At 32.0% G+C, this 115,343-nt stretch carries 117 protein-coding genes, 5 tRNA genes and 1 pseudogene (2 of these 123 running past the window's edge); 60 read left to right on the top strand and 63 right to left on the bottom strand.

The window, feature by feature from the left end; genetic code table 11:
- Positions 1-408: the 3' end of a M20/M25/M40 family metallo-hydrolase gene (locus AC3VJB_RS13530; RefSeq protein WP_497667241.1), read on the top strand. The gene continues 1,893 nt to the left of window position 1, outside the view; the window shows 408 of its 2,301 coding nt (coding positions 1,894-2,301); the start codon falls outside the window, past its left edge; its stop codon occupies positions 406-408.
- A 56-nt stretch (positions 409-464) separates the two neighbouring features.
- Here the strand turns inward: AC3VJB_RS13530 and pyk are convergent, their stop codons facing one another.
- From pyk to AC3VJB_RS13505, 5 genes are all read right to left on the bottom strand, one after another.
- A complete protein-coding gene (gene pyk, locus AC3VJB_RS13525) occupies positions 465-1,892 on the bottom strand; it encodes a pyruvate kinase (protein ID WP_047788249.1) in 1,428 nt (475 codons plus the stop codon).
- Positions 1,893-1,895: 3 nt separating this feature from the next.
- Entirely contained in the window at positions 1,896-2,366 is a 471-nt protein-coding gene (locus tag AC3VJB_RS13520; RefSeq protein WP_047788248.1) for an IPExxxVDY family protein, read from the bottom strand.
- A gap of 84 nt (positions 2,367-2,450) precedes the next feature.
- Positions 2,451-3,188 carry a ribonuclease III gene (rnc, locus tag AC3VJB_RS13515; protein WP_047788247.1) on the bottom strand — a complete coding sequence of 246 codons (738 nt, stop codon included), beginning with the start codon at positions 3,186-3,188 and terminating at the stop codon, positions 2,451-2,453.
- 6 nt (positions 3,189-3,194) lie between these two features.
- Positions 3,195-4,445, bottom strand: coding sequence for a beta-ketoacyl-ACP synthase II (gene fabF / locus AC3VJB_RS13510; RefSeq protein WP_159509347.1), 1,251 nt, complete (start codon positions 4,443-4,445; stop codon positions 3,195-3,197).
- A 6-nt stretch (positions 4,446-4,451) separates the two neighbouring features.
- Positions 4,452-4,688, bottom strand: coding sequence for an acyl carrier protein (locus AC3VJB_RS13505; protein ID WP_028891431.1), 237 nt, complete (start codon positions 4,686-4,688; stop codon positions 4,452-4,454).
- Between the two features lie 180 nt (positions 4,689-4,868).
- Here AC3VJB_RS13505 and purN point away from each other — a divergent pair, with 180 nt between their 5' ends.
- Positions 4,869-5,438, top strand: coding sequence for a phosphoribosylglycinamide formyltransferase (gene purN, locus AC3VJB_RS13500; protein WP_497667240.1), 570 nt, complete (start codon positions 4,869-4,871; stop codon positions 5,436-5,438).
- Entirely contained in the window at positions 5,431-6,069 is a 639-nt protein-coding gene (locus AC3VJB_RS13495; protein ID WP_047788244.1) for a ribonuclease H1 domain-containing protein, read from the top strand. The genes purN and AC3VJB_RS13495 overlap by 8 nt, the downstream gene beginning before the upstream one ends.
- A 56-nt stretch (positions 6,070-6,125) precedes the next feature.
- Here the strand turns inward: AC3VJB_RS13495 and AC3VJB_RS13490 are convergent, their stop codons facing one another.
- Complete coding sequence (locus AC3VJB_RS13490) at positions 6,126-6,473, bottom strand: toxin-antitoxin system YwqK family antitoxin (RefSeq protein WP_047788243.1); 348 nt, start codon at positions 6,471-6,473, stop codon at positions 6,126-6,128.
- A gap of 161 nt (positions 6,474-6,634) precedes the next feature.
- Here AC3VJB_RS13490 and AC3VJB_RS13485 point away from each other — a divergent pair, with 161 nt between their 5' ends.
- From AC3VJB_RS13485 to AC3VJB_RS13475, 3 genes are all read left to right on the top strand, one after another.
- Complete coding sequence (locus tag AC3VJB_RS13485) at positions 6,635-6,835, top strand: dodecin family protein (protein ID WP_047788376.1); 201 nt, start codon at positions 6,635-6,637, stop codon at positions 6,833-6,835.
- 78 nt (positions 6,836-6,913) lie between these two features.
- Positions 6,914-7,267 (top strand): DUF1304 domain-containing protein, encoded by a 354-nt coding sequence (locus AC3VJB_RS13480; protein ID WP_047788242.1) that lies wholly within the window; start codon positions 6,914-6,916, stop codon positions 7,265-7,267.
- A 57-nt stretch (positions 7,268-7,324) separates the two neighbouring features.
- The gene (locus AC3VJB_RS13475) at positions 7,325-8,131 is read left to right on the top strand and encodes a mechanosensitive ion channel family protein (RefSeq protein WP_047788241.1); all 807 of its coding nucleotides are present in this window, start codon (positions 7,325-7,327) and stop codon (positions 8,129-8,131) included.
- Here AC3VJB_RS13475 and tsaB read toward each other — a convergent pair.
- The 10 genes from tsaB to cyoE all read right to left on the bottom strand — a co-directional run bounded on the left by tsaB (position 8,128) and on the right by cyoE (position 15,434).
- Positions 8,128-8,802, bottom strand: coding sequence for a tRNA (adenosine(37)-N6)-threonylcarbamoyltransferase complex dimerization subunit type 1 TsaB (gene tsaB / locus AC3VJB_RS13470; protein ID WP_073182483.1), 675 nt, complete (start codon positions 8,800-8,802; stop codon positions 8,128-8,130). The genes AC3VJB_RS13475 and tsaB overlap by 4 nt on opposite strands.
- Positions 8,803-8,900: 98 nt before the next feature.
- Positions 8,901-10,229, bottom strand: a complete 1,329-nt coding sequence (locus AC3VJB_RS13465; RefSeq protein WP_253679150.1) for a TolC family protein — start codon at positions 10,227-10,229, stop codon at positions 8,901-8,903.
- Positions 10,230-10,426: 197 nt separating this feature from the next.
- Positions 10,427-10,639 carry a CAMCR motif-containing small membrane protein gene (locus AC3VJB_RS13460; RefSeq protein ID WP_047788238.1) on the bottom strand — a complete coding sequence of 71 codons (213 nt, stop codon included), beginning with the start codon at positions 10,637-10,639 and terminating at the stop codon, positions 10,427-10,429.
- Positions 10,632-11,156: a DUF420 domain-containing protein gene (locus AC3VJB_RS13455; protein ID WP_047788237.1), complete on the bottom strand. Its 525-nt coding sequence runs from the start codon at positions 11,154-11,156 to the stop codon at positions 10,632-10,634. The genes AC3VJB_RS13460 and AC3VJB_RS13455 overlap by 8 nt, the downstream gene beginning before the upstream one ends.
- Before the next feature lies 1 nt (position 11,157).
- A complete protein-coding gene (locus AC3VJB_RS13450) occupies positions 11,158-11,805 on the bottom strand; it encodes an SCO family protein (protein ID WP_047788236.1) in 648 nt (215 codons plus the stop codon).
- An 11-nt stretch (positions 11,806-11,816) separates the two neighbouring features.
- A complete protein-coding gene (locus tag AC3VJB_RS13445; protein WP_437823608.1) occupies positions 11,817-12,464 on the bottom strand; it encodes a hypothetical protein in 648 nt (215 codons plus the stop codon).
- Between the two features lie 60 nt (positions 12,465-12,524).
- Positions 12,525-12,863, bottom strand: a complete 339-nt coding sequence (locus tag AC3VJB_RS13440; RefSeq protein WP_047788234.1) for a cytochrome C oxidase subunit IV family protein — start codon at positions 12,861-12,863, stop codon at positions 12,525-12,527.
- 20 nt (positions 12,864-12,883) lie between these two features.
- Complete coding sequence (locus AC3VJB_RS13435; RefSeq protein WP_047788233.1) at positions 12,884-13,867, bottom strand: cytochrome c oxidase subunit 3; 984 nt, start codon at positions 13,865-13,867, stop codon at positions 12,884-12,886.
- A gap of 56 nt (positions 13,868-13,923) precedes the next feature.
- Positions 13,924-14,508 carry a cytochrome c oxidase subunit 3 gene (locus AC3VJB_RS13430; protein ID WP_047788232.1) on the bottom strand — a complete coding sequence of 195 codons (585 nt, stop codon included), beginning with the start codon at positions 14,506-14,508 and terminating at the stop codon, positions 13,924-13,926.
- On the bottom strand, positions 14,508-15,434 hold the full coding sequence (cyoE, locus tag AC3VJB_RS13425) for a heme o synthase (RefSeq protein ID WP_255724759.1): 927 nt from the start codon (positions 15,432-15,434) through the stop codon (positions 14,508-14,510). Before cyoE ends, AC3VJB_RS13430 begins: the two co-directional genes overlap by 1 nt.
- A 147-nt stretch (positions 15,435-15,581) precedes the next feature.
- Between cyoE and AC3VJB_RS13420 the strand changes: the two genes are divergently transcribed.
- The 13 genes from AC3VJB_RS13420 (at position 15,582) to AC3VJB_RS13360 (ending at position 26,457) form a co-directional block, all read left to right on the top strand.
- Positions 15,582-15,653 (top strand) — tRNA-Gly (locus AC3VJB_RS13420).
- Between the two features lie 23 nt (positions 15,654-15,676).
- Positions 15,677-15,765 (top strand) — tRNA-Leu (locus AC3VJB_RS13415).
- A 61-nt stretch (positions 15,766-15,826) separates the two neighbouring features.
- Positions 15,827-15,912, top strand: a tRNA-Leu gene (locus AC3VJB_RS13410).
- Between the two features lie 80 nt (positions 15,913-15,992).
- The gene (locus tag AC3VJB_RS13405) at positions 15,993-17,183 is read left to right on the top strand and encodes an SGBP N-terminal domain-containing protein (RefSeq protein WP_239178431.1); all 1,191 of its coding nucleotides are present in this window, start codon (positions 15,993-15,995) and stop codon (positions 17,181-17,183) included.
- Positions 17,184-17,292: 109 nt separating this feature from the next.
- Positions 17,293-18,000, top strand: a complete 708-nt coding sequence (locus AC3VJB_RS13400) for a DUF547 domain-containing protein (protein WP_159610792.1) — start codon at positions 17,293-17,295, stop codon at positions 17,998-18,000.
- Positions 18,001-18,073: 73 nt separating this feature from the next.
- Positions 18,074-18,409, top strand: coding sequence for an arsenosugar biosynthesis-associated peroxidase-like protein (locus AC3VJB_RS13395; RefSeq protein WP_239178429.1), 336 nt, complete (start codon positions 18,074-18,076; stop codon positions 18,407-18,409).
- Between the two features lie 162 nt (positions 18,410-18,571).
- Positions 18,572-19,627, top strand: a complete 1,056-nt coding sequence (gene arsS / locus AC3VJB_RS13390; protein WP_239178800.1) for an arsenosugar biosynthesis radical SAM (seleno)protein ArsS — start codon at positions 18,572-18,574, stop codon at positions 19,625-19,627.
- A 152-nt stretch (positions 19,628-19,779) separates the two neighbouring features.
- Positions 19,780-20,295 (top strand): rhodanese-like domain-containing protein, encoded by a 516-nt coding sequence (locus tag AC3VJB_RS13385; protein ID WP_047788227.1) that lies wholly within the window; start codon positions 19,780-19,782, stop codon positions 20,293-20,295.
- Entirely contained in the window at positions 20,288-20,923 is a 636-nt protein-coding gene (locus AC3VJB_RS13380) for a TIGR04282 family arsenosugar biosynthesis glycosyltransferase (RefSeq protein ID WP_497667239.1), read from the top strand. The genes AC3VJB_RS13385 and AC3VJB_RS13380 overlap by 8 nt, the downstream gene beginning before the upstream one ends.
- A gap of 102 nt (positions 20,924-21,025) precedes the next feature.
- Positions 21,026-21,844, top strand: a complete 819-nt coding sequence (locus AC3VJB_RS13375; RefSeq protein ID WP_497667238.1) for a purine-nucleoside phosphorylase — start codon at positions 21,026-21,028, stop codon at positions 21,842-21,844.
- A gap of 211 nt (positions 21,845-22,055) precedes the next feature.
- On the top strand, positions 22,056-23,024 hold the full coding sequence (gene arsM / locus AC3VJB_RS13370) for an arsenosugar biosynthesis arsenite methyltransferase ArsM (RefSeq protein WP_159610788.1): 969 nt from the start codon (positions 22,056-22,058) through the stop codon (positions 23,022-23,024).
- Positions 23,025-23,151: 127 nt separating this feature from the next.
- Positions 23,152-24,186, top strand: coding sequence for a S66 family peptidase (locus tag AC3VJB_RS13365; protein WP_437823607.1), 1,035 nt, complete (start codon positions 23,152-23,154; stop codon positions 24,184-24,186).
- A gap of 87 nt (positions 24,187-24,273) precedes the next feature.
- On the top strand, positions 24,274-26,457 hold the full coding sequence (locus tag AC3VJB_RS13360; protein WP_497667237.1) for a transglycosylase domain-containing protein: 2,184 nt from the start codon (positions 24,274-24,276) through the stop codon (positions 26,455-26,457).
- A gap of 26 nt (positions 26,458-26,483) precedes the next feature.
- Here AC3VJB_RS13360 and AC3VJB_RS13355 read toward each other — a convergent pair whose 3' ends face one another.
- The 5 genes from AC3VJB_RS13355 to panC all read right to left on the bottom strand — a co-directional run bounded on the left by AC3VJB_RS13355 (position 26,484) and on the right by panC (position 31,580).
- Entirely contained in the window at positions 26,484-27,836 is a 1,353-nt protein-coding gene (locus AC3VJB_RS13355) for a TlpA family protein disulfide reductase (protein ID WP_497667236.1), read from the bottom strand.
- 107 nt (positions 27,837-27,943) lie between these two features.
- Complete coding sequence (gene radA / locus AC3VJB_RS13350; protein ID WP_047788221.1) at positions 27,944-29,305, bottom strand: DNA repair protein RadA; 1,362 nt, start codon at positions 29,303-29,305, stop codon at positions 27,944-27,946.
- A gap of 35 nt (positions 29,306-29,340) precedes the next feature.
- Positions 29,341-30,291 carry a lysylphosphatidylglycerol synthase transmembrane domain-containing protein gene (locus AC3VJB_RS13345; protein ID WP_231128361.1) on the bottom strand — a complete coding sequence of 317 codons (951 nt, stop codon included), beginning with the start codon at positions 30,289-30,291 and terminating at the stop codon, positions 29,341-29,343.
- Between the two features lies 1 nt (position 30,292).
- Positions 30,293-30,643, bottom strand: a complete 351-nt coding sequence (gene panD / locus AC3VJB_RS13340) for an aspartate 1-decarboxylase (protein WP_028891458.1) — start codon at positions 30,641-30,643, stop codon at positions 30,293-30,295.
- Positions 30,644-30,731: 88 nt separating this feature from the next.
- A complete protein-coding gene (gene panC / locus AC3VJB_RS13335; protein ID WP_239178420.1) occupies positions 30,732-31,580 on the bottom strand; it encodes a pantoate--beta-alanine ligase in 849 nt (282 codons plus the stop codon).
- A 96-nt stretch (positions 31,581-31,676) separates the two neighbouring features.
- Here panC and AC3VJB_RS13330 point away from each other — a divergent pair, with 96 nt between their 5' ends.
- From AC3VJB_RS13330 to glmS, 3 genes are read left to right on the top strand one after another with little or no spacing between them, the layout of a single operon-like run.
- Positions 31,677-32,492: a glycogen/starch synthase gene (locus tag AC3VJB_RS13330; RefSeq protein WP_159488958.1), complete on the top strand. Its 816-nt coding sequence runs from the start codon at positions 31,677-31,679 to the stop codon at positions 32,490-32,492.
- Positions 32,492-34,039: a DUF4270 family protein gene (locus AC3VJB_RS13325; protein WP_047788217.1), complete on the top strand. Its 1,548-nt coding sequence runs from the start codon at positions 32,492-32,494 to the stop codon at positions 34,037-34,039. The genes AC3VJB_RS13330 and AC3VJB_RS13325 overlap by 1 nt, the downstream gene beginning before the upstream one ends.
- 5 nt (positions 34,040-34,044) lie before the next feature.
- Positions 34,045-35,901, top strand: a complete 1,857-nt coding sequence (gene glmS / locus AC3VJB_RS13320) for a glutamine--fructose-6-phosphate transaminase (isomerizing) (RefSeq protein ID WP_047788216.1) — start codon at positions 34,045-34,047, stop codon at positions 35,899-35,901.
- Positions 35,902-35,951: 50 nt separating this feature from the next.
- Here the strand turns inward: glmS and AC3VJB_RS13315 are convergent, their stop codons facing one another.
- Positions 35,952-36,911: an endonuclease/exonuclease/phosphatase family protein gene (locus tag AC3VJB_RS13315; protein WP_047788215.1), complete on the bottom strand. Its 960-nt coding sequence runs from the start codon at positions 36,909-36,911 to the stop codon at positions 35,952-35,954.
- A 335-nt stretch (positions 36,912-37,246) separates the two neighbouring features.
- Here AC3VJB_RS13315 and AC3VJB_RS13310 point away from each other — a divergent pair, with 335 nt between their 5' ends.
- Positions 37,247-37,579 carry a hypothetical protein gene (locus AC3VJB_RS13310; RefSeq protein WP_125064411.1) on the top strand — a complete coding sequence of 111 codons (333 nt, stop codon included), beginning with the start codon at positions 37,247-37,249 and terminating at the stop codon, positions 37,577-37,579.
- 77 nt (positions 37,580-37,656) lie between these two features.
- On the opposite strand, the gene gdhA is transcribed toward AC3VJB_RS13310, so the two are convergent.
- Positions 37,657-39,000: an NADP-specific glutamate dehydrogenase gene (gdhA, locus tag AC3VJB_RS13305; protein ID WP_047788213.1), complete on the bottom strand. Its 1,344-nt coding sequence runs from the start codon at positions 38,998-39,000 to the stop codon at positions 37,657-37,659.
- A gap of 191 nt (positions 39,001-39,191) precedes the next feature.
- Between gdhA and pheS the strand changes: the two genes are divergently transcribed.
- The 3 genes from pheS (at position 39,192) to AC3VJB_RS13290 (ending at position 42,139) form a co-directional block, all read left to right on the top strand.
- The gene (gene pheS, locus AC3VJB_RS13300; RefSeq protein WP_073182468.1) at positions 39,192-40,211 is read left to right on the top strand and encodes a phenylalanine--tRNA ligase subunit alpha; all 1,020 of its coding nucleotides are present in this window, start codon (positions 39,192-39,194) and stop codon (positions 40,209-40,211) included.
- Between the two features lie 72 nt (positions 40,212-40,283).
- Positions 40,284-40,679, top strand: coding sequence for a hypothetical protein (locus AC3VJB_RS13295; RefSeq protein WP_073182467.1), 396 nt, complete (start codon positions 40,284-40,286; stop codon positions 40,677-40,679).
- 89 nt (positions 40,680-40,768) lie between these two features.
- The gene (locus AC3VJB_RS13290; RefSeq protein ID WP_167712515.1) at positions 40,769-42,139 is read left to right on the top strand and encodes an alanine/glycine:cation symporter family protein; all 1,371 of its coding nucleotides are present in this window, start codon (positions 40,769-40,771) and stop codon (positions 42,137-42,139) included.
- Here the strand turns inward: AC3VJB_RS13290 and AC3VJB_RS13285 are convergent.
- Positions 42,129-42,473 (bottom strand): HopJ type III effector protein, encoded by a 345-nt coding sequence (locus tag AC3VJB_RS13285; RefSeq protein ID WP_167712516.1) that lies wholly within the window; start codon positions 42,471-42,473, stop codon positions 42,129-42,131. The two genes, AC3VJB_RS13290 and AC3VJB_RS13285, sit on opposite strands and share 11 nt — an antisense overlap.
- Positions 42,474-42,655: 182 nt before the next feature.
- Between AC3VJB_RS13285 and aspS the strand changes: the two genes are divergently transcribed.
- A complete protein-coding gene (gene aspS, locus AC3VJB_RS13280) occupies positions 42,656-44,410 on the top strand; it encodes an aspartate--tRNA ligase (RefSeq protein ID WP_047788209.1) in 1,755 nt (584 codons plus the stop codon).
- Between the two features lie 192 nt (positions 44,411-44,602).
- Positions 44,603-46,375, top strand: a complete 1,773-nt coding sequence (locus tag AC3VJB_RS13275; RefSeq protein WP_073182464.1) for a chloride channel protein — start codon at positions 44,603-44,605, stop codon at positions 46,373-46,375.
- Here the strand turns inward: AC3VJB_RS13275 and glpQ are convergent.
- The 3 genes from glpQ to AC3VJB_RS13260 form a co-directional block, all read right to left on the bottom strand.
- Entirely contained in the window at positions 46,365-47,342 is a 978-nt protein-coding gene (gene glpQ, locus AC3VJB_RS13270; RefSeq protein WP_520980976.1) for a glycerophosphodiester phosphodiesterase, read from the bottom strand. The genes AC3VJB_RS13275 and glpQ overlap by 11 nt on opposite strands.
- A 3-nt stretch (positions 47,343-47,345) precedes the next feature.
- Complete coding sequence (locus tag AC3VJB_RS13265) at positions 47,346-48,839, bottom strand: YfcC family protein (protein ID WP_167712519.1); 1,494 nt, start codon at positions 48,837-48,839, stop codon at positions 47,346-47,348.
- Positions 48,840-48,947: 108 nt separating this feature from the next.
- Positions 48,948-49,973, bottom strand: coding sequence for a zinc metalloprotease (locus AC3VJB_RS13260; RefSeq protein WP_047788205.1), 1,026 nt, complete (start codon positions 49,971-49,973; stop codon positions 48,948-48,950).
- A gap of 408 nt (positions 49,974-50,381) precedes the next feature.
- Here AC3VJB_RS13260 and AC3VJB_RS13255 point away from each other — a divergent pair, with 408 nt between their 5' ends.
- The gene (locus tag AC3VJB_RS13255) at positions 50,382-51,083 is read left to right on the top strand and encodes a Bax inhibitor-1/YccA family protein (RefSeq protein WP_082118594.1); all 702 of its coding nucleotides are present in this window, start codon (positions 50,382-50,384) and stop codon (positions 51,081-51,083) included.
- Between the two features lie 69 nt (positions 51,084-51,152).
- Here the strand turns inward: AC3VJB_RS13255 and AC3VJB_RS13250 are convergent, their stop codons facing one another.
- On the bottom strand, positions 51,153-52,364 hold the full coding sequence (locus AC3VJB_RS13250; RefSeq protein WP_073182460.1) for an aminotransferase class V-fold PLP-dependent enzyme: 1,212 nt from the start codon (positions 52,362-52,364) through the stop codon (positions 51,153-51,155).
- A 92-nt stretch (positions 52,365-52,456) separates the two neighbouring features.
- Between AC3VJB_RS13250 and AC3VJB_RS13245 the strand changes: the two genes are divergently transcribed.
- On the top strand, positions 52,457-53,782 hold the full coding sequence (locus AC3VJB_RS13245) for a serine hydrolase domain-containing protein (protein ID WP_437823602.1): 1,326 nt from the start codon (positions 52,457-52,459) through the stop codon (positions 53,780-53,782).
- 3 nt (positions 53,783-53,785) lie between these two features.
- A complete protein-coding gene (locus AC3VJB_RS13240; protein WP_167712522.1) occupies positions 53,786-54,127 on the top strand; it encodes an SdpI family protein in 342 nt (113 codons plus the stop codon).
- 104 nt (positions 54,128-54,231) lie between these two features.
- On the opposite strand, the gene AC3VJB_RS13235 is transcribed toward AC3VJB_RS13240, so the two are convergent.
- Positions 54,232-54,909 carry an SCO family protein gene (locus tag AC3VJB_RS13235; protein WP_073182457.1) on the bottom strand — a complete coding sequence of 226 codons (678 nt, stop codon included), beginning with the start codon at positions 54,907-54,909 and terminating at the stop codon, positions 54,232-54,234.
- Between the two features lie 159 nt (positions 54,910-55,068).
- On the opposite strand from AC3VJB_RS13235, the gene rseP reads away from it, so the two are divergent.
- Positions 55,069-56,415 (top strand): RIP metalloprotease RseP, encoded by a 1,347-nt coding sequence (rseP, locus tag AC3VJB_RS13230; protein WP_497667235.1) that lies wholly within the window; start codon positions 55,069-55,071, stop codon positions 56,413-56,415.
- Between the two features lie 81 nt (positions 56,416-56,496).
- Here the strand turns inward: rseP and AC3VJB_RS13225 are convergent, their stop codons facing one another.
- Genes AC3VJB_RS13225 through AC3VJB_RS13215 form a run of 3 tightly spaced genes read right to left on the bottom strand, consistent with a single transcriptional unit; the run spans position 56,497 to position 60,079 of the window.
- Positions 56,497-58,305 carry a lysophospholipid acyltransferase family protein gene (locus AC3VJB_RS13225; protein WP_047788198.1) on the bottom strand — a complete coding sequence of 603 codons (1,809 nt, stop codon included), beginning with the start codon at positions 58,303-58,305 and terminating at the stop codon, positions 56,497-56,499.
- Between the two features lie 51 nt (positions 58,306-58,356).
- Positions 58,357-59,610 (bottom strand): aspartate kinase, encoded by a 1,254-nt coding sequence (locus tag AC3VJB_RS13220; RefSeq protein ID WP_437823600.1) that lies wholly within the window; start codon positions 59,608-59,610, stop codon positions 58,357-58,359.
- Complete coding sequence (locus AC3VJB_RS13215; RefSeq protein ID WP_349265796.1) at positions 59,597-60,079, bottom strand: GNAT family N-acetyltransferase; 483 nt, start codon at positions 60,077-60,079, stop codon at positions 59,597-59,599. Before AC3VJB_RS13215 ends, AC3VJB_RS13220 begins: the two co-directional genes overlap by 14 nt.
- Before the next feature lie 146 nt (positions 60,080-60,225).
- Between AC3VJB_RS13215 and fbp the strand changes: the two genes are divergently transcribed.
- Both fbp and AC3VJB_RS13205 read left to right on the top strand, forming a co-directional pair.
- Entirely contained in the window at positions 60,226-61,260 is a 1,035-nt protein-coding gene (gene fbp / locus AC3VJB_RS13210) for a class 1 fructose-bisphosphatase (protein WP_159488919.1), read from the top strand.
- A gap of 124 nt (positions 61,261-61,384) precedes the next feature.
- On the top strand, positions 61,385-61,993 hold the full coding sequence (locus tag AC3VJB_RS13205; protein ID WP_159488917.1) for a superoxide dismutase: 609 nt from the start codon (positions 61,385-61,387) through the stop codon (positions 61,991-61,993).
- A gap of 53 nt (positions 61,994-62,046) precedes the next feature.
- Here AC3VJB_RS13205 and AC3VJB_RS13200 read toward each other — a convergent pair whose 3' ends face one another.
- The 4 genes from AC3VJB_RS13200 to AC3VJB_RS13185 all read right to left on the bottom strand — a co-directional run bounded on the left by AC3VJB_RS13200 (position 62,047) and on the right by AC3VJB_RS13185 (position 64,955).
- The gene (locus AC3VJB_RS13200; RefSeq protein ID WP_125066472.1) at positions 62,047-62,532 is read right to left on the bottom strand and encodes an acyl-CoA thioesterase; all 486 of its coding nucleotides are present in this window, start codon (positions 62,530-62,532) and stop codon (positions 62,047-62,049) included.
- 51 nt (positions 62,533-62,583) lie between these two features.
- Positions 62,584-63,177, bottom strand: a complete 594-nt coding sequence (locus tag AC3VJB_RS13195) for a TetR/AcrR family transcriptional regulator (protein WP_281979564.1) — start codon at positions 63,175-63,177, stop codon at positions 62,584-62,586.
- A gap of 128 nt (positions 63,178-63,305) precedes the next feature.
- Positions 63,306-64,454 carry a cystathionine gamma-synthase gene (locus AC3VJB_RS13190; RefSeq protein WP_497667234.1) on the bottom strand — a complete coding sequence of 383 codons (1,149 nt, stop codon included), beginning with the start codon at positions 64,452-64,454 and terminating at the stop codon, positions 63,306-63,308.
- Between the two features lie 45 nt (positions 64,455-64,499).
- A complete protein-coding gene (locus AC3VJB_RS13185; RefSeq protein WP_497667233.1) occupies positions 64,500-64,955 on the bottom strand; it encodes a DinB family protein in 456 nt (151 codons plus the stop codon).
- A gap of 118 nt (positions 64,956-65,073) precedes the next feature.
- Here AC3VJB_RS13185 and AC3VJB_RS13180 point away from each other — a divergent pair, with 118 nt between their 5' ends.
- Positions 65,074-65,421: an arsenate reductase family protein gene (locus AC3VJB_RS13180; RefSeq protein ID WP_173360446.1), complete on the top strand. Its 348-nt coding sequence runs from the start codon at positions 65,074-65,076 to the stop codon at positions 65,419-65,421.
- 91 nt (positions 65,422-65,512) lie between these two features.
- On the opposite strand, the gene AC3VJB_RS13175 is transcribed toward AC3VJB_RS13180, so the two are convergent.
- From AC3VJB_RS13175 to AC3VJB_RS13160, 4 genes are all read right to left on the bottom strand, one after another.
- Positions 65,513-65,995, bottom strand: coding sequence for a DUF4252 domain-containing protein (locus tag AC3VJB_RS13175; protein WP_173360447.1), 483 nt, complete (start codon positions 65,993-65,995; stop codon positions 65,513-65,515).
- 104 nt (positions 65,996-66,099) lie between these two features.
- On the bottom strand, positions 66,100-66,477 hold the full coding sequence (locus AC3VJB_RS13170) for a hypothetical protein (protein WP_173360448.1): 378 nt from the start codon (positions 66,475-66,477) through the stop codon (positions 66,100-66,102).
- Positions 66,478-66,584: 107 nt separating this feature from the next.
- Positions 66,585-66,655: transfer RNA gene (locus AC3VJB_RS13165), tRNA-Gln, on the bottom strand.
- Between the two features lie 95 nt (positions 66,656-66,750).
- A tRNA-Gln gene (locus tag AC3VJB_RS13160) sits at positions 66,751-66,821 on the bottom strand.
- Positions 66,822-67,030: 209 nt separating this feature from the next.
- Between AC3VJB_RS13160 and AC3VJB_RS13155 the strand changes: the two genes are divergently transcribed.
- Together AC3VJB_RS13155 and AC3VJB_RS13150 are read left to right on the top strand one after the other, a co-directional pair.
- Positions 67,031-70,144: a glycosyltransferase family 117 protein gene (locus AC3VJB_RS13155; protein WP_497667232.1), complete on the top strand. Its 3,114-nt coding sequence runs from the start codon at positions 67,031-67,033 to the stop codon at positions 70,142-70,144.
- 4 nt (positions 70,145-70,148) lie between these two features.
- A complete protein-coding gene (locus AC3VJB_RS13150; protein WP_497667231.1) occupies positions 70,149-70,778 on the top strand; it encodes a polysaccharide deacetylase family protein in 630 nt (209 codons plus the stop codon).
- Here the strand turns inward: AC3VJB_RS13150 and AC3VJB_RS13145 are convergent.
- Complete coding sequence (locus AC3VJB_RS13145; protein ID WP_047788184.1) at positions 70,775-71,068, bottom strand: thioredoxin family protein; 294 nt, start codon at positions 71,066-71,068, stop codon at positions 70,775-70,777. The two genes, AC3VJB_RS13150 and AC3VJB_RS13145, sit on opposite strands and share 4 nt — an antisense overlap.
- Positions 71,069-71,156: 88 nt before the next feature.
- On the bottom strand, positions 71,157-72,380 hold the full coding sequence (locus AC3VJB_RS13140; RefSeq protein WP_173360451.1) for a metallophosphoesterase: 1,224 nt from the start codon (positions 72,378-72,380) through the stop codon (positions 71,157-71,159).
- Between the two features lie 172 nt (positions 72,381-72,552).
- On the opposite strand from AC3VJB_RS13140, the gene polA reads away from it, so the two are divergent.
- Entirely contained in the window at positions 72,553-75,375 is a 2,823-nt protein-coding gene (gene polA / locus AC3VJB_RS13135; protein ID WP_437823594.1) for a DNA polymerase I, read from the top strand.
- A 75-nt stretch (positions 75,376-75,450) separates the two neighbouring features.
- Here the strand turns inward: polA and AC3VJB_RS13130 are convergent, their stop codons facing one another.
- Both AC3VJB_RS13130 and AC3VJB_RS13125 read right to left on the bottom strand, forming a co-directional pair.
- Positions 75,451-75,648, bottom strand: a complete 198-nt coding sequence (locus AC3VJB_RS13130) for a hypothetical protein (RefSeq protein ID WP_159488859.1) — start codon at positions 75,646-75,648, stop codon at positions 75,451-75,453.
- Positions 75,649-75,999: 351 nt separating this feature from the next.
- Positions 76,000-76,956 carry a helix-turn-helix transcriptional regulator gene (locus AC3VJB_RS13125; protein ID WP_159488968.1) on the bottom strand — a complete coding sequence of 319 codons (957 nt, stop codon included), beginning with the start codon at positions 76,954-76,956 and terminating at the stop codon, positions 76,000-76,002.
- 212 nt (positions 76,957-77,168) lie between these two features.
- On the opposite strand from AC3VJB_RS13125, the gene AC3VJB_RS13120 reads away from it, so the two are divergent.
- Both AC3VJB_RS13120 and AC3VJB_RS13115 read left to right on the top strand, forming a co-directional pair.
- Positions 77,169-77,660 (top strand): DinB family protein, encoded by a 492-nt coding sequence (locus tag AC3VJB_RS13120; RefSeq protein WP_437823593.1) that lies wholly within the window; start codon positions 77,169-77,171, stop codon positions 77,658-77,660.
- Positions 77,650-77,889: a hypothetical protein gene (locus AC3VJB_RS13115; RefSeq protein WP_497667230.1), complete on the top strand. Its 240-nt coding sequence runs from the start codon at positions 77,650-77,652 to the stop codon at positions 77,887-77,889. The genes AC3VJB_RS13120 and AC3VJB_RS13115 overlap by 11 nt, the downstream gene beginning before the upstream one ends.
- Before the next feature lie 109 nt (positions 77,890-77,998).
- On the opposite strand, the gene AC3VJB_RS13110 is transcribed toward AC3VJB_RS13115, so the two are convergent.
- Together AC3VJB_RS13110 and AC3VJB_RS13105 are read right to left on the bottom strand one after the other, a co-directional pair.
- Positions 77,999-79,594 (bottom strand): Ig-like domain-containing domain, encoded by a 1,596-nt coding sequence (locus AC3VJB_RS13110; RefSeq protein ID WP_437823591.1) that lies wholly within the window; start codon positions 79,592-79,594, stop codon positions 77,999-78,001.
- Between the two features lie 54 nt (positions 79,595-79,648).
- Complete coding sequence (locus tag AC3VJB_RS13105) at positions 79,649-80,188, bottom strand: ComF family protein (RefSeq protein WP_240627174.1); 540 nt, start codon at positions 80,186-80,188, stop codon at positions 79,649-79,651.
- 208 nt (positions 80,189-80,396) lie between these two features.
- On the opposite strand from AC3VJB_RS13105, the gene AC3VJB_RS13100 reads away from it, so the two are divergent.
- From AC3VJB_RS13100 to AC3VJB_RS13080, 5 genes are all read left to right on the top strand, one after another.
- The gene (locus tag AC3VJB_RS13100) at positions 80,397-80,957 is read left to right on the top strand and encodes a class I SAM-dependent methyltransferase (RefSeq protein WP_047788176.1); all 561 of its coding nucleotides are present in this window, start codon (positions 80,397-80,399) and stop codon (positions 80,955-80,957) included.
- A gap of 45 nt (positions 80,958-81,002) precedes the next feature.
- A complete protein-coding gene (locus AC3VJB_RS13095) occupies positions 81,003-81,905 on the top strand; it encodes a DUF8428 domain-containing protein (RefSeq protein WP_073182438.1) in 903 nt (300 codons plus the stop codon).
- A 47-nt stretch (positions 81,906-81,952) separates the two neighbouring features.
- A complete protein-coding gene (locus AC3VJB_RS13090) occupies positions 81,953-82,831 on the top strand; it encodes a DUF8428 domain-containing protein (RefSeq protein ID WP_073182437.1) in 879 nt (292 codons plus the stop codon).
- 105 nt (positions 82,832-82,936) lie between these two features.
- Complete coding sequence (locus AC3VJB_RS13085; protein ID WP_047788173.1) at positions 82,937-84,484, top strand: glycine--tRNA ligase; 1,548 nt, start codon at positions 82,937-82,939, stop codon at positions 84,482-84,484.
- Positions 84,485-84,581: 97 nt separating this feature from the next.
- Entirely contained in the window at positions 84,582-84,851 is a 270-nt protein-coding gene (locus AC3VJB_RS13080) for a hypothetical protein (RefSeq protein WP_464837419.1), read from the top strand.
- Here AC3VJB_RS13080 and AC3VJB_RS13075 read toward each other — a convergent pair.
- Positions 84,838-86,487, bottom strand: coding sequence for an SGNH/GDSL hydrolase family protein (locus tag AC3VJB_RS13075; protein ID WP_047788171.1), 1,650 nt, complete (start codon positions 86,485-86,487; stop codon positions 84,838-84,840). The genes AC3VJB_RS13080 and AC3VJB_RS13075 overlap by 14 nt on opposite strands.
- 10 nt (positions 86,488-86,497) lie before the next feature.
- On the bottom strand, positions 86,498-89,236 hold the full coding sequence (locus AC3VJB_RS13070) for a TonB-dependent receptor (RefSeq protein WP_047788170.1): 2,739 nt from the start codon (positions 89,234-89,236) through the stop codon (positions 86,498-86,500).
- Positions 89,237-89,429: 193 nt separating this feature from the next.
- Between AC3VJB_RS13070 and AC3VJB_RS13065 the strand changes: the two are divergent.
- The 3 genes and pseudogenes from AC3VJB_RS13065 (at position 89,430) to serS (ending at position 92,095) form a co-directional block, all read left to right on the top strand.
- Positions 89,430-90,369: pseudogene (locus tag AC3VJB_RS13065) on the top strand (bifunctional riboflavin kinase/FAD synthetase).
- Positions 90,370-90,526: 157 nt separating this feature from the next.
- The gene (locus tag AC3VJB_RS13060) at positions 90,527-90,754 is read left to right on the top strand and encodes a helix-turn-helix domain-containing protein (protein WP_047788168.1); all 228 of its coding nucleotides are present in this window, start codon (positions 90,527-90,529) and stop codon (positions 90,752-90,754) included.
- Between the two features lie 66 nt (positions 90,755-90,820).
- Positions 90,821-92,095 (top strand): serine--tRNA ligase, encoded by a 1,275-nt coding sequence (gene serS, locus AC3VJB_RS13055; protein WP_047788167.1) that lies wholly within the window; start codon positions 90,821-90,823, stop codon positions 92,093-92,095.
- 91 nt (positions 92,096-92,186) lie between these two features.
- On the opposite strand, the gene AC3VJB_RS13050 is transcribed toward serS, so the two are convergent.
- A complete protein-coding gene (locus AC3VJB_RS13050) occupies positions 92,187-92,330 on the bottom strand; it encodes a hypothetical protein (RefSeq protein WP_164505161.1) in 144 nt (47 codons plus the stop codon).
- A 177-nt stretch (positions 92,331-92,507) separates the two neighbouring features.
- Here AC3VJB_RS13050 and AC3VJB_RS13045 point away from each other — a divergent pair, with 177 nt between their 5' ends.
- The 5 genes from AC3VJB_RS13045 to mgtE all read left to right on the top strand — a co-directional run bounded on the left by AC3VJB_RS13045 (position 92,508) and on the right by mgtE (position 97,114).
- Entirely contained in the window at positions 92,508-94,283 is a 1,776-nt protein-coding gene (locus AC3VJB_RS13045; protein ID WP_497667229.1) for a tetratricopeptide repeat protein, read from the top strand.
- Positions 94,284-94,341: 58 nt separating this feature from the next.
- Positions 94,342-94,671 (top strand): DUF4286 family protein, encoded by a 330-nt coding sequence (locus AC3VJB_RS13040; protein WP_047788165.1) that lies wholly within the window; start codon positions 94,342-94,344, stop codon positions 94,669-94,671.
- Between the two features lie 2 nt (positions 94,672-94,673).
- Entirely contained in the window at positions 94,674-94,862 is a 189-nt protein-coding gene (locus AC3VJB_RS13035; protein ID WP_047788164.1) for a hypothetical protein, read from the top strand.
- 11 nt (positions 94,863-94,873) lie between these two features.
- Entirely contained in the window at positions 94,874-95,677 is an 804-nt protein-coding gene (gene rsmA / locus AC3VJB_RS13030) for a 16S rRNA (adenine(1518)-N(6)/adenine(1519)-N(6))-dimethyltransferase RsmA (RefSeq protein ID WP_047788163.1), read from the top strand.
- A gap of 87 nt (positions 95,678-95,764) precedes the next feature.
- Positions 95,765-97,114 carry a magnesium transporter gene (mgtE, locus tag AC3VJB_RS13025; protein ID WP_047788162.1) on the top strand — a complete coding sequence of 450 codons (1,350 nt, stop codon included), beginning with the start codon at positions 95,765-95,767 and terminating at the stop codon, positions 97,112-97,114.
- On the opposite strand, the gene AC3VJB_RS13020 is transcribed toward mgtE, so the two are convergent.
- Positions 97,111-97,788, bottom strand: a complete 678-nt coding sequence (locus tag AC3VJB_RS13020) for a LysE family translocator (RefSeq protein ID WP_047788161.1) — start codon at positions 97,786-97,788, stop codon at positions 97,111-97,113. The genes mgtE and AC3VJB_RS13020 overlap by 4 nt on opposite strands.
- A gap of 21 nt (positions 97,789-97,809) precedes the next feature.
- Complete coding sequence (locus AC3VJB_RS13015) at positions 97,810-98,853, bottom strand: 2Fe-2S iron-sulfur cluster-binding protein (RefSeq protein WP_497667228.1); 1,044 nt, start codon at positions 98,851-98,853, stop codon at positions 97,810-97,812.
- A gap of 146 nt (positions 98,854-98,999) precedes the next feature.
- Here AC3VJB_RS13015 and AC3VJB_RS13010 point away from each other — a divergent pair, with 146 nt between their 5' ends.
- From AC3VJB_RS13010 to AC3VJB_RS12990, 5 genes are read left to right on the top strand one after another with little or no spacing between them, the layout of a single operon-like run.
- Positions 99,000-99,338: a PadR family transcriptional regulator gene (locus AC3VJB_RS13010; RefSeq protein ID WP_159488839.1), complete on the top strand. Its 339-nt coding sequence runs from the start codon at positions 99,000-99,002 to the stop codon at positions 99,336-99,338.
- An 11-nt stretch (positions 99,339-99,349) separates the two neighbouring features.
- Entirely contained in the window at positions 99,350-100,003 is a 654-nt protein-coding gene (locus AC3VJB_RS13005; protein ID WP_173360461.1) for a hypothetical protein, read from the top strand.
- Complete coding sequence (locus AC3VJB_RS13000; protein ID WP_497667227.1) at positions 99,994-100,671, top strand: hypothetical protein; 678 nt, start codon at positions 99,994-99,996, stop codon at positions 100,669-100,671. Before AC3VJB_RS13005 ends, AC3VJB_RS13000 begins: the two co-directional genes overlap by 10 nt.
- A gap of 3 nt (positions 100,672-100,674) precedes the next feature.
- Positions 100,675-101,340 carry a hypothetical protein gene (locus tag AC3VJB_RS12995; protein ID WP_497667226.1) on the top strand — a complete coding sequence of 222 codons (666 nt, stop codon included), beginning with the start codon at positions 100,675-100,677 and terminating at the stop codon, positions 101,338-101,340.
- Positions 101,341-101,342: 2 nt separating this feature from the next.
- Positions 101,343-102,041 carry a hypothetical protein gene (locus tag AC3VJB_RS12990; protein WP_253679190.1) on the top strand — a complete coding sequence of 233 codons (699 nt, stop codon included), beginning with the start codon at positions 101,343-101,345 and terminating at the stop codon, positions 102,039-102,041.
- Between the two features lie 33 nt (positions 102,042-102,074).
- On the opposite strand, the gene rsmI is transcribed toward AC3VJB_RS12990, so the two are convergent.
- On the bottom strand, positions 102,075-102,746 hold the full coding sequence (rsmI, locus tag AC3VJB_RS12985; protein WP_159488830.1) for a 16S rRNA (cytidine(1402)-2'-O)-methyltransferase: 672 nt from the start codon (positions 102,744-102,746) through the stop codon (positions 102,075-102,077).
- Between the two features lie 38 nt (positions 102,747-102,784).
- On the opposite strand from rsmI, the gene dxs reads away from it, so the two are divergent.
- Positions 102,785-104,554, top strand: a complete 1,770-nt coding sequence (gene dxs, locus AC3VJB_RS12980; protein ID WP_497667225.1) for a 1-deoxy-D-xylulose-5-phosphate synthase — start codon at positions 102,785-102,787, stop codon at positions 104,552-104,554.
- Positions 104,555-104,603: 49 nt separating this feature from the next.
- Here dxs and AC3VJB_RS12975 read toward each other — a convergent pair whose 3' ends face one another.
- The gene (locus tag AC3VJB_RS12975; RefSeq protein WP_437823584.1) at positions 104,604-107,297 is read right to left on the bottom strand and encodes an Ig-like domain-containing protein; all 2,694 of its coding nucleotides are present in this window, start codon (positions 107,295-107,297) and stop codon (positions 104,604-104,606) included.
- 196 nt (positions 107,298-107,493) lie between these two features.
- Between AC3VJB_RS12975 and AC3VJB_RS12970 the strand changes: the two genes are divergently transcribed.
- Positions 107,494-108,369: a hypothetical protein gene (locus AC3VJB_RS12970; protein WP_159488824.1), complete on the top strand. Its 876-nt coding sequence runs from the start codon at positions 107,494-107,496 to the stop codon at positions 108,367-108,369.
- Between the two features lie 26 nt (positions 108,370-108,395).
- Here AC3VJB_RS12970 and atpG read toward each other — a convergent pair whose 3' ends face one another.
- The 10 genes from atpG to porW form a co-directional block, all read right to left on the bottom strand.
- Positions 108,396-109,256, bottom strand: a complete 861-nt coding sequence (gene atpG / locus AC3VJB_RS12965) for an ATP synthase F1 subunit gamma (RefSeq protein ID WP_047788152.1) — start codon at positions 109,254-109,256, stop codon at positions 108,396-108,398.
- 62 nt (positions 109,257-109,318) lie between these two features.
- A complete protein-coding gene (gene atpA, locus AC3VJB_RS12960; RefSeq protein WP_047788151.1) occupies positions 109,319-110,899 on the bottom strand; it encodes a F0F1 ATP synthase subunit alpha in 1,581 nt (526 codons plus the stop codon).
- Between the two features lie 21 nt (positions 110,900-110,920).
- On the bottom strand, positions 110,921-111,478 hold the full coding sequence (atpH, locus tag AC3VJB_RS12955) for an ATP synthase F1 subunit delta (RefSeq protein ID WP_047788150.1): 558 nt from the start codon (positions 111,476-111,478) through the stop codon (positions 110,921-110,923).
- A gap of 7 nt (positions 111,479-111,485) precedes the next feature.
- Positions 111,486-111,983, bottom strand: a complete 498-nt coding sequence (locus AC3VJB_RS12950; protein ID WP_047788149.1) for a F0F1 ATP synthase subunit B — start codon at positions 111,981-111,983, stop codon at positions 111,486-111,488.
- Between the two features lie 87 nt (positions 111,984-112,070).
- Positions 112,071-112,259 carry an ATP synthase F0 subunit C gene (gene atpE / locus AC3VJB_RS12945; RefSeq protein ID WP_028891526.1) on the bottom strand — a complete coding sequence of 63 codons (189 nt, stop codon included), beginning with the start codon at positions 112,257-112,259 and terminating at the stop codon, positions 112,071-112,073.
- Positions 112,260-112,304: 45 nt separating this feature from the next.
- On the bottom strand, positions 112,305-113,426 hold the full coding sequence (gene atpB / locus AC3VJB_RS12940) for a F0F1 ATP synthase subunit A (protein WP_047788369.1): 1,122 nt from the start codon (positions 113,424-113,426) through the stop codon (positions 112,305-112,307).
- A 124-nt stretch (positions 113,427-113,550) separates the two neighbouring features.
- The gene (locus AC3VJB_RS12935) at positions 113,551-113,931 is read right to left on the bottom strand and encodes a DUF6168 family protein (protein WP_073182425.1); all 381 of its coding nucleotides are present in this window, start codon (positions 113,929-113,931) and stop codon (positions 113,551-113,553) included.
- On the bottom strand, positions 113,924-114,154 hold the full coding sequence (locus AC3VJB_RS12930) for an AtpZ/AtpI family protein (RefSeq protein WP_159488822.1): 231 nt from the start codon (positions 114,152-114,154) through the stop codon (positions 113,924-113,926). Before AC3VJB_RS12930 ends, AC3VJB_RS12935 begins: the two co-directional genes overlap by 8 nt.
- A complete protein-coding gene (locus AC3VJB_RS12925; protein ID WP_047788147.1) occupies positions 114,123-114,530 on the bottom strand; it encodes a bactofilin family protein in 408 nt (135 codons plus the stop codon). Before AC3VJB_RS12925 ends, AC3VJB_RS12930 begins: the two co-directional genes overlap by 32 nt.
- Positions 114,531-114,549: 19 nt before the next feature.
- Positions 114,550-115,343, bottom strand: partial view of a type IX secretion system periplasmic lipoprotein PorW/SprE gene (porW, locus tag AC3VJB_RS12920; protein ID WP_437823583.1) — the end only. 1,438 nt of this gene lie beyond the right edge of the window; 794 of the gene's 2,232 nt are visible here — the last part of the coding sequence; its start codon lies off the right edge, out of view; the stop codon is at positions 114,550-114,552.

The following is a 115,343-nucleotide window of genomic DNA, read 5'->3' as shown; positions in this document are numbered from 1 at the left end:
ATTCGTATTTCTAACATCAAGATTCATCAAGATACCATTATTAATAGCCAACGAAATGTTTCATTCACAATTACACCTACGCGAAACATTGATAAATATGAGTTGTACACAAAAACCCAAATAGAGTTAACTAATTTTACTGTTAACGGAACTTTGTACGATAAAGGAAAAGCCTTTACGGCCGATAAAGGAACGCTATTAATTTATCAAATGGCAAATACTGATAAAGATTTGACTATTTCTTTTACAATTGATAAAAACACCCAACCTGATATTCTAATTAATGAAATATCCAATGATTTATTATCGCATCCTAAGTTTACCATACGACCTAGAAGTGAAATAATGATGCCAATGCCTTTTGTGGTTAACGATGCTATTATTTGTACTCGAAAACTTAAATTATAGAATATACAAAAGCTCAACTTAAAAGTTGAGCTTTTGTATAATTTTATTGTCTTTATTTAGTCAATATGAGAAACACGTAATGTGTTTACCATACCTTTTGCTTTTACAGGCATTGATGATAAGTTTATCATAAAATCTCCTGTTTTTACATAGCCTTTTTCTTTAGCTATTTCGTTAATATCTTCAATAGTATCATCGGTACTTAGTTCTCTATCGTAAAAATAGGCTCTAACACCCCACAGAAGGTTTAACTTTCCTAAGATTCTTTTCTCAGATGAAAACGCTAATACGTGTGATTTTGGTCTCCAAGCAGAAATTTGAAAAGCAGTATATCCACTATTAGTTAAAGTCGATATTGCTGCCGCATTAATATCATCTGCCATAAGAGCTGCATGATGGCATACAGATTTAGTTATAAATCTTTTGGTACGGATGTGAGGTGGCTCTTGCGGAACTTTTATTAAATCTGAAAATTCTACACTTCCAATAATTTCTGTCATTTTTTGAATAACTCTTATTGGGTGTTTTCCTACTGAAGTTTCCCCTGAAAGCATTACAGCATCTGCACCATCCATAATAGAGTTTGCTACATCATTTACCTCTGCTCTTGTTGGTACAGAGTTTTCAATCATGGTTTCCATCATTTGAGTAGCAATAATTACCGGAATTCTTGCTTGCTTAGCTCTACGGACTAACATTTTTTGAATTAATGGTACATCTTGCATTGGTACTTCAACTCCTAAATCACCACGCGCTACCATTAAACCGTCGCAATACGGGATTAAAGCATCTATATTTTCAACAGCTTCAGGTTTTTCTATTTTTGCTATTACAGGAACTCTATAACGTGATTTCTGTTTAATGATATCACGTAAAATACGTAAGTCTTCAGGTGTTCGTACAAATGAAAGAGCTATCCAATCTACTTCTTGCTCTAATGCGAAAACTACATCTTTTTTATCCTTTTCTGTTAAAGCTGGTAAAGAAATTTTAGTGTTTGGAAGATTAACTCCTTTTTTAGATTTTAATGCTCCTCCTACTATTACTTTGGTAACAACTTCATTTTCTTTATTTGTTGCTGTTACTTCAAACATCAGTTTACCATCATCAACTAAAATCTTCTCTCCTACTTTTACATCTTTTGGAAAATGCTGATAGGTCATAAAAGCTTTCTCTTGTGTTCCTTCACATTTTTCGGTGGTAAAAGTAAACGTATCACCTGCTTTTAATTCTACTCCCTCTTGCATTACACCAACTCTAAGCTTTGGCCCTTGTAAATCTGCTAATATTGCTACGTTATAACCTCTTTCATCATTTATTTCACGTATTTGACGTATGCGTTCTTTTACTACTTCATAATCGGCATGTGAAAAATTAATTCTAAAAACATTTACACCAGCTGCTGCCATATTGGCCAAAATTTCTTTTGTATTTGTTGCTGGTCCTAATGTTGCTACAATTTTTGTTTTCTTGTTGTGTGGCATATATTAAAAAATTAAAAAATCTTTCGATTTTAATGAATCTACCTCTATTTCATAAGAGGTTATTATTTGAGGGATTTTTTTTATTATGTCTATAATCTTTACAATTGAGTTATGATCAAAATCTCCTTCTAGTTTTAAGAAAAAGTCAACCTTCTTCTTTTCTGGTATCAAACGTGTAATTGAATCACTTTGATTAAAAAGGCTTATTGATTCTGCTTCAAGAGTTGACTTATATACATTTGCTATTAAAAACCAATCTTGATATAATTTCGTATTAGTATACTCATATATTGCATAAGATGATTGATTTCCTTTTGTAACAAAATCTAAATCATAAGTTGCTCTATTAAATTTAATTTGTAAAAATTTATTTAGTAAATACGCTAATTTATACTCACTTAGAGTTGTATGAATTCCAATTAATCTATAATTATAATTAGAAAACTCATTTATATTCACCTCGTAAATAGGCATAAAAACAATTATTTGCTTTTGCTAAATTAAGAAATGTATAGAAAATACTATGTAAAATTTATGAAAACGTTTATTGTTTATACGTTAAGATTTTAGCATTTGTTTTTGCATTGCAAAATAAACCCTTTTAGCAGCAATTTCTTCTGCTTTTTTCTTAGAGGTAGCTCTTCCCTTAGCTACAATACTACCATCAATACTTACGCGTACACTAAAATGTTTTTTGCTCTGGTTACCTGAGTCTTCGTATGATTCAAACTTATACTTTTTCTTCTGCTTTTGACACCATTCTATAACAAAACCTTTATAACTAGATATTTTACCTTCTAATCTTTCAATATCTACATAAGGCATTATTACTTGCTCGTAAATAAACTGGTGGCAATAATTGTATCCTCTATCTAAGTAAATTGCACCTACCAGAGCTTCAAAAATATTTCCGTGAATATTATTGCTAACGTGCTCTTTAGAAATATTACTCTTTATAAATCTGATCAACTCTAGATCTTTACCTAAGCTATTTAAATGCTCTCTACTTACTATTTTAGATCGCATTTGTGTTAAATACCCTTCATCTCCTTCAGGTACTTTTTTAAATAAATAGGAAGCAATTACAGTTCCTAAAATAGCGTCACCTAAAAACTCTAACCGTTCGTAGTTTATTGGATGCCCTTTACTATCTACTAATTTTAAAGATCTGTGCGTAAATGCTTTTTTATAATACGATAACTTAATTGGTTTAAAATTAAGCAGCTCTTTTAATTCGTAGTAGAAGTTTTCATCCTCTTTGTTTTGGGGTTTAACAATTCTACGAAGAAAATTCATAAAAGATTAATCTAGTTTTCTAAAGGCTATACAAGCATTATGCCCACCGAAACCAAATGTGTTGCTCATAGCAACTTTAATATCTCTTTTTTGAGCATTATTCAACGTTAGGTTTAATTCTGGATTGATGTTTTCATCAACATTAACATGATTAATTGTTGGAGGAACAACACCATGTTCCATTGCTAATAATGATGCTATTGCTTCAATAGCACCTGCAGCCCCCAACAAGTGTCCAGTCATAGACTTTGTTGAGTTAATATTAATGTTCTTTGCATGATCTCCAAAAACTTCAGATATTGCTTTTAATTCAGCAACATCTCCTAAAGGTGTTGAAGTCCCATGTGTATTAATATGATCTACATCTTCAGGTTTTATACCTGCGTTTTCTAAGCAGTTTTTCATTACTGCAATTACACCTATTCCATCTGGGTGAGGTGCTGTCATATGGTAAGCATCTGACGATAACCCTCCACCAATAACTTCAGCGTAAATCTTTGCTCCTCTAGCCTTAGCATGTTCATACTCTTCTAAAACTATAGCTCCTGCACCTTCTCCTAAAACGAATCCATCACGTTCAGCATCAAATGGTCTTGAAGCTGTTTCTGGACTTTCATTTCTAGTAGATAGGGCGTGCATAGCGTTAAAACCACCCATACCTGCAATTGTAACAGCAGCTTCACTTCCCCCTGTTACAACTACATCACAATGACCTAGTCGAATATAGTTCAAAGCATCAATCATAGCATTTGCAGACGATGCACAAGCAGATACCGTAGTATAGTTAGGCCCCATAAATCCATTTTTAATAGAAATATTCCCAGGGGCAATATCTGCAATCATTTTTGGAATAAAAAAAGGATTGAAACGAGGAGATCCATCTCCTTCAGCATAGTTTAACACCTCATTTTGAAACGTTTCCAATCCTCCAATACCAGCTCCCCAAATAACACCAACTCTTAATTTGTTAACATCATCTAGATTTAGCTTAGCATCAGCAATTGCTTCATCTGAAGCAACCATCGCATATTGCGTAAACTTATCCATTTTACGCGCCTCTTTTCTGTTTATAAAATCGGTCGCGTTGAAATCTTTAAGCTCACATGCGAAACGAGTTTTGAACTTGGCAGCATCAAAATACGTTATAGGTGCTGCTCCGCTAACTCCGTTAACCAAGCTATTCCAATACTCTTCTTTATTGTTTCCTATTGGCGTTAATGCGCCAAGTCCAGTTACTACAACTCGTTTTAATTGCATATAATCTTATTTTTTTGCGTCTTCAATATAGCTAATCGCTTGACCTACAGTACCAATGTTTTCTGCCTGATCATCTGGAATTTGAATATCAAATTCTTTTTCGAATTCCATGATTAACTCAACCGTATCTAAAGAATCTGCTCCTAAATCGTTTGTGAAGCTTGCTTCGTTAGTTACTTCGTTATCGTCTACTCCTAATTTGTCTACGATAATTGCTTTTACTCTTGATGCAATGTCTGACATAATTTGTTTGTTTTAAAATTTAAAATCGAGGCAAAAATACAAATCTTAGTTATTAATTCTAATTTTTGCTCAAAAATGTGATGTCTAAAATAAAAAAAATACCTGAATATTTTGCTACATACACCACCATTGTTAATAATTATTCTTTTTTTTGTAGTAACAAAACAACTAAATTTTAACATGAAACGCATCGTTATTTTTGCTTCTGGTTCGGGTTCCAATGCCGAAAACATCATAAAACACTTCAATTCAACTAAAACTGCAATTGTTACTCATGTGCTTTCTAACAACCAACGTGCCAAAGTTTTTGACCGTTGCGAACGACTAAACATTGATGCATCTTTATTTGATAGAGAAAGCTTTAGTAAAGATGACACTGTTTTAAACTTTTTACTCGCTGAAGCTGATATTATTGTATTAGCTGGTTTTTTATGGCGTATTCCTTCTAAAATTGTGGAAGCTTTCCCTAATAAAATAATCAATATACACCCAGCATTGTTACCAAAATATGGAGGAAAAGGAATGTACGGAATGAACGTACATAATGCTGTAAAAGAAAATAATGAAACTGAAACAGGTATTACTATACATTACGTGAATGAAAATTATGACGAAGGTGCTATTATCTTCCAAGCTAAAACAGCTATTTCATTTGATGATACTCCAGAGACTATAGCAAAGAAAGTTCATGAATTAGAATATAAACATTTCCCAAAGGTTATAGAAGAGGTTATTTTACACAATGAGTAAGAAGAAAAAATATTATGTAGTTTGGAAGGGAAAAAAAACAGGTGTTTTTTCATCTTGGGATACTTGTAAAAAGCAAATTGATGGTTTTACTGGTGCACAATACAAAGCTTTTGCTGATAAAAACGAAGCTGAATTAGCCTTAAAAAAAAGCTATAATGACTATAAAGGAAAAGATACTAAAAAAATAAGCCTTTCCGCAAAAGAAAAAGCCAAATACGGCTCTCCCATCTTAGAAAGCATTTCTGTTGACGCTGCTTGTGCCGGAAACCCTGGCTTAATGGAATACAGAGGGGTATTAACTCATAACAAGAAAGAAATATTTAAAATGGGACCATTTAATAACGGCACTAATAATATTGGTGAGTTCTTAGCTCTTGTACATGGAATTGCTTTGTTAAAAAGTAAAAATATGGATTCTCTCCCTATTTATTCTGACTCTAAAATCGCTATGAGTTGGGTTAAAAAGAAGCAATGCAGAACCAATATTACATTTGATAGTTCTAATAAAGAAATTTTAGATTTAATTAGACGTGCTGAAAAATGGTTGGAAGAGAATTCTTATAAAAACCCGTTATTAAAGTGGGAAACTAAGGCTTGGGGTGAAATCCCTGCTGATTTTGGTAGAAAATAAAAAAACCGAGTATCTAAAATACTCGGTCTAATTTTCTTATTCTGCAAAATATTAACTTATTTCACTGCCATTTTGGTCTCTTCCTTCCAAGTTTGTACGCTTGCTATGGCATTGTCTTTAAAATCAATTTCTTTTAACCCATCTTCTTTCCACATAAACCATTTACCTACTTTTTTTCCTGCTTCATAATGGCCGATAGTTACTTTATTTCCTTTTTTATCAAAAGAAGTCCAAGTACCTGTTAACTTTTTATCTTTGAAAAAACCTTGCTCTTTAATAGTGCCATCTTTATAAAAATAAGTAGCTTTTACTAAGTCTCCTTCAACTTCATATTTTGGTTCCACGTCTTGAGCTTGCATAAATGAAACCGACAACATACAAACTGCTATTATTAATTTTTTCATAATGTAAATCTTTTAAAGTTAATACCTCTTAACACAAATATACAAAAAATTTACATATTAAAAACATTTACATAACATTAAATTAACATTAGATGTTTCATCTACATAAAAACATTATTAAAAGCTTATATTTACATGTATTAATCTTTAAAAAAATTATTATGGCAGTAATGAAAGTTATTGAAATTTTAGCAAACTCTGAAAAAAGCTGGGAAGATGCTACTAGAAAAGCAATTAAACAAGCTTCTAAATCGGTAAAAGGAATTAAATCTGCTTTTGTACAATCACAAAGTGTGGTTGTTAATGATGATGAAGTAACTGAGTTTAGAGTAAACCTAAAAGTAACTTTTGAAGTAAATTAACATCTATATAAACTAGTCACTTACCATATGCGGTTTTAGTAGTTGCTCGAGCAGCATATTTCATCTTTATTAATTATCATGAACATTATACAATATTCTCTTTTAACTCTAGTAGCTATTATTCATTTATATATTCTTGTACTAGAGATGCTTTTATGGACCAAACCTAAAGGAATAAAAACCTTTGGTTTAAAATCAAAAGATTTTGCTGAGGAAACAAAAGTATTAGCCGCTAATCAAGGGTTATACAACGGTTTTCTTGCAGCTGGTTTAACTTGGTCTATTTTATCACAAAAAATTGATGTGGGAATATTTTTCTTGATTTGTGTTTTTATTGCTGGTCTTTATGGTTCTTTTTCTACAAAAAAACCTCGTATTTTTGTCATTCAGTCTATTCCTGCTTTATTAGGTTTAATCAGTTTAATACTATAAAAATCTAACCGCTACTTATTAAAAATCATTTATTAACAACTAAAATTTACCATAAAAATGGAAAAGTATTTTGAAAAATTTCAAGATTTAATAATGACATACGCTCCGAAAGCGATTATGGCTATTATTATTTACATTGTAGGTTCTTACATTATTGGACTACTACTTAAAGCTACAAGAAAAATAATGATTAAAAGAGAAGTAGACATTACGCTACAAAAGTTCTTAGTTAATTTACTACATTGGACTTTAAAAATCCTTTTAATAATCACAGTAATAGCAAAATTGGGTGTTGAAACCACATCTTTTGCTGCTATTTTAGCCTCAGCTGGTTTGGCTGTTGGTCTTGCTTTACAAGGTTCTTTAGGTAATTTTGCTGGCGGTGTTTTAATTATGCTTTTTAAACCTTTTAAGATTGGAGATTTAATAGAGGCTCAAGGTGAAATTGGTGTTGTAAAAGAAATAGAAATATTTACTACCAAGCTTACGGGCTTATCTAACAAAGAAATAATTATACCTAATGGTTCTTTATCTAATGGAAACATTGTTAATTACTCTGCCGAAGGTACACGTAGAGTAGATTTAACCTTTGGTGTTTCTTACGATGCTGATATTAAACAAACCAAAGAAATACTAATGAATGTTATTACCTCGCACCCAAAAGTATTAAAAGACCCTGCTCCTACAGTAAATGTATCTGAATTGGCAGATAGTTCTGTAAATTTTGCTGTGAGACCTTGGTCTAAAACAGAAGATTATTGGGCTGTATACTTTGATATAACTGAAAACACAAAAATAGCCTTAGATAATGCTGGAATTGAAATTCCTTACCCTCACTCAGTAGAAATCCACAAAGAGGGTTAACGTTTTTTTTCAGGCGTAACTACAAAATCTTTTAAATAAAAAGGTTCAAAATAAGCGACATCTTCGATGTCGTTTTTTTTGTACTTATCTAAACTTAACTGAACCATTTCTTTTGCAGAAGGAAACTCTCCATCAATAAAAACTGCATTTTCGTTCACAATTATTCCTTTACACTTTTCTGCTCCATCACCTATAAAGTATACCTTCCCTTTAGATAAATATTCTTCAAAAGAACTTTCATTTATGATTTCTGCTTTTATATCTCTTACCTGTTCGTATTTAGAATTATATACAGCTGCATATACTTCCATACGACGTGCGTCTAACATCGGGACAACAACTCCTTCCTTTACAGAAACTTTATGAGCTAATGATTGTAATGTTTCAATAGATATTAAAGGCTTGTCAAAAGCAAAACATAATCCTTTTGCTGCTGACACTCCAATACGTAGTCCTGTATAAGAACCAGGACCTTTACTTACTGCAACAGCATCAATATCATTAAAAGAAAGCTTTGCTTTTTTCATTACTTGTTGAATAAATGGATGCAGCTTTTCAGCATGTGAATAATTTCCATCATTTAACTCTTGTAAAGCTAAAAGCTCTCCTTTTATTGCTACGCTAACCGAACAGTTTTTTGTTGCTGTTTCTATGTGTAAGATTGTTGCCAAATCTGAAAATTTATTTTTGGCAAAGATACATTATAAAGAAAAACCTCATTAGTAAAATTCTAACAAGGCTTTTTCAACAATAAATAAATTTTTCTTAGTTAGTCAACAATTGACTCCCCGTAATAAAATTTCAATACTTTCGTTTTAAATACATAATCATATTTAGCCCTAATCATTGCTCCTTCTGCATTTACTAATCGATTACGTACTTGATCAAAATCAAATTGAGTCATTGACCCATAGTCATAACTAACTTGTGCATTTTTAAAGGCTTCTTTTTGAGCCTCTAATGATACTTGTGCTGCTTCATATGTTTTAGCAGCTGCTTTAGCATCTAAAAAAGCTCTTTCAATTTCTTGTTGCAACTGTAATTTTTGACTTTCCAATCTAAATTCACTAATTGAATTATTTACAATAGATCGTTCAACATTAGCATCATTTCTAAACCCATTAAAAATTGGAATATTAACGCTAAATCCTAGGCTAAAACCTAAATTACCATCTAACTGATCTAAAAGCCTACCTGCTGGAGCTGAAGGATCTAAAAAATACCTATAATTTGTGTTGGCTCCTAAAGAAGCATTGATAGTAGGATAATATCCTGATTTAGCAATTTCAACACCTAATTTAGTGCTTTCAACATCTAATTTAGCTCTTTCTATATCTGGCCAAACAGTTAATGCTTTTTCATATACCACATTTGCGTTATCATATAATAATGCTGCTGAAGGAGACCCTACTTCAATATCTGCTACATTAAAATTTTTGGAAGGAATTTGTAATAATTGACTTAATCTTAGTAAAGCTATACTCAAAGTATTTTCTTGTAGTACTACGTTTTGAACATCATTTGCAGCCGTAGATTCGACGTTTAATAAATCTCCTTTGGGTATTACTCCTCCTTCAAACTGAGCTCTTGCTCTTTCAATTTGCTTTTTACTGATTTCTGCTTGCACCTTAGCTACTGATAAATTTTCTTTAGCAAATAATACATTTAAATACTCATTAACTACATTAAGTGAAATATCATTTTCTACTTTGGCTAAATCTAGTTTACTCCCTTCTACTCCTAATACTGCTTGCTTTTTTTGATTTAAGTTTTTAAAACCATTAAAAACCGTATAACTAGCATTTACACCTAACGCCCCTCCAAATAGGGTTGTATTTTCTGTTCTGTTTTGAGATACAGGGTCAAATGAAGACCCAGTAGAAAGGTTTCCTGATGTTGAAGCATTTATACTTGGTAAAAAATTAGCTTTATTACTTTTAACATCTGCTTCAGCAATCTCAATATTTAAGCGGTTTTGCTTAACTGTTATATTATTTTTTAATGCGTAATCTACACACTCTTTAAGTGTCCATTGTTTTTGTGAAAAAACAGCTACAGAAGTAAAAATAGCTGCAAATAATGCAATTTTAGTTTTCAAAAGATCAATATTTTTTATTTAAACTCAGTTAGTTGATATTTCTAAAAGTAGAAATATATCGCTTTTCTATTAATTACAAAAGCTAGCAAACAATTTTATAACTTAATATGTAAATATGGTAAGTTATTTTATTTATTGCTACTATGTGACGATTAAAACAAAAAAATGTTACAAAAAATTCTTGATTTTTAGGAAAACTAATTTTTTGCTTTCTTTTTGTGACGATAAATAAAGTAAAATAAAAGTCCGACTAATATATATGGAAACACCATTAAATAAGTTATTCCATTATTTACTCCTTCAGCAATAGTTTCATTTCCTCCTTCTATCACTGCCTTACACATTGCACATTGTGCTGAAGTATTGAAAGAAAAACCAAGTAATATTAAAAATATAATCTTTTTAAACATAATAAGGTGATATCATTAAATAAACAACTACTCCAGTAACCGCTACATATAACCATAAGGGAAATGTAATTTTTGCTATTTTTTTATGTTCAGGAAAATTACCCAAACGAGCCCTCATAAAAGTTATCAATACAAATGGAATAATGATTATTGACAGTAATATATGAGTAATTAAGATGAAAAAATACACATATTTAATTATTCCTTCTCCTCCAAATTTAGTAGAATCTGAAGTCATGTGATATGCTACATACATCACTAAGAATAGTGCTGAACAAACAATAGCTGTGGTATTTAGCTGTTCATGTAATTTTATTTTTCCGTTTTTGATTGCAACTACTGAAGCGACGAGCAACATAGCCGTAAAACCATTTATACTAGCATAAATAGGCGGTAAAAAAGACAATGGTTCTACATTAGGTATTTTAATTCCAAATAGAGCAGCTACTGCTATAGGGATTACGATAGAAACTATAGTAATAAATTTTTTATATTTTTTTTCTTCTGTTGCACTCATGTTACTCTTTCAGTAATAACTTAATATCTTCTTTTAACTCACTAATTTGGTTTCCGAAATTATGTTCATCTAAGGCTCTGTAATACATAATTGGATTTCCATGTTCATCATATCTTGAACGGATATATCCATCTTTATCTACTAATGCAAACAAACCAGAATGTTCAAATCCACCATGGCTAGCTTCTCCTTTCCCTGCATACAGCTTAAAACCTTCATTTGACAAATTATATACAATATCCTCTGGTTTTCCAGTAAGTAAATGCCAGTTTCTATGGTTTATACCATTATTCTTAGCATATTCTTTCAATTGGTGTGGTGTGTCAATTTCTGGAGTAATTGAAAATGATGCTATACCAAAATTAGGATTCCCCATAAATTCATTTTGAATTTCTACCATTTGTGCATTCATTAAAGGACAGATAGTAGGACAAGTGGCAAAAAAGAACTCAACTACATATACTTTTCCTTCGTAGTCCTTATTGGTGATTGTTTCACCGTCTTGATTGATAAATTCGAAGTCGGGTACTTTATTAAATTTATGCAGATTTGCTGTTTGAAAATGTGCTATAATCTTAGGAATTGCATAAATACCAAAAAGCAATACTATTAGTGAAATACCTATGTATGAATAATTTTGTTTTTTCATGTGAGTCTTCCTTAAATTTCTCTATCTGCGTTATTCTTTTTTAATGCCAAACGATATTCAGCCAATACTACCTTAACATCATCTTTCATTTTATTGTTTAATTCAGCTACAGACTTCATATTATAACCAAACAACTTACCTCCTGCACTATCTTCATCATCTGTTCTACCTCTTAAGCTCCCACTTTTATCAATTATAAAAGCTTTTGAAGAATGTAAGTTTTTATCTAATGACTGATTTGTTTTAAAGCTATCGTACAATACTTCAATTTCAGCAGCACTAGCAAAGATAAAGTTCCATTTTATCATATTGGTATAAACTCCTATTTCCTTCTGAAGTTTTTCTACTTCTTCTTTTGCTTCTTTAGAAGCAATAACAACTAGCTGAAAGTCTTTGAATCCATAAAATGGTTTATAGATTTTTTCATTAAGATTAAATAATTCTCCTTTTGCGTCTTGTACATTACTTCCTATAAAGGTAACTATTGATATTCTCTTATCAAACTGATCTTTATTGCTAATTGATGAGACATCAATTACATTTTCTGTTAGTACAGGTAACTTAGCAAAGTTATTAATTCCTAATGACAAAAATATATAAAACAATAGCGGCACAATAAACAGTGCAAATAACACTATGTTTCTTTTCGTTTTATTCATTTTTAATGTTCTTATATAAAAAAAGGTGGTTTACACCACCTTTTAACTGTTTTTATACGATTACCATTTTACTAATGGTGATAATGTTTCAAATAAGTAATCACCTTCAATTAAAACGAGTGTAACTAAATAGCAAATTAAGAAAACTCCCGTCCAAACTATAGAACGCCTAAGCCATGGCTTTTCTCCTTCTAAATGCATAAAAGCCCATGCTATATAATATGCTTTTACGATTGTTAATATTATAAATATCCAGTTTAACCAACTAGTACCCCAACCATGTAGGTGTAAAGATGCTGGTTTAATAATACCTAATACTACCTCTACTGTTGTAACTATTGTTAAGATTGCTAAAACAACCCAAATTCTTTTTGTATTTGATTCGTGTGCGTGACCCATTTTTACTATTGTTTTTTTAATTATACTAAGTAGAAGAAAGTAAATACAAATACCCAAACTAAATCTACAAAGTGCCAATATAAACCTACCTTCTCAACCATTTCGTAGTGTCCTCTACGTTCGTAGGTACCTAATACAACGTTAAAGAAAATAATGATATTTAAAATAATACCTGAAAATACGTGAAATCCGTGAAATCCTGTAATAAAGAAAAAGAAATCAGCAAAGATAGGATTTCCATACTCATTTTCTATTAAGTTAGCACCTTCAACAACTTTTGTAGCTGTAGCTAACTTTGCAATACTTTCTTCTCTTGACAAAACAATTTTTTGTTTCGTTTCAGGATTAATTTTTTCAATTCTTATTAATAAAGATGGATCTGCTTTAAAAGCTTCTTGTACCTGAGCTACTGAATACTGAGAAATAGTTGCTTCATTTTGAAACCATAAACCATTTTCTCTGGTGTGTTGTATTCTTTCATCTTTTCTATCGTTATGAACAAAATCTGCTAATGCAATTTGATGACCATCTTTTACAAACTGTAAAATATGATTATCTGCAGACTTTACAGCTCCATAAGAACCATTAATAAAGTTTTTCCATTCCCAAGCCTGTGACCCAACGAAAATAATACCAAAAACGATAGTAGCAAACATATACCAAGCTACTTTTTTCTTTTGCATTTTATGACCTGCATCTACAGCTAACACCATTGTTACCGACGATACAATTAAAATAAATGTCATTAATGCTACATAGTACATCGGTGCATGTACACCGTGTAATCCAGGAAAGTGTGTAAATACCTCATCAGCAATAGGCCAAGAATCAATAAATTTAAAACGTGTTAAACCATACGCTGCTAAAAAGCCCGAAAAAGTTAATGCATCTGATACGATGAAAAACCACATCATCATTTTACCATAACTAGCTCCAAATGGTTTTACACCACCTCCGCCCCAGGTCTCTTTGTTGTCAGAATTTACAGCAATATTTGCTCCCATAAATCTCTTATTGTTAATTTTTGTTAAATCAGTGCGCCAAAATTACGCATTTTTCATCATCTAATAAAATAGAAAAAGAAAAATAGATAAATCCATAGCACATCAACGAAATGCCAAAAGATTGCACCTAGTTCAAATCCAAGCATATCAGCTGAAGAATACTTCTTTTTAAAATGATTATAAATAACGACAAAAAGCACTATTACACCCGCTAATAGGTGTAAAACATGCATAAACGTAATTCCTATAATAAATGATGTAGACACTGTGCTTTCAGGACCTGTAAAGTAAAGCCCTACAGCTTTTAGCTCGTTAAACCCTACATATTGATACCATACAAAACCTAACCCTAAGACTAAAGTAATTAGTAATAAAGTAAACGAAGCTTGTATATTATCTTTTTTTAATAGTTTTTGAGAAAAAAACAGCGTAACACTACTCAACACTATTAATACAGTACTTATGTAAAAAGCTTGAGGTAAATCAAACGTCACCCAGTCTTCACGGTTCATACTAACAACATAAGCACTTGTTAACCCTGCAAAAAACATTACCATACTAATCATGGAAATCCACAACATAGGTTTTGCCGATTTACGTTTTGCTACTTTTAACTCTTCTTGTAACGTTTGTTCACTCATTAGTGTAAAAATTTATCTACCACATAAATAATGGGTACAATTGTAATGTAAAAAACACTCGCTAACATTAACTTACGAGCATCTGTATTTTTTTCTGTTTTGTATAACTGTATCGCGTAATACAACATCAACACTCCTAATAATAAAATAATTACTGCTGTTATAGGATATATATAAAAATCTCCCGTCACCTTTAATACAGGCGCAATCGACATTAAAATCATAATACATGTATAAAAGATAATCTGAACAACAGCTCCTTTGTCTTTCTTATCCATTGGAAGCATATGCAACCCTGCTTTATTGTACTCTTCAAACTGAAGCCACCCAATAGCCCAAAAGTGTGGAAATTGCCAAAAAAACTGAATCATAAATAAAAACCCTGCTTCTATACCAAATTTTCCTGTTGCAGCCACCCAACCTAACATAAAAGGAATAGCCCCAGGAATAGCCCCTACAAAAACAGCCAAAGGTGTTACAGCTTTTAACGGTGTGTAAGCACTTGTATATAAAAAGATAGAAATTGCGCCAAATAAGGCACATTTAGGATCGATTACGTATAATATAGCAATACCAGCAACAGTAAATAGTGTAGCAATAATTAAAGCTACAGTTGCTGACATTCTTCCAGAAGGTAAAGGACGGTTTTTAGTACGTTGCATTACGGCGTCAATATCCTTTTCTATTACTTGGTTAAAAGCATTTGACGCTCCAACCATTAAATATCCTCCTAAAGCTAATAAAATTATTGTAGTGTAATTAATCGATTCTGCCCCTAATAAATATCCAGTGATAGAAGTAAAAACCACACTAATAGACAACCCAACTTTCGTTAACTGTTTAAAGTCTTTAACTATTGATTTTATGGAAGTTTTAGTATGTACAGATGAAACAGAATCCACTTCTAATTTTAAAAATTTCTGCAAAGATATTCCATTCTTATTGAACAACCATAAAATTTTATTGGAATTAAAATTAAAAAAAAATGAAAACTGCTTTGTAATTAAAAAAATGGTGTTATATTTGCACCCGCATTCGCAGTAATGCACGTTCATTAAAATAAAAATGACTACGCGAAAGTAGCTCAGGGGTAGAGCATCACCTTGCCAAGGTGAGGGTCGCGGGTTCAAATCCCGTCTTTCGCTCAATCCTTTTTATAAAAGAGTATGCTGAAGTGGTGGAATTGGTAGACACGTTGGACTTAAAATCCAATGAGCCGTAATGCTCGTGCGGGTTCAAGTCCCGCCTTCAGTACCAAGAAACCTCACTTATATGAGTGAGGTTTCATTTTAAAAGTAGTCATTAACAAAGCACATACGCTGAAGTGGTGGAATTGGTAGACACGTTGGACTTAAAATCCAATGGGCCGTAATGCCCGTGCGGGTTCAAGTCCCGCCTTCAGTACAAAAGCCTTAACATTTATTTGTTAAGGCTTTTTTGTTTTATAAAATTTACACCTATCTTAGCTTTTAAAATTAAAAATTATGAAAAGGAATACAGCCCTATTTTTTCTTATAACAGTCCTAATAGTTACTTTGTCTTGTAACAAAGAATACATACTAATAAATAATTACATTTCAAGTAACGAAAATGAAATACTAAGCTTTTCTATCAAAAAAGGAAATTTTATTAAAAATTTTGAAATTTCAGAAGACTCTATTATAGGTCTAATTCCCGACTACGTAGAACTGGACGATGTTGAATTAGAAGTATTTATTTCTGAAAAATCCACCATAAACCCAGATCCAAAATCAATCACAAAAATAAACAAACCACTAACTTTTACTGTAACCGCAGAAAATGGCACTACTAAAACCTATACTATTGATATTAAAAGAGAATTAAGCGACCAAAACGATATCATTTCTTTTAAAATTAAAACAACAAATCAAACATTAGCAACAAGTATTGATAATATAGAAAATAAAATAACAAAAAAACTTCCTACTTTTTTAAACCTCTCTAACCTAACAACTGAAATAAACATATCAGAAAAAGCTTCAATTTCTCCTCTACCAAGCGATATAATAGATTACTCTTCCCCTGTTAACTTTACAGTTAAGGCAGAAAATGGCGTTGAAAAAACTTACACCGTAATTCTAGAACACGTTAGCAACTCTTTTTCAAACACCTGTAATCAATCAAATGCTAATAAATGGTTTGGCGGAGACAGCAGAACTAACGCTCCAGATATATCACCATACGATAGAAACCTAGGAACTGGTCAAAGTGTATTATTCCAAAACGACACAGAGTTATCCTCTTTTAGTGTTAAACTAGAAAGCAACTTTAAACATCATGAAACTGGAACTCCACATAATAAGACAATTAAACTAAACCTAGACATTAGAAACATAAGAGGTGAAATAGTTTCCACTGCCATAACAGAGTTAGACTCAACATTTCTTGGTGGATGGGTTGACTTTAATCTTTCTGATTTACAACTATTTTTTGAAGCAAATACTGAATATATATTCACATGGTACTTGATTGACGGAGCTAACTTAGGTGTAAATACAGGCTCTTCCGCATACATTAGTAGTGGAAACGGACTTTGTTTTGGACAAGGTTACTCTGGTCAGTCCAATATATCCTTAAATAATAATCTGAAAAACTGGAATACTTGGATAAAACATGAATGGTACTTCAATATAAAACTTCAGGGAAAACAATAATTTTAAAACCTTAACAAATAAATGTTAAGGTTTTTTTGTATCAAACTTTTAAAAACATCCTCTGTAATGTTCCCTCAAAACCTACGTCTAAACTTTAAAATCGAAAATCATGCGAAATATATTTTTACTGTTAAGTTTAGCTTTCTTCTTAAATTCTACTGCTCAAACCAACACTTTTGATGCGTTACTAAAAAAACATGTAAATACAAAAGGAAGTGTTAACTACAAAGGATTTAAACAAGACAAAGCTAAACTTCAAGCTTATTTAGATGAGTTAGCAAACATAAAACCTCAAAAATCTTGGTCAGCTTCAAAAGCTAAAGCCTTTTGGGCAAACGCATATAATGCGTACACCATTCAACTAATTTTGGACAATTATCCCCTTAAAAGCATTATGAATATTAAAAAGAAAGGTAAAGACGCATGGAGTATTCCTTTTGCTAAAGTTGGCGGTAAAACCTACACCTTAAATCAAATTGAACATGAAATTTTACGTAAAAAATATAGCGACCCAAAAATTCATGTCGCTGTAAACTGCGCATCAGGCTCTTGTCCTCAATTACCAAATTATGCCTTCACAGAAAAAAATTATGAATCAAAAACTACTCTTTTAATGAAAAAGTTTATCAATGATTCTTCAAGAAATAAAATCTCAGAAAATAACATCCAATTATCTAAAATATTCGAATGGTTTCAAGGAGATTTCACAAAAAAAGGAGACTTAATCAATTTTCTAAATCAATACTCAAATGTAAAAATTAATCAAAAAGCAAAGGTTAGTTATTTAAAATACGATTGGTCTTTAAATGGAAAATAATCTCATTACCCTTTTGTAAAACAGCAGTGAAAACAATTTGGTATTTTTACTTTTTTAATAGAAATGAAATAACATGTCAAAAACATACTACGATCCAGCCGACTTACGAAAGTTTAGCAAAGTAACAGAATGGAGTGAAGAATTAGGAAACAAGTTCTTTGATTATTACGGAAAAGTCTTTGAAGAAGGAGCTCTAACCGCACGTGAAAAAAGCTTAATCGCTTTAGCTGTTGCACATACTGAACAATGCCCTTATTGTATTGATGCATACACTAAAGACGGATTACAACGAGGTATTACTAAAGAGGAAATGATGGAAGCCATTCATGTAGGAGCTGCCATTAAAAGTGGAGCAACTTTAGTACACGGGGTTCAAATGATGAATAAAGTCAATAAATTAGAAATGTAAGCAGAAAACTAATTTTGAAAATCAAAATTATGTGAATCGCTTATCCCGAGCATTAGTTTCAATCAAAGTGTATTTTGATTGAAACTACATTAGGAACTAGTCGAAGGATATTAAACACTAAAAAAGATGAGAAGCTGACCTTATTTCAGCTTTATAAAAAGGATAATGAAAAAATCTTTAAAATCTAGAAACAACGATTTAGCTAACACGCAACGCCAGCTTGAAATCATCTCAAACGGAATTTTTGCTGATGGTGAATTACCTACGTTTGCCAAAAAACTCAAAGAGACCAATCAGTTTCCATTACGTCCTAAAAAATTAGAAATTCTTCAAATTAATTTAGGGTACATGTGTAATCAAGTTTGTGCACATTGCCATGTTGATGCTGGTCCTGACCGAAAAGAAATTATGACCACAGAAACCATGGAGCAATGTTTAGATGTGATTCGAAAAACTGGAGCACACACCCTGGATTTAACGGGTGGAGCTCCTGAAATGAATCCGAATTTTCGATGGTTTGTAGAAGAAGCTTCCAAAGCAGGAATTAAAGATTTTATTGTGCGCTCTAACTTAACTATTATTAGAGCGAATAAAAAGTATTACGATTTACCCGAGTTTTTTAAAAAGCACAATGTACATGTAGTTTCTTCTATGCCTCACTGGACTCGTGGAAAAACCGACAAACAACGCGGTGATGGTGTTTTCGACAAATCTATTGAAGCTTTAAAAATGCTAAATGCTGTGGGATATGGAATTGAAGGAACTGGCTTACAACTAGATTTAGTCTATAATCCATCAGGAGCTTTCTTACCAGGAGACCAAGCAGCTTTGGAAGCTGATTTTAAAAAAGCTTTGAAAGAAGATTTTGATATTATTTTCAATTCACTTTTTGCTATTACCAATTTACCTATCAGTCGATTTTTAGATTACTTAATTGCTTCCGAAAATTATGAAGATTATATGTATTCGTTAGTAGAAGCCTACAATCCTATGGCAGTAGAAAATGTAATGTGTACCAACACACTATCGGTAAGTTGGGACGGATATTTATATGATTGCGATTTCAATCAAATGCTAAATCTAAAAGTAGCAAGCAAATCACAGCACATTTCTAAATACAACGAAGCATTATTACAAAACAGAAATATCATTATCAATCAACACTGTTATGGTTGTACCGCTGGTGCAGGAAGTAGTTGTCAAGGAACCGTAGCATAGCTCAATGAATTAATAAAACAATGAAGTTATGTAAAAGTAAAATAATGTCACATCGAGTGGTTTTTCTGACATTTTGGAAGAAAAATTGTATCGAGATATAATCACTTTAATTCTCTATAGATTTTATCAAACACCGTGAATGTTTTTTAGATATGAAAAACCTCTTCTTTCTCATATTATTAATATCCGTAAATTCTTTTTCTCAAAAGAACCTAGAACAGTTATTGAAAAAATATAATACTGAAAGTGTTCCGTATATTTCTGTTAGTGAACTACAAAAAGAAAAGCCTTTCGACTCCGCTCAAGGTGACAACACAATTATACTCGACGCTCGTGAACCTAGAGAATTCAAAGTCAGTCATCTTAAAAATGCTATTTGTGTCGGTTATGATCTTTTTAATTTAGAAAACACCTTAGCAAAACTTCCTAAAAACAAGAATACCAAAATTGTAGTATATTGTTCTTTAGGAATCCGTTCAGAAGACATTGCCGAAAAACTACAAAAAGAAGGTTTTATCAACATTTTTAACCTATATGGTGGTATTTTCGAATGGAAAAACCAAGGAAACACAATCGTTAACCTACAAAACAAACCTACAGAAAAAGTCCATGCTTTCAATAAAGAATGGAGTAAATGGTTACACAAAGGAGAAAAAATATATGAATAATCAAAATGAAGTGTCATTTCGAGAGCAGTCGAGAAATCTTCTTCTAATATTTACTAGAAACCCAGAATTAGGCAAAGTAAAAACACGTTTAGCTAAAACAATTGGAGACGAAGCTGCGTTAGATATTTATAAATTCTTATTAGAACACACAAAACAAGTTACCCAAAATTTAACTTGCGATAAAGCTGTATACTACTCGGTAAAAGTTCACGAAAATGATATTTGGAATGCTCCAGTATATCAAAAGCACCTGCAAGAAGGAAACGATTTAGGTATACGAATGCACAACGCTTTTCAACAAGCATTTTCTACTAGATATGAAAAAGTTGTAATTATTGGTAGTGATCTACCTGATTTAACTTACGAACACATCAATGAAGCTTTTGAAAAATTGAATTCTAATGATGTAGTTATGGGGCCTGCAGAAGATGGCGGTTATTACCTATTAGGCATGAAAAAACTCCATGCTAATATTTTTCAAAATAAAGACTGGGGAACCTCAACTGTTAGAAAAGATACCTTAAACGATTTACAAAACGAATCAGTACATTTGTTAGAAACCTTAAATGATGTAGATGTTTTTGACGACATCAAAAACAACCCAGTATTCAATCAATTTTTAAACTAACCGTCATTACAAGGGAGTATACGAACGAAGTAATCTGCCTATCTCGAAGTCATAACTTAAAGATTGCTTCGCTATCGCTCGCAATGACAAACACAATATAAAATGCTAAAAAAACAACAACTACAAGAAACACAAGAATTTCTTCAACACAAAGGAATTACCAACCCAGAAATAGGAATTGTTTTAGGAACAGGATTAGGAAAATTAGTCGATGAAATAACCATTGAACAAGAAGTACCGTATGCTGACATTCCACACTTTCCACAAGCAACTGTAGAATTTCATTCAGGAAAATTAATCTACGGAATCTTATCGGGTAAAAAAGTGGTAGTAATGTCGGGTCGTTTTCATATGTACGAAGGGTATAATCTATGGGAAGTGACCTACGGTATTAGAACTATGCACGCACTAGGCATTAAAACTTTGTTAGTTTCTAATGCTGCAGGCGCTATTAACCTTTCTTATAAAAAAGGGGATTTGATGTTGCTTGAAGATCATTTGAATTTACAAGGTGGTTCTCCCCTAGCCTTTAAAGGAGCAAACGAGTTTGGAAATATTTTTGCCGATATGTTAGAACCATATTCAAAAAAATTGAACACTCAAATGAAAGCTATTGCTAAAGCTAACGACATAGACCTGAAAGAAGGTATATATGCTAGTGTTGTAGGTCCGCAATTGGAAACTAGAGCTGAGTATAGAATGTTACAAATTTTAGAAGTAGATGCGGTAGGAATGAGCACTGTTCCTGAAGTTATCGTAGCAAAACAACTCAACATTCCGTGTGCAGCTGTTTCGGTATTAACCGATGAATGCGATCCCAAAAATTTACAACCTGTAAATATTACCGAAATCATTGAAGTTGCAGGAAAAGCAGAACCTAAAATGATCACGCTTTTTAAAGAATTAATTAATGAATTATAACATCATTCCGAACATAGTGAAGGAATCTTTTTAATGGAAGTAGCATCCAACCTTGAGGTTTCTCGCTTTAGCATGTCTTAAGCGGCAGTCGAAAGGCTCGAAATAACAAAACAAATTATAAAGCAAGACTATTAGAATCAAGAACCTAGACAAACAACACAAGCCTTTATTCTTTTATCTAACAGCGTAGCGGTCTTTAATCTTAAAAAATATGAGTTACTTAGAAACCACCAAAAATGTATACAAAGAAGCAGCGTTAACCCCTGATGTTGGTTTATGCTGTACAACAAACCCTATTTGGGAGTTACCAGGATTAAAAATTCCGAAAATCATGCAAGAAATGAACTACGGATGTGGTTCTACCGTACATGCTCGTGATTTAACCAACAATCCTAAAATATTATATGTAGGTGTTGGTGGCGGAATGGAATTGTTACAATTCTCTTATTTCTCACGTCAGAAAAACGGAGTGATTGGAATTGATGTGGTAGATGAAATGCTAGAGGCTTCTCGAAAAAATTTTGTGGAAGCAGAAGCTCAAAATCCTTGGTTTAAAAGTGAGTTTGTCGATTTACGAAAAGGTGATGCTTTACACTTACCTGTGGAGGACAACTCTATTGATGTAGCTGCTCAAAACTGTTTGTTTAACATTTTTAAAGCTGAAGAACTGAAAAAAGCCATTGCTGAAATGTACCGCGTGTTAAAACCTCACGGACGTTTGGTTATGAGTGATCCTACGTGTGAGCAACCTATGAACGAAACCTTGCGTAATGACGAACGTTTACGTGCCTTATGCTTAAGCGGAAGTTTACCGATTACGGAATACGTAAAAATGCTGACGGATGCTGGTTTTGGAACTATTGAAATTAGAGCACGTAAACCATACAGAATTTTAGACCCCAAAAATTACCCTACCGATGAATTGATTTATATCGAATCGATTGAAGTAGCTGCGATTAAAGATCCAATGCCTGCTGATGGTCCATGTGTATTTACAGGTAAAGCTGCCATTTACTTTGGAGATGAAGACTATTTTGATGACGGAGCAGGACACACCTTATTAAAAAATCAACCCTTAGCGATTTGTGATAAAACAGCCGCAGCCTTAAAAGCGTTAGGAAGAGACGATATATTTTTCTCAGAATCTACCTATCATTACGATGGTGGTGGATGTTGTTAGACATAAACTACTTTAGTTCTGAACCTCGCTAAAGCGAGGTTTTTTATTGCAAAAAAGGTTAACTTCGCCTCTAAAAAATAAAGTTTTTTATAAACTTACAACCATAAAAACACTTTTAAAAACAACCATGATAAAACCAAAAAAATTACAAAAAGGAGATAAAGTAGCTACAATTTCTTTATCATGGGGAGGTGCTGGAGAAATACCTAATAGATATCAAATAGGAAAAAAACAGATACAAGATAATTTTGATTTAGAAGTTGTTGAAACTAGAAATGCGTTAAAACCTGCTAAATGGATTTATGAAAACCCAAAAGCAAGAGCTGAAGACTTAATAGAAGCTCTTGAGGACAAGTCTATAAAAGCAATCATTTCTAACATTGGAGGAGACGACAGCATAAGAATGCTACCTTTTATCGATTTAGATATTATTAGAAAAAACCCAAAAATTTTTATTGGTTTCTCAGACTCTACTGTAACACATTTTTGTTTTTATAAAGCGGGAGTAACATCTTTTTATGGAACTTCAACACTTGTTGGATTTGCTGAAAATAATGGAATGCATCAATACCAAATAGATGACATTAACCAAACTTTATTTTCTAATAAAATTATAGGGAAAATTAGCCCTAATACTGAAGGTTGGACATCTGAACGATTAGAATGGGAAAATCCAGAAAACCAAAATATATCAAGACAGTTAACAAAACCCAATGGATGGAAGTTTTTACAGGGTACAAAAACAGTATCTGGAGAACTATTAGGGGGATGTTTCGATGTTTTAGAAACCTTAAAAGACACAAAATTATGGGTAACCCCTTCAGATTGGAAAGGTAAAATATTGTTTTTTGAAACATCAGAAGCAATGATGCCTCCCCATTATTTTCTTTGGATTTTAAGAAACTATGTTGCTTCTGGTATTATACATAATATTAAAGGATTAATAGTTGGTAGACCTTACAATAATCAATATGTAGTAGAATATGAGAAAGCATTAATTCAAGTAATTAGAGACGAAGCTGGTTTAACAGATTTACCAATAATTACAGAAATGGATTTTGGACATACTTGCCCTACTTTCACAATTCCCTACGGAATAAAAGCAGAAATAAACTCCGTAGATAAAACTTTTTCTATAATTGAAAGCGCTCTAACAAATTAAAACCAATTTCTAATCACATCTCTCTTAACCCAAACCATTATATTACACTCTTACAATTTTACCAACTAGAATTCGTTATTTTGTACAATGAAAATATTGAAAGAAATACAACTTCAACTTAAAGGAAGTAAGAAATTAACTCTTTTGTTAAAATACGCTACAGGATTAATACTGTTTGGAGTTCTTTTAGTAGTAGTATTATTTTCGTTAGTATATTTTGAAGTCTTTGGGAAGCTCCCTAATAAAGAAGAATTGACATCTATCATCAATGAAGAAGCTTCTTTAATTTATTCATCAGACGAGATAATTATAGGTAAACTATTTGCTGAAAACAGAACCAATGTTCGACTAGAACAAATTCCAAATTACTTAAAAGAAGCGTTAATAGCTACAGAAGATAAACGATTCTATTCCCATAATGGCTACGATGGTCAAAGTTATGCACGTGTTTTCTTTAGAAGTATTTTACTACAAGACGCCTCAGGTGGTGGCGGAAGCACCATTACACAACAGTTAATTAAAAACCTATACGGAAGGCAATACCATGGTTTTTTGAGCATGCCTATCAACAAAATCAAGGAGCTCATCATTGCCAGTCGTATGGAGAAACTGTACAGCAAAGATGAGATCTTGTTATTGTATTTAAACTCGGTTCCTTTTGGAGAAAACAATTTTGGGATAGAATCGGCTGCTAATCGATTTTTTAACAAATCAGTTAGCGAATTAAACATTGAGGAATCAGCTGTATTGGTAGGAATGTTAAAAGCTAACACCTATTATAACCCAAGATTGAATCCAGAAAATGCTAAAAAGCGCCGTAATACAGTTCTTCAGTTAATGAATAACGAAGCCTATTTAAGTAATAAAGTTGCTGATAGTTTACAAAAACTACCTATTACACTTAACTACAAAAACCTTGATGTAAATGCCACTGCTGGTTATTTTACCTATCAAGTAAAGAAAAAAGCAGTAGAAATTGTAAAAAAAATAAATGACAGCACCAATACTTCTTATAATTTAGAAACCGACGGATTAAAAATTCATACAACACTGAATTACGATATTCAAAAAATTGCAGAAAAATCTGCTAAGGAACAACTCATCATCAAGCAACAACAATTAGACAAAGAATTAGCTTCAAACAGACTAAAAAATAGATGGTTAAAAAAGCAACAGTTTACAGAAGACGACAAACAAAATAGAACTATTCAACTCTTTGATTGGGATAGCACAAAAACCATTACTGGTAATAAAATTGACAGTCTTTGGTATTATGACAAAATGTTAAATGCTTCTGTTTTAGTTACGAATCCGAAAAACGGAGCAGTAATTAGTTGGGTGGGTGGTAATAACTTTAACACACTTCCTTTTGATATGGTGCTATCACACCGTCAAATAGCCTCGGCATTTAAACCGTTTTTGTATGCTACAGCACTGGAAAATGGAATTTCTCCGTGTGATTATTTTGAAAACGAGGAAAAAACCTATCCAGAATACGATAATTGGAAACCGAAAAATGCCGACCATAGCTCAACTCCTGATAAAAAAGTTGCCATGTGGTATGCGTTGATAAAGTCTATGAACATTCCTAGTGTAAACCTATACTTTAAACTAGAAAAAGAGTGGTTGATTGATACTTGTGAAAAGTTACTATTCCCAGAAGTTACTGACGACGCTCCTTCTATTGCTTTAGGCACACTAGATTTATCGCTTTTTGAAGCCACAAGAGCTTACGGTGCCTTTGCCAATAAAGGTAAAATGAATGATTTGTACATGATTCATAAAATTACCGATAAAGAAGGAAATGTCATTTACGAAAGTGAAAAGCAAAAGGCAAAAAGAGTATTTACAGAAGAAAGTACACAAACGTTAACTACTATTTTACAACAAGCTGTAGAGCGAGGAACAGGAGCTAGCATAAGAAATAGGTATAAAATTAAAAGTCCGTTAGCCAGTAAAACAGGTACTGCACAAAATTATACCAATGCTTGGTTTATGGCGTATACACCGAATATTGTTCTCGGAACCTGGATTGGTACCTCTAAAAATGACGTACATTTTACTAGCGGAAATGGCTCTGGTTCTTCTTTAGCTCTGCCTATTGTAGCCAACATTCTAAAAGAAATAGAAAACACACCCGAACTAAAGGAAAGATACTTAACCTCTTTTGGTATTCCTGAAGAGATTTCTTCGTCAATAGACTGCCCTCCTTACAGAGAAAAAGGAATTAAAGGATTTTTAAACAGACTTTTTGGAAAGAAAAAGGAATAGGTTTAGCTCTTTCAATAATTAGAAAGCTAATTCAACAGTTTATCTAAAAGAGTTTTTGTTTTGTCAAAAGAAGGTCTTGGAGCTTCTGATGTTACAATTTTGCCCTGAGGATCAATCAAAATAAAACGAGGAATAGAAGTTACTGCGTAGGCATTCATAAAATCACTCTCAAATGATTTATCAGCAAATAATTGCACCCCTACTAGTCCTTTATCATTTATCATATTTCTCCATGTATCTTTATCTTCTTTCTTATCCACAGAAATACTCACAAATACAATATTCTTATCATGATAACGCTTCTCTAATTCCTTGAGATAAGGAATCTGTTTAATACAAGGTGTACACCAAGTTGCCCAAACATCAATGTAAACATACTTCCCTTTAAAATCCCCTAAACTAAACTCTTTCCCTCCTATATCCTCAAAACTAAACTCTGGTGAAGCATCTCCTACGGTTAATGCTTTTGAATTAATTATTTTCTCATATTTTTTTTCAACAGCTTCAATAAAAGGTTTATGATTAGTAACCTTTTTAATAAGATTAAGATAATCTTTTGCACGATTCTCCTTTATTGTTATTTTAGAATAAAACCCATTTACCAAACTAATAGCTAATTCTTTAGATGGAACCCTGCGTAAAACATTTAACATTTCATCTACATTAGGGGCTGCATCTATACGTTTACTCCAAACAGAATTCACCAAATAACGAAAGTATAACTGTTTTTTATAATCCTTATCATTATTGAGATTCACTTTTTTTATTGGCTCATAAAAATTCTCTGAAAGTATAATATCATCTCCTAAATAAAACTTATAATTTGATTTATAATTTTGAATATTAAGAAGTCTTTCATACTCTAATGATTTTTTTTCTTCTTTTACAAAAAATCTCTCAACATCATATTGAGATAATAAAGTTAAATGAGCGTCTTTAATTTTCATTAAGTTTTTAAGATATACTGTTTCATCTACTTTATAAAAAGCTTCAAAATCTTTGGTTAGTTCTTCTTTTACTTTTGCTTTCTTAGCAAGGTATTTATTTCGTGTTGCACCTTTACCTTCAAAAACAAGAGTTTCTTTAAAGTTTTTAGCATCAAAAAAAATACTCAACTCATCTTTAGGGTTAAGGTAAATGTAAATCGTATTACGTCCATATTTAAGGAAATAATAACCTCCTTCTATCTCAGCAGAAATACTGAACTTACCATCAACATCAAGTTCAGTAGATGTTAATTTTTGATTATTAAGGTATGTAATAGTAATCGGATCAGATGAATGATTCTTTACTTGTCCTAAAATATTTATTTTCCCTGAATTTCCTATTGCAGATAAGCTAATAAAGATTGCAAAAAAAGTATGGATAAACTTACTCATTTGTGTTGGTAATTAATTACAAAAAAACGCGTTAAAGGTAATAATCTATTTCATTACCATATTACCAAGGACTAATAATTTTAACACATTATAGATATATACCTCTCTTAAGCAAACAAGGTAGCAAAAGCCTCTTCAATCTTACTTACTAAAATCAGTTTTATAGAATGGTTTTTGCTCGTAATCTTGTTGTATTTTGAGGTTACAAAGGTTTTATATCCTAACTTTTCAGCTTCGGTAATACGCTGATCTATTTTAGAAACAGGACGAATTTCACCTGCTAAACCAACTTCAGCTGCAAAACACACATCAGGATTGATCGCTAAATCTTGATTTGACGATAAAATCGCTGCTACTACTGCTAAGTCTATCGCGGGATCATCTACATGAATTCCACCCGTAACATTTAAAAACACATCTTTTGCTCCTAACTTGAAACCCGCACGTTTTTCTAACACTGCTAAAATCATGTGCAGACGTTTTAGGTTATATCCTGTAGTAGTTCGTTGTGGAGTTCCATAAACCGCTGTTGAAACAAGCGCTTGAATTTCTATCATTAACGGACGAATTCCTTCTAAGGTAGATGCAATGGCAGTTCCACTTAAATCAGCGTCTTTTTTTGAAATTAAGATTTCTGAAGGGTTCGATACTTCTCGCAATCCATCCGATAACATTTCATAAATCCCTAATTCAGCCGTAGAACCAAAACGGTTTTTTTGTGAACGTAAAATTCGGTAGGTATGATTTCGATCTCCTTCAAATTGCAACACTACATCCACCATGTGCTCTAAAATCTTAGGCCCCGCAATATGTCCTTCTTTATTAATATGTCCAATTAACAAAACTGGAGTTGCCGTTTCTTTTGCAAATTTTATCAATTCTGCGGAAGTTTCTCGTATTTGGGAAATACTTCCTGGTGACGCTTCAATTGTATCCGTATGTAAAGTTTGGATAGAGTCTATTACCAACACATCTGGCTGAACTTCTTCAATATTTTTAAAAATCTGTTGGGTATTCGTTTCGGTAAGAATTAAACAGTTAGGATTTTTTCCTTCGATACGTTCAGCACGCATTTTAATCTGCGACTGACTTTCTTCTCCAGACACATACAATACTTTTTGCGGAATTTGTAAAGCAATTTGTAACAACAACGTAGATTTACCAATTCCTGGTTCTCCGCCTAATAACACTACCGCTCCTTTCACCAATCCGCCACCTAAAACAGTATCTAACTCTTGATTCTTGGTGCCAAATCGCTCTTCTGGATTCAATTGAATATCTTCAACTCGTAAAGGTTTCGCTATTCTTTTTTGTGTGTTTGATGGCGATTTCCAACTTCTTTTTTCTTCTTTTTGAATCACTTCTTCAACAATAGTGTTCCATTCTTTACATGAGCCACATTGCCCTACCCATTGCGCGTGTTGCGCGCCACAGTTTTGACAGAAAAAAGTTGTTTTGGTTTTTGCCATTCGATTTGTAAGATTTACTTACAAAGAAAAGAAAACTATTTGTTTTTATTATAGATGGGTAAGAACAAAAATGCTAACCCTCCAAAGACAATAATCATAGCCGTTTGAGCTGTCCACATAATCCAACCAAAGGCTGTTGCAGGTTCTTCAGCAATTCCAAATAAAGCCAAAGCTCCAGCTACGGCAACAGGATACAATCCTATCCCTCCATTAGTCGCCGCAATCGCAAATCCACCAGCGATAAACCCGATTAAAACACCTCCTAACGGAACCTGTAATCCATCAATTGCTGGAATGGTTGCCCAAAACATTAACACATACATTACCCAAATAAATACGGTATGAAATATGAATGCCCATTTATGTTGCATTTTCAAAATACTGGTTACTCCCTCAATTAATCCTGCTACAAAATTTTTGATTTTTAGTCCAATTCCTGATTGCGCTTTTTTTACAAACCTTGTAAAAATCATAAACACTAAAACCAAGCCACCAATAAGAACTCCTATTTTAATTGGATCAAAATTTTTAGTCAGTAATTCATAAATAAAATCAAATTGTACAAAAAGTGTAATTACTATAATACTCAACATCATTAGTAAATCTGCCATTCGTTCGGCAACGATAGTACCAAAACCTTTTTCAAACGGAATGTTTTCATAATTAGTCATTACAGCTGCACGAGACACTTCTCCTGCTCTTGGGACTGCATAGTTTACTAAATACGCTACTAAAACCGCCATAGTACTATTGCCAAAATCTGGTTTATACCCCATAGGCTCCAATAAGAACTTCCAACGATAAGCACGAGATAAGTGACTTAACACCCCAAAAAACAGTCCTAAAGCTATCCATCCGTAATTAGCATCTTTAAAATATTGTACTAAGGTTTCAATTGAAATTTTTGACAATGAATACCAAACTAAAAAACCTCCCAAAATGAGAGGTAATAGTATTTTTGTGATTTTCTTTACTGATATACTCAAACTATTCTAGCAAGTTGTTTTCTTCGTTAGGAAATACTAATTGTGGTTTAAACTTTTTGGCTTCTTCTAACTCCATAAAAGCATATACAATTAAGATAAGTACATCTCCTTTTTGAACCCTACGAGCTGCAGCTCCATTCAAAGTAATTTCACCACTCTTTCTTGGTCCTGGAATTGCATAGGTTTCTAAACGCTCTCCATTATTGTTATTCACAATCTGTACACGTTCTCCTTCAATAATTCCAGCAGCATCCATTAAATCTTCATCAATGGTGATACTTCCTATATAATTTAAATCCGCGTTGGTTACTTTAACACGGTGTATTTTAGATTTTACTACTTGTACTAACATGCTGCAAAAATAATTGTTTTTTAATGAATACTAGATTGTTTTTTGATGATTTTAACATTATTACAAAGCTCATTCTTAAGCTCAAACATTAACTCTTTAAACGAATATTATCTATCAAGCGAATGTCTCCAGCAAAAACAGCTATAAACGCACGATACTTCATATTTTCTTTAGTCTCTGTTACCGTTTGCAATGTTTTTTCATCTGCAATGGTAAAATATTCTAATTCAAGTAACGGATGATTTTTAAATTGTTTTTTCACCCATTTTGTTAACTCTTTTGGATCTTTTACTCCAAATTTCTTTTTTGCTTTTTTTAATGTTTTATAAATAAATGGTGCAGCTTCACGGTATTCTTTTGTTAATCTCGTATTTCGAGAACTCATAGCCAACCCATCATCTTCTCTAAAAATTGGTCTTCCTTTAATTTTTACTGGTAAGTTATATTTTTCTACTAACTTTTTAATAATTTGCAATTGCTGAAAATCTTTTTTACCAAAATAAGCAGTATCTGGTTCTACTATTTCAAATAACGTTTTTACTATTGTTCCAACACCATCAAAATGACCATCTCTAAACCTCCCTTCCATTTGATGTTCTAGCCCATCAAAATCAAACTTTTCTGATGTAATATTTTCGGCATATATTTCTTCTACTGAAGGAAAGAACAACACATCACAATTAGCAGACGTTAACAACTCCACATCACTTTCATAAGTCTTGGGATATTTATCTAAATCTTCTTTATTATCAAACTGTGTAGGATTTACAAAAACACTAACTACTGCAATATCATTCTTCTTTTTTGCTCTTCTAATAAGCGATAAATGCCCTTGATGAAGAGCCCCCATAGTTGGAACAAACCCGATTGATTTTTTATCCTTTTTTTGAGATGATAAAAACTCTTTTATTTCAGATTTTCTTGTGAAAATTTTCATTGTTATTTAATTGAAATGCATGCAAAATTAGCAATTTAACACGATTTTTGCATTAATTTTCGTATTTTTGCACCTTCAATAAAAGAGACCGATTTAATGAAGGATAAGAGAATTTTATATGTTTCATCAGAGGTAACACCATATTTACCAGAAACAGAATTATCGTCTACCGCATTTAACGTTGCTAAAAATGCACATTCTAAAGGAATTCAAACCCGTATTTTCATGCCTCGATTTGGGGTGATTAATGAGCGAAGGCATCAGTTACACGAAGTTATTCGTCTATCGGGTATGAACCTAATTATTAACGACATGGATATGCCTTTAATAATTAAGGTTGCATCCATTCCTAAAGAAAGAATGCAAGTATACTTTATTGACAATGATGAATATTTTAAGCGTAAAGCAGTTTATTCTGACGAAGACGATAAGCTTTTTGAAGATAACGATGAGCGTATGATTTTCTTCGCTAAAGGTGTAGTTGAAACCGTTAAAAAATTAAACTGGGCTCCTGATATTATTCATGTTCATGGATGGATGGCATCTTTATTACCTCTATATTTAAGAGAATATTATAAAGAAGAACCTTTGTTTGCAGAAAGTAAGATTGTAACTTCGCTTTACAACAGCGACATTGAAGATTTAAATAAAGAAATGGCTAATAAAGTTCGTTTTGATAAGATTGAGGAATCAAAGGTAGCAACTATCGAAACACCGAGTCATTTAAACATTTTGAAAAGTGCTATTGAAAACTCAGATGCTATCATAAAAGGCAGTGAAGTTTTACCGGAAGAAGTTGAAACCTATATTAATGACAATAATGTAAAAGTTTTAGATTTTCAATCGGAAGAAACCTTAACTGAAGCATATTTAGAATTTTATAAAGAGAACGTTTTAGAATTAAGCGAATAATGATTAGAAAAATTGGTGTACTTGGTATTAGCTTGCTATGTTTAGCAACTATTACATCTTGTGAAAAAGACTTTAGTGAAGTAGGGACAAATGTTATTAATAATGACAAGTTTGAAACAGGAGAAATTCTATTGGATGTTAAAATAACTCCAATAGACACAAAAAATGTACAAGCTGATAATATTAACGCTACTATTAGTGATTATTGGCTAGGAGTGTATAACAATCCTAATGCTGAAAAAATTGAAGCGTCAATCATTTCTCAACTTGGTTATATACCAAACTTAAATAATAAAGACACAGATACCACTGTATTTAACCTTGATAAGGTTATCTTAAAAATTCCATACCAAGCTACTTCTTTAGGCACAACCGATGGCGTTACTAGTTTTAAATTAGATTCTATTTTAGGTAATCCTGATATAGCAACTAATGTTCAGGTACTAGAAAATGAAACATATTTAAATACATTAAACCCTAGTGATCCGTCTAAAAGAAATACTTTTTTTTCTGATAATGAATATTTAGGTGACAACGTATTAAGTGAAGGAGGTATTTATGAATTAAAACCTAAAGCCACAGATACTACTTTTATTTTTGACAGAATCGACAGGTCTTCTTCATTAACAAGCACAACAACTTACAAAGATACTGTCAGAGCTTTAAACTCTCAAAACCTTAAGGTTCCATTTTTAGCAATTCCATTGGATATAACAAAAATGAAAGCATTATTTTGGGATAAATTCCATAGAGTAGAATTTGCATCTAAGGAAGCTTTTGACAATTATTTTAGAGGAATTAAAATAGTAGCTACAGGAAGTGATGGGTCACTAGTTCCTTTAAATCTAGCTTCTTCACCTACTCCTTCTGTAGATTTCCTTTACACTAAATCTGATATTGATGGAACAACTATAAAAAAAACCACTGAGGGCACATATAGCTTTCCTCTTTCTGGTGTAAGAAATAGCATTTATAAAATGACTCCTGCTGCAAATCCAGCTCCCGCTAACAACTTTGTTATTCAAGGAACAGCTGGTAGGATTGCAGAAGTTGAAATTTTAGACGAGACAAAAGTTCAAGAATTAAAAAGTAATAACTGGCTAATCAACGATGCCTCACTTACTTTTTATATAAACCAAACAATTAATAATGATGCCAATGTTATTCCTCAGCAATTATTCTTATATCAAAATAAGAAAAACGAGGCAGGCGGCATTTCACCAACTCAGTTAACAGATGCTTATGTTGATCCAGCTTCATTTAGCGGAGTTTTAAAGAAAACTGACGATGATAACCCTGAAAAATATACTTTTAGAATTACCGATTACATTTCCAAACTATTATCGGGAGAAGAAAACACAACTACTGATCCTTTAGTTTTAAAAGTATACAATCCTACAGATGCCCCTGTAGTTAATAATGTTTTAACAACCTCTGTTAAATCCTATAACTGGAACCCAAGGGCTGTAACATTGTTAGATGGTAATGAGACTACTAACGGAACTAAAAGAGCTGTTTTAAAAATATCATATTCAAAAGAAAAGTAAGTTGTATGTGTGGAATTACTGGATATATTGGACATAGAGAAGCTTATCCAATTGTAATTAATGGATTAAAGCGTTTAGAATATAGAGGTTATGATAGTGCGGGAATCATGATGTATGATGGTGAAACAATGCACTTATCAAAAACCAAAGGAAAAGTTTCTGATTTAGAGACAATTACAAACAAAGAAGAAAAAAGAAAAAATGGCAAAATAGGCATTGGACATACTCGTTGGGCAACACATGGCGTTCCTAATGATATAAATTCTCATCCTCATTTTTCTCAATCTGAAAATCTTGTAATTGTTCATAATGGAATTATAGAAAACTATGATACCATTAAAAAAGAATTGCTTTCTAGAGGCTATGAATTTAAAAGTGATACCGATACTGAGGTTTTAGTAAACCTTATTGAAGAAATAAAAAAAAGCGAGGAATGTAAATTAGGAAAAGCTGTTCAATTAGCTTTAACCAATGTAATTGGAGCTTATGCAATTGCTGTTTTTGACAAAACAAAACCTAATGAATTAGTCGTAGCTCGATTAGGTAGCCCTATTGCTATTGGGGTTGGAAAAAACAACGAAGAGTTTTTCGTAGCTTCTGATGCTTCTCCTTTTATTGAATATACAAAAGATGCTATTTACCTTGAAGATGGTGAATTAGCTATTATAAAAAAGGATAAAGGGATTAAAGTTCGTAAAATTGAGAGTGATAAAGAAATTGATGCGAATATTCAAAAACTACAATTAAGTCTTGAACAGATAGAAAAAGGTGGTTATGATCACTTTATGTTGAAAGAAATATATGAACAACCTAAAGCTATTATAGATACTTACAGGGGAAGAATGTTAGCTAATGAGGGAATTATACGAATGGCTGGTGTTGATGATAATATGTCTAAATTCTTAAACGCAGACAGAATTATCGTTGTAGCTTGTGGTACTTCTTGGCATGCAGGGTTGGTTGGAGAATATCTTTTTGAAGATATGGCACGTATTCCTGTTGAAGTTGAATATGCCTCAGAGTTTAGATATCGTAATCCTATTATTACCCCAAAAGATGTAGTAATTGCCATTTCTCAGTCTGGTGAAACAGCTGATACTTTAGCTGCTATTAAACTTGCTAAATCTAAAGGAGCTTTTGTTTTTGGTATTTGTAACGTAGTAGGCTCTTCAATTGCTAGGGAAACACATGCTGGTGCTTATACGCATGCTGGTCCAGAAATTGGAGTAGCTTCAACTAAAGCATTCACAACACAGATAACAGTACTTTCTCTAATTGCTTTAAAACTAGCACAAGCTAAAGGAACTTTATCAACATCTGCAGTAAATACTTATTTACAAACGATGCAACAAATTCCTACTCAGGTAGAAAGTTTATTGAAAATTGATTCCCAAGTTAAAGAAATAGCAGCCGTATATAAAGACGCTAAAAACTGTTTGTATTTAGGTAGAGGGTTTAACTTTCCTGTTGCTTTAGAAGGGGCTTTAAAACTAAAAGAAATCTCTTACATTCATGCTGAAGGGTATCCTGCTGCTGAAATGAAACACGGACCGATTGCCTTAATTGATGAAAACATGCCTGTTTTTGTCATTGCAACAAGTAGAGGACATTACGAAAAAGTAGTAAGTAATATTCAAGAAATTAAGTCTCGTAGCGGTAAAATAGTAGCAATTGTTACGGAAGGTGATGAAACAGTTAAGGAAATAGCTGACCATGTAATTGAAATACCAGATACAGAAGAAGCTTTTTCTCCTTTATTAACTACAATACCACTCCAGTTACTTTCATACCATATAGCAGTAATGTTGGATAAAAATGTTGACCAACCAAGAAACTTAGCAAAATCGGTTACTGTAGAGTAACAATTGATTTTATTCAAAATACAAATCCTGAGAGTTTTCTCAGGATTTTTTTATCTATCTTTTTCTAGAGTAATATAAACAGGAAAATGATCTGAAAACCCGCCCTTATAAAAAGGTCCTATAAAAGTTCTAAACGGACTTCCTTCATATTTCCCATTGAATATTTTTAACCAATCTCTATTATAAATTTTTGCATCTAAAAATGTGTACTTACTTTTTTTCTCATCAAAAAAATCTCTAGAAAACATAATCTGATCAAATAAATGCCATTCTTTGAAATGAGTGGTTGTTCCTTTACCTCTTTTATATAAAGGCTTCATTGGGTTATACAAATCATCTGACATCAAATACTCTTCAACACTTTTATTTACGGGGTTATCATTAAAATCTCCCATAATAATAAACTTTGCAGTACTTTCTTCTTCTTTAATCTTATCCATAACACTTCGAGTCAATTGGGCTGCTTTTATCCTATTATTTTCAGTTTCTGACACCCCTTCTCTACGTGAAGGCCAATGGTTAACTAAAACGTATACTATTTCATCATTAAGCATCCCTTTAACCACTAATAAATCACGCGTATAATCTACCCCACCTTCTTCATCGTTTAATAAAAGTGAATGCGTTTCTGAAAATATAACCTTAAAAAAGTCTTTGTTATACATCAAAGCAACATCAATACCTCTTTCGTCTGGTGAATCGTAATGAACATAATCATAATTAAATCTTGACAGGTTTTTGTGCTTTACTAAATCGTTTACAACAATGGCATTTTCAACCTCAACCAATCCTATAATAACAGGTGGATATGCTGATTGGTTATTTCCTAACTGACTAATAACAGATGTTATTTTTCTAAGTTTATGACCATACTTTTTTCTATTCCATCTTAGTTTACCATTTGGTGTAAAATCATCATCAAAAGTATTTGGATTATCTACAGTATCGAATAAATTTTCAACATTATAAAAAGCAATCGTATATCTATTTTTTCTCTTATTTGCTGTCATTTAAAAAAATTATCATTCGAAAATACAAAAATCAAGCAAGCTTTATAACATAAAGCTAACCTTAAGTATTTAGGTATTCGATAAATTTTAAAAAACAATCTTATATATTTTAATAAAAATCACTAAACTGTTTAAAATTCATCAAAAAAGAAACTTAAAAAAAGAAATATATTCAATATTAATTATTTGTAAAACAGTTATAAGGCGCTTATTTATTTTACTTTAAAACAATATTTTATTAATTACCAACATCCAATTAAAAGCCTCATTTACAATACTTTTACAGTGTTAAATTTTAACAAACAAACTTAAAACAAACCCTAAAACTCTAAAAAATGAAAAAGTTATTTGTATTAATGTTCGTCACTCTAATGAGTACTTCAGTTTTTTCAACAAACGAAAATCCTGCAAAAGAGAAAATTAGAACAAAAATCGTTGAACTATTAGGTAACCCTAACTTTGTTCTAGATAAAGAAGTAAAAACTACCGTAGAATTTTTAATAAACAAAAACGGAGAAATAGTTATTTTGAATGTTAACTGTGATACTGAACAAGTTTGTCACTATGTAAAAAGCAGATTAAATTATAAGTTTATAAATAATGAATTTAAGTTAAAAAACCATATTTATAAAATGCCTTTAACTATACAGAAAAGTAGTAGTAAGTAATTACTTACCGATTATCCCCTAATAAAAAAGCCTCATAGAAATATTTCTATGAGGCTTTAATGTTATTATCTATAAAATTATACCGCTCCTTGATCCAACATTGCATCAGCAACCTTAACAAAACCAGCAATATTTGCTCCTTTTACATAATCAACATACCCACCTTCTTGTGTACCATATTTTACACAAGCTTCGTGAATATTATTCATAATAGAATGTAACTTGCTATCTACTTCTTCACGAGTCCAAGACAAACGTAAAGAGTTTTGAGACATTTCTAATCCAGATGTTGCTACACCTCCTGCATTTGAAGCTTTACCTGGTGCAAATAAGATTTTTGCATTTTGGAATACTTCAATAGCTTCTGGAGTAGATGGCATGTTTGCTCCTTCTGCAACACAAATACATCCATTATCAACTAATACTTTTGCTTCATCTCCATTTAACTCATTTTGAGTTGCACATGGCAAAGCCACATCACACTTAGTTCCCCAAGGTCTTTCACCTTTGAAGAATTTTGCTGATGGGTATTTTTCTACGTATTCATGGATTCTTCCACGTTTTACATTCTTTAACTCTTGTACAAAAGCTAATTTTTCAGCATCAATACCGTCTTCATCATAGATATAACCTGATGAATCAGATAAAGTAACCACTTTAGCTCCTAATTGAGTTGCTTTTTCAGTAGCATATTGCGCTACATTACCAGAACCAGAAACAACTACAGTTTTACCCTCGAAAGAATCTCCTTTGGTTTTTAACATGTTTTCTGCAAAGTAAACATCACCATAACCTGTAGCTTCAGGACGGATTAATGAACCTCCCCAAGAAGCTCCTTTACCAGTTAATACTCCAGTAAATTCGTTACGTAAACGCTTGTATTGACCAAACATGTAACCAATTTCACGACCTCCAACACCAATATCTCCAGCAGGAACATCAGTATCAGGTCCAATATGACGTGCTAACTCTGTCATAAATGATTGACAAAAAGCCATTACTTCACGGTCAGACTTTCCTTTAGGATTAAAGTCAGATCCTCCTTTACCACCACCCATTGGTAAGGTTGTTAATGAGTTTTTGAAAACTTGCTCAAATCCTAAAAATTTTAAGATTGATAAGTTTACTGAAGGATGAAAACGTAACCCTCCTTTATAAGGACCAATTGCTGAGTTAAACTCAACTCTATATCCTCTGTTTACTTGAGTTTCTCCGTTATCATCAACCCAAGGCACTCTAAACATAATAGTACGTTCAGGTTCAACCATACGCTCTAGTAATTTCTTACCCTGATATTTTGGATTATTTTCTATAAACGGAATTACTGTTTCTGCTACTTCATGTACAGCTTGCAAAAACTCTGGTTCGTATGCATTACGTTCTTTTACGTAATCCATAAATGCTTGTATGTTAGATTCCATAAACTTAGTTGTTGTTCTGTTATTTTATAATATTAACAATTTTACTATGCAAATATAATTATTTTACTATTCGTTAATTTCTATTTTACCGTTTATTTCCCTTATTTTATTGGTGTTTATGCAAACCCTATTAAAAGTCCTTTTTTTTAGACAAAAAAACGTAAATTTGCACCTTAACTTTTGGAAAGATTATGTTAGACAAGGTAAAAGAATTGATTGAAGAGGTAAAAGCTTTTAATACCACTTCAAAAGAAGAAATTGAAACATTTAGAATTAAATATTTAGGAAGTAAAGGAATTTTAAAAGATTTATTTACTGAATTTAAAAATGTACCTAACGACCAAAAGAAAGAATTTGGGCAAACCATAAATTTACTTAAAACTTCAGCTGAAGATAAAGTAAATTCTTTAAAAGAGGCTATTGAGAATGCTGTTGAGGAAAAAGGTGTTTATGGTGATTTAACGCGTCCATCTGAACCAATCAACTTAGGTTCTCGACACCCGATTTCTTTAGTAAAGAATCAAATTATAGAAGTATTTAACCGTATTGGTTTTACTGTTTCTGAAGGACCAGAAATTGAAGATGATTGGCACAACTTTACTGCTTTAAATTTACCAGAATATCACCCGGCACGTGATATGCAAGATACTTTCTTTATTGAAAAGAATCCTGACACATTACTAAGAACACATACCTCATCAGTTCAGGTGCGTTATATGGAAAACAACGAACCTCCAATTCGTACCATTTCTCCAGGACGTGTGTTTAGAAACGAAGATATTTCAGCACGTGCACACTGTATTTTCCACCAAGTAGAAGGGTTATATATAGATACTGACGTTTCTTTTGCCGATTTAAAACAAACCTTATTATACTTTACCAAAGAAATGTTTGGTAAATCTAAAATACGTTTACGTCCGTCGTACTTCCCATTTACTGAGCCAAGTGCAGAAGTAGACATTTACTGGGGATTAGAAACTGAAACCGATTACAGAATTACCAAGGGAACTGGTTGGTTAGAAATTATGGGATGCGGTATGGTAGATCCTAATGTTTTAAAGAACTGTAATATCGACCCTACAAAATATAGTGGTTATGCTTTCGGAATGGGTATTGAACGTATTGCAATGTTGTTATACCAGATTCCAGATATTCGTATGTTCTATGAAAATGACAAACGTTTCTTAGAACAATTTAAATCTGTAATTTAATTTTAAAGATAAATTCAAAAAATAAAAGACGAAAGCGTTAAACTTTCGTCTTTCCGTTTTAAAAAGTTTTCAATGAGAAAAGATATTGAAATCCCTAAAGTAACAGGTGTAGAAATCGCAGTAGTTTTAGAAACTAATGAAATTGATGGTAAAGAGGATTGGAATGTATACATTCTAAACAGAAAAGATGTTGATTTAGAAATGGTCGTAATTGTTTCACAAGGATTTTCAGATACTAAAACTACTTCTATTTTCAGAAGAAAAATAGATACTCTTCCTGCAAATAGTTATCAAAAGTTTGAATTAATGCAACCTGAATTGTTCGATTTAGACAACCGTTTTCAGGTAACATTTTTTGAAGACAACAGACTACATGATAAAACTTTTATTTTTCAAGCAGAAACCATTCAAAAAGGCTTTTTAAGAGACATTGAATTCTTAGGAAAAAAAGGAATTGTTTGTAAATAAAAATTCACAAAAGAACGATAGTTGTTAAATCACAGCTATCGTTCTTTTTTTACTATCACTTTTTAGTACTTTCGTAAAAATCCTATTTCATGTTTTTAAACATTCAAGACTCAGTTGCTCAATTTTCTTCTTGGGTATGGGGAATTCCCTTACTAATTTTATTAATTGGTGGTGGATTATACCTTTTTATCTATTCAGGGTTAATTCCGTTCAGGTACATTGGTCATGCTATTGCTATTTTAAGAGGAAAATATGACAAAGTAGACTCTCCTGGAGATTTATCACATTACGAAGCCTTATCATCTGCTATTGCAGCTACGGTAGGAATGGGAAATATTAGTGGTGTTGCCATTGCCATTGCAACAGGTGGTCCGGGTGCTATTTTTTGGATGTGGATTAGTGCTTTTGTAGGTATGGCTACCAAATTTTTCACCTGTAGCTTATCAGTAATGTATCGCGGAAAAGATGAAAACGGAAACGTAAAAGGAGGTCCTATGTATGTAATTACTGAGGGTTTAGGAAAAAAATGGAAACCTTTAGCACTATTCTTCTCAGCAGCTGGATTGATAGGTACACTACCTGCATTTCAGGCCAACCAACTAACACAAACATTAGTAGATGTTTTTCAAATACAAGAATCCAGCCATTTTACAGCTAAATTACTATTAGGTATTTCTACTGCTATTATAGTGGCCATGGTTATTTTTGGTGGAATTAAACGAATTGGTAGTGTTGCAGGAAAATTAGTTCCCATAATGGTTGTTATTTATTTACTTACTGTTTTAACCATTTTATTTTTGCGATTAGAACAAGTTCCATCTATTTTTTCTTTAATTTTTGAGGATGCTTTTTCAGGAAAATCTGTTTTAGGTGGTGCTTTAGGGGTTTTGATAATCACTGGAGTAAAACGTGCTGCTTTTTCTAACGAAGCTGGCTTAGGTACTGCACCTATGATGCATGGGACTGCAAAAACCAAAGAACCAATCCGTGAAGGATTAGTCGCTATGCTGGGGCCTGCTATTGACACCTTGTTAGTTTGTTCTTTAACTGCATTAGCCATTTTAGCCTCAGGAGTTTGGGAAAACTTTGAAGGTAATGGAATTTCTATGACACTGGCTGCATTTGATGCGGTACTTCCTTACAAGATTGGAAGTATTATTTTAACCATTTGTGTATTAATATTTGCTTTCTCAACACTGTTCACCTACTCTTTTTATGGATTGAGTTGTTTAAGCTTTTTAACTAACACCAAGATTGGAAAATCATACAATTATATTTACATCATTACTATTGTAATTGCTTCTATTATAAAATTAGACTTTGTTATTAACCTAATTGACAGTGCTTATGCTTTAATGGCAATTCCTACTGTGCTTTCAACACTAATTTTAGCGCCAAAAGTAAAGAGAGAAGCTGCTAAGTATTTTCAGAAGTTAAAAAGAGGAGCTTTTAATGTTTAGCCAAGGGCTCTCCTTCAAAAAGTAAGCCTTCAAAACCTGTTTTTATAAAGTTTCTAATATTTTGATGATCTGTTCCTTCTGGATTATTTAAAACATCTTCAAAATAATACTTTCCAAAACACGCTAAGGTTTCCTTTTTACTAAATCCCTGCTGTATAGCAAACGAAAATACTTTACACGAACCTTGATTTTTTTCAGCTTCGTTGTATAAACTTCCATTTTTAAAGGCAGTAGGAGTGAAACTATACAGACTTTCAATTACCGAAATAGTGTCAGAAAACTCAACTTTTTTTGGTGTATTTTGTATGGTTTGTTTAAATACGTCTAATGTCATTTGAAAAAGGTTTTTATACTGCAAAACAAATGATTTAAAGTCATAAAAACTAAGTCGTGGTAATTTTTTACAAACTAACATTTATAGTTAAATTTGCACAGCAAAAATTTCTAGATTCCGAAACAAGTTCGGAATGACAAATTTGTAAGAAATCTCGCTATGCGAGAATAAAATTTTTAAAAATGTACAGAACGCATACTTGTGGTGAGTTAAGAGCATCGCACATTAATACTGAAGTTACCCTTTCTGGATGGGTACAAAAATCACGTGATAAGGGTTTTATGATTTGGGTAGATTTACGTGACCGTTACGGAATTACACAGTTAATCTTCGACGAGGAACGCACTTCTAAAGACTTAATGGAGAAGGCAAAAACTTTAGGGCGTGAGTTTGTAGTACAAGTTACTGGAAAAGTTATTGAGCGTCAATCTAAAAACGCAAATATTCCAACAGGTGATGTAGAGGTTTTAGTATCTAGTTTAGAAATTTTAAACGAAGCTAAATTACCACCTTTTACAATAGAAGATGAAACGGATGGAGGTGAAGATTTACGTATGAAATATCGTTATTTAGATATTCGTCGTAACCCAGTTAAAAACAGCTTAGTTTTCCGTCATAAAGTATCGATGGAAGTTCGTAAATATTTATCTGACAAAGGATTTATTGATGTGGAAACTCCATATTTAATCAAATCCACTCCAGAAGGAGCACGAGATTTCTTAGTACCTTCTCGTATGAATGCTGGTCAGTTTTATGCCTTACCACAATCACCACAAACCTTTAAACAGTTGTTAATGGTAGGTGGTATGGATAAATACTTCCAAATTGTAAAGTGTTTTAGAGATGAAGATTTACGTGCCGACCGTCAACCAGAGTTTACACAGATAGACTGCGAAATGGCGTTTGTTGAGCAAGAAGATATTTTAGAGATTTTTGAAGGAATGACGCGTCATTTATTAAAAGAAATCAACGGAGTTGAAGTAGACAAATTCCCAAGAATTACGTTTGATGAAGCCATGCGTAAATATGGTAACGACAAGCCAGATATTCGTTTCGGAATGGAGTTTGGTGAGTTAAACGAAGTAGCACAGCACAAAGATTTCAAAGTATTTAATTCAGCAGAATTAGTAGTAGGAATTGCTGTACCAGGAGGAGCTTCATACACTCGTAAAGAAATTGATAAATTAATTGATTGGGTAAAGCGTCCGCAAGTAGGAGCTTTAGGAATGGTATATGTGAAATGTAACGAAGATGGAAGCTTTAAATCATCGGTAGACAAGTTCTACGACCAAGAAGATTTAGCTAAATGGGCTGAAGCTACAGGAGCGAAGGCTGGAGATTTAATCTGTATCCTTTCAGGAAATACTAACAAAGTTCGCGCGCAATTAAGTGCGTTACGTATGGAACTAGCAGAACGTTTAGGTTTGCGTAAACCAAACGAGTTTGCTCCGTTATGGGTAATCGATTTCCCATTATTAGAGTTAGATGAAGAAACAGGTCACTACCACGCAATGCACCACCCATTTACTTCTCCAAAACCAGGTCAGTTAGCATTATTAGATACTGATCCAGGAGCTGTAAAAGCAAACGCTTATGATTTAGTGTTAAATGGAAACGAAATTGGTGGAGGATCTATTAGAATTCATGATAAAGAAACACAAGCTATCATGTTTAAGCATTTAGGATTTACCGAAGAAGAGGCAAAAGCTCAGTTTGGATTCTTAATGGATGCTTTTGAATACGGAGCACCACCTCACGGAGGTTTAGCTTTCGGTTTAGATCGTTTGGTAGCTATTTTAGGAGGTCAAGAAACCATTCGTGATTTTATTGCTTTCCCTAAAAACAATTCAGGACGCGATGTAATGATTGATGCTCCTGCAACTATAGACGATGAGCAATTACAAGAATTGAGCATTAAACTAGATATTAAAGGGTAGTCTACCTTGTTACAAAACAAGAGGGTTACCACATCGAATACAATTTACTTCGTAATAACCAATAAAAAATCCCGTTCTAGAATTAGAATGGGATTTTTCTTTTTTATAAAAACCTACAACTTTTCTTAATAAATTATATCTTTAATTATTCATATTTAGCTTTTCAAAAATTAACTAAGCATCTAGAACACAATGCCTACATCTAAAGAAGCTTATAAAAAAATATTAATTTGGAGATACAAACATATCTCTGAACGACAGTTTGTATATGTTTTAAGCATTTTAGTAGGGTTTTTAGCGGGTATTGGTACCTTAATTCTTAAGAACCTTACTTTTTACTTCCATCGTATTTTAGAAGATGGACTTATTAAAGATTATCATCATTCATTATACTTTATTTTTCCTATCATCGGGTTATTTTTAGTGTATTACATTAAAAAATATCTAATTAGAAAAGATATTGATCATGGTATTTCTACTACTTTACAATCTATTTCTAAAAAGAATGGAATTATTGAACGTTATAAAATTTATGCTTCATTAATTACCGCTCCTATAACTGTAGGTTTTGGAGGTTCTGTAGGGCTACAAGGCCCTGCTGTAAGTACTGGTGCTGCCTTAGGCTCTGGTGTTGCTAGGCTTTTTCATATGAATATGAGAACTCGTATGCTGCTAATTGGTTGTGCTACCGCTGGTGCGATGTCTTCAATGTTCAAAGCTCCTATTGCTGCTATCATTTTTGCAGTGGAAATTTTTAGTTTGGATCTTGCTTTTGCATCTTTAGTTCCTTTATTATTAGCATCGGTTTCAGCGGTGATTACTTCTTATTTCTTTTTAGGAAAAGATGTATTATTTAGTGTACAACTACAAGATGCTTTTGAAATTAACGATCTTATCTTTTACATAGCCTTGGCTATTTTTACAGGGTTTTCTTCTGTATATTTTTCTAAAATCTATTTTAGAATTATTAATTTTTTCAAAAAATACACTCCTTTTAAACGATTAGTATTTGGTGGAATTGCCATTGGTATAATGCTGTTTTTAATTCCTCCTTTATTTGGTGAAGGTTATGGAATTATCAACAATTTATTGTCTGAAAATGCCAGTGCCGCTCTTAAGAATATTCATTACAACATTGATTTTAATAATGTTTGGATGGTTATTATTTTTCTGTTAATTATTGGTGTTTTTAAAGTAATTGCCATGACTACTACTTTTGCTGCTGGCGGAGTTGGTGGTATTTTTATTCCTACACTTGTTATGGGAAGTGCTTTGGGAAATGTTACTGCTAAAATTATCAATCAATTCGGGTTTGATGTCTCAGAAACTAACTTCACATTGATTGGTATGACGGGCTTAATGGCTGGTGTTTTACACGCACCTTTAACGGCTATTTTCTTAATTGCTGAAATAACTGGAGGTTATGATTTATTTGTTCCATTAATGCTTGTTTCTGCTGTTTCCTATGCTATTACCAAGTATTTTGTATCAAATTCTATTTACACAATTGAACTAGCAGAACGTGGCGAGTTAATTACGCATAACAAAGATAAAAATGTGATGATGATGATGAAAACGAGTCAAATTATTGAAAAAAACTTTGTGAAAATTCATCCTGAAATGAGTCTTGGAGATATGCTAAAAAAAGCAGTTGCCAAATCAAAACGTAATATTTTTCCTGTGGTTGATAATGAAGATAAGTTTATGGGAATTGTTTTATTAGATGATATCCGCCCTATGATGTTTAATCAAGAATTATATGAAACTACAAAGGTAAGAGATATTATGAAAATTGCTCCAGCAATTATTTTTTATAATGACACCACTGAAAAAGTCATGCAAAAATTTAAAGAAAGTGGCGCATGGAATTTACCCGTGGTAAAAAACAGAGTGTACATTGGTTTTATTTCTAAATCAAAACTACTTTCAGTATATAGAAAAAAATTGTTAGAGGTTACTGTGTAGCTAAAAACTGAACCATTTTATCTGGAAAATCGGCAAAACCGCCATCAACATTTGCTTCAAAAAACAGTACTTGCATCATTTCTTCAAAAGAAGAAAACTCACCCAATTGATCTGCTCTAAAAGTATATGGATGTACTTGTAGTCCTAATTTGTGAGCATCTTTAACTAGTGTTGTAAACTGCCACTTCTCTCCTACTTTTTTATCTAAAATTTGCTTGTACCAAGGTCCCAACCCGTCTGCATACGATGCGAAATGTGCTAATTCTTTGGTTTCTTCAGGGAACTCAATTAATTGTACTAAGAATAATTCGGACTTCAATTCTTTTCGAACTCTTTCCAATTCTTTCGCATCAAAACATTGAAACATACATTTATCGTTCGTTGTTTTGTAGCCATAGCTTGAAAGGATATCCAACGAAATTTTAGCAATATCTTTTCCATTTTTATGATGAAATGCTGGGTTTTTAATTTCTGGATAAATTCCGATATTTTTTCCTGTGGAAGCATTTAGTCCTTGAATTAGCTCTATTTCCTCTTGTAAAGAGTGTAATTTAAAGTTGCCTCTCCCCTTCGGAAATCGATTCGGGTACACTTGTTCTCCTGTTTTCGGATTAAAACGTTCTGTTACATTTAGTTTTTGTAATTCTCCAAACGTAAAATCAATTACATAAAAACGTTCATCTTCTCGTTTTTTTTCTGGATATTTTTCAGCAACATCTGTAACATCATCCAAATAAATATCATGAATAACAATTGGAATGTTATCTTTACTCAATACTAAATCTTGTTCTATATAATCAGGATTCATTGCGTATGCCATGGCTTTGGCTTCCATCGTGTGTTCTGGTAAGTATCCTGAGGCTCCTCGATGAGCGATTACAACTTTCTCTTTCATATTGGTCAGTTTAGTTTCTGGCTTGCATCCGAAGAAAAATATCAAGAAAAACAGCGCATAAATTTGTTTCATTATTTACAAGTATACTTGGGCGGTTAAAACTAGCATTGTAAAAATTGTTAAGATAATTACTAACGGAATTACAAACTTTAACCATTTATCATATCCTACTTTCACAATGGCTAAAGATGCCAAAATTAAGCCTGTTGGGTTGATAAAAGCAAACAACCCCATACCATATTGATAGGTATTTACAATAACTTCTCTACCAACACCAACTGTATCTGCCAACGGAGACATGATGGGCATCGTTAATACTGCCATTCCTGATGAACTTGGAATAAAAAATGATAGTCCTGAATAAATGAATAACATTACATTGGTAAAAATTCCTTTAGACATTCCTGTAGTAAACTCGCTTGCGTGTTGTAAAATAGTGTCGCTTATTAAACCTTGTTCCATTAATACGGAAACTCCTCGTGCAATACCGATAATAAAAGCAACTCCTAATAAATCTCCAGCTCCTTTAATAAACGTGTTTACAAAGTTTTCTTCTTTCATCTTAGCTAGAAAACCTATTAAAATAGCACCTATTAAAAACACCACGGTCATTTCTTCAAACCACCATCCTAAACGAGATACTCCATAAATCATAATTACAAAACACATGGTAAAAATGGTTAATATAATTCGTAGTCTACCTGTTAAGCTATGTGTACTTGATGTTGAGCTGCCAAAAAGACTTTCAATCATTTCTTTTTGATCGTAAATAATGGATTTTGTTGGATCTTTTTGAACTTTGTTTGCATAACGTAAAATATAAATTACACAAATGATAATTCCTCCAATTAGCATTAACAACCTCCCTGTAAAGCCAGTAGTCCAATTAATTCCTGCTGCATCTGAAGCAATAATAACACTAAACGGGTTTACCGTTGAACACATTGTACCTATAGACGACCCAATATACACACAAGCTAAAGCTACTATAGCATCGTATTTTGCTGCTAAAAATATGGGAATTAGTATTGGATAAAAGGCAATGGTTTCTTCTGCCAACCCAAAAGTTGTACCTCCTACAGCTATTAAGGTTGTTACCACAAATATAAGCCAGTACTCTTTTCCTTTCAATGTTTTTGCTAACCAAGCTATTCCAGCATCAAAAGCACCTGTGAAATTCATTATTCCTATAATTCCTCCTAAAATCAGGACAAATAAAATAATATCTGACGATTGAATGATTCCTTTTATTGGCGATTTAAAAAAGTCTAAAAAACCCTGTGGTTTTGGGGCTAGCTGAGTATACGTTCCTGGTACACTGATTGGTTTTGCGATATCACCGTTGATAAACTTTTCTAATGGAATTTTAATTCCTAAGCTTTCTAATGTTTCTTGACTTGCCTGTATTGTTTTCTCTTCCTCTAAGTGTAAATACGTAAATGAATTATTGTTTTTCTGATACTGTAACGTGTCAAACTTACCTGCTGGTACAAACCATGTTAAAATAGCTACCAACCCAGCAATTAATAATAAGATAGTATGCGGAGTTGGGAATTTAATGTTTTTCAAAATAAAAAGTTATTATTTATCCGCATAAAAGTAAAAAAAACCAAGAGATGTACATCTCTTGGTTTTAAAATAATTATTGAGAACGTCTTAAAAAAAGACTTATTAAACTTATATCATAGAAGACCTCGCTCCTCCTGAAGCAAATAAAGCTCTCATTCTGTTACGCTGACCATCAGTAAACATATACATACAAGCATCGTTTGTATAATCCATATAGTTCATTGTCATATCAGCAGATTTACAGCTAACATCTGGATACGTTGGACATCCGTAGTTTGAGGCATCAGAAGATGGAGTATCAGCTACGAAATCGTCTTGACGACATCTTCCGTCTCCCCAAATGTGACGTAAATTTAAGTAATGACCAACCTCATGGGTTGCAGTTCTACCCATATTATATGGAGCAGAAGACCCTCCTGGTAAAGTTCCTGCTAATAACACTACACCATCTGTAGATAAAGAACCTCCTGGAAATTGAGCATATCCTAAGATACCTCCTCCTATTTCACATACCCAAACATTTAAGTGTGTTTCTGGTGTAATTGGAGGATAAGCAGCCTTAACAGCATCGTTAGTTCCCCAAGATGACCTAGAGTCATCATGCCTAAAAGTGCCTGCTAATGTAAACTGGATTCCTGTATCAGTTGCATCGTTGATAAAATCCGAAGCCCCTGAAGGAAGTTGATTTGTATTTGGATTACTAAAGTCGTCATTCAATACATTCATTTGTGCTTGAATTTGAGAATTTGTAACACTATTAGAGTTTGGTAAAACAATATGTACATATACAGGAATATTAATAGTTCCTAAACCATCTTCTATTGGAGCTACATCTACATCTCCTCCAGTACTTCCTCCCCCTGGTTTACCTTTCTTTGTTGTTATTTTTCTTGTAGCATACTCAATATCATACATTTTTTTGTATAACCCTGGGTTTTCTTTTACCTGCCTGTTTAAAACTCTCATTGAGTGGCATTGTTCTGACCCTCCTCTATGAGAAACTTCTTCTGTTTCTACATAAAAGTCACTCATATCAATTGATTCTTGAGGGTCTAAAGCTTCGTCTTTAGAGTTTTCCTGACATCCTACTAAAAATGAGGCTGCTACAGCTAGTGTTAAAAAAATTCTTTTCATGTTGTGAATAATTAAAAAATTAGTTATTGATAAAACTGCCCATAAGGCAATAAACTTGTTAAAAAACTCAAAAAAAAGGTATCATCAATTAATTTGTTAAATACCTGTAAATTTGATAGTTATTTGAAGGGTTTTTTAACGATATGCAATATATGATTTTTTTTAAACGCTAAATAAAAGTTAAAAAAAAGTTAATTTATTAGGTTTTATCACTTGGGAACACCCTTATCCTAACAATCTAAGAATGTTAAAATTTAACAAAAACAATAAAAAAACGTCAATTTTAAACAATAAAAATTTTAAATACGACATTTTTAACACACTCAAATTGTATTTTCTACAACATGGAAAGATAAATTTAAAATCACCTAAAAAACATATCTTTACATCGTATTTAAAAAATTAATTATGGAAAACTCATTTGAACCAAAAGTGCTTGTTGCACAAGTATCAGAAACTGACAGAATTGCTTTTTACAAAAAAACCTATGCGCACGTTGCTGGTGGCGTATTATTGTTTGTTTTGTTTGAATATTTATTTTTACAAAGTGCTACGATTGTAGAATTTGCCTTATCAATGACCCAAGGTTATAAATGGTTATTGTTACTGGGTGGTTTTATGTTAATTACAAACTATGCAGAAAGTACTGCCTTAAAAACTTCTGACAAAAACTTACAATACTTAGCATATTCAGGGTATATCTTTGCTGAAGCATTTATTTTTATCCCTTTAATTTACATTGCTATTTCTTATACCAATAATTTTGATGTTATAAAACAAGCAGGAATTGTTACGTTAGCATTGTTTGTTGGAATTTCATCAATCGTTTTTATTACTAAAAAGGATTTTTCTTTTATTAGAGCTGGATTATCTGTTGGTTTCTTTATCGCTATCGGATTAATTATCGCTGGTGCTTTATTCGGATTTAATTTAGGTTTGTGGTTTTCTGTTGGAATGTGTGTGTTAGCAGCTGGTTCTATTTTATACCAAACATCTAACTTAGTTCACAAGTTTTCTACGGATGATTACATTCCTGCAGCATTAGGCTTATTTGCTTCTTTAATGCTATTATTCTGGTATGTATTACAAATATTTATGTCAAGAGATTAGTAAAAAAACTATTATAAACTAAAAAAGCCTCCAAATGGAGGCTTTTTTATATTCTTATGCTAAATTCTTCTAACTTAACATCATTTGCGCTTTCTTAACTGCGTTTACCAATACATCAACTTCTTCTTTGGTATTATAAAAAGAAAAAGAAGCTCTCACTGTTCCTGGAATACAATAAAAATCCATAATAGGTTGTGCACAATGGTGACCTGTACGAACAGCAACACCTAACTTATCTAAAATAGCTCCAACATCATACGGGTGTATTCCTTCTAAATTAAAAGAGATAACAGATGTTTTGTTAGTTGTTCCATAGATTTTTAATCCATCTATTTTTTCTAATTCTTGCGTTGCGTACGATAACAATTCGTTTTCTTGCTTTTCTATGTTGTCAAAACCAACTGAATTCATATAATCTACAGCGACTCCAAAAGCAATTCCTCCGCAAATATTAGGTGTTCCTGCTTCAAACTTATGAGGTAACCCTGCATAGGTTGTTTTTTCAAAAGTTACGGTTTCAATCATCTCTCCTCCTCCTTGGTATGGTGGTAATAACTGCAATAGCTCTTCTTTCCCATACAACATTCCAACACCTGTTGGTCCGCACATTTTATGAGCTGAAGCCACATAAAAATCAGCATCTAATGCTTGTACATCTGGTTTTATATGCGGTACTGCTTGTGCTCCATCAATCAATACATAAGCTCCAAACTTATGTGCTGCATGAATAATTTCTTTTATTGGGTTAATTGTTCCCAACGCATTCGACACGTGGTTACAAAAAACTAATTTTGTTTTTGGGTTCAATAATTCATGGTATAGGTCCATGCGTAAAGAACCATCTTCATCCATCGGAATTACTTTTAAAATAGCTCCTGTTTTTTCACATAACATTTGCCAAGGCACAATGTTAGAATGATGCTCTAAAGCTGAAACAATTATTTCATCTCCTTCTTGTAAAATAGATGCGAAACCAGATGCTACAATATTAACTCCATGTGTTGTTCCTGAAGTTAAAATAATTTCATACGAATGCTTCGCATTGAAATGTTTTTGAATCTTAATCCTTGCTTCCTCATACTTATCAGTAGCTTCCTGACTTAATGTATGTACACCTCTATGAATATTTGCATTGTAATTAGAGTAATAATCTACAATAGTGTCAATTACTACCTGTGGTGTTTGTGAAGTTGCTCCGTTATCTAAATACACTAATTTCTTTCCATGTACTTCTCTTTGTAAAATAGGAAAATCAGCGCGAATTTTATCTATACTAAACATATAAAATATCAAATTTAGTACAAAGGTAGGGCTTGCGTTTTAAATACAAACATCAAACAATTAAATTCTTACATTTGCTAGAAACCCATTCCATGAAAAATTTAAAAAGAATTCTTTTACTCGTTTTAATTGCTTTAACAATTGCTGTTTTTTACAACTATCCGAAGTTAAATATTTTGGCAGGATACTCCGCTAAAAATACCGCTTCATCAGTATTTTTGGCAGGAAGAAGTTTAGCTTTTACAGATACAAATGACAACAATTTTTCTCCCATAAATATTACTTCTGATAAAATTAATACAGAAGAAAAATCAGCTACAGGTTCAGTGTACGGATTGCTAAAAAGAAAAGCTGTATACAGAGAAGGACTTGGTGCTGTTTTGGTTACTAATGATTTTGATATTACCAAACCTCAACTTACTCCAAAACGTTCAAAACCTGACAATATCACTCCTTTTCCTTATGGAAATGCAGATCATAAAGACACTATTTTCGCTAACATTGATTATACAAAACTAAACGAAACTATTGATACTATTTTTAATGATAGAAATCAAACACGCTCGGTAGTAGTGGTATATAAAGACAAGATTATTTTTGAAAAATATGATACTGGTTTTACCAAAGAATCAAAACAGTTAGGTTGGTCAATGACCAAAAGTATTACAGGAACGTTGTTCGGGATTTTAAAATGTCAAGGGAAAGTTGATGTTCAAGAAGACAACTTATTTTCTGAATGGAAAAATGACGACCGTAAAAACATTACAATTCATAATTTATTACAAATGAATTCCGGTTTGGAATGGGAAGAAGATTATAATACCATTTCTGATGTTACTAAAATGTTGTTTTTAGAAAAAGACATGACCAAAGTTCAAGTAAACAAACCATTGGTAGGAAAGCCAAACGAAACTTGGAATTACTCTTCTGGAACTTCTAATTTATTATCGGGTATTTTACGAACAAAATTCAACACACACCAAGAGTATCTTGATTTTTGGTATAGTGGTTTGATTGATAAAATAGGAATGAACTCAATGATTGTTGAAACGGATATGAGTAACCACTTTGTAGGCTCTTCATACGCCTGGGCAACGGCAAGAGATTGGGCTAAACTTGGTTTGTTATACTTACATAACGGAGAGTGGAACGGAGAACATTTGTTTGATAAAGACTGGGTAAACTACGCTACAACGCCTACTCCAACTTCTGATGGTTGGTATGGGGCACAAATTTGGTTAAATGCTGGTGGGCGTTATCCTGATGCTCCAAAAAATATGTTTTCTTTTAACGGATATAAAGGTCAAAATGTATTTATTTTGCCTAGTCAAGATTTGGTTGTAGTTCGTACAGGACTTACCAAAAACGCAGACGTAAATACCTTGTTAAAAGGAATTATAAATTCTATTAAAAATTAAACCATGAATCCATTTTATTATGTGCTTTCTATAAACGGATTGCTTTTTTTATTCAGTATTGTTTTTCATTTTTTTCCACCTAAAAAAATCAATGCTATTTATGGGTATCGTACTAATAAAACTATGAAAAATGATACTATTTGGCAATTTGCCAATACTTTTTTCACCAAAGAGTTTATGAAGTATTCAGCAATTTCGTTAGTTGCTGCTTTGGTTTTAGCCTTTATATCAAAAGAATTAACATGGCAACCTATGGCAATTATGTTATTATCATTAGCCGTATCGGTTGTTAAAACCGAACAAGAAATAAATAAGAACTTTGATGGGGATGGAAATAGGAAGTAAAACTCATCAAGACGTTTTAACCAAAAGACCTTGATGTTTTTGTAAAAACATCAAGGTCTTTTTTTCAACTCATATGTGTCTTTTGTAGAAACCTCCTCTGCAAATTACTTTTTATACTCTTCTTTAAGCAGTGTAATATCATCAATAATTTTCTGCATATTTTCTTTTTTAGTTCCATCATACGAACCTCTTATGCGTCCTTCTTTATCAATTAACACAAAATTCTCTGTGTGAACCCAATCACTTTCTCCGCCATCACCTTCATCCAATACAGCAAAATAGTGTTTACGTGCTAAGTTGTAAATATGTTTCTTCTTTCCTGTAGTTACATTCCATTTTCCATCAATCACCCCTTTTTCAGTAGCGTACTTTCGTAATTGTGGAACGCTATCCATTACTGGAGTCACGGAGTGTGATAAAAACATGATGTCGTCATCATTTTTATAATGCTCTTGCAACTCACTCATATTATACGCCATCGCAATACAAATAGTTTGACAACGGGTAAAAAAGAAATCGGCTATATAAATCTTTCCTTTATAATCAGCATTCGTAATCGTATCTCCATTCTGGTTAATTAAGGAAAACTCACCTACTCTATGGTTTTTTGTTCTGTTTCTTACAGAACTATCCACCAATTTAGGGTTAATATCAGCAGGGTTATAAATAGGCAGTTTGTTATCAACTTTTACCAAATGATAAAAAACAGGAACTCCAATAGCACAAAAAACTAAAATAAAAATTAAGGTGCTTTTTGATTTTTTAAAGAATTTAATATCCACAGTACTAAAATTTTCTACAAAAATACGACTAAAAACAGCGTTTATAAACCACTATCCTAAAAACTTTGTTAAAACCAAAGGCTAACTTACGTGCAAACTTTTACAACTGTTGTTAAAAACGTACATTTGTCAGATTTTAAATTTAGACGAACACCATTTATGGAGATTTTAATAAAAGCATCACAGTTTATTTTAAGCTTATCGCTCTTAATCGTTTTGCACGAATTAGGACACTTTATTCCTGCCAAATTATTCAAAACCCGAGTAGAAAAATTCTATCTGTTTTTCGATTATAAATTCTCTTTATTTAAAAAGAAAGTAGGAGAAACTGTTTATGGTATTGGTTGGATTCCGTTAGGAGGTTATGTGAAGATTGCGGGAATGATTGATGAGAGCTTGGATACTGAACAAATGCAAAAACCTGCGCAACCTTGGGAATTTCGTTCTAAACCTGCATGGCAACGTTTAATTATTATGTTAGGTGGTGTTATTGTAAACTTTATACTAGGTATTTTAATTTATATATGTTTAATGTGGGCTTATGGTGAGAAATACTTACCTAATGAAAGTTTAAAAGATGGTGTTTGGGTTCAAGATCAATTAGGAAAAGATTTAGGTTTAGAAACTGGAGATAAAATCTTAACTATTGACGGACAAAAAATTGAGAAGTTCGGAGAGCTTCCTTTAGAGTTCATCAATGGTACTAATTACACAATAGAAAGAAACGGAACTGTTCTTGAAAAAGAAATTCCTACAGATTTTATCTCGAAATTAGTTGATAGAGGCAAAGATGCTGGAGCTTTTATAATGTACAGGCAACCTTTTGTAATTGGACAAGTTCCTGAAGACTCTCCAAATAGTAAAAGTGAGTTACAAAAGAAAGATATTATAACCGCTATTGATGGCGTTTCTACTCCTTATTTTGATCAAGTTCAAGTAATTTTAGAAAGTAAAAAAGGACAGGAAATAAATGTTACTGTTAAACGAAATAGCCAAAACATTACTATTCCTGCTAAAGTTTCTGACGAAGGAAAACTAGGAATTTATGCTACAAGCTTACCTTTAACAGATTTAGAAAAACTAGGGTATTACAATTTAGCTGAAAGAACCTATTCTTTTGGAGAGGCTATTCCAGCTGGTACAAATAAAGCTTGGACAACCTTAACCAACTATATTAAGCAAATGAAAAAGATTTTAAATCCTAGTACAGGTGCTTACAAAGGTTTAGGTGGATTTATTTCTATTGGAAGTATATTCCCTTCAGAGTTTAGCTGGCAAACATTTTGGAGTATCACCGCATTCTTATCTATCATGTTAGGATTTATGAACTTATTACCAATTCCTGCCTTAGACGGTGGTCACGTGGTATTTACCTTATGGGAAATGATTACTGGTAAAAAACCAGGTGATAAGTTCTTAGAATATGCTCAAATTACAGGATTTATCTTATTAATTGCCTTATTATTATTTGCCAACGGAAACGATATATTTAGGTTATTCAAATAACCTATAAGCAATACAAACTAAAAAAGCATCGTACTACTCAGTACGATGCTTTTTTAGTTTATGCTATTTTTAACTTGGCTTCTACTTATTTAAATTCTCTGCTGCGCGACGTTCTAATTCTTCTTGAAATTCTTCCATAACAGGTTTTACGGTGCTTTCTGGTATATCTGCTACCTTAATATACATTAACCCATCAATTGCGTTATTAAACTTCGGATCTACATTAAATGCAACTAAACGAGCATTTTGCTTCACATACTTCTTAATTAATACCGGAATACGTAATTCTCCTGGCTCAAGCTCGTCAATAATTTTATCAAACTTTTGCATGTCTGCCTCAGTAGCATCAAACACAAAGTCTTTATCAGCATCTTTTAATTTTACTTTAAATTCTTTCTTCGGACGAATGTATTGTGCCACATACGGATCGTAATAATGAGATTTCATAAACTCAATCATTAACGATTTTGAGAATTCAGAAAACTGATTACTTATGCTTACTCCTCCCATTAAATATTTATGTTCTGGGTAACGTAATGTAACATGTACAATCCCTTTCCACAATAAAAATAATGGCATTGGTTTTTGTTGATATTCTTTAATAATAAAGGCACGTCCCATTTCAATGGTTTTTTCCATCATAGGGTATAATTCTGGCTCTATTCTAAATAATGTTTGAATATAAAAACCATTTATTCCGTGTTTCTTAAAAATATCTTTTCCTAAGCCCATTCTATAGGCTCCTACCAATCTGTTTTGTTGGTCATCCCATAAAAATAAGTGGTGGTAATATTTATCAAACCTATCTAAATCTATAGGTTTATTTGTTCCTTCTCCTACTTCTCTAAAGGTAATTTCACGTAAACGACCTATTTCATGTAAAATATTTGGTATTTCTTTTGCACTAGCAAAAAACACCTCGTAGTTCTTACTCTGTAATAATCTACTTCCCTTTTCTCGTAAAGCGTCAACTTCTTTTACAAATAACTCTGGTGATTTTTGAGAAGTGATTTTTTTGGCTTTCTTCGGAATTTTTAAATTGTGTGTTGACAATATTTTCGGAGATGCTTTCTCATACGGATTCGCCAACATATACGTTTTTCTACGTAAAAACTGGTAAAAATCAGGTATTTCAGTAAATGAATCTTGGTCTTTTACTGAAATTGGTTTACCAATTCTTACTTTGATAACTCTATTTTTCTGAGATAATAATTCTGACGGAAGCTTTGCTGTTCTTAGCGTATCACTAATCTTAGACAATGTGTAAAACAGCTGACTATTTTTAGCGTGAAAGTAAATAGGAATAACAGGTACTTTCGCTTTTTTTATCAAGCGTACAGCTCCTTGCTCCCATTCTTTATCAACCATTAGCTTTCCATCACGATACGTAGATACTTCACCTGCAGGAAAAAGTCCTAACGGCTTTCCTTCTCTTAAATGTAATAAGGCATTTTTAATTCCTGCTACACTCGATTTAGCATCCTTATGATTCTCAAAAGGATTTACTGGCATTACATAAGGCTTTAAAGGCTCTATTCTATGCAGTAAAAAATTTGCTATAATCTTGTAATCAGTTCTATGCTCTAATAAGAGTTTTAATAATAAAATACCATCTATCCCTCCAAGCGGATGGTTAGAAATTGTTATAAAAGGTCCTTCCTTAGGAATACGTTTTAAATCTTCTTCAGGAATTTCAAACTCTATTTGAAACTCATCAAGCAAACCATTTAAAAAAGGTAAATCTTTTTTGTGCTTGTGCTTGTTATAAATTTCATTGGCGGTAGAAATTCGCAAAACTTTCATCAGCAACCAACCTGAAAACGTTCCGAAAACGCCGAACTTGTCGGCTCCTATTGCTTTTGCAACTTCTTTAGGTGTTACTAATCCCATACATAGTTATCAATTGACATAACTGCAAATATAATCGATTTTTTGCAAGCTTTACATGTTTTCTTGAATCACTAACTGTGCAGTTTCAGTATTTATTTGACGAATGATTGATTTTCCTCGCTTTCTTATTGTTTTTATCGCTTCATCATTAAAGTGACGAATTGTGTATAAAGTAGTATCCTTATAAGCTCTAATTTTGTAAGCGCCTTTTAAATCATTGTAAAAATTCTCAAAATTATTGTACTTATCTTCTATACAAACAGAAAAACTAATCGCTGAATTCTGAATTAGGTTTACTTTTAAATTATAGTCGTGTAGCTTTTTAAAGACATCACTAATATTATCTTCTACCATAAAAGAGAAATCTTTTGCTGAAATTGCTACTAAAATTTGATTTTTCTTTACGATAAAACAAGGAACTTCTGGTGTTATTTTTTTCCCTCTCCCAACACATGTTCCTAATTTTGTAACATCTTCAAACGAACGCACATATAATGGGATGTTCTTTTGTTCTAAAGGTTGAATTGTTTTTGGGTGAATTACTGAGGCTCCGTAAAATGCCATTTCAATAGCTTCTGTATACGAAATTTCTTGTAATAAAGCTGTTTCTGAAAACACTCTAGGATCAGCATTTAATACTCCTTGAACATCTTTCCAAATAGTAACACTATCAGCATCCAAACAATACGCAAAAATACCTGCGGTATAATCGGAACCTTCTCTTCCTAACGTTGTTGTTTCTGTACCAAACCCTCCTAAAAATCCTTGTGTAATATTTAATTTAGATACATCTACTTTTTCTTGAATTTGTTGTTGTGTCTGCTCCCAATTAATTTTAGCATCACGATAAGTACCATCGGTTTTTATGTACTCTCTTACATCTAACCATAGGTTCTCTACTCCTATTTCAGACAAATAAGCACTTACAATAGTAGTAGATAAAAACTCTCCAAAACCAACCATTTGATCATACACATAATTATAATCTTTAGAAGTGTTTCGAGCCATGAAACCACTCAATTCACCAAATAAATGATTTACTTTATTATATACTTCATGGTTTGTGCTGAACAAATTGTTCAACATATTTTGATGGAAGTCTTCTACAAAGCTCAAAGAATCTTTAAGACTTTCTTTTTTATAGAAATAATCATTAACCACCTGCTCAAAAGCGTTGGTCATTTTTCCCATGGCAGAAATTACAACCAACGTATTTTCTGTACCTTCATGTTGCAATACTTTTGCAACATTTTTTACTCCATTCGCATCTTTTACTGATGCTCCTCCAAACTTAAATATTCTCATTACAAAATTGTTCTAAGCTTTGTTCATTCATATGACATACTCTCCACTCATCATATACCGTTGCTCCTGTACTTTTATAAAAATCAACAGCCCCTGTATTCCAATCTAATACTTCCCACGCCACTCTTTTGCAATTGTTTTTATGTGCATAATTCATAACAGCACTATACAATGCTTTTCCGGCTCCAATACCTCTTTTAGATTGCGTTACCATTAGATCTTCTAAGTGAATTGCTTTTCCTTTCCATGTAGAATAGCGTTCATAAAACAACGCCATACCTATAATCTTATTATCTTCTTCAGCTACAAAGGTTTTAAACTTCGGTTTTTCAGAAAAACCATCTTTAACAATGTCTTCTACCGTAATTTTAACCGCGTTGGGTTCCTTCTCAAAAACAGCTAATTCGACGATTAAATCTAATATAGCTTGAGCATCTTTTTGCTCTCCTGATCTGATAATAAAACTCATTTCTTACTTTTTTTGGTAAAGATACTTCTCTTAAAACTTTCTGATAAAACAAATGAAAAATTAAAACACATCATATTTTTTTGTTGAAAATTTTAAAATACTAAATAAAAGTTGGCATCTTTGTACACACAACACAAAAATTTGACATGAGTAACAAGCATATGACGCTGGGTGAGTTTATCATCAGCAAACAAAAAGACTTTAAATATTCTTCTGGTGAATTATCTCGTTTAATAAATTCTATCCGTTTAGCTGCTAAAGTAGTAAACCACGAAATTAGAAAAGCAGGATTGGTTGATATTACTGGAGCTGCTGGTGATATCAATGTACAAGGTGAAGCGCAACAAAAATTAGATGTTTTAGCCAACGATTTATTTAAACAAACATTGATTAATCGTGAAATTGTTTGTGGTATTGCTAGTGAAGAAGAAGACGACTTTGTTGTAGTTGAAGGTCAAAACAAAGCCAACGAAAATAAATATGTGTTGTTAATGGATCCTTTAGATGGGTCATCTAACATTGATGTAAATGTTTCTGTAGGAACTATTTTTTCTATTTACAGAAGAATTTCTCCTGTTGGAACCCCTGTAACTAAAGAAGACTTTTTACAAAAAGGTAGCGAGCAAGTAGCTGCAGGTTATGTAGCTTATGGTACCTCAACTATGTTAGTTTTTACTACTGGTAATGGAGTGAATGGATTTACGTTAAATCCTGCTATTGGTACTTTTTACTTATCGCACCCAAACATGAGTTATCCTGAAATTGGTAGAATTTACTCAGTAAGTGAAGGGTATTTCACACATTTCCAAGAAGGAATGAAACGTTTCTTAATTCACTGTAAAGAATTAAACGAAGCAGATAACCGTCCGTATACAGCACGTTATATTGGCTCGTTAGTTTCAGATTTTCATAGAAATATGATAAAAGGTGGTGTATATATTTATCCTGCTACTGCTATAACACCAAAAGGAAAGTTACGTTTATTATACGAATGTAATCCTATGGCGTTTATTTGTGAGCAAGCAGGTGGTAAAGCTTCTGATGGGTTTACTCGTATTTTAGATATTAAACCAACCGAACTACACCAACGTGTACCTTTTTATTGTGGAAGTATACAAATGGTTGAAAAAGCGGAAGAGTTTATGACTAAATTTTCATCTGATGATAAACCAATATACTAAATAATAGTTATTATTTATACTCAAATAAATTATCCATAAGGCAAACAGTTGTTTGCCTTATTTTTTTGGGTTAAATTTACATTCGGAAAAACGAAAAAATTAATCTATTAAAAAACAAATAATTATGGCTTTTAACTTACCAGAATTAGGATACGCTTACGACGCTTTAGAACCACATATAGATGCTAGAACTATGGAAATTCACCATAGCAAGCACCACAACGGATATACTACTAAATTAAATGCTGCTATTGAAGGTACTGATTTAGAAGGAAAATCTATCGAAGATATTTTAACTAACTTAGACATGAACAACGCTGGTGTTCGTAACAATGGTGGTGGTTTTTACAATCACTCTTTATTCTGGACAGTAATGAACCCAGAAGATAGAGGTTATTTATCTGGAGAATTAAAAGATGCTATCGAAGCTGAATTTGGTTCAAAAGAAGCGTTTATCGATGCTTTTTCTAAAGCAGCTGCTACACAATTTGGTTCAGGATGGGCTTGGTTATGTGTACACAAAGGAGGAAAAGTAGAAGTTTGCTCTACTCCTAACCAAGACAACCCATTAATGCCTGGTGTTACTTGTGGTGGAACTCCTATCTTAGGATTAGACGTTTGGGAACACGCTTATTACTTAAACTACCAAAACCGTCGTCCTGATTACATTGAAGCTTTCTTTAAAGTAATCAACTGGAACGAGGTAGAAAGAAGATATGCTGAAGCTAAATAATTTTAGCTTTTGCAATAAATAAAAAAAGACCTGCAAAATGCAGGTCTTTTTTATTATGACACTTTTTGATATCGAAAACTTTTTGTTCTTTCTTCAAAACTAGTTTGTTCTATTGGTAGAACAGCATTTTCAAACAACTCTAATAAATCTTCTGAGTGTTTTGCTGTTGATAATTTTATCAAATCAAAATACACAAAAGAACTCCAAAGTATTGCTTTCAATTCTGTCTTATCTTCATTCCACATGCGTATTTCAACTAACAAATTTCTTTCTCCATAATGAATTAACTGAGAATCTATCGTTACTGTTTCCATTAAGGTTGCTGGTTTTAAATAAGCTATTTGATGTGAACCTACCACCCAGCTCTTTCCTCGCTCTTTTCCGTGTTGGTAGATATCCAAATTATAATTAGCTATTAATTGATCTTCTCTAGCATTGATAAGATAATTGAAATAGGATGCATTATTTAAATGATTAAAAGGGTCACAATCTTGAAATCTGATTTTTGTTTTACTTTCTAAAATTTTTGGTATTTCCATGGTATTAAGTTTAAAATATACCAAACGGTATATTTTTGATTAAAAAAATAGTTATTTCTGTAATTCTTGTTTTATAATTTGTTGTAGTACTGTAGATACATCCTTTAAGTAACTGTCATCTTTCATAATATGTGTCATATACACCGCTCCTTCAATCATGTAAAAAAAGCGTTTAGCGTACAACATACTATCTACTGATTTTTTAATTTCATTAGCTTCTTTTGCTTTTTCAATGAGTAGAGAAAATTTCTCTAAAATTCTGTGATTATACGATTGAACCAGTTGAGCAATTACCTTATTTTGATTATTAGCATCTACACCGATGTTTAAAATAGGGCAACCGCCAAATTGCTTATTATATTCATAATAACCTTCATAAAAAAGTGCCACATTAAGTAACATTTCTATAGGTGTCTCACCCTTATTAACAGTTTCATTAAGGTCTTTTAGTACTTTTCTTACTGAAAACTTAAACGATTCTATGGCTAACTCTTCTTTGTTTTCAAAATGTCCGTAAATGGCTCCTTTAGTCAAACCTGTAGCCTCTGTAATTTTAGATAAGCTCATAGCTGCATAGCCATTCTTATTAAAAATAGGAGCTACTGTTTCTATTATAAAAGCCTTTGTTCTTTCAGATTTAGACATTTTTTAAAAAAGTTTGAGATACAAATATACACAAAATATACTGAACGGTATATTTTATCCTTGAAAGGATAAAAAAACCGAAGCTTTGATGCTTCGGTTTTTTTCATTTTTATTCTTGGTTGTCTTTTTTATTTAGAAAGTGCCTGCTCTAAATCACCTAGTAAATCATCGATATCTTCTACTCCAACACTTAAACGGATTAAAGAGTCGGTAATTCCTATTTTTAAACGATCAGCTTCAGGAATTGATGCATGCGTCATCGTTACTGGGTGACTTACCAAGCTCTCTACTCCTCCTAGTGATTCTGCCAAGGTGAAAATTTTAGTATTTTCTAAGAAAGATAAGGCTGCTTGTTTACTCTGATCTTTTAAACGGAAAGAAACGATGCCTCCAAAATCATCCATTTGCTTTTTAGCGATTCCGTGATTTGGATGTTTTTCTAACCCTGGATAAAAGACTTCACTTACTTTTGGATGTTCTAATAAATATTGTGCTACTGCTTTTCCATTTTCACAGTGACGCTGCATACGTAAGTGTAAGGTTTTTACTCCACGTAGTGCTAAAAACGAATCCATAGGTCCTGCAATAGCTCCTGCTGCAAACTGAATAAAATGTAATTGTTCTGCAAGTTTAGCATCCTTTACCATTAAAGCTCCCATCACCAAATCAGAATGCCCTCCTAAATATTTTGTTGCCGAATGCATCACTATATCAACTCCCAAATCTAACGGACGCTGTAAATAAGGGGTTGCAAACGTGTTATCAACCGCAACTACAATAGATGTTTTTATATTTTTTACTGCTTTGGTAATTTCCTCAATATCCGCAATTTTCATTAGCGGATTGGTCGGTGTTTCTATCCAAATGAGTTTTGTTTTTTCAGAGATAGCATTGGTTACATTCGTAACCTCATTCATATCCACATACCGAAATTTCAATCCATATTTTTCAAACATGTTCGTAAACATTCGATACGTCCCTCCGTAAATATCATCTCCTGCAATTACCTCATCACCTGGATTTAAAGTTCGCAACACACAATCTATCGCCGATAAACCCGAAGAAAAAGCAAATCCGTGTGTTCCATTTTCAAGAGCAGCAAACGCACTTTCTAAAGCAGTACGCGTTGGATTCGCTGAACGTGAATACGCATATCCTTTGTTCACCCCTGGACTCGACTGTGCGTAGGTTGATGTTTGAAATATAGGAGGCATTACTGCACCTGTAGCTTCTTCAGGTTTTTGACCTCCATGTATTGTTTTCGTATTGAATTTCATCCGTTGACATTTTTTCCATCTGAATGCATACCAGATGCATGAGGTTTACACCAATTTGGTCAAATTCATAATAATACCTAAATGCATACCTTCGTGTAAATTATTAAAAGCCATGGCGCTTTCAAAAGAATCTATCACAAAACCTGTACTGGTTTCGTACTCTTGATATTCTTTAAAAATTCCTTCTTCAAAATCTTCTTGTAAAGTATCTGGTAATCCAATTAACAGTTCTTTTACTTCATCAAATTCTTCTTCAGTAAAATCTTTGGTAGGAAATGTTCCTTTTCTGTATCCTTCAATTAACTCATCAGGTGCTAAGCAATCCAATCCAGACATTTTATAATGCAATAGTTGCTGTGTAACCACTAAGTGTGCTACATTCCAAGCAATATTGTTATTAAATCCTTCTGGAATTATATGTAATTGTTCATGCGATAAACCTTCTATTCTTTTTAAAACTAACGCTCTCGATTTTTTTAAAACTTCAAATTGTTTGTTCATTTTTCTAGTTATTTTAGCTATTTCAAAGATACCTATTTAGCCATGAAAACCTACAATGAGTGTTTGTTATTTAATGGTTAAAACTAAACTATAGCCAATACAATAAAAACGTAAACAGATGAAAAAAGTTTATTTTTTACAAACTTGTGATACTTGTCGAAGAATTTTAAAAGAAGTAAATATTGACGGATTTGAAAAGCAAGAAATAAAAACCAACCCAATTACAGTTGCTCAGCTGGAATCAATGCGCGAGTTAACAGACAGTTACGAAAGTTTATTTAATAAACGTGCTAAACTGTATCGAGAAATGGATTTAAAGAATCAAAATTTAACGGAAGCTGATTACAAACAGTATATTTTAGATGAATACACTTTTTTAAAGCGCCCTGTTTTTATTGTTGACAACCAAATTTTTATTGGAAATAGTAAAAAAGTAGTAGAAAGTTTGAAAGAACTTGTGAGTTAAAAAACAAGAAAACTCCGACATTTTACAGTCGGAGTTACTTATAAATTTATATACTTCCCTTCGACTACGCTTAGGGAACATAGAAGTCTTTTTAATTTGAAGCTATGCTTTTATTTTTTGTAGATGCTTCTACCATAGCAGATAATTCATCCATGGTGAGATTAGTTTTAATTCCTAATAATACCATTTCGTCACTTTTATCGTGAACGTTGACAATAATTTCTTTAATGCGGTCTTTTGTTTCTCTAAAATACACCGTTACCCTTTCCTTACCATCTTTTACTCTTACTAATGTTTTTAAATTATTTCTTCGAGCATATTTTTTAAAATCTTTTTGTACTGAAGCCATGTTGTTATTGAACACCATAATTTTATAGTTTTTAGATTTCTTTAAGAAAACTCCAAACTCATTAGTATCTTCATCAGAGATGAACATATTGGCAAAAAAACTAGGAATATTTAAAGATACCTCTGCTCTATCTTTATTAGATTGGTAAAATGTTTTAAAGTTTTCTTTTTGTGCAAAAGAACTTAACACAAAAAAGTAGAAAAAGATGGTTGCAATTCGTTTCATAATAATAGTGTTTTAATTGAAGACGAAATGACTAAAGTTTTGTTACATAAAAATTATATTAGTGTTTAATAATTTTTATTGAGGTATTTTATTTGCTTTTTTGGTTAAGAGAATATTCCTATAAGTATTCCACCTATTATGTAAGCAATACTACCTACTGAAGAATAAAGGTAATATTGCCTAATTTTTCTTTTAAACTTAAATGTTTCAAATCTTTTAATATCTGAATTATGAGAATGAAGAAATACATTAACAATACCAAAAGGAACTAGTACATAAAAAAGCTTCAACTCAAGTTCTAAAGATTCATTAATTCTTTTGTAAGAAACATCAATATTATAAAGCAGACTTTCTGCTTCTTTTATAGTTAAAGAACTTTTATCATAAGCATTGATAAATGTATCTTTACTTATTTTATTATTATATATATACTCTATAAGTTCTTCAATTGAGTATTTTTTTACCTTTTCAATACTTACCATATAGCAATCCTCAGTTTATTAATAACAACCCCAATTATACTCATTATAAATTTGGTTAACTGTTAACACAAAAAAAAGTCTTAACTTATTCAGTTAAGACTTTTTAGTTGGCCCACAAGGACTCGAACCTTGAATATCGGTACCAAAAACCGGTGTGTTACCATTACACCATGGGCCAATGTTTACAGTGCAAATATAAAAACAAAGTTTTATATTTAGAAATCATTAAACACTTTTTATAAAAAAATCCTCACGAAACTCGTAAGGATTTTGTTGGCCTACAAGGACTCGAACCTTGAATATCGGTACCAAAAACCGGTGTGTTACCATTACACCATAGGCCAATTGCGGGTGCAAATATAGAACAAAATTATATTTCAGCAAATTTTTTATGCTTTTTTTCGTTTACTTCTTTTTCAACCTCAAAAATTTCATTTAACAGAACTTTATATAAGTCGCTATTTTAGAGAAACTGTTAAAATTATATTTTTGTTTTCAACGAAAAAATCATTAGTAATTAATACATTCGTACTTTATATCTAGACAAAAAACTATGACTGAGTTTAACTATAAAAAGTGGAACATCATTTTAGGATGGGTTTCGTTTGCAGTAGCGTTAATCACTTATACCTTAACTCTTGAACCCACAGTGAGTTCATGGGATTGTGGAGAATATATCGCAACTGCTGTAAATTTAGAAGTTGGACACCCTCCTGGTGCTCCTTTATTTCAAATGTTAGGTGCTTTTTTCGCTATGTTTACTAGTGACCCTAATCAGTTGGCAAAAATGGTCAACTTTATGTCTGGATTGGCAAGTGCTTTTACTATCCTTTTCATGTTTTGGACAATTACCAATTTAGCTAGAAGAATGGCTATAAAAAATGGAAAGTTAGGTTATAATGAAGCTATTGCTGTATTAGGAAGCGGATTAGTAGGTGCTTTAGCATATACTTTTTCTGATAGTTTTTGGTTTAGTGCTGTTGAAGGGGAAGTGTATGCTATGTCTTCTTTCTTAATGGCGCTACTATTTTGGTTAGGGTTACGATGGGAAAGTGAATTAAATACTCCTAGAGGAAATAAATGGTTGGTATTAATTAGCTTTGTAGTTGGACTATCTTTTGGAGTTCATATACTTTCTTTATTAGTAATTCCATCAATCGTTTTGGTATATTTCTTCAAAACATATAAGGATATCAACATCAAAACAACTGCAATTGCTACACTAGTTGCAATATTAGTTTTAGCGTTTGTGTTTAAGTTTTTATTCCCTTTCACTTTAAAATTCTTTAGTGTTGCTGAGTTATTCTTTATCAACCAAGTAGGACTACCTTATAATTCAGGAACTATTATAGCTGGAATTGTTTTAATAGCTTTATTCTTTTACGGATTAAAATATACACGTAAAAAGAATTTAGTTACTGCAAATACTTTAGTGCTTTCAGTACTATTCATAATGATTGGTTTCTCGTCTTGGTTAATGTTACCAATACGTGCGAATGCTGATACCATTATTAACGAGAACAACCCATCAAGTGCGCGTGAACTACTAGCATACTACAATCGTGAACAATATGGTGATGCAAATGTTTTTTATGATAATTACTATTCTGTAGCTTATGATAGAGAACAAGATGCCGATAATCCTTATAAAGACGATAAACCTAAGTACGAAAAAATAGATGGCAAGTATGTTATTGTAAACAGGTACAAAAATGTACTTCCAAATTATTCAAGTAAACACAAAGGGTTTATTCCTCGTATGGTAAATCCTGCTTCTGAGCAACAATACAAAAGTATTGCTGGAATTCCTGCTCGAAGTAAAAGACGTCCAACGTTTTTAGAAAACATAAAATTCATGGTTGATTTTCAATTTGGATATATGTACGGGCGTTATTTTATGTGGAACTTTGTAGGTCGTCAAAACGATATTCAAGGACATCTAGATATTGAAAATGGAAACTGGTTAAGCGGTATTGATTTTATTGATGAGGCTCGCTTAGGCTCACAACAAAACTTACCTGATGATATTAAAAACAATAAGGGACGTAACACTTACTTCTTTTTACCTTTTATTTTAGGGCTTATTGGTTTGTTATATCAACTCAATAGAGATAAGAAGAATTTTTATGTGTTAACACTGTTCTTTTTATTCACAGGATTAGCTATCATATTTTACACGAACCCAAAACCTTTTGAACCTCGTGAACGTGATTATGCGGTAGTTGGTTCCTTTTATGTATTTGCTATTTGGATTGGTTTTGGAGTACTTGCCCTTTATGATTACTTTAAAAAGTATGCTCCTAAAAAGGTAGTTGCAATTGCTGTTTCAGTGGTTTCATTACTAGCTGTCCCTGCTTTAATGGGCTTCCAAAATTGGGATGATCACGATAGAGCTGACCGTTATTTAGCACAGCTAAATGCACAAACCTATTTAGAGAGCTGTGACCCGAATGCAATCATCTTTACTATTGGAGACAATGACACTTTCCCTCTTTGGTACATGCAACAAGTAGAAGGTGTTCGCAGAGATATTAAAATAGTAAACACAAGTCTTTTTCAAACAGATTGGTACATCGATCAAATGAAAAAGAAAACCTATGATGCTGACCCTATTCCATCACAGTTAACACACGATCAGTACAAGTATGGAACCTTGGATATGGCATACTACTACCCACTTCCACAGTTAAAAGATTCTTTACTTAATATAAAAGATTTTATGCGTTGGATAGCTAGTGATAATGATGCCACTTATTTAGACGCAGGAGATGGCGCTAAGGAAAAATTTTATCCAACCAACAGAATTCGTATTCCTGTTAACAAAGAAAATGCTTTAAAAACTGGATTAGTAGCACAAAAAGATGCTGATAAAATGGTAGATTATATTGACATTACTGTTGATGATAGAGGTTTATCAAAAGCAAGACTTTTAATGCTAGACATTTTAAATAATTTCGACTGGAAGCGACCTATTTACTTTACTGGTGGTGCAAATGCTGATGAAGAATACATTTGGCTAAAAGATTACTTACAATTAGATGGAATGGCGTACAAATTAGTACCTATAAAAACATCTAATAAAGGGCGAACAATTTTTGACATGGGACGCATAGATCCTGAAAAAATGTATAACAATGTTAAAAAATGGGATTGGAAAACAATCAATAACGGAGAAATTTACCTAGATGAGCAAAGTAAGCGTAACGCAATTTCATTACGTAATAACTTAATTCGTTTATCTGAAGAATTCTTACAAAAAGGAGATTCTGTAAATGCAAAAGACGTGTTAGATTTATCGTTACACAAAATGCCTATTAAAGATTTTGATCACTACAATTTCTCTTTAGGCTATCCAGAATTGTATTATCGTATTGGTGATATTAATAAAGCTAGAGAAACTGCCGAAACCTTAGCTGATATTTTCCAACAGAAGTTAAAGTATTATAGCACATTTAATACTCAGGACATTGATTTAATCATCGATAATTTAGAAACAACTCTGTACATGTATCAAAACTTAGTTCAGCAAATTACTCGATATGACAAAGATGAAGATTATGGTAAAAAGTTTTTTGAAGATTATATAACACATGCTCGTCTATTTAGTCATTTAATGCCTGAAGAAGAGCCTGAGCTTCCACAAGAACTCGATACTATTAAGCCTTAATTTAATGAGGTTATATTTTATAAAGACACCACGTATACTTAAACGTTTATTCGCTAAATATACGTGGTCTTTTTTTTCTACTCAAAAAGAAATATTTCTAACCTTTGATGATGGACCTATTCCAAAAGTAACAGAATTTGTACTTGACCAACTTCACCTATTCAATGCAAAAGCTACTTTTTTTTGTATTGGTGATAATATTCGAAAATACCCCGCTGTTTTTTCAAGAATTGTTAATGAAGGACATTCGGTAGGAAACCACACTTTTAATCATTTAAACGGCTGGAAAAACAGCAATACAACTTATATTGACAACATAAACAAATGCGAAAACTTATTATCGCATCAAAAAACAAAACTATTTCGCCCTCCTTACGGAAAAATAAAAAGAAAACAAGCCAAACAACTTCTTGCTAATGGTTATAAAATTATTATGTGGGATGTATTGTCAGCAGATTTTGACCCGACTATTACTAAAGAAAAATGTTTACAAAATGTACTCAGAAATGTAGAAAATGGGAGTATTATCGTTTTTCACGATAGTATAAAGGCTAGCGACAAGTTATATTATGTGCTTCCAAAAGTTCTAGAAGAATTTTCGTTACAAGGTTATAAGTTTAAGGCAATTTCTTAAACAAACTGCTGAACTAAGCCTATTAACGTATTAGCGTCTTGCTCTCCAGTTTGGCGCCATTTCATCTCTCCATTTTTATAAATCATAAAAGTTGGATTTCCTTTAACACGTAAGGCATCTGCAAGAATTTCATTCTTGTTAATATCTATTTTAATCACCTTGGCTTTGTCTCCTAATGCAGCAGCTACATCACGAAGTGTATCTAAACTAGGTTCTAGTTCACTCCAATCTGCATAAAAATCGATTAACACAGGTTTGTTAATGCTTATAATTTCACCAAACTTTGTCATCTTTTGCATAAGTTTTATCAGTAAAGTGCCTAAAATTACTAATTTTTTGTTAGGTAATTATTATGATAATCTTAAAAATACTGAAAAATCAAGCTTTTTTTAGCTCAATTACGGTAATTTCAGGCCAAATCCCCACTCTACCAGGAAAGGCATGGTAACCAAACCCTCTATTCACATTAATGTACCTATTAAACTCTTTATATAACCCTGCCCATTGTTTATAAACATATTTTGATGGACTCCATTTTATCCAACCAGGAATTTCAATCCCAAACTGTAAACCATGCGTATGCCCGCTTAAAGTTAAATGATAATTAAAATCGTCTTGTTTTACTTTATACTCCCAATGACTTGGGTCGTGGGACAGTAAAATTTTAAAATCATCTTTACTTACCCCTTCTGATGCTTTTTTAAGATCTCCTGCTTTATTAAAGCCCTTTCCCCAGTTCTCTACTCCAATCAATGCTATTTTTTGTCCGTCTTTTTCAATGTATTTATGCTCATTTAATAATAATTCAAATCCTATTTTTGGATGAATATCTTTTACTGCTTTGAAATTTGCTTTTTTATCTTCTGGTGTTTTCCAATCAGAATAATCTCCATAATCATGATTACCTAATACTGAGTATTTTCCAACAGGTGCCTCTAACTTTGAAAAAACAGAAATCCAATCATCCATTTCGTGTGCAAAATTATTTACAATATCTCCCGTAAATAAAATCATGTCAGATTTTTGCTCGTTAATTAAATCTACTCCATATTTAATTTTTTCTTTATTATCAAAACTTCCTGAGTGAATATCGGTAATGTGAGATATGGTAAAACCATCAAAAGCTTCTGGTAAGTCTTTAAAACTTAACTGGTATTTAAGCACTTTGTAATTGTATTTTCCTTTAAAAATACCATACAACATACTTGCAAACGGTAGTGCTGCCAGTCCTAAAGCTAGTTTTGATATGAAAGCTCTTCTACCAACCAAGTCTTTGGTTTCTTCTTTAAACAAAAATGAGATTCCTTTTTGAGACCATCTAACCACATCTTCTCCAAACATTAATAAAAAAATCACCACCTTAGGAACTAAAACAAGTAAAAGTATTCCCATTGCCCATTGAAACTCTCTTGTTTGCCCAGAACTTCTATCGTAACCAAAAATTACATAAAAAAAGTGTATGTAAGCTAATACCCCAATTAACAACCATCCATAACGAATAATTTTACTTCTTGTAAGTGTTTTTATTGCTTGAAAAGCATATGCTTCAAATACAATAATTATTGCGGATATTATAATAACTGTTACTAACCAACGAGACATCTATTTCATTTTTAAGGAGAAACAAAGATACTGCGATTCTTAAAATTGATTTTTAACATCTTGTTAAAGTTTTGTAGCTTTACCTCCAAAGTTCATAGAAACGATAGTTTTTCTACTTTTTCTGTAAACAAATCGATATCAACATTTTATTTCAATAGGCTTAAGACTTAACATGGCAAATCAAAAACGACTTTTTTTACTCGACGCGTATGCTTTAATTTTTAGAGGATATTATGCCTTTATTAAAAACCCACGTATCAACTCTAAAGGGTTAGACACCTCAGCTATTATGGGGTTTACCAACTCTTTACTAGATGTAATAAAGCGTGAAAAGCCAGATTATTTAGCCGTTTGTTTCGACAAAGGAGGAAGTACTGACCGCGTTGAAGCTTTTGAAGATTATAAAGCAAACCGACAAGAAACACCTGAAGCCATTCGTTTAGCTGTTCCTTACATTGAAAAAATATTAGGAGCCATGAACATACCTGCCATTGTAAAAGAAGGGTACGAAGCCGATGATATTATTGGTACGCTGGCTAAAAAAGCTGAGAAAGAAGGACTACACACTTACATGGTAACGCCTGATAAAGATTTTGCTCAACTGGTTTCTGATAATATTTTTATGTACCGCCCACCTCGTATGGGAAATGGATATGAAAAGTGGGGTGTTGAAGAAGTGAAAACTAAGTTTGGTGTGGAAAACCCGTTACAAGTAATTGACTTTTTAGGAATGATGGGGGATTCTGTTGATAATATCCCTGGATTACCTGGTGTTGGTGAAAAAACAGCCAAGAAATTTCTTGCTGCTTATGGTAGTATGGAAGGTTTGTTTGAAAACATCCATGAGTTAAAAGGAAAAATGAAAGAAAAGGTAGAAGCTAATCAAGAATTAGGCTTGCTTTCTAAAAAACTAGCAACCATTATGCTAGATGTTCCTGTTGAGTTAGAATTGGATAAATTGGTTTTTGAGCAACCCAATGTTGAAGCTACCAAAGAAATTTTTACTGAATTAGAATTTCGTCGTTTAACGGAAAACTTCTTAAAAACATTTGCTCCTTCTGAAGAAACTACTGCTGCATTAGAAATACCTAAAACAACAAAGACTAGTGCTGCAGGTCAATTTGATTTATTTGCAACTCCTGGTAGTGGAAGCGCTACTAAAGACACAAATATTAACGGTTTTAAAACCATTGAAAATACGAATCATTTCTATCAATTAATAGAAACACCTCTTTCAAGAAAATTATTGTTAGAGAAATTAATGCAACAAAATTCTGTGTGTTTTGATACTGAAACAACTGGATTAAAGGCCTTAGAAGTTGAGCTAATTGGAATTGCTTTTTCATGGGAAGCTGGTAAAGGCTATTATGTTTCATTTCCGGAAGATCAAGAAGAAACAAAAGTTATCTTAGAAGAATTTCGTCCATTTTTTGAAGCTGTAAACATTGAAAAGATAGGCCACAATTTAAAATACGATATCAAAGTATTGTCAAATTACAACATGCCTGTAAAAGGGAATTTGTTTGACACCATGATTGCGCATTACCTTATCAATCCTGATATGCGTCATAATATGGATGTACTTGCTGAAACCTACTTAAATTACCAACCTGTTTCTATTACAGAATTGATTGGTAAAAAAGGTAAAAATCAACTTTCAATGCGACAAGTTGAGTTACCAAAACAAACCGAATATGCAGTTGAAGATGCAGACATCACCTATCAATTAAAAGAGCACTTTTCTAAAGAGTTGGAAAGTGGCAATGTTACCAAGTTATTCAACGAAGTAGAAACACCATTAGTTTCTGTATTAACAGCTATGGAAATTGAAGGTATTAATTTAGATACTGACTTCTTAAAAACACTTTCGAAAGCCTTATCTAAAGACATCTCACAACTTGAGCAAAACATATACGAACAAGCCGGTGAAGAATTTAACATTGCATCACCTAAACAATTAGGTCCTATCTTGTTTGATAAGCTAAAACTAGTTGACAAGCCTAAAAAGACTAAAACAGGTCAATATTCTACAGCAGAAGATGTGCTTTCTTATTTAGCTAAAGACCATCAAATAGTTGCTGATATTCTAGAATATCGTCAGTATAAAAAATTACAAAGTACCTACGTTGATGCACTTCCTAATGAAATCAACCCTAAAACAGGAAGAGTACATACCGTATACGCTCAGGCTGTAGCAGCTACAGGACGCTTAAGTTCTAACAACCCGAACTTACAGAATATCCCAATCCGTACAAAACGTGGACAAGAAGTACGTAAAGCTTTTATTCCGAGAAATGAAGACTATGTATTGCTAGCGGCTGATTACAGTCAAATTGAATTACGAATTATCGCTGCTTTAAGTGAGGAAGAAACCATGATTAAAGCCTTTCAACATGGTGAAGACATTCACGCTTCTACTGCTGCAAAAGTATTTAATGTTCCTATTGAGGAAGTAACCCGCGAGCAACGTAGCAATGCTAAAACTGTAAACTTCGGAATTATTTATGGAGTTTCTGCTTTCGGATTGAGTAATCAAACCGATTTATCTCGTAAAGAAGCAAAAGAGTTGATTGACACCTATTATGCAACCTATCCGAAACTACGAAATTATATTTCTAAGCAGGTAGATTTTGCTCGTGAGCACGGATATGTAGAAACTGTTTTACATCGTCGCCGTTATTTAAAAGACATCAACTCTCGTAATGCTATTGTTCGTGGTGCTGCAGAAAGGAATGCGGTAAATGCTCCTATTCAAGGTTCGGCTGCCGACATCATTAAACTTGCCATGATTAACATTTATAAGCGATTTGAGCAAGAAAACTTCAAGTCGAAAATGTTACTACAAGTACATGATGAATTGGTTTTTGATGCTCATAAAGATGAATTAAATATTATTAAACCGATTATTAAACAGGAAATGGAAAACGCTTTTAAAATGAGCGTTCCGTTAGATGTTGAAATAGATACAGGAGCAAACTGGTTAGAGGCGCATTAATTTTACTAGAACTTAATGAGGCTAAATTATTCGTTAAAAACGAAGTAATTTAGCCTCATTTTTAAACAAAGATGATTAACCATCAAGTTCTCCTGGATTAGTTCCTATAGCTAATGGTACACAATAACAAAAAGTAGTTTTAAGAACACCATTTATTAATTGGTCATAACACCTATACATAGAACCTTCTGGGCAGTCTTTTGCTCCTCCGTTTACTTTTTGCTGCTCTGATTTAGATAAAATATTACCTAAACTTGAAATAGATTTTAACATAATAATTAATTTAAAATTACCCTACTCTATTGAAGGCTTTTCGGCAACGCCTATAATATTTATTTTATCAACCTCACAGTAACCTATTATTTATTTTGCAGTTATATAAATGTATCTTAAAACTATATTTTAAAAAAGAGTAAATTTATTTAAGGTAATTATGAATCAACAAGTGAAGTGTTTGACTAAATATTTGCTTAAATGCAAAATGAATTCGTCTTTGACGCACATAAAGATGAATTAGATACTATTAAACCTATCTATCATTAAGCAAGAAATGGAAAACGCCTTTAAAATGAGCGTTCCGTTGGATGTTGAAATTGATACAGGAGCAAACTCGTTAGAGGCACATTAAAGTTTTGTAATCGCCTTTTCTAAAATCTCTTTTACTTGAAGTTTTAAACTTTCAGGTTCAATTATTTTGGCATAATCTGAAAACACAATGTACCACCTTGAAAAACCGTGTTCAACATAGCAAGTCATAAATGTCATTTCTACTTGGTTTCCTTTTACTTTTTCAGACACAAAACCATGTTGCATTTTGCTATTGTTTATATACCTTACGACACTTTTATCAACGGAAATAACAACTTTTGTTTTTGGTATATTTTCATACTGACTACGGTATTCATCTAACGTAATGTGTTCTCTAGTAAAACTATGTTGAGTTGATTTTATTGCTAACATTCTATCGGTTCTAAATTGCCTGTAGTCACTTCTTAAATGGCAAAAAGCCAATACATACCAAAATCCTGATTCGTGATAAATACCCACAGGTTCCACAAAACGCTCAGAAGGTGTTTCTCTATTTACCGCCTGATATTTTAAAAACACCTGTCTTTTTTCTGCAATACTTTCAAATAATGTTTCAAGTGCATTTGGTAAACTATCGTTGAATAATTTATTTGTAGGATCAACTAATATTTGTGATTCTAAGGCAGAAATCCAATCTTTTTCACGACCACGCAACACTGATTTTAACTTCATCATAGCAGACTCATAGTAGTTTCCTAATGATTTATCTACAAACTTCTGCATTAGTTTTTCGGCAGCCACAAAACTTCCTACTTCTTCTCTAGTAAACATAACAGGAGGCAAACGGTACCCTTCCATAATAGAATAACCAACACCAGCCTCACTTATTATGGGCACACCTGATGCTTCAAGGGTTCGTATATCACGATAAATAGTACGTAGGCTCACCTCAAATCTATCAGCCAATTCTTGTGCTTTTACTATACGTTTAGATTGTAACTGAATAAGTATTGCCACAATTCTATCAAAACGTTTTACCGTGTCTAAACTCATAATGCTATAACATATTTCCCAAAGATAGGATTTCAGGCTGAAGTATTTTTTAAATTTTAGCTTCAACATAATAACTATACTTTATACAAAGTAACATACAGTAAGTGACAACCGCTTGTCAATAGACATTTTTAAAATTTATTTTTTCCTACTGACATAAAGCTGTCACCACCCCATATTAATTTTGATTTCAAATAATAAAAATTACAATTATGGAATCAACAACAAGCACATTATTAGAACAAGTAATTACACCTTCTGAGTTATTAGCACATTGGCAAGGGCATCGAGGTTTAACCCGAAGAACTATTGAAGCTTTTACTGAGGAAGCCTTTTTTAATTACTCTATAGGAGGTATGCGTACTTTTGCTGATATGGTTATGGAACTTTTAGGTATAGCTGGACCTGGTATTAAAGAAATTGCTACTGGAGAAATTCAAGAATTAATTGAAAGGGTTGACCACGGTAACAAAAAAGCAAAAATTATTGAACTCTGGGACAAGGCTACTGACGAAATAAATACTTATTGGGCACAGATAAAACCAGAGCAGTTTCAACAAAACATTAAAATATTTGGTCAATATGAAGGTACGGTTTGGTCATCAATATTCTATTTTATTGACAATGAAATCCATCATCGCGGACAAGCCTATGTGTATTTGCGCGCTTTAGGTATTGAACCTCCATATTTTTATGAACGTTAATCAAACTAAAATGAAAACAGTTTTGGTATTTAAGACATCCATTACAAAAAACAATGAAATTAAAATTGTTCAACCTACTTTAAATCGTTTGATTACCAAAAATGACCGCTGGAATTTTGACTTAGAAGATTGCGATAATATTCTTCGGGTAGAGACTCAAATGATTAAAGCTGATGCCATTTTAAAAGCAATACAATATCATGGTTTTTATTGTGAAGAATTGTTGTAAAAACAGTAATATTTTCTAGAAACAGTAAAATATAATGTAAATAAGAAACCGAATAAAGAAACTAATTGCTTCTCTATTCGGTTTCTTTACTCTTTCAAGATGATATTATCTATTTTATTACAAATGTTTCGTTTTGTATCCAATTAGCCCTTAGTTTAAATACAGTTTCTAAATAGATAATTTGCTCTGGCTCTTTTCTTAATAAGAAATTTCCAGTATCCCACATACGATTATTATTTTCATCAACTATAGCTCTAACACTATATTCCTTGGGTTCTAGTAAGATAAATTCTATCTTTTTAGAAGAAGTAAGATACCTTTTTTCTACAACCTTATCTTGACTTAATAATTCAATAATAATAGGATATTCTGTTTCGTTTTTAACATCCAAAACAATACTTCCATAATCTTCCACAGTACGCGTTGTGAATTTATAATCTAACGTATCGTTTGTAGTTTCAAAAACATCAGTTATTCCTTTAGGTAAGCCTTTAAAAATGTATCCATATTTAGGTTTCTTTTCAAACAATACAGCTAGTTTATTAATCGACTGCTTTTGCAATTCAAAAGGTACATCAACAGTATCTTTATCTATCAATGAAAACTTCGATTTATCAAAAGAAACAATTGGGTTATTTGTTTTAATAAACATAGTATCTTTCAGGTTAAGAACTCCACTTACACTAGATGACACAGATAAAGAGTCAATTTTCTTTTTTCTTAAAAACACTGTAACAGTATCTTTAAAATTCTGATTATTTACTATAAAATTCAATGAATCTCTCTCTACAGGTGTATACCAATAATTGAGTGTATCTTTATCTTCCTCAAACTGAGTAAACGACTTGTAATCTTGCGGAACTTCCGATAACAGTTCAATACTCATATCTTCCTGCTTCCCTTCAAAACCAAACTGAATTTTTCCTTTTGTTACTTCTTTTCCTCTTTTAAACTCATATGGCTGAATTTCTTTAAAAAAACGAATAGGTTTGTTTAGCAAAGTATCTTTTGGTAACGTAATTGTATCTACTACAAAACCAATTTTATCTGTTCTACTATTAAAAATATAATCACTTGAAGGCTCTTTTAATGCTAGCATTAAATATTTTCCTTCACGTAAATTACTAAACTCAAAATTTGTAGAATCTAGCGTGCTTGTTACATAATTTGGCTTTTTCTTAAAAGCAATAGAATCGTTGTAGGTACTATCAATCTTATATAACAAAACACTAACTTCTTTCACCTCTTTTTTATCAAAAGCATCAGCTACTGCACCTTTAATTTTTAAAGAATCAATATAGTCTCCTGTTGAAAACACATACTTAAAGCTCTCTAACTTGTTGTTTTCGTTGTTATCTTGAACTGCATTTCCAAAGTTAAAAGTATAGGTGGTATTTTTCTGTAACGTGTCTAATATTTTAATATTAATATACTTACTTGGTGTTCCTTGTGGTGTAATTAACGGTGGATTTTTCATTGGCGGAGAAACTACCAACTGTTTTTGTAGGTCTTTTAAAACAATATACTCATCAAAATAAATACGAATGTTATCATCTTTAAAATGAATAGTTTCATAAGGAGGATTTGCAGTAACCATTATTGGTGCGGTTTCATCCTTTGGACCTCCTTCTGGTCGTCCTTTACGTGCACAACTACTTATTAAAAAAGCGAAAAGAGTTACTAAAATAAAGTGTTTATTTTTCACAAATTATTGGTTTAAAATCCATTTTCAAAAGTAGTAAATTAAGATGGAATGGTATTAGTCTTTTTGTGTATACGCCATTGTAGCAACACTTATCTTTATGTTTTGCGTTTTTAAAAGTTCGTTTGCACAAGCTTCTAATGTTGCTCCTGTTGTAATAACATCATCAATAAGTAAAATATGTTTATTTTCAAAAAGTGTTGTATCAACAAGTTTAAACTTTGTTTTGTTATTAGAAAACCGTTCAAATCGTTGTTTTAATGTTTGCGTTTTAGTTTTGGAAGTTCTTATAAGAATATCTGGCTTATACTCTACATTCAAAATATCACTTAATCGTTTTCCAAACATGGTTACTTGATTATATCCTCTACTTTTAAGCTTTTTTAAATGTAATGGTACTGGAATAATATAGTCTATATCTATAAAAGTATTTAATGTTTTTAATCGTTCTCCAAACCAGTCAGCAATAAATATTCCAATTTCTGGCTGATTTTTATACTTTAATTGATGGATCAATTTTTGGGTAACTCCTTTCTTCCTGTAAAAAAGAAAAGAATGTACTGCTTGTATTGATACTTTCCCATAAAAATTTGACATTAATGTAACATTTATATGCTTATTATCGTCTATAATTGGCAAGTCGTTTTTACAAATAACACAGAGAAGTGTTTCATTTTGTAATAACGTTTTTTCACAATTTACACATAATTTGGGATAGAATAAGTAGAATATCTCTTTTAAAAATTGCATCTTTACAAGCCTTTTTTAACATAGGAAGATACAAAAAACAACAATAAATTATATTTTGAGTAAAAAGTTTAATTTTTTTAAAGAAGCTGTAAAAAATTACAAAACATCAGGCACAGTTGTTCCAAGCTCTAGATACCTAGCTAACAAGATGCTAAAAGAAATTGATTTTAAGTCTGCTGAAGTTATTGTAGAGTTAGGGCCTGGAAACGGAGCCATAACACAATATTTACTAAAAAAACTTCAACCCAACACCATATTAATATGTTTTGAAATAAATGACGCTTTCTATAGAGAATTAAAAAAAATACAACATCCACAATTAGTTGTTTTAAAGGCTTCTGCAGAAAACATAAAACTTGAAATACAAAAGCTTGGTTTTTCAAAAGCCAACTACATTGTTTCTAGCTTGCCCCTTACCATAATCCCAAAAGAAATATCGCACGCTATCTTAACAAAAAGCTATAACTTTTTAGCTCCATCAGGACTATTTATTCAATATCAGTATAGCTTAACTTACTACAAAAAACTAAAAGAAGTTTTTGGAGACAACATAAATTTGAGCTTTGAACCATTAAACTTTCCACCTGCTTTTATTTATAAATGTGTTAAAAAATAAATAGTATATTAGCACAGAGCGTCCCCTTTTTTTATACCCTTTAAAATGATGATAGTCTCAAAAATAAAAAATAATAGTTTTGTTGCCTTCTTAATTTTACTAATACTTGTTATTGGTTTTTTGTCTTATCAAAATGCTAGAGACTATTCTGAACTCAAGGCAATTTTTGAACTTGAAAAAAAAGAACTAGAGGGCGAATTAACAAACATTATTGAGGATTATGAAGAAGCTAGCTATAAAAAAAATGAATATTCATTAAAGCTAAAAGGTGGGCTTAACAAAGTAATTCAACTAAGAGATTCTATTAAAAACCTAAAACAAGTAGACTATAAATTTATTGGGTATTTTAGGAAGAGAACAAAAGTACTTATTGAAGAAAACAAAAAGCTTTTTACTGAAGTAAGTCACTTAAACACTATAAATAACAAACTAATTATAAAGAACGATAGCGTTAAAGAAGCATTATTAATAAAAGAAAAACAAAACACTAAACTTACCAACATAAATCGTTTTTTAAGTAATGAAAAGTTAGCTTTAAAGAAAAAAATAGCCACTGCTGAACTTATTGAAGTTTCTTCTATAAAAGCAGAGGCAATGAGAAAAAAAAGAAACGGAAAGTTTACATCTACTTCAAAATCGACAAAAGTAAGTGCTTTTAAAATAGAGTTTGAGTTAATGCAAAATAAAGTAACACCACCTGGTTTAAAAGAAGTTTACATTCAAATAACAGATATGAATAAAAATGTGATTGCCCCATATAAAGAAGTAAATTTACAAAACAATAAAAAAATATGGTGTAGTGATATTTTAATAGCTGAATACAATAACGAACAACTATCTATGATTTCTTTTATCAATATAAAAAATAAAATTAATGCAGGAATATACCATATAAATACATTTGTGAACGGTATTTATACTGGTAATAAATCTCTAGCATTAAAGTAAAACACCCCTTAATAAATAACTTAATATAATCAATTTCCCCTTAACTTATGAATCAACAAAAAACCAAAAATGTTTTAATTTTAGTATTAATTATCTTATTACTTTTCCTATTTTTTTATTCTCATCAAAAATCAAATGAAAATGAAAACCTTCAAAATATTTTTTTAGAAGAAAAAGCTGAGTTACAACAAGATCTAGACGAAATGATTAAAGATTACACAGATGTTGTTGTTGGTAAAAAACGTTTAGCTGACAGGTTAGAAGTAGAGCTAATTAAAATGAAGAACTTAAGAGACTCAATAAAACTCTTAAAATCTGATAACTTTGGACTTATAAGAAAGTACAGAAGTAGAATTGCTAGCTTAGAACGTGAGAATAAGAAACTTTTCATTCAGATAGATTCTTTAAACAGTGCTAACGATGCTTTAACACAAGAAAATGTTATTGCTAATGAAATTTTACAACAAAAAGATAGTGTAAATGAAACTCTAACAGAAAAAAACAAAGAATTAGAGGCAAAAGTAGCTATTGGTGGAATTATTAAAACTAGTCCAGTAAAAGCTATTGCAATGAAAGAACGAAGTAGTGGAAAGCTAACATCTACAAGTAGATCTAGCAGAACTGATGCTTTTAGAATTAATTTCGATTTGTTAGAAAACCCAATTACTAGTGCTGGTGAAAAACGCGTATACATTCAAATTATTGATGAAAACAAAAATGTAATCGCTCCTAAAGGTAAAACTGACTTAAAAAACGGACAAAAAGTTCAATACACAGACTCTTTAGAAGTTAACTACAACAATAACCGTTTAAGTCTTGTATCTTTAATATTAGTAAACAGAGACGATATTAAAAAAGGAAAGTATATAATTAGTGCTTTTGTTGATGGTGTTTATTCTGGAAATACAACAATAAAGCTAAGATAAAACCATAACTATTAATTATTAATAAAAAAGTGAAGAGCTTAATTTATTCTTCACTTTTTTCTTTTTCCATACCCTTAGTTTAAATCCTTATTTTATTTTTGCAATATGGCAAAACAAGAAGATCAATTTAAAAAAGTATTATCACACGCAAAAGAATACGGTTATGTATTTCAATCATCTGAAATTTACGATGGTTTAAGCGCAGTGTATGATTATGCTCAAAACGGAGTAGAATTAAAGAAGAATATTCGTGATTATTGGTGGAAAGCAATGGTGCAAATGCATGAAAACATTGTAGGTATTGACGCTTCAATACTAATGCACCCAACTACTTGGAAAGCCTCAGGCCACGTTGATGCTTTCAACGACCCTTTAATTGATAACAAAGACTCTAAAAAACGCTATAGAGCTGATGTTTTAGTTGAAGATTTTAGAGAAAAAATCAACGAAAAAATTCAAAAAGATATAACCAAAGCAAAAAAACGTTTTGGTGAAGCTTTTAATGAAGATGAATTTAGAAGTACAAACCCTAATGTTTTAAGACGTCAAAAACAAATTGACGAGATAACAGTTGAATTAACTAGAGTTCAAGAAGAAAACGATTTAGAAGGGTTTAGAAATTTAATTATAGACTTAGGCATTACATGTCCTGTTTCTGGTTCTAAAAACTGGACAGAAGTTAAGCAATTTAACTTAATGTTTGGAACGCAATTAGGAGCGTCAGCAGATAGTTCAACGCAAGTATATTTACGTCCTGAAACTGCACAAGGTATTTTTGTAAACTTCTTAAATGTACAAAAAACTGGACGCATGAAAATTCCTTTCGGAATTGCACAAACTGGTAAAGCTTTTCGTAATGAAATCGTTGCGCGCCAATTTATTTTTAGACAACGAGAGTTTGAGCAAATGGAAATGCAATTTTTTGTAAAGCCAGGAACTCAAAAAGAATGGTATGAAAAGTGGAAAGAAACTCGTTTAAAGTGGCATATGTCTTTAGGAATGGGAGAAGAAAATTATCGTTTTCACGATCATGACAAATTAGCACATTATGCTGATGCCGCTGCTGATATTGAATTTAAATTTCCTTTTGGGTTCAAAGAATTAGAAGGAATCCATTCTCGTACTGATTTTGACTTAAGTCAACATGAGAAATTCTCTGGAAAAAAACTACAGTACTTTGACCACGAGGACAACACTAGTTATGTACCATACGTAATTGAAACTTCTATTGGTTTAGACAGAATGTTCTTAGCTGTTTTCTCTAACTCTTTACAAGAAGAGGAGCTAGAAAATGGTTCAACAAGAACTGTTTTAAAGTTACCTGCAGTTTTGGCACCAACCAAAGCAGCTATTTTACCATTAGTTAAAAAAGATGGTTTACCAGAAATCGCTCGTAAAATTGTTAACGATTTAAAATGGGACTTCAATGTTGTTTATGATGAAAAAGATGCTGTTGGAAGAAGGTATCGTCGTCAAGATGCTGTTGGTACACCTTTCTGTATTACGGTAGATCATGATACTATAGAAGACAACACTGTTACCATTCGTCATAGAGATACTATGGAGCAAAAACGAGTTAAAATAGAAGATTTAAGCAATATTATTAAACAAGAGGTAGATGTACGCTCTTGGTTACAAAAAACGGAAGCATAAATCTAAAAAACGTCAAAATAAAGCAAGAATCCTAAACGTAACTGTTTAGGATTTTTACTTTTGCAATAGTAAATAACTTCTCATGAAATAAATACGAATGAAAACTATACTTAAAATATTATTCATCATCTTTTTACTTTGGATGATAACTGGTGCTTACCTTTTAAACACAGAGCACCCTAAAGCACAAGTAGTAATAGGACTAGGTGTTTTATACATGTCCTTTATATTAATGCCTTTATTTATCTACTATAGATATAAAGATGGTAAGTATAAAAAATATATTATCAACTCTGATAAAGACAAAAAAAAGCTAAAGATTAATCTTCAGCTTTTTTACTTTATTTTGCTCTCTATTGTAAGGTAGGTGAGTAATTTGTTGGATAATCATCTGGTTTAGCTAAACCGTCTTTACCTAAGGTAAAGTTAGATCCGTATGTAGCATCAATAGCAGCTAACATTTTATTAGCCATTAACGCATATCCTCTAGCTGTTAAATGAATTCCATCTAAACCAACTAAACCACCTGTTACTAAACTAGTATTCATATTATAATTCCCAAACTCTAATCCAGTAGTAGAAGCTTCTTGTAAAATAGCTTTAAAATCTACAAAAGCCAACCCTTTTGCTTCAGCCACCGATTTAATAGTTGCATTATAAGAATCCGTAGCATTCTTAACTCTACTTACCTCATCTTTTGTTAATACCCATTTATCTTCAAGAGGTAATGAAACTCCTTCTACAGAAAACATTCCTGCTAGTTCTTGTGATAAACCTTGTGACATTAAAAAAGCAACTGAATCTGTATTAACTTCACCTATAATCGCACTACTTGGTAATACTAATAAGTCTTCTTCTGTTGCTTGTCTTGCTTGACCGTAATAAGTACCTAATAAACCTGCTACTTTTTGTAATGTAGTTGCATCAGTAGGTAATCCAAAACTTGCCACAAAAGGAGGGAAAGTAGGACTTGCTAATAAAGCTCCAACAATTTGAGCTGTCTTATTATCTAAAGACTCATCTTTAATTACAACTGCATTTGCAGCATCTGTGGTAAAAACAATTGATCTTTCTGGAACACCAATTGCTTCAAAAACTCCGTTAATAGCCCCAAAAACATTATTTAATGTTGGTATTTGCGCTCCAAAATCAGGGTTACTAGGATCTAATGGCGCATAAGGAACTGTTGTAAAGTAAGGTAACGATGTTATATAAGGTAAATTAGCTACGACTCCTTTTCTATCTCCCGCTGCTAAAGCATCAACGGTACTTGAAAAAACAGAAGCAAAAAGATTTGAATTAGTAATATCATTTGCTCCATAACTTGTTGGGTCTAAGTTTCCTGTTTCATTATGATCTTCTCCTACACCACCAGCTATAGAGTATCCTAAAACATCATTTCCTCCTATTTCAGATAATGTAAAAAATGTTGGTTGCTGTACTAATACATCTTGTATAACACTTGCCATAGGGTTAGATGCCATTCTTACATAATAAGGGTTTGCATTTGGTAAAGCTGCTAATGCTCCATAACCTTCTACTCCTAGGTGAAAGCTTTTTAATCCAGGGATTCCCATGTTATTATATGGTCCCGTTTGTATATTACTTATCTCTGTTGTAGGTGTTTTTGATAACCTTGCTGGCCCATCACCATTAAAATAAAACCTTGGCTCTCCTTTTTCTTCTCCTCCTATTAAAAAACCACCTATGTTATCATTCATTAAAGGTTGTGTAAAATCGCCTCCGCCAACCATAGCAAATTTACTAGCTAAGATATTTGGAAAAGAGTTCTCTTGAGAAGATTTAAATAAAGCCCCATCTGAAAATCCTGCTGTAAAAGAGGCTCCTACTGCTACATATTTAGAAAAATCTACACTACCAGCTTCTAGTGTTACATTGTTTTCCGCTTCTCCTTTAATCTCAGGTAATGTATTATCTACGTCACAGGCGGCTAACCCTAAAAATAACGCAGACAAAAAAGTATATTTAATTGTATTTTTCATTGTTTCTTTTTTAGTTATTGATAGTCCAAGAAATGTAATATTGAGAACCTACAGCTCCTACTCCTGGCGCACTTAAGTATTCTTCACCTGTTAAATTAGATCCTCCTACTTTAAATACTGATTTAATTGAAGGAACAGAATAATTAATTTGAGCATCAAGAACTGTTCTTTCTTCAATTGTTCCTTCTAAGAAAGTAGACTGCCAATAAAATTCATTTTGCCAACGAGCACTTACATTAAATCCAAAGTTTTCAAATAAATTTGTATGTCCAAATTGCATTTTTACTTTATGCTCTGGTGTGTTAAATCCAGCTTCAAAATCAGGATCAGAAGCTTGATCAAAATCAAACTTAGACCATGTATAGTTTAACCCAACATCAAACCCGTTAAATACTTTTGTGTTTAATCCTAACCCTACTCCATAAGAATTAACATCTGCCGTTGAATTTGTTTTTACACTAAATGTTCTTACTAAGTCTCTATTAGTTAAGTTATTTATGGTAGCTGGCGTATTTGGGTCTACTAGTACAACTACATCTTTATTAGAAATAAAGTCAGAATACATATTATAATATGTACTAAAATCAATAGATAGTTTGTTTTCTCCTAAGGGAAGTGCTGCACGATATCCAACTTCAAAAGATTTAACTTTTTCTGGCTGCACTAAAGCTGTCTTAACTAATGTAGGATCAGGAATATTTGGATTATTTGGTTCATTCGCTTTTCTACTAATTGAAGCAGCAGAATACCCTCTATTAAGAGCATCTTGACCCGTTAAAGTAAATGTTCCTGTAGTTGTTTGAACAGCAGTTGAAAAACGATCAATATTGTCAGGAGCTGTTCCTAAAATAAAGCCTGCTCCTGTTGCCAAACCAATATATTGGTCTTGGGTAGTTGGGTTACGGAAACCTGTTTGGAAAGACGCTCTAAAGTTATGGTTCTTGTTTTCTCCTGCTGCATAGGCTAAAGAGACTCTTGGTGTAACATTTCCATCAAAATTATCAGACTTATCATAACGGATAGATCCTGTAAACTTCAAACGGTCATCCATCATTTTTTTCTGAACTTGTGTATATACACCGTACTCTCCATATTTAATAGGCCCATCACTATCAGTATAAATAGTACCAAAAGAGTTAAGCTTGTACTGCCTGTAAGAACCTCCTACTTGAACTTCAGCCCAATCAATGTAATCACGTAAGTTTAAGTTTGCATCTGCATGATAGTAACTTGTATTATCTCTAAATCTAGACCCTGTCATTAAATCTGGATCAGCAGTTACTTCATTAAATAGTCTTGTAAACTCAGCAGAACCTGCTTCTGGTCTGTTCCTATCAGCAAAAGCTCTTGCTTGATTATGATTGCTTGCCTGTACTCCAGGAACGGATCCTAAATACGCAGCTGCATATTCTCCAAACCAAACTGAGTTCTCTTTCCATTTACTGTTTATATTTATTGCAGCAAAACGAGTATCATAAGAATCTCCAGCGTCTTCACCTGCATAATACCCTCTTACAAAAAAGTTTTTACCTCTTACTTCTAATTTATGTTGCTCCATAAAGAAGTTAGCAAGATTATAACGGTTTTGTCCTTGATAAATGGTATTACCTGTACCGTATTTTGAATTCCAAATTATTTCAACACGGTCATTTCCCAATGGACGGTAATGAATAGCTCCATTAAACTTTACACTTTTAGCTTCGTTAGACATTAAGTCTACTTCTCTATACCCTGTTCTACTAACATTTCCTATTGCTCCTCCCAAATTAACAGATACTTCATCTCCATATATATTTGCTCCATCATAATTTGGATCATCAGTATGACTCATACCTGGAATATATGTACCACCGATACCTGTTGTGTTTCTATAATCAGTTGCATGCCATTCTTCTCCTTTTAAGTAAGAAAAACTAGCTTTAACAGCAAAATAATCATCAAAAGCATGTGCCATTTTAATTGTAGCATCATAATATCCATTATCTCCTGCTGCTTCTTGACTTGTTAAGCCTGTTTTTAGACCAACACTAATACCTTGCTCGTTAAACGGGTTCTCACTACGCATTAACATAATACCGTTAAAAGCATTAGCTCCATATAAAGCTGAAGCTGCTCCTGGTAAAATTTCAACGCTTTTTACATCTACTTCAGAGATTCCCAATAAGTTTCCTATGGCAAAATTTAATGCTGGTGAAGCATTATCCATACCATCAACTAACTGTACAAAACGCTCATTACCAAAGGTAGCAAAACCACGTGTATTTACTGTTTTAAATGTTAAGCCTCCTGAGTTAATATCAACTCCTTTTAAATTTTCTAATCCATCATAATATGAAGCAGAAGCTGTATTCTTTATTGCTCTTGAATCAAAACGCTCAATTGTTACAGGTGATTCCATAACTCGTTCTGGAGTCCTTGAAGCTGATACAACTACCTCATCTAAAGAGGTTGCGTTTTCTGTTAAGCTAATTTCAACAACTTGGTTGTTTTTTGTTATCTCAACTGTTTTTGTTTGATACCCTAAGGAAGAAATTTCAATAGTAAACGGAGGAGTATCTGTTACCGTCATTGTAAATTTACCATCAAAATCAGTAGACGTTCCTACTGTCTTTCTCGAAACTTTAATGTTTGCTCCTGGTAATGGTCCGCCAAGCGAAGCATCACTAACCGTACCTGTAATGGTAGTTTGAGCAACCATTATTGCTGTACCAAATAGCACAAATGCAACAAGTAATAGTTTTTTCATCATAATGTAAAGTAATTTGTTAACTGTAGTGCAAAATACAATTTTTTTTCATTTACAGAATATTTACCCTGTTTTTTTACAATTATACTAATTATACATCGAAAAACTTACCAAAAACAAATTTTACATTTTATTTAAATTTTTATTATTTATCATCTCATACAAATTGTATTTTTGCTTAAATTTATTAGTTATCTTGGAAGTTATACATTCTCTTTTTGACCTTAACCCTTCTCAAAAAACAATAATCACCATCGGTACTTTTGATGGAGTGCATATTGGGCATCAAAAGATTATTGAAAAGTTAGTTAGTGAAGCAAAAGCTAGTAATAAAAAGTCGGTGTTACTAACATTTTTTCCTCACCCAAGAATGGTATTACAAAAAGATGTTTCTATTAAGTTAATCAATACTATTACCGAAAAAGCTCAACACCTAGAAAAATTAGGGTTAGATTATTTAATAATTCATCCTTTTAGTAAAGAGTTTTCAAGACTTACCGCTTTAGATTTTGTTCGTGATATTTTAGTTAATCAACTAAATATTTCTAAACTGATTATTGGTTACGATCACCATTTTGGTAAAAATAGAGAAGGTAATATTGAACAATTAACAGAGTATTCTCATTTATATGATTTTACTGTTCAAGAAATTCCCGCTCAAGATATTGATGATGTATCAGTTAGTTCTACCAAAATTAGAAAAGCTCTTGCTAACGGGCATTTAAAAACAGCTAATAATTACTTGGGATATAATTTTTCTCTTACTGGAAAAGTTGTGAATGGCAAACAACTAGGAGGAAAAATAGGTTTCCCTACCGCAAATATTGATATCCCTGAAGATTATAAATTAATTCCTAAAACAGGTGTTTATATAATAAAATCTATTATTGAAAACACTACTATTTATGGAATGATGAATATTGGTAATCGAACCAACAGTTGACGGTGAACACCAAACAATTGAAGTACACTATTTCAATTTTAACCAAAATCTATATTGTAAAGAATTAACTATTGAATTACTTTACTATTTAAGAAATGAACAAAAATTTGATTCTGTTTCTTGTTTAATTTCTCAACTGAAAAAAGATAAACAGAATTCGTTACTTTTTCTAAAAAGTTACGTCAAACCCTAACCTTAAAACTATACTTAAAGCCCCCCGGTTTCAAATATTTTTAGAATTAGTATTATTGACGTAACTACACGCAAAGTTAATTTTTTTAACCCCTATATAATGACAAGTATGTCATTATGTATTTCATATGTTTTTAAGAATTTGTATCAAAAAAAGAATGATGCTGTCAAAAAAAGAGGTTACTTTAAAAAAGGTAGCACTTTGTGTAAAAGCTTTAAGAGAAGAATACCACATTACTTCAAGTGAATTTTATATTGATACTGGAATACACCTAGCTAGAATAGAACAAGGAAAAACAAATGTTACTATCACCACTCTTCAAAAAATATGCGACTATTTTAATATTACTTTATCTGACTTCTTTGTAATGCTCGAAGAAATTTAGTACACAAAACACATTGCTTAAGTCTATAGCTTCTTTTATCTTTGCTTTTCTTAAAAAATTAAAAAGATGTTACAGGTTCAGTTTATTAGAGAAAACAAACAAACTGTTTTAGACGGATTAGCAAAACGTAATTTTGCTAATGCCGAAACAATTATTGAAGAAGTATTAACTGCTGATGAAACGCGTAGAACTACACAAGTTTCTTTAGACACTATTTTAGCTGAATCTAACAAAATATCCAAAGAAATTGGCGGGCTTTTTAAGTCTGGTAAAGTTGAAGAAGCAAATCAACTAAAAGCAAAAACAGGTGAATTAAAAGAGCAATCTAAACAGTTAACAGAAGAATTAAATTCAGCTGCAGAGAAATTAAACGAATTATTATATCAAATCCCTAATATTCCTCACCCATCAGTAAAAGCAGGAAAGAATGAAGAAGATAATGAAGAAGTTTTTAAAGAAGGGATTGTTCCTAATTTAGGAGAAAATGCATTACCTCACTGGGAATTAGCGAAGAAATATGATATTATTGATTTTGATTTAGGTGCTAAAATTACGGGTGCAGGTTTTCCTGTTTATAAAGGAAAAGGAGCTCGTTTACAACGTGCTTTAATCAACTATTTTTTAGATAAAAATACCGCTGCTGGGTATAACGAAGTACAGGTTCCTCATTTAGTAAATGAAGCTTCTGGTTTTGGAACAGGACAATTACCTGACAAAGAAGGACAAATGTACCATGTAACTGGAGATAACTTATATTTGATTCCTACTGCTGAGGTTCCAGTAACTAATATGTTTAGAGGCGATTTAGTTAAAGAGGCTGATTTACCTATTGCAGTTACAGGTTACACTCCTTGTTTTCGTCGAGAAGCAGGAAGTTATGGAGCGCATGTTCGTGGATTAAATCGTTTACATCAATTTGATAAAGTTGAGATTGTTCGTGTTGAGCACCCTGACAATTCATACAATGCTTTAAACGGAATGGTAGAACACATTAAAGATATTTTACGTGAGTTAAAATTACCATATCGTATTTTACGCTTATGTGGTGGAGATACAGGGTTTACTTCTGCCTTAACATTCGATTTTGAATTATACTCAACAGCACAAGAGCGTTGGTTAGAAATTAGTTCTGCTTCAAATTTTGAAACTTTTCAAGCAAACCGTTTAAAGTTACGCTTCAAAAATAAAGAAGGTAAAAGTCAATTAGTACATACACTAAATGGTAGTTCTTTAGCTTTACCTCGTGTATTGGCTGGTATTTTAGAAAACTACCAAACTGAAAATGGAATTAAAATTCCTGAAGTACTAGTTCCTTATTGTGGTTTTGATATAATTGATTAATCAATTATAATATAAAAAATGAAAAAACCCCAAGCCTCAATTACGATGCTTGGGATTTTTAATTAATCAATCCCCATTGAAAAAAATATGTTTAATTGGCAACTACTGCTACCATTAATCTCTTGTATTTATTCATTTCTAACAAAGCTTCAAAATACTGAGGTATTTGCCCTTTTCTCATAAATTCATTTGCATTCTGCTTTGCTAACTCATATTGTGTCGTAAAATTTCTCATAGTTTACACTGTTTAGTTGTTTTATTAATAAGACAAAGTTCGTGCCAAAATGTTACACTTCTATTTAAAAAAGCATCTCTTTTAATAGTATTTTAACAATTATGTTCTGTATTTTTGGTAGATAAAACCGCTCTTAGCTGAATTAAACATAAAGCAAAACGCTTAAACTTTTCCAAAATGAAGAAAATCATTATTCTATTTAATTTACTCATTTTAAGCTTATTTTGTCACGCACAACAAAATGAGTTTATTATTGCTGAAAATTATTTTAGAAATAATGAGTATGAAAAAGCCATTCAATTATACAAAAGGCTGTATGATCAAAGCCCCTATAATACAACCTATTTAAAAAAACTAATTACTTGTTATCAAGAAACAGAACAATTTATAGCTGCTGAAAATTTACTCACTCAAAAACTAAAAGAACGACCCAACTTATCTTACTTATATGTAATTCTAGGTTATAATAGTGAACGACAAGAAAAAATAGAAGATGCTAATGAATACTATCAAAAAGCAATTGAGTCCATTAATAAAAAAGCTAATTATGGTTCTTTAATAGCTGGTTTATTTAAAAATTACAGCAAGTTAGATTTAGCTATTGAAGCTTTTAATAAAGTAATGGAAATTAACCCAAAAGCTAATTATGGATTTCAATTAGCACAAATTTATGGTGAAAAAGGAGATTTTGAACAAATGTTCAAGTCGTATATTGATCTGGTTGATAAAAACGAAAGCTACCTCAACAATGTAAAACGTTATGCTGGTAAATATTTAACTGATGATAGCGAAGAGGAAAATAACATTTTGTTTAAAAAAGCGCTATTACGAAAGTCAATAAGTAACCCCAAAGATATTTGGAACGATTTACTTTCTTGGTTATTTATTAGGCAAAAGCAATACAGCAAAGCCCTTATTCAAAACAAAGCATTACTTGCAAGAAACCCTGATAATTTGGGTAAAATTAATGATTTAGGTAAAATAGCTTTAGAGAATAAAGACTATGAAACTGCAAAAGAGTGCTTTGATCTTATTATTGAGAAAACGAATTACCCAAGAGATAAGTTCAATGCCATAAACAACAACCTAAAAATAGCAATTGAGACAAAACAACCTGATGTAGAAGAGCGTTTTAATTCCATCTTCAAAGAATACGGAATTAACTCAAAAACACTTTTCACACAAATAGAGTATGCTAATTACTTAACCTTTACAAAAAACAATCCAGAAGAAGCATCTATCATTTTAAAGAATGCCTTAAACTTTACCAATTCAAAATTTATAAAAGCAACTATAAAACTTAAACTTGGTGATGTTTTTGTTTATATGGGTAAGTTTAACAAAGGGCTAATTTATTTTTCTCAAGTTCAAACACTGTTCAAAAATAATTACATAGGTCAAGAAGCCCGCTTTAAAGTAGCGCAAGCTTCCTACTTTAAAAATGATTTTACTTGGGCAAAAGCTCAACTAAAAGTTCTAAAAGGATCTGCTACACAGCTTATTGCCAATGATGCTGCCGATTTGTTCTTAACAATTTCAGATAACGAGCCTAAAGATAGCATTGGTACAGGTTTAAAAGAATATGCGAAAGCTGATTTATTAACTTATCAAAATAAAAATGACGAAGCAATAGCTATTTTAAGTAATATAATTACTAATTACAGTGGGCAACCTATTGAAGATGAAGCTTTATTTAAACAAGCTCAATTATTTGTTAAAAAGAAACAATATGATAAGGCTATTTTAAATTACACTAAAATAATAGTCCTAGATAAAAAAGGCATTTACGTTGACGATGTATATTATCACATGGCTGAATTATATAATAACGAATTAAATAACTTAGAAAAGGCTAAAGAATACTATCAAAAGATTATTTTTGACCACCCTTCGAGTATCTACCTAGTAGAAGCTCGAAAAAAATTTAGAAAATTAAGAGGAGACGATATTTAATAAACCAAGTTTGAAAATTTATCAATTACTTTATTTTCAAACTTCCAAATTAAAAGAAATGTACATATACAACGTAACAATAAATATAGACGAAAGTATACATGCAGAATGGTTAACATGGATTGAAAGCCATATACCTGAAGTATTAGCTACAGGACACTTTTTAAGTGCTAAAATGACACAAGTGTTGGTTGAGGAAGAAATGGGAGGTATTACCTACTCTATTCAATATACCGCGAAAACACGTGAAGATTTAGATAACTATTATAAATATAGCGCAGACAAACTACGTAATGACGGATTAAAAAAGTTTGCTGATAAAATGCTTGCTTTTCGAACTGAATTGAAAATAGTAAATGAATTTTATCCTACAGTGAATAGTAACTAGAGATGCAAGAAAAAATCTATCAAAAGAAAAAACTACTTATAATAATAGGCATACTCATAGCAACTTTAGGTGGAGTCATGGGGTATTGCACTTATGAAAATAATCCTTGGGAAACCATTAGTGGAGTAATTAGTGGGATAGGTTTTGGACTAACATTTATAGCGTTAACAATAAAATCGCCAACCAAATAGATACAATAAAAATGACCGTAAGAGCTAAAAAACATTTAGGACAGCATTTTTTAAACGATGAAAACATTGCAAAAAAAATAGCTGATACTTTAACTGAAAACGGATACAATAATGTATTAGAAATTGGTCCTGGAATGGGGGTTTTAACAAAGTATTTATTAGAAAAAAAAACTAAGGTTACCGTAATGGAACTAGATTCAGAATCGGTAACCTATTTACAAGAAACATTTCCTGTTGAACATATTAAGTTAGACACTTCAAAAGAGAAGTTTACCATTATTGAAGGTGATTTTTTAAAAAAAGACTTTACCAAAATATTTGATAAGCAACAAGTAGCCATTATTGGTAACTTTCCTTATAACATTTCTTCTCAAATCGTTTTTAAAGCTATTGAAAACCGCGAATTTGTTCCTGAGTTTTCAGGAATGTTTCAAAAGGAAGTTGCTCAACGAATTGCAGAAAAAGAAGGAAGCAAAACCTACGGAATACTCTCGGTATTAACACAAGCTTTTTACAATGCTGAATACTTATTTACCGTACCTCCTTCTGTATTCAATCCACCACCAAAAGTAGATTCTGGAGTTATTAGACTTATCAGAAAAGAGAACTATACACTTCCTGTTGATGAAAAATTATTTTTTAGAGTGGTAAAAACAGCTTTCAATCAACGAAGAAAAATGTTACGTTCCAGTTTAAAATCTTTTAATCTTTCGGATACCTTAAAAGAAGACCCTATATTTGCGATGCGTCCCGAACAATTATCGGTGCAAAAATTCATTGAGTTGACACAAAAAATAGCTCAAAATAATAGTTAAGAGTCCTTTTTAGACAAGAACAAGTCTTCTTTTTGAATTAGATTTCAACATATTCAAAACCTCGATTATCGAGCAAAATTGCAAGTAATGGCACTAGAAATCACAAAAGACTTATTAGAAAACGTAAAAGAACTGATTCAGCAACAAAAAGACACAGCTCTTTCTGAAGTTTTTTCAGATATTCACTATGCTGATATTGCTGAAGTTTTAGATGAACTCACTTTTGAAGAAGCAGTTTACATTATACGTTTATTAGATAGCGAAACAACTTCAGATGTATTAATGGAAGTTGATGAAGAGGTTCGTGAAAAAGTTTTTGAACAACTTTCTGCCAAAGAAATTGCCGAAGAGGTTAATGAACTTGATACCGATGATGCTGCCGATGTTATTGCCGAACTTCCTGAAGAGCGAAAACAAGCTGTTATTCAAAAAATTGAAGACAGAGAGCACGCTAAAGAAATTGTAGAGCTACTTCGTTATGATGAAGACTCTGCTGGAGGTTTAATGGCAAAAGAGCTTGTAAAAGTTAATGAGAATTGGAATGTGCTTACTTGTGTTAAAAAAATGCGACTGCAGGCAGAAGAGGTTACTAGAGTTCATTCTATTTATGTAGTTGATGATGAAGGTAAGCTAAAAGGACGTTTGTCTTTGAAAGACTTGTTAATGGCGTCTACTCGTTCTAAAATTTCAGATGTCTACATTCCAAAAGTAGATTTTGTTCATGTACACGACGATGCGGAAGATGTAGCTAACATCATGCGTAAATATGACCTAGAAGCTATTCCTGTTGTGGATGAATTAGGTGTTTTGGTAGGTAGAATTACTATTGATGATATTGTTGATGTAATTAAAGAAGAAGCTGAAAAAGATTATCAATTAGCCGCAGGTATTACTCAAGATGTTGACTCCGAAGATAGCATTTTACAATTAACGCGAGCTCGATTACCATGGTTATTCTTAGGTTTAATTGGAGGTATTGGAGCAGCAAGAATTATGGGTTTTTTTGAAGGTGCTTTAGAAGATAATGCTGTTCTCTTTATGTTTACACCTCTTATTGCTGCTATGGCTGGTAATGTAGGGGTACAATCTTCTGCCATTATTGTTCAAGGCTTAGCTAATGATGATGTAAAAGGAAGTGTTACTAATAGGTTATTAAAAGAAATGTCTTTAGCTGCTGTAAACGGACTTGTTTTAGCTATTATTTTGTTTTTCTTTATTTGGGTTTGGAAAGGAGACATAACAATTGCCTCTGCTATTTCATCTTCTTTATTTGCAGTAATTATTGTAGCTGGTTTAGTGGGTACTTTTATTCCTTTATTTTTAGATAAAAGAGGCATAGATCCAGCTATTGCTACAGGACCTTTTATTACAACAAGTAATGATATTTTTGGAATCTTAATCTACTTTTCAATAGCCAAAATAATTATTGGTTTTTAATCTATTGATTCTACTTTTTCTATCAGGTTATCAATCTTACTTTCAGGAATAAATCCTTTTAGCATTAATACAGCACCAAAAACAATTAACAATACTCCCATTCCTCGTTTTATTCGATAAATAACTAATGGAGTTAGCCTACTTTTTAATTGTTTAGCAAGTAATATTTTTCCTAAATCTGTAATTGCGTAGCCTGCTATTACAGTACCAAAATACCAAACTAAGTACTTAGGATTCATATCGTATGTTGGTCCTATAACCACGATTAAACCAAGCCAAAAGGCTAATACACCTATATTTATAAAATTTAGGAAAAAACCTTTAAAAAGAAGCTTTAAATAATTATTGCTTTCTGGTAAAACAACATCAGGAGCTTCTGCTTCTTTCTTATTATTTTTATCTAAATAAGTAATTAACCCATAAATAATAAGCACCAATCCTCCAATAAGAAACAAGCGTGGATCATCTTTTATTTTTTCCAACAGACTTCTACTTCCAAAATAGGCTATTAACATAAATGAAATATCACCTAAGATCACACCTATATCAAAGGCTATTGCCGCACGAGCACCTTTTAAAATACTTGTTTTAATGAGCATAAAAAATACTGGCCCTATCATAAAAGCCATGAAAACACCAACAAAGAAGGCGTTTTTAAAGTCGTAAAAATCCATTTTATAAAGTTACGGTTTTACTTATACATCATCAAAGTCTACTACAACTTTCTGCGTCGTAGGATGTGCTTGACAAGTAAGTATTAAACCTTCTTCTAGCTCATCATCAGTTAAAATAGAGTTTTTGGTCATAACAGCTTTACCTTCTGTAACTTTTGCAATACAACTACTACAAACACCTCCTTGGCAAGAATAAGGAGCATCTAATTTATTTCGTAAACTTGCGGCTAAAATAGTATCTGTTTGCTTCATTGTAAAACTAGTCTCTTCATCATCTAATACTACTTTAATTTCTGTTTCTCCTTCTTTTATTAAATCTGTATTTTCCTCAGCTGTAGAAGCTGTAAATAATTCAAAGTGAATGGCGCTTTTTGATAAACCATTTTCTTTAAGTGTTTCAGAAGCTATCTTAATCATTTCTTCTGGTCCACATAAAAAAGCTGCATCAAACACTACTTCTTTATAAAGATTCTTTACAAAGTAGTTTATGTGTCCTTTGTCAATTCTTCCAAACAATGTATTCTCTTTACGCTCTCTACTATACACATAATGTAAGTTAAATTGTTTGGGATACTCTTGTTGTAATAAATTTAAATCATTATAAAAAATAGTATCATTAATACTTTTGTTCCCATAAACTAGTGTAAAGGTTGATGATGAATCTTCTAAAACACTTTTAATCATTGACAATACAGGGGTAATACCACTACCTGCTGCAAAAGCAATATAATTTTTGTTGTTTTCAGGAGTTAATATAAATTTTCCTTCAGGAACTGCTACTTCTAATTCATCTCCTTTTTTTAATTGAGTAGTTGCAAATGTTGAAAATTTCCCGTTTTCAACAGCTTTTACTGCTACTTTTAGTTGATTACTTTTCGGTGCAGCACATATAGAATAAGCTCTACGAACTTCTTCTCCTTTAATTATTGCTTTTAAAGTAATGTATTGCCCTGCTATAAATTGAAACTTGCTCTTTAAGTCTGCAGGAACATTAAAAAGTATTGAAACAGCATCTTTTGTTTCTTTTATTATTTCTTCTATTGTTAGTTTATAAAAAGTACTCATGTAGTCTAATTTGAACAGCAAAAATAACAAACTCAATACTAACAAAAGTTAGGGTTTTACAAAAAGTACACTTAAGATTTTTATACATAAGTAAATTATGTATATTTGCATACCTAAAAATCTTAGGCATAAGAAAACTCATAATCATGGGAAATCAAAAACTATATAAAGGATCATTACAAACTATTATTTTAAAATTATTAGCTCAAAATGATAAAATGTACGGGTATGAAATAACGCAAAAAGTAAAAGAGCTTACCAAAGGTGAATTAAAGATTACTGAAGGAGCTTTATACCCAGCTTTACATAAATTAGAAGCCGAAGGATTGCTGGATGTTGAAGTTGCTAAAGTTGGTAATCGCTTACGTAAATATTATAAACTCACCGAAAGCGGCACGAAAGAAACAGCTCATCGTCTTTCTGAAATGCAAGAGTTTTTAAGCACCATGCAACAATTGGTAAACCCAAAATTTAGTTTGGAATAATTTTTTTAGCTATGGAATTAACAAAAAAACAAATACTAAGAGTAGAAAAACACCTTGATGTAAAAAAAGTATACTATATAGATATTAGAATTGAAGTATTAGATCATATTGTTTCAGAGTTAGAAAACAATATAAACAAAAACACTTCTTTTGAAGATGCTTTTTGCAACACTATTAAAAAGTGGAATACTCTATTAGAAAGCTCATCTAGTGTTTATTTAGGTTATGCCTATAGTAAGCCAAAAATTATAATTGATAAAATGAAAAAATATGGTAGACCTCATGCTATTAAAATATGGGGGACTATTGCTTTAATGTTTTTATTACTTAGTTCAAAACCAGAAGTAACTACTTCACATGCGCAAACAATAAACTTTTTTGCAAAACTTTTTATCTATACTGTATCTTTTATTATTAGTTTAGGCTACATCGTAATATGGCAATCAAAACAAAAAACATCCTATCGTTTTCTTTTTGAATCGCAAGTATTACCTTATATCCTTTTACCCCTGATGCTTTTCGGTGATTTTCTTACTGAAAAGGGTAATCTTGACCTTGTTCAAATGGTAATGCTACTATTTAGTGCTTTTACTGTACAACTAGGTATAAAGCTATATAAAAACCACTTCTTATCTGTAAAAAAATATGCTTACAAATGGAACTAACAAAAGAACAAATACAAGAAATTGACAACTATATCAATGCTTGTGGTATTAAACTTTATGATATAAAAGCTGAATTAGTAGACCATTTTGCTTCAATTTTAGAAGAGCGCCTAGGAAAAGAACCTGAATTAGATATTAAAAAAGCTATTATAGAAGAACATAAAAAGTTTAGTGATCAAGGTTTTAAAAAACTATTAAAAACAAAAACCGATGCTGTTCACAAACGCTTTTATAAACTGGCTTTTGTACACTTACAATCATTTTTTAAATTCCCTAAACTAATAATAACAATTGCTATTTTTTATCTACTTAAAGAATTAATGAACCTCTTTGAAAATAAAGAACATTTCTTCTATTTACTTAGTGGAATTGGTCTTTTTATTATAGCACAATTGTTCATTCGAGTAACTACTAACATTGGAAGTAAAAAAGATAAATTTCTTGTTCTGAATAAGTCAGACATATTTTTAAACCTTATAAACTCTCTTTTTATCATTTTTAACAGTAGTCTTAATTTCCGAAACGACCAAAGTTTTATTAATACTAATTATAATTTAATTCATTTAGGAGTATTTGTTTTATTACTACTTTTTTATTGGTCTGGTGAATATGTCTTTTATCAAAATAAACAAACCATAAAAAAACAATATCCTAACGTATTGGTTTAAGCTATGGAACTAACAAAAGAACAAATTAAAAGAATAGACATCTTCTTAGAAGGAATAGGAATTGAATATATCGAGGTCCGTTTTGAAATGGTAGATCATATTGCTACTGAAATTGAAAATACAGTTGAAGATACGAATGCTTTTTTTGAAGGCAAAGGTTTTCAAGTACCTTTTATAAAGTATATGTTGAGCAGAAAAAAAGCTCTAAAAAACCGATATGAAAAACAAACTAAAAAATTACATTGGTATTATACTAAAACTATTTTAAAAGACATCTTAAAAAAAGTCATATACCCTAAAAATGTACTCGTTATACTTTTCTTTTCGTTTATATGCTTCTTTTTTGGCCCTAAATATGTTAAAGAAACTTCTGTTTTTATTTTTAGTTCATTAATGCTAAATCTTGTATATACGTCATATGTTTCCTATAATTTTATAAAGAAATATAAGCTTCTTAAAATTGTAAAAACTTACTCTTTTGTAAGCTCATTTGTTATTATTATTGCTTTAAACTTTCCTAATTTTTTAGATATTTTTTATAATGGTAATTATCAAAAAAGTGCTATATACGTTTATCTAACTGCTTTTATTTTTAATTACTTACTCTCTCAAAGTTTTCTAGAAAAAAGAGATTTTATTGAAAAAAAATATCAGTATTTAATTCAATAGCTATGCAACTAACCGACCAACATATAAAACATTTGTACAAGTTTACACGTCAACACTTTGTTGAGCATTATGATGTCCAAACAGAACTGGTAGATCATCTAGCCAACGATATTGAACAAATTTGGGAAGAAAATCCAACACTAACTTTTGAGCAAGCTCGCGATAAATCGTTTAAAAAATTTGGTGTGTTTGGATTTATGAATGTAGTAGAAGAAAAGCAAAAACAGATGAATAAAAAATATTTTCTAATTATTTTAGGTTTTGTAAAACAGTGGTTTTCTATTCCTAAAATAGTATTAACATTCTCAATGTTTTATTGCTTTTATCTTTTATTACAGTTTTCTTTTTCTAAAAATTTATTTAATGGATTTTTCTTTATAGTTATCCTAATAGAGTTTTTTATGTTGTTCAAAAAAAGGAAAAAATTAAATGTAAAATTCAAAAAAACAGGAAAAAAATGGATGTTGGAGGATATTATACAAACTCAAAATCATGGAAATGTTGTATTTCTATTATTTTACATTTTTCAATTTATAACTCCTAGTTCATATGAAAACCTAAGTGGATTTACTTCTGTAATCATAGCTTTTGTTACTACACTAGCAATTATTATTGGTTACATAAGTTTAATAATCATACCCAATAAAGCTAAAAAACTTCTCGAAGAACAGTATCCAGAATATAAATTTACCAACAATTAAAAATTTAAGAATTAAATAATACAAAAATCTAACCTATTTTTTCCCTTCAACAACAATAACAATTTCACCTTTAGCAGGTTTTTCAGTATAATATGATAGCACTTCTTTTACACTTCCTCGTTTGGTTTCTTCAAACAATTTTGTCAATTCTCTAGAAACAGATATTTGTCTGTCCTCTCCAAAATATTCAGCAAAATTTGCTAACGTTTTTAATAATTTATGCGGACTCTCATAAAAAATCATAGTACGTGTTTCTTCTGCTAAGAATTGTAAACGTGTTTGACGTCCTTTTTTTACAGGTAAAAAGCCTTCAAAAACAAATTTATCATTCGGTAAACCTGAGTTTACCAGTGCAGGTACAAAAGCGGTCGCTCCTGGTAAGCATTCCACCTCTATATCGTTTTGTACACAAGCTCTGGTAAGTAAAAAACCAGGATCTGAAATTGCAGGAGTTCCTGCATCTGAAATTAAAGCAAAAGTTTCACCACTCTGCAAACGTTTTACAATCGTTTCAACCGTTTTGTGCTCATTATGCATATGATGAGATTGCATAGGTGTAGCAATATCATAGTGCTTTAACAACTTCCCACTTGTACGTGTATCTTCCGCCAAAATATAGTCTACTTCTTTTAAAATATTGAGTGCTCTTAGCGTAATATCTTCTAAATTTCCAATCGGTGTAGGTACCAAATACAGTTTACTCATACAACAAAGCTACAACAAAGTTTTCTTACATTTGTCCTATGCCAAAAAAGCTGTTAAAAAATATTGGTTTTCCTTCGGATGTAAGGAAATTAACACCTGAAAACCTACCGCAACTAGCAAAGGAATTGCGTGAGTTTATTATTGATGTGGTTTCCACAAAAGAAGGGCATTTAGGTGCAAGCTTAGGTGTGGTTGAACTAACCATAGCACTTCATTATTTATTTGATACTCCTAACGATTTGCTAGTTTGGGATGTAGGACATCAAGCATACGGACATAAAATTTTAACAGGAAGAAAAGACGTTTTTCATACCAATCGTCAATTTGGCGGAGTTTCAGGATTTCCTAAACGCTCAGAAAGTGAGTACGACACTTTTGGTGTAGGACATTCTTCTACTGCTATTTCAGCTGCTTTAGGAATGGCAATTGCCTCAAAATTACAAGACATTGAAAAGCATCATATTGCGGTGATTGGTGATGCCTCTATCGCAAGTGGAATGGCTTTTGAAGCCTTAAATCACGCAGGAGACACCAATGCTAACCTTTTGGTTATTTTAAATGATAATGCGATTGGAATTGATCCATCGGTAGGTGCGTTAAAAGATTATTTAACAAAAATCAAAGCTCCTCGATTAGAGATTGAGCAGCATAATATTTTTGAAGCATTAAACTTCGATTATTCAGGGCCTATAGACGGACATAATTTTGAAGAGTTATTACGTGAACTAGATCGATTAAAAAAAATTCAAGGCCCGAAATTTTTACACGTAATTACTACCAAAGGGAAAGGGTTACGACAAGCAGAACAAGATCAAGTAAGATATCACGCCCCAGGAAAATTTGATAAAGTTTCTGGGGATGTATTACCTAAAGAAGAAAGTAAATACACCAAATTTCAAGATGTTTTTGGAAAAACCATTGTTGAACTAGCACAACTAAACGAAAAAATCGTAGGCATTACGCCTGCTATGTTAACTGGAAGTTCGTTAAAATTTATGATGCAAGAGTTTCCTGATCGTACTTTTGATGTAGGTATTGCTGAACAACATGCTGTAACCTTAGCTGCAGGTATGGCAACTCAAGGACTAATTCCTTTTTGTAACATTTATTCTACTTTTTTACAGCGTGCTTATGACCAAATAATTCACGATGTAGCTCTACAAAACTTACCTGTAATTTTCTGTTTAGACAGAGCTGGATTAGTAGGTGAAGACGGAGCAACACATCACGGTGTTTTTGATTTAGCCTACTTACGTTCTATTCCGAATTTAATTGTTTTTGCTCCTCGTAACGAAATTGAGTTGCGTAATATGATGTTTACCGCTCAACAAGGGTTAGAGCATCCAATTGCAATTCGTTATCCAAGAGGTAAGGGAAAACTAGAACAATGGCAGCTTCCTTTTGAAAACATTGAAATAGGAAAAGGAGCTTGTTTGAAAGAAGGAAATCAAGTAGCTATGTTGTCTGTAGGAACTATTGCTGATAATATCTCTGAAGCGATTAATCAATTTGAAAATAAAGAATTGGTTGCACATTACGATTTACGCTTTGTAAAGCCTTTAGACACCCAACTTTTAGATACTATTTTCAACAAATTTGATACCATTATCACTGTTGAGGATGGCACTATCAAAGGTGGATTTGGAAGTGAAGTATTAGAATATGCTTATGAAGTAAACTATCAAGGAAAAATGAAACTATTAGGAATTCCTGATGAGTTTATACATCACGGTACGATTCAACAATTACAAGAAGTTTGTGGAATAGATGTTAATTCAATTAAAAAAACAATTCAAGATTTATTATAAAAGAAAAGCGAACCAAGTTGGTTCGCTTTTTAACTTTTTATTTTAAAACCTATTTCTTCATTATTTTTTCTGATAATTTTCTTTGTCCTAATTCATCATATATTTCAACAATATAAATTGAGTTATTTGAAATTGTAGAAACATCTATTGAGTTATTAATTACAGGTATTTCTATTACTTTTCTTCCTGATACGTCTACTATTTTTGCAATCCATAAAAATGTATTCTTTCCTCCTTTAATATAAATCTTATCAACAGCTGGGTTTGGATAAATACTCATTTCTGAATTGTTTATTTCTTCTGTTTTTTTACTTCTTAATTGCTCCTTTGCAGCAGTAGAAGTATTCAAACAAACTTGTTTGGTTTCAGATGAGCCAAAACTTCCTCCTGAAGCTAATACGTCACCTTTGCTATTTGTTATTTCATATGAACCACTTCCATAACTGCAACATATACCATCACCATATTCGTCATTAATTGTAAAATCATAACATCCTACAGGTATACATTTTGACACAGTAATGGACTCTCCATTTCCTTGAGTATAATCACCTCCGCTTATCACTGTTTGCCCATTTTTATCCTTCAAAGTCCAAGAAGTTTCATAAGAATATTTATCAAAAGTAATTGTTACGTTTACATCCTCACATTCTGGAGTCTCTCCTCCTCCATTATCAAGAGATTCTGTACTATAAGTAACTATCAGTTTTGGAGCACTAGCACTACTTCCATCATATGATTCTGCCGTTCGTTCACCTGTTCCAGAAATATAAAACATCATAGAGTTACCTGAATTCCAATTAGATTTATTCACAACATATTGTACCAATGATTTTAAATCAGGAGTTCTTTGTGCTGTTCCAGATGCTCCAACAGAACTCCATGAACTAGGGTTCCAAGCAACCGATTGACTGTAATAACTTCTTGAAGTTATATTATAGCTTTGTGAAGTAATGTCTGGTGCATTTGATGAGTCTTGAATTTTAATTTCTAATGATGTACTTCCCGAATTTGTCTCATCTGTCGTAAATTGTATATACGCATTCGTTATCGTAGCATTTGCCGGTATATTTAAGTTTCTAAATAGCATTCCTACATGCTGGTTTCCTTTTGAGCTTCCATCATAAACCAATTCTAAATCAGAACTGTTCATATACATTTGCCCTGACGACTCATATTGTTCAGCATCATCATTGGTACTATTGATTGTTGAAGTAACAGTTTTAGAAACGTTTCCTACAAAAACTAAAACTTCTTCAGAAGTAGTTTCATATCCATCATTATCTGTTGCTATTGCTTTAATAGTATATGATTGGTTATTATTTGTTGGTGTCCAGTTATAAGAATAAGGAGTACTCATATCAGTTTCTACTAAAGTATTATTTACGTAAAACTTAACACTTGAAATAGTTCCATCACTATCGGTTGCAGTAGCAGAAATTGTTACTGGAGTGTTTACGGTATGTGATGCGCCTGATGATGGACTTGTAATTGCAACTTCTGGATAGCTAACGTTACTACTTATAATTGTTACCACACTACCATTAGATGGGCTCCATATATCTAAATTAGAAGGTATTGTGAATGGGTTTTGATTTGAAACTGAACCTACACTACTCGCATTATCTACCTTAATCGTTCTAACCTCTATTTTAGATTCTTCAACAAAAATCCATTTAAATTGATTAAAGGTACTCGCATCTCTCGTCCAGTTTTTTGAATCATTGGATGAACGTAAAGGAGCACCCCAGCAACCTTCTCCTACATAAACGGTTCCGTTTACATCATCTCTAACAAAGCCTTCATCGCAATTACTTCCGCTGGAACAAGGTTTTACTGGCCATGTAGTTTTTACTGTATGAGAATCTGATTCAAATACCAAGTTCACTCCCTTGTCATAAAATAATTGAGCCCAACTAGCGTATTCATCATTTCCTTCTGATTTTGATGATACGTGTGGACGCATCGGTTTATGGTATTGAGCCGACTTCCAAATAGAGTTATTAGCATTCAACTTTTGACTTAGCCATGAATACTGACTCCCTCCTGCTGAAATTTCTGAATTCAACGTATAGATTGTATATAAGTTATTTCCAAATGTGATATCGTAATAAACACTCGTTGAGGGAACGTTAAACAGGTTATAAATACTATTATTTGAGCCTTCGTGATTTCCTCTTGTTGGTACAATAGGAAACATTCTTCCGTCACTTGCTATTGTGTATTGCCAATCGTTAAACCAATCTTGCCATTCAGAGCTTGAGTCTCCGTTAGTCATATCTCCTCCAAAAAACACAGCTGTTGGTTTTAATTTAGAAACTAATAAGTTAGCATCTCTTCTCGGTGTTCTATTGTTTCTTGAATCACCTCCAGCGATAAATGACATTTTATCATTGTTACTTGGAGCTGTTTTAAACCAAAAGCGACTACTTACTCCTTGGCTATCTTTAATTACAAAATAATAGTTAGTATTAGGACTTAAACCTGTTAGCTTAGCAAAAGTATTACTCATTCCTTTATAAGAAACTGAACGGTCTACAGATTTAGAGTTTGGATAATTTGACCAGTTGGTTCCATTATCTGTCGTTCCATAATACACAACTGGGTTGGATCCTGAAATTTGGTTCCAACCAATCATTATAGTAGTTGCAGGATTATCTGTGATGATTAATCGGTACTTATCGTTAGAACCATAAGTACTAAGGACTGCTAAAAATAACAGTGTTAAAATAATTTTTTTCATCGTGAGGGGGCTTTTAAGTTTACTAGTTAGTTATCACAAATATATTTTTTACCTTTCAAATTAATCGTTTGTTTTTATTAAAATTAATTATATAATAACCTGACTAACATTAACCTAACTATTCTTTTATAGTTTACTAATCTTATTTTAACAAACTACATATCCTCTATTTTTACTTTTGTTTAAACCTTACTTTATGAGTACTAAAACCCTTCTTTCTTTTTTAAAAATTTCTTCTTTTTTTATTTTTTCCGGTAGAGCTTACCAGCATTTATTTTGGGATGCTCCATACAGAAGTTTCTTTTGGGACCAACACTTATTAGAACCTGTGATTAATTTTGTTTTTGACATTAGTTGGCAGTCGTATGTTACAAACCTAAATACAGATTTAGCTATCCAAATTTTAACTAGAAGTATTGGTGTTTTATACTTAGTATGTGCAATCATTTCAATAATAATAAATGAAAATTCAAAAAAATGGATGCGTTGTATCTTAAAATTAGGTGCAGTAAGTTTAATTTTTTTAGCTTTAATGATTACCAAGAATAAGTTTTTTCACCTTATAATGTTTTTTGAGCACACTATTCAGTTTGGAGTTCCTATTGCTTTATTATATTTCTTAAAACACAAAAACGCACTTCTTTTACTTTTTTATCTTAAAGTTTTTATCGCCCTAGCTTTTATATGTCATGGAATGTACGCTATTGGTGTTTTTTATCCATTACCTGGTAATTTTGTTACTATGACCTTAAACATCTTACCTGTACAAGAAGAAATGGCTAAAAACCTATTATTCGTAGCTGGTGTTTTAGATTTTATCATTGCTATTGCTATATTTATCCCCAAACTTTCAAAACCAGTCCTGCTATATGCTTGTTTTTGGGGGGGTGTAACTGCTTTGGCTAGAATTTTTAGCGCTTTTCACTATGATTTTTCTTTGAGTATTATGCACCAATACTTATACTTAACAATATATAGGCTTCCTCACGGGTTGATTCCTTTATTAGTATACTTATATCTATATAAAAATAGCTTAGAAAAACAAAAAGGTCAAAACTTAAATAAGCTTTGACCTTTTAAATGATTGAAAATATTATTCTAGTTATTTAAAGCTTCTGCCCCACCAACTATTTCTAAAATCTCGTTTGTAATTGCAGCTTGACGTGCTTTGTTATAAGTTAATAATAACTCATCACGTAATTCTGTTGCATTATCTGTTGCTTTGTGCATTGCAGTCATACGAGCACCGTGTTCGGCAGCAAATGAATCACGAATTGCTTTGTATAATTGCGTTTTTAATGACTTAGGAATTAATTCTAAAATAATCTCCTCTTTAGACGGTTCAAAAATATAATCTAAATTAGCATTTGTTTCTCCTTCTATAGGTTGAATTGGCAAGAATTGTTCTACTTGTGGTATTTGAGTCGCTGCATTTTTAAATCTGTTGTAAATGATTTCTATTTTATCGTAAGAACCATCTACAAATAAATTCATTAACTGTTCAGCAACTTCAGCAACGTTATCAAAAGTTAAGTTATCAAAAATATCGTTTCTATTTTCTACAACGGTGTAATCTTTTGATAGAATATCGTTTCCTTTTTTACCAATTGTTAATAATTCAACAGCAGTATTATTATATTTCTCGTTAATTGTTTTAACTGTTTCTTTAATGATAGATGAGTTAAAACCTCCACATAAACCTCTGTTTGAAGTTATAGTAACTAACAATACTTTATTTACTTCTCTTTCTGTTGAATATACTCCACCTGCATCGCTATCTAATGTAGCACTTAAGCTTTGTAATAATTCGGTAAGCTTAGATGAATACGGACGCATTGCTGTAATTGCATCTTGAGCTTTTTTCAACTTTGCAGCCGATACCATTTTCATGGCAGAGGTAATCTGCATTGTTGATTTAATCGAAGTAATTCTGTTACGTATTTCTTTTAAGTTTGCCATTTAATTGAACTTAAAATTTATAAAACCCCCGTTGTAACACGGGGATGCCTTTTTTGTTTTTATTAAGCTGAAAATTTAGCTGAAATTTCTTTAGCAGCGTCCCTTAAAGTATCAATTACTTCATCAGTTAATTTCCCTGCTTTTAAAGTATCTAAAGTATCTCTATGCTTCGCATTTAAGTACTCTAAATAATCTTTTTCAAATTCTTTTACCTTGTTTACAGGCACATCTTTTAACAAGTTCTTAGAACCTGCATAAATAATAGCTACCTGATCTTCTACAGTATAAGGATCGTTTTGAGCTTGCTTTAAGATCTCTACGTTACGCTTACCCTTTTCAATTACATTTAAAGTTGCAGCATCTAAGTCAGAACCAAACTTAGCGAATGCTTCTAATTCACGGTACTGAGCTTGATCTAACTTTAGTGTACCAGATACTTTCTTCATTGATTTAATCTGAGCCGAACCTCCTACACGTGATACAGAGATACCTACGTTAATCGCTGGACGAACCCCTGAGTTGAATAAATCAGACTCTAAGAATATCTGACCATCAGTAATCGAAATTACGTTTGTTGGAATATATGCTGAAACGTCTCCTGCTTGAGTTTCGATAATTGGTAATGCAGTCAAAGATCCTCCTCCTTTTACTTTAGATTTTAATGATTCTGGTAAATCATTCATATCTTTTGCAATAGAATCATCAGCAATTACCTTAGCAGCACGTTCTAATAATCTTGAGTGTAAGTAGAATACATCCCCTGGGTAAGCCTCACGCCCTGGAGGTCTTCTTAATAATAAAGATACCTCACGGTAAGCTACTGCTTGCTTAGATAAATCATCATAAACAATTAAAGCTGGTCTACCAGTATCACGGAAATATTCTCCAATTGCAGCTCCTGCAAATGGTGCATATACCTGCATAGGTGCAGGGTCAGATGCATTTGCAGCAACGATAGTTGTATATGCTAACGCTCCTTTTTCTTCTAACATGTTAGCAATTGCTGCTACTGTTGAAGCTTTTTGACCGATAGCTACGTAGATACAGTACACTGGTTGTCCTGCATCATAAAATTCTTTTTGATTTAAGATAGTATCAATAGCAACAGTTGATTTACCTGTTTGACGGTCTCCAATGATTAACTCACGTTGACCACGTCCTACTGGAATCATTGCATCGATAGATTTAATACCTGTTTGCATTGGCTCAGTTACAGGCTCACGGAAGATAACTCCTGGTGCTTTACGCTCTAAAGGCATTTCAAAAGTTTCCCCTTCGATTGGTCCTTTACCATCGATTGGTTGCCCTAAAGTGTTAACAACACGTCCTACAATTCCTTCTCCAGCTTTTAAAGAAGCAATTCTTTCTGTACGTTTTACAGTAGATCCTTCTCTTACTGAAGTAGAAGCTCCTAATAATACAACACCTGCATTATCCTCTTCTAAGTTTAATACGATACCTTCTAATCCGTTATCGAATTCTACTAATTCTCCGTATTGTACGTTAGATAATCCATAAACACGTGCAATACCATCACCTACTTGTAATACAGTCCCTACTTCATTTAATGAAGCTTTAGACTCAAAATTTGTTAATTGTTCCTTTAAAATTGCTGATACTTCAGCTGGTTTAATTGCTGCCATCTTATTTCTTTTGATGTATAATTAAATTTTTGGAATGTAATGACCGTTGTCAAACTCTCTCCTTAACTCATTAAATTGACTAGAGATACTTGCATCATACTGCACATCTCCAACTCGTAAGATAAATCCTCCTAATATCTCTGGATTTACTATATTCTCAATACTTGCATTGTTTCCTGTAAGGGCTACAATTTTAGCTTGTATTTTATCTTCTAACTCTTTTGTTAAAGCTACTGCGGTTGTAACTCTGGCAATTTTTGTGTTCTTATAGTGATCATATATAACTGCATATTGCTTAGCAATAGGGTCTAACATCACCATACGCTTATTTTCCTCTAATAAATTAAACAACCCTTTTACTATGTTGTCTACTTTATCTCCAAAAAGTGCATTTAAAACTTTACGCTTATCTGCAGCTTTAATTACAGGACTTTTAAGCATAACATCTAAATCAGCGCTTTCGGCAATTGTATCTACGATTAACTTCATGTTATCATTTACTAAAGCTTCATTTCCTGATTCTTTAGCTAAATTTAAAATTGCTTTTGCGTAACGTAATGCTGCTCTTGATTCTTTCATCTACTGATTAGTTTAAAGTAACCTCTTCTAACATTCCTTCCACAAGCTTTAATTGTTCATCTTGTGAAGCTAATTCTTTTCTTACTACCTTTTGAGCTATTTCGATAGATAAGTTACCTACTGTTTTCTTTAACTCAGCGATAGCTGCTTGTTGCTCTTGTTTTATTGTAGCTTTTGCATTATCTATCATTATAGTAGTCTGATCCTCTGCTTCTTTTTTAGCATCAGCTATAATTTTATCTTTTATCTCACGAGCTTCTTTCATCATTGCATCTCTCTCTGCTCTAGCTTCTTTTGCTAATCTTTCGTTATCCGCTTGCAAGTTTTGCATTTCCTTACGTGCATTTTCTGCAGCATCTAAAGCACCTTGAATCCCTTCTTCACGCTCATTTAACGCATTTAAAATAGGCTTCCATGCAAACTTTGCCATTATAAAGATTAATAAAGCTAAAATTACTAGTTGCATAAAAAACAACCCTACAGAAAAGTCATTAAATATTCCCATTATTATATATTTTTTGTGTTTTTTTGTTTAATTGTGTAAACAATTCCTGCAACCAACCGTTACAGGAATTTGTTTGTTTTTTGTTGCTTATCCTAAAAGTAAAGCACCGAATGCTAAACCTTCTAATAATGCTCCAATAATAATCATTGCAGTTTGGATTTTACCAGCAGCTTCTGGTTGACGAGCAATAGCTTCCATTGCACTACTACCGATTTTCCCTAATCCTAATCCTGCTCCGATTACGATTAATCCTGCTCCAACTAAATTAAGTGTCATAATAATTGATTTATATATAATTAAACAAATTTTTGATTCTAGTTCTTAGTGATGGTCATGTTCTTCTACCGCCATACCAATAAATAACGATGATAACATGGTAAAAATATAAGCTTGTAGAAAAGCTACCAACAACTCTATAATAGTTAAAAACAAGGTTAAAAAGAAAGAGATTCCTGTTGCTCCCGCTGTTCCAAACTTTGCTTTTAATAAAATCATTAACGCTGCGATACCCATAACTACTGAGTGTCCTGCAGTAATATTCGCAAACAAACGCACAAATAAAGAAAATGGCTTAGTTAACATACCCAACACCTCAATTGGTGCTAATACTAATTTCATTAAGACTGGCACACCTGGCATCCAGAAGATATGTTTCCAATAATCTTTATTTCCGCTAAATTGTACGATAAAAAATGTAAATAAGGCTAAACAAACTGTTACTGCTATTTGACCTGTTACGTTAAAACCTAACGGGGTTAATCCTAATAAGTTTAAAACCCAAATAAAGAAAAACACCGTTAATAAGAACCCCATAAATTTACGGTAATGTTTCTCTCCAATATTAGGACGTGCAATTTCATCTCTTACATACAAAACTAAAGGTTCTAATATACGTGCTACACCTGTTGGTATTGGTCCTTTTTTGTACCCAGAAGCTAAACTTCTAAATCCAAAGAACATTAACAAACCTGCCAAAAACATACCAAACACACTTTTGGTAATAGACAAATCCAATACTTTCTGTGCGTTAGTAGCATGATGCTCCTCATCAAAAGCAACCACTTCTTCACCCGCATTTAATTCATATATTTTACTATGTATTTTCACCAATTTCACATCACCTGCATCCACAACCAATGTACCATCATCGTTATGATGAAATTTTGACGACATGAAAAACTTAATTCCTTTAGTAGTTTTCACTATAACGGGCAATGGAAAGCCTATATGCTTACGCTCTCCTGCATCATTTGTATATGAAAACAAGTTAAAATCATGAGAATCTGCCAAGTGATGCTTAATATAAGCATCTATTGACTCTTTAGTGTTAATTCTACCACTATCATTAGAAGTTGTATCGTCTCCACCTGCAAATGCAGTTAACGATGAAAACACAAGTGTTAAAAGTGTTAAAAACTTGATAGTTTTGTTTGCTACCATCATACCTTTACTAAATATAGATTTTGGGTCTGTAAATTTCGGTGCAAAGGTACACATTTAATTAAAACTACAAACCCTTTTTTTGCTTAGTTTTAAAGAACACCACACATCGCCATAAACAACTCATCTATTTAGTGTTAAGTATTTTTGACAACGCTACAGTTTCGATAGCTAAAAACACCATAATAGGAATTAATAAGGTTGCTTTTTCTGGGTTTGTTAACCCTGCTTCTGAAAAAATACTCTTTTGGAATAGTAAAATAAAAATTCCGAATTTTACCATTAACATTCCTAAATATAAATATCCTGTTTCATTTGGTAAATATCCAAGTACCCATTCTATTAAAGAATAAATTAAAATAGTTGCTATTACATTAAAACAGTATACTTGTAATACAGAAAAAGAAAGTGTTACACCCGCATTAGAAAGCAAAAAACTGTTTAAAAAGAAGCCTCCTATACCTAAAACTAATATAATAGAAGAAAATACTAAAATTCGTTTACTCATTATTGTCGGTTATCTTAATTACTTGGCGTATTACAGAGTAAATGGCACCAAAAACTGCTGCAAGTGTACAAATTTTTACGTAAAGTTGGTTGTCGTTTGGATATTTTTGGTCTAACCATTTACCTAGCAAACTTCCTAGGTAAATAGTTAATCCCATTTGAAGTGCGATTCCTGTGAATCGTATGTATTTATTAAGCGGTTTTTTCTTTGAGTCCTTGCTCATTTTTATTTAGTTCTTTTACCGCTCCTTTCATGGCACAAGTGGCATTAAATTCTGCTCCTGGTTCTACAGATAATTTTCCTATAATTACATCACCATTAATATTTGCTGAAGATTTTACTGTAAGAGTGTTTGAAACAAAAAGCTCTCCTGAAAACTCTCCTTCTATATCTGCATTAGTACATTCAACTTTTCCTTTAATTAAACCAGTATTTCCAATTATTACTCTTCCTTTAGTTTCTATGGTTCCTTCTAATATTCCATCTATTCTAAAATCTCCTTCTGAAATAATCTCACCTATTATTTTAGTGTTTTTTCCTATAATGTTTCTCTCTGCAACTTTGTTTTCTCCTGTTTTTTTACTCTCTTTACCAAACATATTCGGGGAATTTAAGGGGTTATGCTTTATTTAATAGTTCTATAATTTCTTTTGCTTTTTTACCTTCTTGAGTAGTAGCATAACTAACTGCAACAAACTCTAGCGCTTTTTTATAGGTCTCTTTATCTTGATATTTACCTATCGCCAAGGCTTTTAGAAGTGCGAATTTAGGGATTAAATTTGAATTTTTTAGTGTACTTGAAAATTTATCTATTTCACTAACAACCTCTTCAAATTTATTTTCTTTATATAAATAATATATTTCTTTATACTTATTTAAAACCTCATCTTCTTTCTTCTTTTTAACAAGTTTTTTATCTGGGTTTAAAATTATTTGAGCAAAACTTGTTTCTGGATACTTTTCTAGGATAATGTTCTTATAATCATTTGACTTAGATACATTTCCTTGCTTTTTATATATTTGATACAAGTGGTAACTTATTGGCAGTTCCAACTTATTATTTATACTCACCTGTCTTAAGCGTTCTAGGTTTTTAATTGCTAGTGTAGTGTTTGTAAACTGCTCTTTATAAATTAGTCCTAATTGATATAATGCATCATTTCGCTCTTTTACAAGGTCATTAATTACATTGTCATCAGTTGGTATAGCTTCAAGATATGTTGAAAGCTCATATCTTTTGTTGATTTTTTTTCCATTAATATCATCAGACACATCTTCTGTGACGCTAATAGATTTGTCTGATAATCGCCAGTTATCTTCTAGAGGGCGTGTTCCCCATATTTTTTGAAAATCTGCTCTTCCAAACCCTAATGCTTGAGTATTGTAAAAGTACCACTTCCCTTTATTTGCAC

It is taken from the genome of Tenacibaculum sp. TB-53 (assembly GCF_059716285.2).
This window is presented reverse-complemented; position numbering and strand designations above follow the sequence as displayed.

Bases quoted from the DNA above. Each gene is read 5' to 3' on its own strand.
- pyk (WP_047788249.1), bottom strand. From the start codon at position 1,892: ATGCCACACAACAAGAAAACAAAAATTGTAGCAACATTAGGACCAGCA.
- AC3VJB_RS13520 (WP_047788248.1), bottom strand. From the start codon at position 2,366: ATGCCTATTTACGAGGTGAATATAAATGAGTTTTCTAATTATAATTAT.
- rnc (WP_047788247.1), bottom strand. From the start codon at position 3,188: ATGAATTTTCTTCGTAGAATTGTTAAACCCCAAAACAAAGAGGATGAA.
- fabF (WP_159509347.1), bottom strand. From the start codon at position 4,445: ATGCAATTAAAACGAGTTGTAGTAACTGGACTTGGCGCATTAACGCCA.
- AC3VJB_RS13505 (WP_028891431.1), bottom strand. From the start codon at position 4,688: ATGTCAGACATTGCATCAAGAGTAAAAGCAATTATCGTAGACAAATTA.
- purN (WP_497667240.1), top strand. From the start codon at position 4,869: ATGAAACGCATCGTTATTTTTGCTTCTGGTTCGGGTTCCAATGCCGAA.
- AC3VJB_RS13495 (WP_047788244.1), top strand. From the start codon at position 5,431: ATGAGTAAGAAGAAAAAATATTATGTAGTTTGGAAGGGAAAAAAAACA.
- AC3VJB_RS13490 (WP_047788243.1), bottom strand. From the start codon at position 6,473: ATGAAAAAATTAATAATAGCAGTTTGTATGTTGTCGGTTTCATTTATG.
- AC3VJB_RS13485 (WP_047788376.1), top strand. From the start codon at position 6,635: ATGGCAGTAATGAAAGTTATTGAAATTTTAGCAAACTCTGAAAAAAGC.
- AC3VJB_RS13480 (WP_047788242.1), top strand. From the start codon at position 6,914: ATGAACATTATACAATATTCTCTTTTAACTCTAGTAGCTATTATTCAT.
- AC3VJB_RS13475 (WP_047788241.1), top strand. From the start codon at position 7,325: ATGGAAAAGTATTTTGAAAAATTTCAAGATTTAATAATGACATACGCT.
- AC3VJB_RS13460 (WP_047788238.1), bottom strand. From the start codon at position 10,639: ATGTTTAAAAAGATTATATTTTTAATATTACTTGGTTTTTCTTTCAAT.
- AC3VJB_RS13455 (WP_047788237.1), bottom strand. From the start codon at position 11,156: ATGAGTGCAACAGAAGAAAAAAAATATAAAAAATTTATTACTATAGTT.
- AC3VJB_RS13450 (WP_047788236.1), bottom strand. From the start codon at position 11,805: ATGAAAAAACAAAATTATTCATACATAGGTATTTCACTAATAGTATTG.
- AC3VJB_RS13445 (WP_437823608.1), bottom strand. From the start codon at position 12,464: ATGAATAAAACGAAAAGAAACATAGTGTTATTTGCACTGTTTATTGTG.
- AC3VJB_RS13440 (WP_047788234.1), bottom strand. From the start codon at position 12,863: ATGGGTCACGCACACGAATCAAATACAAAAAGAATTTGGGTTGTTTTA.
- AC3VJB_RS13435 (WP_047788233.1), bottom strand. From the start codon at position 13,867: ATGGGAGCAAATATTGCTGTAAATTCTGACAACAAAGAGACCTGGGGC.
- AC3VJB_RS13430 (WP_047788232.1), bottom strand. From the start codon at position 14,508: ATGAGTGAACAAACGTTACAAGAAGAGTTAAAAGTAGCAAAACGTAAA.
- AC3VJB_RS13405 (WP_239178431.1), top strand. From the start codon at position 15,993: ATGAAAAGGAATACAGCCCTATTTTTTCTTATAACAGTCCTAATAGTT.
- AC3VJB_RS13400 (WP_159610792.1), top strand. From the start codon at position 17,293: ATGCGAAATATATTTTTACTGTTAAGTTTAGCTTTCTTCTTAAATTCT.
- AC3VJB_RS13395 (WP_239178429.1), top strand. From the start codon at position 18,074: ATGTCAAAAACATACTACGATCCAGCCGACTTACGAAAGTTTAGCAAA.
- AC3VJB_RS13385 (WP_047788227.1), top strand. From the start codon at position 19,780: ATGAAAAACCTCTTCTTTCTCATATTATTAATATCCGTAAATTCTTTT.
- AC3VJB_RS13380 (WP_497667239.1), top strand. From the start codon at position 20,288: ATGAATAATCAAAATGAAGTGTCATTTCGAGAGCAGTCGAGAAATCTT.
- AC3VJB_RS13375 (WP_497667238.1), top strand. From the start codon at position 21,026: ATGCTAAAAAAACAACAACTACAAGAAACACAAGAATTTCTTCAACAC.
- arsM (WP_159610788.1), top strand. From the start codon at position 22,056: ATGAGTTACTTAGAAACCACCAAAAATGTATACAAAGAAGCAGCGTTA.
- AC3VJB_RS13365 (WP_437823607.1), top strand. From the start codon at position 23,152: ATGATAAAACCAAAAAAATTACAAAAAGGAGATAAAGTAGCTACAATT.
- AC3VJB_RS13360 (WP_497667237.1), top strand. From the start codon at position 24,274: ATGAAAATATTGAAAGAAATACAACTTCAACTTAAAGGAAGTAAGAAA.
- AC3VJB_RS13355 (WP_497667236.1), bottom strand. From the start codon at position 27,836: ATGAGTAAGTTTATCCATACTTTTTTTGCAATCTTTATTAGCTTATCT.
- radA (WP_047788221.1), bottom strand. From the start codon at position 29,305: ATGGCAAAAACCAAAACAACTTTTTTCTGTCAAAACTGTGGCGCGCAA.
- panD (WP_028891458.1), bottom strand. From the start codon at position 30,643: ATGTTAGTACAAGTAGTAAAATCTAAAATACACCGTGTTAAAGTAACC.
- panC (WP_239178420.1), bottom strand. From the start codon at position 31,580: ATGAAAATTTTCACAAGAAAATCTGAAATAAAAGAGTTTTTATCATCT.
- AC3VJB_RS13330 (WP_159488958.1), top strand. From the start codon at position 31,677: ATGAAGGATAAGAGAATTTTATATGTTTCATCAGAGGTAACACCATAT.
- AC3VJB_RS13325 (WP_047788217.1), top strand. From the start codon at position 32,492: ATGATTAGAAAAATTGGTGTACTTGGTATTAGCTTGCTATGTTTAGCA.
- glmS (WP_047788216.1), top strand. From the start codon at position 34,045: ATGTGTGGAATTACTGGATATATTGGACATAGAGAAGCTTATCCAATT.
- AC3VJB_RS13315 (WP_047788215.1), bottom strand. From the start codon at position 36,911: ATGACAGCAAATAAGAGAAAAAATAGATATACGATTGCTTTTTATAAT.
- AC3VJB_RS13310 (WP_125064411.1), top strand. From the start codon at position 37,247: ATGAAAAAGTTATTTGTATTAATGTTCGTCACTCTAATGAGTACTTCA.
- gdhA (WP_047788213.1), bottom strand. From the start codon at position 39,000: ATGGAATCTAACATACAAGCATTTATGGATTACGTAAAAGAACGTAAT.
- pheS (WP_073182468.1), top strand. From the start codon at position 39,192: ATGTTAGACAAGGTAAAAGAATTGATTGAAGAGGTAAAAGCTTTTAAT.
- AC3VJB_RS13295 (WP_073182467.1), top strand. From the start codon at position 40,284: ATGAGAAAAGATATTGAAATCCCTAAAGTAACAGGTGTAGAAATCGCA.
- AC3VJB_RS13290 (WP_167712515.1), top strand. From the start codon at position 40,769: ATGTTTTTAAACATTCAAGACTCAGTTGCTCAATTTTCTTCTTGGGTA.
- AC3VJB_RS13285 (WP_167712516.1), bottom strand. From the start codon at position 42,473: ATGACATTAGACGTATTTAAACAAACCATACAAAATACACCAAAAAAA.
- aspS (WP_047788209.1), top strand. From the start codon at position 42,656: ATGTACAGAACGCATACTTGTGGTGAGTTAAGAGCATCGCACATTAAT.
- AC3VJB_RS13275 (WP_073182464.1), top strand. From the start codon at position 44,603: ATGCCTACATCTAAAGAAGCTTATAAAAAAATATTAATTTGGAGATAC.
- glpQ (WP_520980976.1), bottom strand. From the start codon at position 47,342: ATGAAACAAATTTATGCGCTGTTTTTCTTGATATTTTTCTTCGGATGC.
- AC3VJB_RS13260 (WP_047788205.1), bottom strand. From the start codon at position 49,973: ATGAAAAGAATTTTTTTAACACTAGCTGTAGCAGCCTCATTTTTAGTA.
- AC3VJB_RS13255 (WP_082118594.1), top strand. From the start codon at position 50,382: ATGGAAAACTCATTTGAACCAAAAGTGCTTGTTGCACAAGTATCAGAA.
- AC3VJB_RS13250 (WP_073182460.1), bottom strand. From the start codon at position 52,364: ATGTTTAGTATAGATAAAATTCGCGCTGATTTTCCTATTTTACAAAGA.
- AC3VJB_RS13245 (WP_437823602.1), top strand. From the start codon at position 52,457: ATGAAAAATTTAAAAAGAATTCTTTTACTCGTTTTAATTGCTTTAACA.
- AC3VJB_RS13240 (WP_167712522.1), top strand. From the start codon at position 53,786: ATGAATCCATTTTATTATGTGCTTTCTATAAACGGATTGCTTTTTTTA.
- rseP (WP_497667235.1), top strand. From the start codon at position 55,069: ATGGAGATTTTAATAAAAGCATCACAGTTTATTTTAAGCTTATCGCTC.
- AC3VJB_RS13225 (WP_047788198.1), bottom strand. From the start codon at position 58,305: ATGGGATTAGTAACACCTAAAGAAGTTGCAAAAGCAATAGGAGCCGAC.
- AC3VJB_RS13220 (WP_437823600.1), bottom strand. From the start codon at position 59,610: ATGAGAATATTTAAGTTTGGAGGAGCATCAGTAAAAGATGCGAATGGA.
- AC3VJB_RS13215 (WP_349265796.1), bottom strand. From the start codon at position 60,079: ATGAGTTTTATTATCAGATCAGGAGAGCAAAAAGATGCTCAAGCTATA.
- fbp (WP_159488919.1), top strand. From the start codon at position 60,226: ATGAGTAACAAGCATATGACGCTGGGTGAGTTTATCATCAGCAAACAA.
- AC3VJB_RS13205 (WP_159488917.1), top strand. From the start codon at position 61,385: ATGGCTTTTAACTTACCAGAATTAGGATACGCTTACGACGCTTTAGAA.
- AC3VJB_RS13200 (WP_125066472.1), bottom strand. From the start codon at position 62,532: ATGGAAATACCAAAAATTTTAGAAAGTAAAACAAAAATCAGATTTCAA.
- AC3VJB_RS13195 (WP_281979564.1), bottom strand. From the start codon at position 63,177: ATGTCTAAATCTGAAAGAACAAAGGCTTTTATAATAGAAACAGTAGCT.
- AC3VJB_RS13190 (WP_497667234.1), bottom strand. From the start codon at position 64,454: ATGAAATTCAATACGAAAACAATACATGGAGGTCAAAAACCTGAAGAA.
- AC3VJB_RS13185 (WP_497667233.1), bottom strand. From the start codon at position 64,955: ATGAACAAACAATTTGAAGTTTTAAAAAAATCGAGAGCGTTAGTTTTA.
- AC3VJB_RS13180 (WP_173360446.1), top strand. From the start codon at position 65,074: ATGAAAAAAGTTTATTTTTTACAAACTTGTGATACTTGTCGAAGAATT.
- AC3VJB_RS13175 (WP_173360447.1), bottom strand. From the start codon at position 65,995: ATGAAACGAATTGCAACCATCTTTTTCTACTTTTTTGTGTTAAGTTCT.
- AC3VJB_RS13170 (WP_173360448.1), bottom strand. From the start codon at position 66,477: ATGGTAAGTATTGAAAAGGTAAAAAAATACTCAATTGAAGAACTTATA.
- AC3VJB_RS13155 (WP_497667232.1), top strand. From the start codon at position 67,031: ATGACTGAGTTTAACTATAAAAAGTGGAACATCATTTTAGGATGGGTT.
- AC3VJB_RS13150 (WP_497667231.1), top strand. From the start codon at position 70,149: ATGAGGTTATATTTTATAAAGACACCACGTATACTTAAACGTTTATTC.
- AC3VJB_RS13145 (WP_047788184.1), bottom strand. From the start codon at position 71,068: ATGACAAAGTTTGGTGAAATTATAAGCATTAACAAACCTGTGTTAATC.
- AC3VJB_RS13140 (WP_173360451.1), bottom strand. From the start codon at position 72,380: ATGTCTCGTTGGTTAGTAACAGTTATTATAATATCCGCAATAATTATT.
- polA (WP_437823594.1), top strand. From the start codon at position 72,553: ATGGCAAATCAAAAACGACTTTTTTTACTCGACGCGTATGCTTTAATT.
- AC3VJB_RS13130 (WP_159488859.1), bottom strand. From the start codon at position 75,648: ATGTTAAAATCTATTTCAAGTTTAGGTAATATTTTATCTAAATCAGAG.
- AC3VJB_RS13125 (WP_159488968.1), bottom strand. From the start codon at position 76,956: ATGAGTTTAGACACGGTAAAACGTTTTGATAGAATTGTGGCAATACTT.
- AC3VJB_RS13120 (WP_437823593.1), top strand. From the start codon at position 77,169: ATGGAATCAACAACAAGCACATTATTAGAACAAGTAATTACACCTTCT.
- AC3VJB_RS13115 (WP_497667230.1), top strand. From the start codon at position 77,650: ATGAACGTTAATCAAACTAAAATGAAAACAGTTTTGGTATTTAAGACA.
- AC3VJB_RS13105 (WP_240627174.1), bottom strand. From the start codon at position 80,188: ATGTCAAATTTTTATGGGAAAGTATCAATACAAGCAGTACATTCTTTT.
- AC3VJB_RS13095 (WP_073182438.1), top strand. From the start codon at position 81,003: ATGATGATAGTCTCAAAAATAAAAAATAATAGTTTTGTTGCCTTCTTA.
- AC3VJB_RS13090 (WP_073182437.1), top strand. From the start codon at position 81,953: ATGAATCAACAAAAAACCAAAAATGTTTTAATTTTAGTATTAATTATC.
- AC3VJB_RS13085 (WP_047788173.1), top strand. From the start codon at position 82,937: ATGGCAAAACAAGAAGATCAATTTAAAAAAGTATTATCACACGCAAAA.
- AC3VJB_RS13080 (WP_464837419.1), top strand. From the start codon at position 84,582: ATGAAAACTATACTTAAAATATTATTCATCATCTTTTTACTTTGGATG.
- AC3VJB_RS13075 (WP_047788171.1), bottom strand. From the start codon at position 86,487: ATGAAAAATACAATTAAATATACTTTTTTGTCTGCGTTATTTTTAGGG.
- AC3VJB_RS13070 (WP_047788170.1), bottom strand. From the start codon at position 89,236: ATGATGAAAAAACTATTACTTGTTGCATTTGTGCTATTTGGTACAGCA.
- AC3VJB_RS13060 (WP_047788168.1), top strand. From the start codon at position 90,527: ATGATGCTGTCAAAAAAAGAGGTTACTTTAAAAAAGGTAGCACTTTGT.
- serS (WP_047788167.1), top strand. From the start codon at position 90,821: ATGTTACAGGTTCAGTTTATTAGAGAAAACAAACAAACTGTTTTAGAC.
- AC3VJB_RS13050 (WP_164505161.1), bottom strand. From the start codon at position 92,330: ATGAGAAATTTTACGACACAATATGAGTTAGCAAAGCAGAATGCAAAT.
- AC3VJB_RS13045 (WP_497667229.1), top strand. From the start codon at position 92,508: ATGAAGAAAATCATTATTCTATTTAATTTACTCATTTTAAGCTTATTT.
- AC3VJB_RS13040 (WP_047788165.1), top strand. From the start codon at position 94,342: ATGTACATATACAACGTAACAATAAATATAGACGAAAGTATACATGCA.
- AC3VJB_RS13035 (WP_047788164.1), top strand. From the start codon at position 94,674: ATGCAAGAAAAAATCTATCAAAAGAAAAAACTACTTATAATAATAGGC.
- rsmA (WP_047788163.1), top strand. From the start codon at position 94,874: ATGACCGTAAGAGCTAAAAAACATTTAGGACAGCATTTTTTAAACGAT.
- mgtE (WP_047788162.1), top strand. From the start codon at position 95,765: ATGGCACTAGAAATCACAAAAGACTTATTAGAAAACGTAAAAGAACTG.
- AC3VJB_RS13020 (WP_047788161.1), bottom strand. From the start codon at position 97,788: ATGGATTTTTACGACTTTAAAAACGCCTTCTTTGTTGGTGTTTTCATG.
- AC3VJB_RS13015 (WP_497667228.1), bottom strand. From the start codon at position 98,853: ATGAGTACTTTTTATAAACTAACAATAGAAGAAATAATAAAAGAAACA.
- AC3VJB_RS13010 (WP_159488839.1), top strand. From the start codon at position 99,000: ATGGGAAATCAAAAACTATATAAAGGATCATTACAAACTATTATTTTA.
- AC3VJB_RS13005 (WP_173360461.1), top strand. From the start codon at position 99,350: ATGGAATTAACAAAAAAACAAATACTAAGAGTAGAAAAACACCTTGAT.
- AC3VJB_RS13000 (WP_497667227.1), top strand. From the start codon at position 99,994: ATGGAACTAACAAAAGAACAAATACAAGAAATTGACAACTATATCAAT.
- AC3VJB_RS12995 (WP_497667226.1), top strand. From the start codon at position 100,675: ATGGAACTAACAAAAGAACAAATTAAAAGAATAGACATCTTCTTAGAA.
- AC3VJB_RS12990 (WP_253679190.1), top strand. From the start codon at position 101,343: ATGCAACTAACCGACCAACATATAAAACATTTGTACAAGTTTACACGT.
- rsmI (WP_159488830.1), bottom strand. From the start codon at position 102,746: ATGAGTAAACTGTATTTGGTACCTACACCGATTGGAAATTTAGAAGAT.
- dxs (WP_497667225.1), top strand. From the start codon at position 102,785: ATGCCAAAAAAGCTGTTAAAAAATATTGGTTTTCCTTCGGATGTAAGG.
- AC3VJB_RS12975 (WP_437823584.1), bottom strand. From the start codon at position 107,297: ATGAAAAAAATTATTTTAACACTGTTATTTTTAGCAGTCCTTAGTACT.
- AC3VJB_RS12970 (WP_159488824.1), top strand. From the start codon at position 107,494: ATGAGTACTAAAACCCTTCTTTCTTTTTTAAAAATTTCTTCTTTTTTT.
- atpG (WP_047788152.1), bottom strand. From the start codon at position 109,256: ATGGCAAACTTAAAAGAAATACGTAACAGAATTACTTCGATTAAATCA.
- atpA (WP_047788151.1), bottom strand. From the start codon at position 110,899: ATGGCAGCAATTAAACCAGCTGAAGTATCAGCAATTTTAAAGGAACAA.
- atpH (WP_047788150.1), bottom strand. From the start codon at position 111,478: ATGAAAGAATCAAGAGCAGCATTACGTTACGCAAAAGCAATTTTAAAT.
- AC3VJB_RS12950 (WP_047788149.1), bottom strand. From the start codon at position 111,983: ATGGGAATATTTAATGACTTTTCTGTAGGGTTGTTTTTTATGCAACTA.
- atpE (WP_028891526.1), bottom strand. From the start codon at position 112,259: ATGACACTTAATTTAGTTGGAGCAGGATTAATCGTAATCGGAGCAGGA.
- atpB (WP_047788369.1), bottom strand. From the start codon at position 113,426: ATGATGGTAGCAAACAAAACTATCAAGTTTTTAACACTTTTAACACTT.
- AC3VJB_RS12935 (WP_073182425.1), bottom strand. From the start codon at position 113,931: ATGAGTAAACGAATTTTAGTATTTTCTTCTATTATATTAGTTTTAGGT.
- AC3VJB_RS12930 (WP_159488822.1), bottom strand. From the start codon at position 114,154: ATGAGCAAGGACTCAAAGAAAAAACCGCTTAATAAATACATACGATTC.
- AC3VJB_RS12925 (WP_047788147.1), bottom strand. From the start codon at position 114,530: ATGTTTGGTAAAGAGAGTAAAAAAACAGGAGAAAACAAAGTTGCAGAG.